The sequence below is a fragment of the Corynebacterium sp. MSK195 genome (genome assembly GCF_030228885.1).
Lineage (GTDB): Bacteria > Actinomycetota > Actinomycetes > Mycobacteriales > Mycobacteriaceae > Corynebacterium.
On record NZ_JASPGT010000004.1, the window covers coordinates 111,176 to 226,518 of the forward strand.

Consider the following 115,343-nt stretch of genomic DNA (forward strand, 5'->3'; position numbering starts at 1 on the left):
CCTGGAACTGTGCGAAGGACTTTTCCAAAAGGCGGAGAGATTCCTCGAAACCAAGCATTCCCAGCAAATTGATCGCCATATTGTAACCCGGTGCAAAAGTGGAAATGAGAGGATACGTACGGGTAGAAGCAAGGCCAGCTACTTGACGCGGATCCATGGCGGGTGCCCATTGCACAACTGCATTGCCCAATGTATCGATGCCACGGCGTCCTGCCCGGCCAGTCAGCTGCGTGTACTGGCCTGGGGTGAGATCGACGTGCGCCTCACCATTGAACTTAATGAGCTTTTCTAGCACCACGGTGCGCGCCGGCATATTGATGCCGAGAGCAAGGGTTTCGGTTGCGAACACGGCGCGGACGAGCCCGCGTACGAATAGGTCTTCCACGATATGCCGGAAGGCGGGCAGCATGCCCGCATGGTGCGCGGCAAAGCCACGGGACAGGGCTTCGCGCCAGCGTTTGAAGTCTAGAACCTGCAGATCTTCTTCAGGGATACCTTCCACACCCGCATCGACAATGTCTTTAATCTGCTGTGCTTCCTCTTGGGAGGTAAGCACCATCCGGCTGCGCAGGCACTGATAGAGAGCGCCATCGCAGCCTGCACGGGAGAAGATGAAGGTGATCGCCGGAAGCATGTCCTGCGATTGCAATACCTTCAATACCTCTGGGCGGCCCAAGGGGCGATAGCGATCCTGCTCCCGGGCGGCGCCGGAGCGTCCCCTTCCCTTACCGTGGAATTCGCTGCGTCCGCCGCCCTTGTGACGGGCGCGGGCGCGAAAACCTTTGCCGGACTTATAGTCCGCGCGACCATCGTCGGTATCACCGGCCTCAAGGCGCTGGATCCTACGCTCTAGCTCGGCGTTGACCTGGCCGCCAGATTCTGGTTCGAAGAGCGGATAAATCTTGCGTCCCAGCATCATCCACTGGTCGAGGGGAACTGGGCGGTGTTCGGAGACGATGACGGTGGTATCGCCGCGCACCGTAGAAAGCCAATCGCCGAATTCTTCCGAATTGGACACTGTGGCAGATAGGCCGATGATGGAGACATGGTCCGCGAGGTTGAGGATGACCTCTTCCCATACCGCGCCGCGCGATGCATCGGCCAAAAAGTGGATTTCATCCATAACCACGTGGGTCAAGCGATCGAGGGCCGCGGATTCTGCGTAAATCATATTGCGCAGCACCTCTGTGGTCATGACGACGATCTCTGCATCAGAGTTGATCGATACGTCACCGGTGAGCAGGCCTACGGCTTCTTCGCCATGCTCTTCCACCAAGTCGTGGTACTTCTGGTTGCTCAAGGCTTTAATCGGCGTCGTATAAAAGCACTTGGTTCCCCGGCTCAGTGCCAAGGAAACCGCAAATTCACCCACGATGGTTTTGCCGGCGCCAGTCGGCGCGCAGACCAGTACGCCGTGACCGTTTTCCACGGCCTGGCAGCCCTTTACCTGGAACTCATCCAACGGGTATGGCAGGGCTGCGGTAAAAGAATCCAGATGAGTTTCAGTCATGACTCCCCAGGCTACCCGCGCCTAAAGGACATCGTCGAAAAAGCCGCCGCTTGTCGACGGAGCGTTCTTGCCACCGGTGGTCCACGTCTGCTGCGGCTGCTGCTGTGCCTGTTGTACTGGATGTGAAACGGGCTGAGAGGGTCCCGGTGAAGGGCTTACTCTGCTCGGCGCCTCGACAGGAGTTGGCCCTCCAACGGCTTGTGGTGCAGCGCCAAGCGGCGAAGCAGTCTCATCATCGAGATCCATCCACTCGGGGCGTTCGCGCTGCATGCGCTTATCGTGGAGGCGGCAGAACTGGAATGCGATCTCGATGAGCAAGATGAGTGAACCAGCCAGTACCACCATCGAGAAAGGATCCTGGCCTGGGGTGACGAAGGCGGCGAAAATCATCACGACGACAATGATGATGCGACGCTTGTCTTTGACGTGTTCATACTCGAGCACGCCAATAAGGTTCAGGGACACGATAAGCAGTGGGATTTCAAAGCTGATGCCAAAGATGAGCAGCAGGGCCAGGAGAAAGTAGAAATATCGCTCACCGGTCAGGGCCGCTGTTTGGTACTCGGCGCCGATACCCATGAGGAATTCCAAACCCACGGACAAGATGAAATAGGCCAGCACGGCACCGGCAACGAATAGGCCCACCGCGGCGCTGACAAAGCTCAACGTGTAGCGGCGCTCGTTCTTATGGAGACCTGGCACAACGAAGGCCCAGACCTGATACAGCCACACCGGAGAAGACAATACGGTGCCGGCCAAGGCACCTACTTTTAGGCGCAACAGGAGCATTTCAAACGGGCTGGTGGCCAATAGTCGGCACTCGCCGTCCGCACTGAAGGATGCTCGCTTATCGGGGGGCAGCGCACAATACGGCTCTCGTAGAATTTCACCCAACGGAGACAGCCCGAATGGGGCTCGTTGGTACCAAATGAACCCAATGATGGCCCCGACGACAACCGCTAACACGGAAATAATGATGCGACGGCGCAGCTCCTGCAGGTGCTCCACCAAGGTCATCTCCCCGGTAGGGTTCTTCTGTTTGCGCGAAAAGCGCAGTTTACCCTTCACGTTCTTGCTTGCCTTCTGGGGAGACAGAGGCTGTGACTGTGACGACATCAGTGTGGCTCTTTCAACGCAAAGAAGCGAACACTTCCCTACTGCACGGATTGCGGGTGCATATCCGCGCGCTGCAGGGGTGTTCGCGCGACGACAGGTTAGGGGCGTTTACTGCTGAGTGTTGGTGTTGTTCTGCTGGCCCGGCTGCATGTCTGGGCGGTTCCAGAACTCCTCATCAGACTGCTGCTTCTGGTTCAGCTGCGCCTGAGACTGAGAACGCTGGGCTTCCTCGGAATGCATCTCATTGACCTCAGACTTGAAGATGCGCGCGGAACGGCCAATAGAGCGTGCCAATTCCGGCAACTTCTTTGCACCGAATAGCAAGACGATGACAAGAACGATTAGGCCAATTTCCATAGGTCCTATACTCATGGAGAAACCTCTTTCAACTAGTGCACCAGCATGCCGGAAAGCATCACCGCCGGCTTGTTGCCAGCGAGCAGGCGCAGTAAACGGGCAAGTAACTGGCTACTGAGTATAGCCGCTCAAGGCGGTGTTTCCTCGCTCCGCAATGAGGTTTACCACGGATTGAGGAGCCACTACCCGCAACCTATCAGCCTGACCAAGGGCAAAGCGAATAAGCCAATCCACTGATCCCATAGGCATTGTTGCAGCTATTTCCCCATTTCCCAGGTCTTCGCCCAAACTCATATCGTAGTACTCAGCCAGCCACGTGAATTCTTGGTTAATTGCTAGTTGCACGCAATCCCCATCGCCCAAATTAAAGGGTGAAGAAGCATCAAAGTCGAGTTCCTTCAGGTGCGGCTGAGCCTTCTCCTCCGTGAGGCTTGCGCTTCTAATGCGGTCGATGCGGAAAGTGCGATGGGCTTGCTTGGCTTCTTCCCATGCAGCCAAGTAAGGCTCAGAATCGACAATAAAAATGCGGGCTGGATCCACTACCCTTTCGGATTCTGCATTCGAAGAAGCACTCCAGTAGTGCAGCCGGATCCGCTTTCGTTCATTAACCGCCTGGGTCAAAAGCGCCTGGATATCTGTCTCTTCAGGGGCTGGAGTAGATAGCGAATCATAAATGGCGACAGTCCTTTCATCCATAATGCCGCGCAGCTTCGCGGCGGCGGAATCGACCGCATGGGCGTCGATAAGCCCAGGCATCGCCTGCAAGGACTCCAAGGTGAGAAGCAAGGCACCGGCTTCGGTTGGGGTGAGCCGCAGTGCCTGGCTTAAGCCTTGATCATTATGGATGGTTACCCCATCGCGATAGCTAAAGGAGAGATCGATGAGGTCTTCGGTATTGCGCCCCGTGCCGGAGCAAAAGAGGCGATCGAGAGCTTCCTTCAGCTCGCCGGGTTCCATACCTAAGTCCTTGGCCGCTTCCATGGGCGTCTTGTCGGGATGATTCTTGAAGTACGGAATCAGGTTCAAAGAGCGCACGAGCGCCTGGAGCTTCTGTGATCCGTCAGCCATGACTAGCGTCCTTCCTGCGAATGTGCTGCCCTGCGCAAAAGGGAAACGACCTCCTGGCGTACCTCGGCTGGTTCCACCACTTGTACCTCCGGCGCATACCCAGCCGCGGTGCGTACGAGCCAGTCCTTATCCACCTTGCGCAGCATCACCGTGCCGTCGGGCTGCTGCTTGCCGGCATCCATAAGCTCCCGCGCCTGCCCCTCCGGGATGACAAGGCGCGCATCCACCTTTTCCCCTCGTTGCAGTGCACGCTCTACTAACACCTGCAAATCTTCAGTTGGATTGGTGTGCTCCGCGGGATCGTGCGAGCGTTTGATGTCAGAGACGCGGAGGGCCCGAAAGACGCGCGGTTCGTTGCGGTCCACATCGAATCCCACGAGGTAGATGCGGCTGTCTCGGTTGACCACTCCCCACGGGTCCATGACACGGCGTACCGGCTCAGTAGCCGGATTAGCACGGTAGGAAAACGTAATGCGCAGCTGATTGCGCACCGCAGCGAGCACCGCGGTGATGATTTCTGGGGCGAGTCGCGTGATGTCATTGACCGCCGTGTATACCGGTGCGCCTGCGAGGTTGCGGGAGGCGCCGCTGGCAGCAATCTTTGTCCAACCCGACAGGGAAAAATCGCTTAAGCCTCCGGTGGTACCCACGCCTCCTGCAATGCCTAGAACCATGGCCTCCTCAGGGGAAAACTCCACCGGAGGAAGCTGGTAGCTGCTCGAGTCAAGGCGATAACGCGCACCATCTTCGCTACCGGAATGCACAATGGGCACCCCGGCGCGCTGGAGGGTTGCGATATCTCGTGCCAGAGATTTGGCGAAGGCTTCATCTGACTTATCGCCGTATCCTGCTACATGGCGGCGAATCCAGGAGGCGGTGCGATCCGGGCTACCGCCGGAGTTCGCGGCGCCTTGTAGCGCGAAAGAGAGGTTGGTCAGTCTTTCTACCGCCTCATCATGCCGTTTCGGCGCGGGGTTGTGTGCTGCCACGTGTTGTGTTGTCTCCCTGGTGCTGCTCGTATGCTTCTAGCTGTGGTGTAGACGCATATAGTCTAGCAACGCCTCGACCCGATCATCGTCGGCTACGAAGGGGTCTAGGAGCTCCTCGGTGCGTGGCTCTGGGCGGTTGACCTTGAGGCGCGTCCAATCAACGGTGACGTTGGCCCCGAGGCTACGCGCAGCGGCAAGGAACTGGCCGCGCAGCGCAGCACGGGTGGTGGCAGGCGCTGTGCCCATAGCTCGTTCAATCTCGGAGTCCGTGATCCAGCGTTCGATAAGGCCCTTGCGCAGCAAGACATGGTAGAGCCCGCGGCTCGGCCGGATATCGTGATAGGTCATATCAATCTGGGCGAGCTTGGGGTGGTCCCAGTGTCCGCCCAGCCGTGCACGGTAGCGCTCGAGCAGTCCCAATTTGATGACCCAGTCGATTTCTCGGTCCACGCCGGAGAAGTCTTGAGTCTCAATGGCGTGCAGCGTGCGCTGCCAGAGATCCACCACGCGCCGCATTTCTGCCGTGGGAGTTCCGGCGTCTTCGCGTTCTTCCAACCATTGGGTTGCGCGCTGGCATAGTTGCTGTTGGACCTCGAGCGCGGTGACGGCTCCCCCTCCGGCAAGCGGCAGTTCGGTCGAGCCCGTCATATCACGTGCGATGGCGCGGATATGGTGAATGGGTTTGTCGATGTCGAACTCCGGTAGCTCAAATCCGGCCTCCAGCATTTCCAAGATGAGCAGCGTGGAGCCAACCTTTAGCGCCATGGTGGGCTCGGCCATAGTGGAGTCACCCACGATGACGTGCATGCGGCGGAAGCGTTTGGAATCGCCGTGCGGCTCATCACGGGTATTGATGATGGGGCGCGAGCGGGTGGTGGCAGAAGACACGCCTTCCCAGACTTGGTCTGCGCGTTGCGAGAGCAGGAATTGGGCGGGCTTGTCGCCCTTAGCGGGCTGCACCATGCCGGCGCCGCAGATGAGCTGGCGGGTAATAAGGAACGGAAGGAGCGCCAGCCCCAAATCCTTGAGCACCATGTGGCGGCTGATGAGGTAGTTTTCGTGGCAGCCAAAGGAGTTTCCGGCTGAATCCACGTTGTTTTTAAACAGGTACACCGTGCGCGGGTGCCCCTCTGCAGCAAAGGCCTGCTCTGCTTGTTCGCCCAGCCGGTTGACTATCGCATCGCCAGCGCATTCATAGGCCAGAAGCTGGCTCAAGCTATCGCACTCGGCGGTGGCTACCTCAGGGTGGGATCCGACGTCGAGGTACAGGCGGCTCGCGTTGGTGGAAAAGATATTAGAGGAAGAATGTTCCTGGACGATGGGCCGGAAAAGCACGCGCGCCGCTTCATCAGGGCTCAGGACGCGTTCTCCTGGGCCCGCGCTGGTGGTTAAGCCATATTCCGTCTCGATGCCCATGATGCGACGGGCGAAGACGGGGCGCTGGTCACCCACCCTTACTGCCCGCCTTTTTGGACATAAGAGCGCACGAATTCCTCGGCGTTGTTTTCTAGCAGCCCATCGATCTCATCGAGCAATTCATCGGTGCCGGTGGTATTGATGCTCAGCTGTGTGGAGGTAAACTCCTCCTCCCCCGTGGAGTCATCGCCGCCGTTGCCGCCGGTGACCTGCGATTGGTGGGTTGACATGATATGAACGTCCTTTCCTTCGCTTCTGCCTCGATGCTTGACTATTAGTTACGGTACTCGGGCTGGATACCGCTGTCAGTTAGTCCCTGAAGAAGATCCTCCACCGTAGGTGCGGCGTCGATGATCTCCTCGCACTCGGCGCGTGACAGGCCGGTGGTCTCATCCATCGGAACCGTGGCCCAGGGTGCCGCGGTTTGCTCGCCTAACCGCACCGTGAGGCTTTGCCAGCTCGCGGCAATGATGTCCTCACCGAATTTCTGCGTCACTCGGCCGCGGAAATACGCCCGGGTGTCCTCTGGCGGAATGGTGGCGGCGTCTTCAATCTCTGCAGCGCTAAAGAGCTGCCGCATCTGGCCTTTACGCACCAGCGCGTGGTGTAGCGACTTTGCCGGATCGATCTCCGCGTACTGCAGGTCAATAAGCCGCAGCTTTGAGTCGGCCGGGTCGATACCGCGGTCGAGGTAGCCCTTGATCAAGCGATACTTCGCCACCCAATCCAACAGGTGCGCTGCCTGCATCGGGTCCTTTGCCAGAAGTGCTACGGCCTCGTCCCAAGCCGCAAGCACCTTGTGATCGGCTTCTGTGCGTGGGGTTACGCGGGCGCGGTATTCAGCGAGGATTTCTAGGGCGGTGAGATGGCGGGCGTCGGCAAGCTCGAGGCGATGCTGAAGGGAGAGGTCGCGGCTGACGCGCGGGACCTCCGCCACGGCATCCTGCAAGCGGAGATCGCTAAAGTCCACACCCTGCTCAATCGCATCGAGCACTAGCGAGGTCATGCCTAGTTTGAGCAGCGTGGAGGTCTGCGACATATTTGCATCTCCGATGATGACGTGGAGGCGCCCATAGTCCGTGTGCACCGCATGCGGCTCGTCGCGGGTATTGATGATGCCGCGATTAAGGGTGGTCTCCAGCGAGATTTCCTGCTCAATATAGTCAGCGCGCTGGGAGATCTGGAATCCCGGCTCCTCGCCAAACTCGCCGATCCCCATGCGCCCGGCACCGATGACTACCTGGCGGGCCACGAAAAACGGGATAAGGGCCTGCGCCATAGTGTCAAAGTCCGTGGCACGGGAGTACTGATAGTTCTCGTGCGAGCCATAAGACGCGCCCTTGCCGTCCACGTTGTTCTTGTAGAAACGTAAAGCAGGGCACGGGTCATGGTTGGCAAGGACAGACTTTCCTTGCTCAGTAAGGCCCGCTACGGCCGCTGCTGATTGCAGGAGCGTGGCGTCACCGGCGGCGTCGTAAAGCGTGGCATCCCAGGCATTGGTGCACTCTGGGGCGGAATACTCTGGGTGCGCGTGGTCGACATAAAAGCGCGCGCCATTGGCCGTGACCACATTGGCCACCCCGATGGCGTTGGGATCCACCACGGGCACGGTGTGGTAGCGCTTGAGATCGAAGCCGCGGGAATCGCGCAGAGGATGTTCCTCGGCAAAGTCCCAGCGCGAGCGCGCCCCAGTGTGCATAGCGGCATAAGCTACCACCGCGTGCGTGGAAGAAATGATGGGCGAATACTCCGGCAGCTCCGGGGTGGCAATGCCGTACTCGGTCTCGGTACCTACAACGCGGCTCATGCGCTCCTCCTAGCGGTCAGTAGCTCCACCCGCTCAACGCGGGCACCAGCATGGTCTTGGGAGATGATCTTGGTCCATTCCTCCGGGTTGGTGGAGGTGGGCACGTACTCGGATTCGGCGCGCTCGTCCGCGATGGCCTGGAGCAAATGCTGCTTGGCGATGCCCCCTTCGCGCCCGCCTATCCCCTGCTCACTGCCCGCACGCTGCTGCAGTTCGTCCTTGATAGCCAGCTTCTTAGCGCGGGAGAGGATATTGGCAATCATCGCGCCGGAGACAAAGTCCCGGTAGTGCAATACCTCGCGCTCGCCGCTGGAAAAGTGCAACTGCATAAAGGGGCGATCAGCATAAAGCTCGTCCACCGCGGCGCCGATAAGCTCCTCTAGCGTGCCCTGGTGCGGCACGGATTCTGCAAAGTGGCGTGCAAAGATCTCGCGGGCGCCCTCTTTATTCGGCCGGTTGACCCGGATCTTGATATCCAGCCGGCCGGGGCGCATGATGGCGGGATCGATGAGCTCCTCGCGGTTGGTAGCGCCAATAACTATCACATTGGAAAGGCTCTCCACGCCGTCAAGCTCTGTGAGCAGCTGCGGCACCACCGTGGTTTCCATATCCGAAGACACGCCTGAGCCACGGGTACGGAAGATCGATTCCATCTCATCAAAAAAGATGACCACCGGGCGGTCGGAACTTAGCTGGGCTAATTCACGAGCGCGCTCAAAGATGAGGCGGATGCGGCGTTCCGTCTCGCCTACATACTTATTGAGCAACTCTGGGCCCTTGATATTGAGGAAGTAACTCGGCCCATCACTGCCCAGTTGCTGCGCCAAAGAATGGGCCACGGCCTTAGCAATAAGTGTCTTACCGCATCCTGGCGGGCCATAGAGGAGGACGCCCTTAGGCGGCTGTAGCTCGTAGTGGTGATAGAGGTCCGGATGAATAAACGGCAGTTCCACGGAATCGCGGATCTGGGAAATCTGCTCATCGAGCCCGCCGATGTCCTCATAGCGCACATCGGGGACCTCCTCAAGGGAGAGCTGGGAGACCTCCGTCTTTTCCACCTTTTCCAGCGCGATGGCGGCCTTGGGGTCGACCAACACTATCTCGCCTGCTGCCACGCGGGTTTCCTCGCGCAGTGCCTGCGATAGCAACACCACTTTTTCCTCGCCAGAGGAGTTGGCCACGATAAGGCGGCTCTCTCCCAGGCGCTCCACCACGGTGGCGAGCTCACCCGTGCGCTCGGGTGCGCACCCTTCCACCACTACGAAGCCATCGCCCAAGCGAACCTGCTGGCCGGCCACTAGGCTGCCCGGTTCCACATTGGGCGAAACCTTAAGCTGCATCACGCGGCCGTTGGTGTAGACCTCCGCGGTGGTTCCCACCTCGCTGTGGGTAGGCGAATAGCCTAAGAAAACGCCGTAGGTCGATGCCGGCTCAGCTAGCGCGTTAAGCTCCGCAAAAAGCTGTTCGAGCTTCCCACGCGATTCTTTTAATAAGCCCGCCAACTTCTGATTGCGGGCAGCAAGCTGGCTAATTTGCCGCTTATAGTCCGTGGCTTCATCCATGCCCACTACTCTAACGCGGCCCAGTCGGCGAAAGAGGGTACTTGCGCTTTAAATTCTGGGCGCTGAGGTGAGCCTATTTCCGGCTTTACTTGCGGGCGCGGCGCTGCGGGCGCGGCGGGGTCACGCCATCGGCCAGGCGGCGGGTCCAGATAAGGAAGGCGGTATGCGCATTCATACGGTGCTCCGGGCGCGTAGCCAGGCCTTCAACCTTCCATTCGCGCACCAGAGATTCCCAGGCCTTGGGCTCGGTAAAGCACTTGAGCTCACGGATGCCTTCCATGACCTTCATCAACTGCGGCACCGTTGCCACGTAGGTCATGAAGACACCACCTGGAATGAGAAGATCGCGCACTGTCTCCAGGTGCTCCCAGGGCTCGAGCATATCGAGGATCACGCGGTCTACCGGCCCACCCAAGTCCTCGGCGGTGACATCTCCTAAATCGCCGAGGCGCGGCGACCACCACTCGGGCTGCTCGCCAAAGTATTCCTTGACGTTATCTACCGCATACTCGAGGTGGTCATCGCGCACCTCATAGGAATACACATGCCCCTCTGGGCCCACGGCGCGCAGCAGGGACATAGACAGCGCACCGGAGCCAGCGCCGGCCTCGAGCACGCGCGCGCCCATGAAGATATCGCCCTCTACCAAAATCTGCGCCGCATCCTTGGGGTAGATCACCGCGGCACCACGCGGCATGGATAGCACGTGATCCACCATCAGGTGGCGGAAAAGCAGGAAGGAGGAGCCAAGGGTGGACTCAATGACCGAGCCCTCGTCCATACCCACGATGTCATCATGGTTAATGATGCCCTTGTGGGAGTGGAACTGGCCTCCTTCTTCCAGAATGACCGTGTAGTGGCGCCGCTTGGCGTCGGTAAGCTGCACGCGGTCGCCATAGGCAAAGGGGCCGGAATAAGCCATGTCTCAAGACTCCTCGAGGTTGCGGTTACTATCTCACCAAGTATGCCTCAAGTGCCTGCGCGAGCCATACTTGGTCCCGCTCGCCCACCATTTCCCGCGCCGAGTGCATAGACAGCATGGGCACGCCCACATCCACAGTATCGATGCCCAAACGCGTCGCCGTAATGGGACCGATGGTCGAGCCACAGGGCACATCATTATTGCCCACAAACCGCTGCACCGGTACGCCTGCCTTCTCGCATGCTGCTTCCCACAACGCCACCGTGGTGGCATCGGAGGCATAGCGCTGATTACCGTTGATCTTGGTCACTGGGCCCTTGCCGATAATCGGATGGTGCGTGGGATCGTGCTTGCCCACGTAATTAGGGTGCACCGAATGCGCGGCATCTGCCGAGACACAGCTCGAGCGGGAGAACATCTGGAAGCGTTCCTCCTCGTTGGCCCCCAGCGCCCGCGCCGTGCGAGTAAGTACATCCGCCAGGATGGGACCGCCCGCACCATAGCGCGAGCTGGAACCCACTTCTTCATGGTCAAAGGCCATCATGACCAAGATATCCTTGCCCTGATATTCCTCGGCGGCCTTCTTCATTGCTTCCAACGAGGCGTGTACGGAAGACAGGTTATCCATGCGTCCGGCAGCGATGAACTGCTCGCCGGCGCCAAAGACTTCGCCGCGAGCGGCATCGGCCGTAATCAGGTTGAAGGAAGCAATATCCTGCTTGGCGACGCCCACCTTCTCCCCCACTACCTGCAAGATCGACGCCTCCGGGTCACCCACGCTCAAAACCGGCTGCATATTGTGCTGGCGATCCGGCTTAAACTCATCCTTGCGGTAGAGGTGGATTGCCAGGGACGGAAGGCGCAGTACCGGGCCAGTATTGACCAGGTGCCGCGTGCCGTCCTTGGTGACAATCTGCCCGGCAACGGTCAGCTCCCGGTCAAACCAGGTATGCAGCAGCGCACCGCCATAGATTTCTACTGCCACCTGCTGCCAGCCGGCTGCGGAAAAGTCCGGCGTGGGCTTAAGAACCAAGCCCGGCGAGTCCGTATGCGACCCCACGATGCGGAAACCAGAATTCTTATCCGCGCCCTCTGGCACGTACCACGCCGCTACCGCGCCGCCGCGCACCATGACGTGGCCGCCTGGCGCAGCGGACCACTGCGTTCCCTCATCCTGTACCTCAAATCCCGCCTCGCGCAGCTGGCGGGATACCTCATCAGCAGCGTGGTACGAAGAAGGAGAAGCAGCAATAAAATCTAGGAAATCTGCGGTATAACTCATACCTCCTAGCTTGCCACGAATCGCGCGGCGATAGGCTAGATACACCATGGCTACTTCATCTACACCCCGCCCACTCGCCCTGTCGCCCTCGCGCGCCTCCGACTATAAGCAGTGCCCGCTGCTCTATCGCTTTCGCGCCATTGACAAGTTGCCCGAGCCCAAGACCATCGCCCAGGTCAAAGGAACCCTTGTGCACGCCGTTTTGGAAGAGATGCACAAGCTACCGCGCGAAGAGCGCACCTATCCTGCCGCGGTGAAGATGATTAAGCCCTCCTGGGCGGAGATGACCGCCAAAGACGAGGAACTTTTAGAGCTCGTGCCAGAAGAAGACACCTACGACTTCTTCGTCGCTGCCAGGGAACTGCTTAAAGGCTATTTCCAGATGGAAAATCCCCAAGGCTTTGATTGCCAAGAAACAGAGATGTACGTCAATACGGTCCTGCCCAATGGCGTCCCCGTCCGCGGCTTCATCGACCGCGTGGACCGCGCCCCAACTGGCGAGGTCCGAGTCGTGGACTATAAAACCGGCAAGAAGCCACTTCCCCGCTTTTCCCAGGATGCACAATTCCAGATGCGCTTTTATGCGCTGGTCTACTGGCGCATTCTAGGCACCATTCCCCACCAATTGCGCCTGATGTACCTCAAGGTGTTGGATTCGATGTTTCTTAGCCCAAACCGTGAGGAACTCGAATACTTCGAGCGCGATCTCGGCGAGCTGTGGGCAAAGATTGAGGCCGACGGGCGCGCCGGGGACTTCCGTCCGAAGCCATCCAAGCTCTGCGGATGGTGCGCCCACCAGGATCTCTGCCCGGAGTTTGGCGGCACCCCGCCGCAGTACCCGGGCTGGCCGGGTTCCGCGGCGGATACGAAGGACTAGCGCCCGACCTGCCTAGAAAAGGCCCGAAATGGTGCCCTGCTTATCGACGTCGATATTATTGGCCGCAGGCTTCTTCGGTAGTCCCGGCATCGTCATGACGTTGCCCGTGAGCACGACGATAAATCCCGAACCGGTGCGCGGCAGTAATTCGCGCACGTGCAGCGTATGGCCTTCCGGCGCCCCCAGAGCAGAGGCATCATCGCTGAAGGAGTACTGCGTCTTAGAGATGACCACCGGCAGCTTATCCCAGCCATTGTCCTGGATGTACTTGAGATCCTTGAGCGCCTTTGCCCCGTATTCCACACGGTCTGCGCGATAGATCTCGCGCGCGATGGTCTCGATGGAGGCCTCGATTCCCTCCCGCGGATCGTAGAGCTGCTTGGCTCCTCCCTGTAGGTTCTCCAGCAAGGTCTCTGCCAGCTTGGTAGCGCCTGCGCCACCCTCGGACCAGACATTGGCTTCCTCCAATGCCACCCCGAAGTCTTCGGCCCACTGCCGCATAAACTCGCGTTCTGCCTCGGTATCGGACCAGAAGAGGTTGAGCGCTACCACCGGTTTGATCCCGAACTTGCGCAGGTTTTCTACGTGGCGCTCTAGGTTGACTATGCCCGCCTTGAGGGCATCCAGGTTTTCCTCAGTGAGCTTATCCTTGGCCACACCGCCGTTGTATTTCTGCGAGCGGATGGTGGCAACGACCACGGCGCCAGCAACATCTAGGTCGCCAAAGCGCGCCTTAATGTCGACGAACTTTTCTCCGCCGAGGTCGGAGCCGAAGCCGGCCTCGCTTAAGACGATATCGCCAAATTGCAGTGCGGTGTGGGTGGCCAACAGGGAGTTGCAGCCGTGCGCGATATTGGCGAACGGACCACCGTGCACCAAGGCCGGCACGCCGCCAAGGGTTTGTACAAGGTTCGGGTTGAGGGCATCACGCATGAGTGCCGCGAGCGCACCTTCCGCATTCAAGTCACGGGCGGTAACAGGGCGCTGATCATAGGTGAACCCAATAGTGATATCGCCGAGGCGCTTCTTTAGGTCCTCGAGGTTCGTGGCCAAGCACAAGATGGCCATGATTTCGGAGGCCGCGGTAATAGTGAAACCGGTTTCTGCAGGCACACCGTGAGCCGGCCCGCCCAGGCCGGTCACCACGTTGCGCAGGGCACGGTCGTTGACGTCCATGCACCGCTGCCACGTCACGCGCCGCGGGTCGATGCCCAAGGCGTTGCCTTGATGGATGTGGTTATCAATGATGGCGGCCAGGGTGTTGGTTGCAGAGGTAATGGCATGAAAATCGCCGGTGAAGTGAAGATTGATGTCCTCCATGGGGACAATCTGTGCATAGCCGCCGCCAGCCGCGCCGCCCTTAATACCCATCACTGGTCCTTGGGAGGGCTCACGCAGGGCAACGATGGCCTTCTTACCCAACTGATCCAGGGCGTCGGTAAGGCCAATGAGCACGGTGGACTTGCCCTCGCCGGCAGGTGTGGGCGATACGCCGGTGACAAGCACCAGCTTGCCCTGGTTTTCCTTGGAATAGTCCACCTTGGTGATATCGACTTTGGCTTTGGTGGTGCCATAGGGAATCACGGCGTCGGCAGGAATGCCCGCCTTGGCCGCAATCTCCGCGATTGGCTGCAGGTGGTGGGCTTGGGCAATTTCAACATCGGATGGCTGAGTAGTCATGTTCTTAGCTTACCGAGCTCGGGAGTTAAATAACCCGCATTTTTCCAAGAAAGTGAATTGAATCAATCTGCCTGTCCACGCTGCGATCCAAAAAGGCGCCCTACAGGGCGCCTTGCGGGTGGACTTGTCGTCTATCTCTTACAGGATGACGAGGCCAAATGCGTAGCCCAAGAGGACAGAAACCACGATGCTGACCGTGCCTGGGATGAGGAATGGGTGGTTGAATACAGCCTTGCCGATTCGAGTCGAACCTGTATCGTCCATCTCCACCGCTGCCAGCAGCGTTGGGTAGGTCGGCAGGATAAATAGAGCCGAGACGGCCGGGAAAGCAGCGACTGCGGTAAGGGGACTTACGCCCAAAGCCAGGGCGGCTGGCATGAGGGCCTTGGTCGTAGCGGCCTGCGAGTACAGTAGCGCTGCGGCGAAGAACAAGACCACCGCGAGCAGCCACGGCGAAGACTCAATAACGCTACCAGCCATAGACTGAATATCGTCCATGTAGTGGTTGATAAGGCTGGTACCCAACCAAGCAACGCCTAGCACACAAATACATGCGGACATACCGGACTTAAATACCGGCGTATTGAGAACATCCCCCGCCGGGAACTTCGACATCATGACGATGATGGTGGCCGCGGTGAGCATAACCGTCATAATTGCCTCATTACGTGGCAGGGTTGGCTCTGCAATTAGCCCGACCTGCTCCGAGGTCAGCGTGGCCCATGCCATCACGATGACGATGGCTACCAAGAACACCAGAACAGAAGCCTTGGCGCCCTTCTGCGGCTGGAAGTTCTCGGCACCCAGTGGTTGCTTAACCAAGCCTTGCGCCTTGCGCTCCTGGTACACCGGGTCATCATCTAGTTCCTTGCCAAACTTATTAGCAATCCACGCAGCTGGGAAGATAGACAGGAAGGTTGCCGGAATGACGACTGCTAGCACCTGCAAATAGCCCGCTCCGGCTGGCTCCAACAGACTGGCTAGGAGAACCACTGCGGCAGAAATAGGCGAGGCACAAATTGCCATCTGGGAGGCAACTACCGCAATGGAAAGCGGGCGTGACGGGCGAACCTTGCCTTCTTTAGCTACCTCAACAATGACCGGCAGCGTAGAAAATGCAGTGTGGCCGGTACCGGCCAGCACCGTCATCAACCAAGTAACGATAGGCGCGTAGAACGTAATCCGCTTTGGGTTTTTACGCAGAAACTTTTCTGCAATGTGCACCAGGTAGTCCATGCCACCAGCCCTCTGCATTGCGGCGATGGCGGCAATGACGGTCATGATGATACCGATGACGTCGAACGGGATGTCTTCCCTAGTAATGGGGACACCGGTGAGACCAAGGGCCAACACACCGAGGCCGCCGGCCATACCGATACCAATTGAACCAATCCTCGCGCCCAAAAAGATGGCAGCGAGAACGATGACTATATGAACAATAACCATGGACATACTCCATACGCTCTGTATGCAAACTAAGGGCACGCGTCTCCATACAGAGTGCATGCCGTCCTCAACATCTTCTATTGTGCACCTATCACGTCGATTTATTCACTCGAATTGTCCGTTTGTGTTGATTCCCACATGTATTAAGCGTCTCGTTATAAGACGGTCGGTATCCTTCTCCGCATTCGCCCAGCACAGGGCCGTAAAAGGACACTAGCTACCGCCGATTCCATGCACACAAAAGACCCCTACAGCCTTCGCCAGTTTTCCTTGTACATCAAGAGAAAATGGCAGAGACCGTGGGGGTCTACTATGCGGGGGCGCTATGCCCTACTGCTTCTCAAAAGCCGAGTCTTTAGTCCTCGTCGATGAAGAGCTGACCGCGGAACTCTGGGTGCATGAGGTTTTCAACGGACAGAACCTTGTTCAAGGTAGCCTCATCGAGCAAGCCCTTCTCCAAGACGAGTTCCTTGACGCCCTTGCCGGTCTCCAGGGACTCCTTGGCAATCAGGTCACCGTTGTGGTGGCCGATGAACGGGTTCAGGTAGGTGACGATACCAATGGAATTTTCCACGTACGCACGGCACACGTCTGCATTAGCGGTAATGCCGGTGACGCACTTTTCGTGCAGGGCATCCACGGCGTTACCCATGATGCGAATGGACTGGAACAGCGCCTCGCCGATGACCGGCTCCATGACGTTGAGCTGCAGCTGGCCAGCCTCAGCGGCCATGGTGACGACATGGTCATTGCCGAAGATCTTGAAGCAGGTCTGGTTCACAACCTCCGGGATAACCGGGTTGACCTTACCCGGCATGATGGAGGAGCCGGCCTGACGGGCAGGCAGGTTGATCTCAGCCAGGCCAGCGCGTGGACCGGAAGACAGCAGGCGCAGGTCATTACAGATCTTGGCAAGCTTCATTGCTGCGCGCTTGATGGTGGCGTGCAGCAGCACGTAAGCGCCACAGTCAGAGGTTGCCTCAATGAGATCGCGGGCGGTCTTCATCTCCAAGCCGGTGACCTCAGACAGAGCTGCGGTGACCTGGTGGCGGTAGCCGGCCGGGGTGTTCACGCCGGTGCCGATTGCGGTTGCGCCCAAGTTGATCTCGAGCAGGCGACGCTGTGCATCGCGCAGCAATGCCTGCTCCTCGTTCAGGTTATTGGCAAAGCCCTTGAACTCATCACCCAAGGTCATCGGAACCGCATCCTGAAGCTGAGTACGACCCATCTTCAGGATGTCCTGGAACTCATTGCCCTTGACCTGGAATGCGGCACGCAGACCATCCATGCGCTCAATGAGGTGATCCACTGCTGCATGCAGACCCAAGCGGAAGCCGGTCGGGTAAGCATCGTTGGTGGACTGGGACATGTTCACATCATCATTCGGGTTGATGATGTCATAGGAGCCCTTCTCCTCACCGAGGTACTCCAGCGCGAGGTTGGCAACAACCTCGTTGGTGTTCATGTTCAGCGAGGTACCAGCGCCACCCTGGAAGACGTCCAGCGGGAACTGATCCATGCAGCGACCCTCTTCCAGGATCTGGTCACAGGCCCAGATGATGGCTTCAGCCTTCTTCTTTGGCAGAACGTGCAGGCGGCGGTTTGCCATGGCGGCCGCCTTCTTGACCTGGACCATGCCGCGGATGAAGTGCGGGATGGTGTTGATGGTCACGTAAGAGATCTGGAAGTTCTCCATGGCGCGTACGGTGTGCACACCGTAGTAAGCGTCAGCGGGAACTTCCAAGGAGCCAAGAAGGTCGGTCTCGGTGCGAGTCTTCTTGCTGGAGTTCTTAGGTGCCTTTTGTTCGGCCACCTTCTGCTGTGCGGCGTGAGTGGAAGTGTCAGCTTCCTTCTTCTTCACGTCCTTTGCTGCAGACTTGGTGTCCTTTTCTTCTTTCTTAGAGGACTTTGCCATGATGGCTCGGCTCCTTTGCCTGTCGAGACTTATATTCGAATGAGTAACCTCAAGCGCTAATGTTAGCCACGACTGAATCTATTTGGGCCGACCCAGAGAAATTGATCCCCCTAAAAGCGGGCGATGCGTAAATCAGAAGCCAAAATTGCTTCCGCGCCGAGTTGGGAAAGTCGGTCCATGACTTGGTTGGCTTGTTTCTTCGGAACCATCGCTCGCACTGCCACCCAGTTCTCACGCGCTAACGGCGACACCGTAGGACCGGTCAATCCTGGAGTAATACCAGCGGCTGCGTCGAGGTTGGATTGAGCGATGTTGTAGTCGATCATTAGATATGTGCGAGCGTGCAGAATTCCCTGAATGCGGTCGAGCACTACCTGCTCTTCCTCCGTAACTTCTACCCCTGTACGCTTAATAACTACCGCCTCGGACTCAATGATCGGCTCCCCGAACGGCGCTAACCCTTGCTGACGCAAAGTAGTACCAGTTGACACGACATCAGCAATAACATCGGCAACCCCTAGCCGGATGGAAATCTCTACGGCCCCGTCCAATCGAATAACATCGGCCTCAATCCCATGTGCGGCGAGGTTTGTGCGGACAAGATTGGGGTACGACGTCGCGATCCGCCGCCCGGCCAGTTGAGAGATATCCCACTCCTCCCCCTGCGGGGCTGCGTACCGGAACGTGGAGCCACCGAAGCCTAACGGCAAAACTTCATCAAAGCTCGCTTTAGAGTCAAGTGCCAAGTCCCGGCCCGTAATGCCTAGGTCTAAGACCCCGCGGGCGACATAGATGGCGATATCTTTCGGCCGTAGGAAAAAGAATTCTACCCCGTTATCGGCATCTACCACGTTGAGCGCCTTGGAATGCCCGCGCCCCTTGTAACCGGCCTCTGTAAGGATTTCCACTGCAGCTTCTGACAATGAGCCCTTATTCGGTACAGCAATCTTGATCATGCGGATCCTTCCATCCTGTGGGGTGTTGCCTAGAGGTACTTATAAAGGTCTTCAGGGGTAAGTCCGCGCTTGAGCATCATGACCTGAGTCCAATAGAGCAGCTGAGACATCTCTTCCGCTAGCTCATCGTCGGACTGGTACTCAGCGGCGATCCATACTTCCCCAGCTTCTTCGATGATCTTTTTACCAATGAAATGCTCGCCTTTATCCAGCGCGGCAACGGTGCCAGAACCAGCTGGACGCTGGTCGGCCTTCTCGGCTAGTTCGGCGAAAAGAGTCTCAAAGTTCTTCACGTCTACCTATTGTTCCACAGGTAGATAGAGAATGTAGGGGAACTCTGAATTTCTATTGCCGCGCCGAAATCTTAGCGAACCACTCATAGACGTCAGTGGCCTTAGCTCCCGCGAGGTGCCGCGAATCGCGGAGGCGAGAAATTTCGGTGACCTCGGTCGGTACCTGAACCTGATCGTCTTCGGGCAAACCGATAACCGCACAGCCGGCATCAACTGCGGCGCGCATGCCGGTTGCGGAATCTTCAAAAACTAAGCACTCTGCGGAATCTGCGCCAATGCGACGGGCGGCCTCGCGGTACATATCCGGCGCTGGTTTGCCGGCAGGAACCTCATCCCCGCAGATAGTATCGACGAAATAGTGCCGCCCCAACGCATTGATAGCAGCGTCAGCGACATTGCGCTCGGTATTGGTAGTGACCATCATGGGCACCCCATCCGCTTTCAGTTCCTGAAGCAGTGGATGGATTCCCGGAAAGATTTCCAGCTCGCGAGCAAAAAGGCCCTTGACATAGTCAAACATCTGGGCGCGGTAACGCTCGCTGTCGCCGGGCTGCAGCGTCACCCCCGCATTATCCGCGCAGATTGCCAAGGTGGTATCAAAGGTCGCGCCCACAGTAGCTAGGCGCTGGGTGGGAGTGAGCCGTTTGCCCAGCAGCTCTGAAAGGTAAAACGTTGCCTCCGCCCAAAGGGGCTCCGAATTAGTGAGGGTGCCATCCATATCCCAGAAGATGGCGGCGGGCTTAGTCAGGCCGGAAGCGGCGGTGGAGTGCGGCACGAGAATAAAGCTAGCTTTCTCTATCAGGTAGGAAATAGTTTCGCCGTTCACGCTGTGGGCACACGGCGGCAAAAGCCAGCCGCGCAGTTAGCGCGAGCTGGCGCTTACTAAGGCGGAAGGGTCAGAACTAAAAATCCAGTTCCGGAATCTGCGACAGGGCTTCATCGTCTGCTCCGGTGGCCGCGCTGGCGTTATAGATAAGCTCAGAGAGCTCTTCCTTTTCCTCTGGCTCGAGAACGGCATCGTGTTGAGCGCGATTAAAATCTGCCAACTTGCGAACGGTCTTGGACAAGACAGTGACCAACTGTGGTCCGTCAGGATCGTCCGGAAGAGCATCCAGCCCATCGAGCATCTGCTCAAGGTGGCCGCGCAGCTCTGGGAGGACGTTGGCGTCAAACGGTGCCTCCCAGAACTCCTTTTCCTCTTCCTTGAGGTAATCGCCGGTGGCGAAGGACTTCAGGTCACTAATGAACTCATCTACGGTGGGCTGGAAATCGGCGCGAATGCTCATGCTGTAGATACTGCCCTATCTTGCCTAAGCCCGCACGCCGAGGAGCGAATTTAGTGCGGTGCGAACCAAATCGGCCGCCCCGTCCTCGTCCGTGCCACGGTCGGCCTCTGCCCACTCATCCATGGCAGCGAGCGCGGCCGGGGTATCAAGGTCGTTCGCGATTGCGGCACGCAGCTTGGCGACGACCTCTTCGGCCCCTGCCATACTGCCCGGCTGCGCCAGGGCCTCCCGCCATGCGGCGAGGCGGCGTTTAGCGCCGTCGAGCACCTCGTCGGACCAGTCGCGCTCGTCGCGGTAATGGCCCGCGAAGACACCCAAACGGATAGCGGAGGGATCTTCACCCGCTTCTACGAGCTTGTGAACGAAGACGAGGTTGCCCAAGGACTTAGACATCTTGACCCCGTCGAGACCGATCATGCCGGTATGCACGTAGAACTGTGCCATGCGATCAACGTTGAGGGCGGCCTCGGCGTGGGCAGCGGAAAACTCATGATGTGGGAACTTCAGGTCGGTGCCGCCACCCTGAATATCAAAGGAAGAACCCAAGCGGTTGGTAGCGATGGCGGAACACTCAATATGCCAACCCGGACGGCCAGGCCCAAAGGGCGACTCCCAGGCTGGTTCGCCCTCGCGGTGGGCACGCCAGATAAGCGCGTCGAGCGGATTCTTCTTCCCTGGGCGGTCGGGATCGCCGCCGCGCTCAGCAAAGAAGGTGCGCATCTCTTCGGCAGAGTAATTGGACTCATACCCAAAACGCTCGGTGGCCTCGATGGAGGCGTAGATATCTGGGTGCTCGGGGTCGTCTACGACGTAGGCCGCTCCGACGTCGAGAAGCTTCTGCACCATTTCCACGATTTCATCGACGGCCTCCATGGCACCGATGTAGTCCTGCGGCGGGAAAACGGAGAGCAGCTCCATATCGGAACGGAAGAGGTCAATTTGAGAAGTGCCGAGCTCACGCCAATCTACACCGTCGCGTTCGGCACGTTCGAATAGCGGATCATCGACGTCGGTGATGTTTTGGACGAAGTGAACTTTCTTCCCGGCATCCAGGAACGCCCGGTAGATAAGGTCAAAGGTCAGGTAGGTGGCGGCATGGCCCAAATGGGTGGAGTCATAGGGCGTGATGCCGCACACGTACATGGTGGCGGTATCCCCTGCGACCTCTACGGGAGCGATGTTTTGGTTCGCAGAATCGTACAAGCGCAGCTGTGCCGCATCACCCGGCACAGGGCGGAAGGAAGGTAGTGGCCAAGAATGCATAGCCACCATACTAACGCGGTGCGCCTTAGAGCGGCTGCAGGACTCCCAGTGCCAGGAGGATCATGACGAGCACGCCGACCGGGATGCGGTAAGCGGCAAACCACGAAAAGGAGTGGTTGCCCACAAACTTTAGTAGCCACGCAATCGAGGCATAACCCAAGGCAAAGGCAATGCCCGTACCGACCAAGAGCTGGAGACCGGAGGCGGACTGGCCGGATTCGGGAGAAAAGGCGTCGGGAAGCGAGAAAAGGCCCGAAGCCAACACTGCCGGAATGGCCAGCAAGAAGCTAAAGCGCGTGGCTACCTCGCGGTCCAGGCCCAGGAACAGACCACCGGAAATGGTGCCGCCGGAGCGGGAAACACCCGGAATGAGCGCCAAGCATTGGCACAGGCCCATAACAATGGCGTCTTTCATGGTCAACTGGTCAAAGCTGCGTTCCTTCTTACCCATTTTTTCTGCAGCGATGAAGACCAAGGAGAAGAGAATGAGCATTGCGGCGGTAATCCACAGGTTGCGCAGGGCGCCACGAATCGCATCCTCGAATGCGAGGCCGACAATTCCGATGGGAATGGAACCCACGATGACCATCCACCCCATGCGCCAGTCCTGGCCGCGAGAGGACTTATCAGCCCAGCCGCGGAACCAGCCGGAGAGAATTTGCCAAATCATTGGGGCAAAATAGACCAGCACAGCCAGCTCCGTACCTAGCTGGATAACTGCGGTGAAGGACGCGCCGGCGTCGTTGCCCCAAAAAAGTTCGGAAACAATGCGCAGGTGACCGGAGGAACTTACCGGAAGAAACTCGGTTAGCCCCTGCACGATGGACAAAACAATGACCTGCGCCCAAGAAACAGCGTCAGTTGCGGTATTAGAAATCACCCGCTTCACACTACAGCCGCGCTGGGCTTCGAGTTTTTACAACGCGCGCTGTTAGGATTAGTAGCCGTGAAATCTCAATCTGGCTCCGCACTTATCCTTTCTAGTTTGCTGGCGCTTAGCGCCACCGCGTTGGCCGCCTGCCAGCCCGAAGTGGGCGTGGGCGCCGATCCAGAGACCGCGGTCAAGGGCAATGCCACCCCAGCGGCCTCCCCGGCTAAGGCGGATCCGGAAGGCACTGTGGTGGACCTTAAGGCAGACATCACTGACCTTGCCGCCTTTGATGACTCGCTGGCGGTGCGCACCAAGGACGAGCTTCTCATCGGTAGCCAGAAGGATTTTGAGGGGAAGAAGGCTACCTCGCTAGACATTTCTGCGGAGTGTGGTGACCTCAGCTCATCTGCCTCGGGCTTCGTCCTCGCCTGCCCGGACAAGGTTCTCCTCATCGATCCTGCATCCCCGGATTCTCCCCAGGAGGTCCACATGGAGGAGGACTCCCCCGTTACCGCCGCCACCCAGCTATCCAGCGGCGAGATCTTTGCCACCTCGGCCGCTTCCACCACGGTAGGCATTTATAAGGACGGCAAGCGCGACGGAGATATCGAGGTGGAAGCTGGCTCGGACCAGCTATTGGCCGTGCCCAATTCCTCGGGCGATGACGGAGTGGTACGCATCCACCGAGAGGATTCCACCATCCAAAACGTGGACTGGACGAATGATCGCGCGGGCGGCCGACTGCGCGTTGGCCAGGGAGTCGGCAGCATCGCGGTGGGCGATAAAGGCGTGGTCCTCGCCTCCGATACCGAGGGCGGCCGCTTGGCCGTCTACACCTCTGATGACGTTGTCCGCCTGCACCAATACGGCAACGTAGAGGGCACCCCTTGGGGCGTAGCCTGGGACGAAAAGCGCAATCTTGCGTGGGTGAGCGCCACCGATACCAATAAGGCTCATGCCTATGAGATAGACAAAGGCGTCCCAGAGCTGCGCGGAGATCTCTCCACTGTGCCGGATGCGCAGAATATTGCCGTGCTTGGCGACGGCACCTTTGTCGCCGCCTCCGCCACCGGCCACGGGCTGCAGTTCGTGGACACCCCGCACCTGAAGAAGGAGTCCTAACACCATGACCAGCACTATTGACCAACTGCGCGCGCAGGCCTACCAGCTTGCTCTGCGGGGCATGTTTAAGCTGAGCCCAGAGCGCATCCACGAGATTATTAACACTGCGCTCAGCGGGCTGCAGGCGGCCGGGCCAGCTAACCGAGCCCTGGCAAAGATCCTGCCTGTCAATGATCCAGTGCTGCGCCAAGAGGTCTTCGGAGTAGAATTCCCCCGCCCGTTGGGACTTGCCGCCGGGTTTGATAAGAACGCCGCAGCTGCTGATACGTGGACTCCCATTGGTTTCGGTTTTGCAGAGTTGGGCACCGTCACCGCCCAAGCACAGCCTGGCAATCCTGCTCCGCGGCTTTTCCGCCTGAAGGCCGATAAGGCCATCTTGAATCGGATGGGCTTTAACAATAAAGGTGCAGCGGCCGCCGCAGAAAACCTGCGCAAGCGTCGCTACAGCGATGTCATTGGCATCAATATTGGCAAAACCAAAGTCACCCCTGCCGAGCATGCAGTAGAAGATTACCGCCGCTCCGCGTCGGTATTGGGCGACTTGGCAGATTTCCTGGTAGTCAACGTTTCTTCGCCGAATACCCCGGGCCTGCGCGACCTGCAAGCAGTGGAATCGCTGCGCCCCATTCTCTCCGCCGTGCAAGAATGCACCGCGGTTCCGGTGCTGGTGAAAATTGCCCCGGATCTTTCTGATGCTGACGTTGACGCCGTGGCAGACCTAGCCCTCGAGCTCGGCCTCGACGGAATCGTAGCGACGAATACCACCATTTCCCGCGAGGGGCTCAAGACTCCAGCCGCCGAGGTAAAGGAGATGGGCGCCGGTGGCGTATCCGGCCCTCCGGTAGCCGAGCGCTCCCTAGAGGTACTGCGCCGCCTTAATGAGCGAGTCGGCGGCCAGCTCACTCTCATCTCCGTGGGCGGCATCTCCACGCCAGAACAGGCATGGGAGCGCATCACTTCCGGCGCTTCCCTACTGCAGGGCTACACCGGTCTCATCTACGGTGGTCCGGACTGGATCCGCCATATCCACCGCGGCATTGCCGCTCAAATCCGCGCCCACGGTTTGAGCAATATTTCCCAGGCGGTTGGCTCTGGTCTTCCTTGGAAGCCCTTAGATTAGTCCAGGCCAAGGTTGCTCAACACAAGGTCCGCCTACTTCTCCTGCTGCACGCAGAGGAAGTAGGCGGACCCTTAATCTTTGCGGTGCAGACTAGGTCTGCGACATGGCGCTGCGCTTGAGAATCAGTGCGCACAACACCGCGAAGCCGGCGTAGAACACGACCCAAAACTGTGGTTGCGTGAATAGGATATCGCCGGGCACAAAGCGGCTTGCTGCAATGATCACAATAGCGATGACCAATGCTGCAACCTGCGCGCGGCTTCCCGCCTGACTTTTGCTCATGGTGCTAAAGGCCCCGACGATGATCGCGGCGACAATAATCGCCGCTTTGGAATACGTCCATTCGAAATCGGCACCCCATCCATCCGTGAAGACGGAGATTAACGCAAAGAGGACCAACACGAATGCGACCACCATGAAGGCGCCGCCCACCCGCAGCGCCGTCGGCGGGCTAGGGTGCGATGAAGTAGAACCACTAGCCATTACTTCGCCTCGTACCAGCCCCACAAAATGGCGCGACCAAGAGCATGGAAATGCAGGTTGAACCCAAGCACGGTCGGCGAAGCATCTGGGTCGATGTCGAGCTTTTCTACGTCGACTGCATGGACGGCATAGAGGTAACGATGCGGGGCGTGTCCGGCAGGCGGGTTCGCACCGAAGTAGGTGCGCTCGCCCGAATCGTTGCGCAAGCTGATGACGCCGTCAATACCCAAGTCCTCGGCAGCACCGGCATTGGTAGGCAGCTCGCTTACCTCGACGGGGATATTGAACGCCGCCCAGTGCCAGAAACCAGAAGCCGTTGGCGCATCGGGGTCGAAACAGGTCACGGCCAGGGACTTGGTGCCTTCCGGCAGTCCAGACCAGGCAAGCTGAGGCGATACGCTCTCTGGGGCGCGGAGCTTTTCCTGCAGCTCGTCTCCTTCCACCACATCAGTGGACGAGAGAACGAAGGAAGGGACATCGCGCAGCGGTGCGTAAGGATCTGGACCAGGAAACCGGGAATCATCTGCGTAAGAAGTCATAGACCCATTTGTACCCCACCTCACAAGGCGATGTCGATGTGGTGTAACCGCCGCGGCCTGCATAAATTCTGCTGCACACGTGGAAAGCCCCTACCCAGACTTACAACCATGTATTTCCACACGCCGTTAATATTTGCTTTTTCACGCCACACGCAGGCGATTTGTAAAGCAAGCCTCGAGCAGGATACAGTATCGGAGTGCCCAGCCGAGAGGCTGACAAACACCCTGCCCGGGTGGCGGAATGGCAGACGCGCTAGCTTGAGGTGCTAGTGTCCTATTAACGGACGTGGGGGTTCAAGTCCCCCCTCGGGCACAACGGACCGGCGGTTACCACTAAGGTAGCCGCCGGATTTTTCTATTCAGTACTCCCTCAAGGACTACGATCTCCCCCATGACCACATTTTTGAGTTGGGCGCGCAGCTTCGGCCAGTTCCTCATGTCGCTCGCCCAGTCCGCCTGGCGATCAATTCTCCAGTGGTCGATGCGTCGTTGGGTAGCCGTCCTCGCCACCATCGCCACCGGCGCGATACTCTTTTACTTCTTTGATCTGCCGAACGTGTCCCAGCTTCGCGTCGCCTCCACCCGCTATGGTGCGTGGTTTCCTCTCCTTTTTATCCTAGGTTATGTCATATTTACGCAGCTTCCATTTCCTCGGACGTTGTGGACGGTAGCCGCAGGAATACTTTTTGGCCCATGGAAGGGCCTCGCCCTCTCCTTGTGCGCCTTGACGGTGTCAGCGGGCCTCTCGCTCCTCATCGTCCGCACGCTCCTTGGAGACTGGATCCGGCCGCACCTAACCCACCCAGCAGTGTTTAAAATCAATGCCCACTTAGAGCGGCGCGGCTGGCTGGCCATCGCTTCGCTGCGGATGGTGGCCGGCGTCCCCTTCAGCCTCCTGAATTATGTTGCCGCACTAACACCCGTGAAGCTTAGCCACTTCACCGTGGCCACTCTCCTCGGTTCCGTCCCAACTACTGCCCTCGGCGTCTTCTTCGGCGATGCCCTCACCGGCCACACCTCGCCCAGCATCATTGTTGCCATGGTGGCTTTTGCCGCCGTCGGTATGGGCGGGCTGTATATGGATTCACGTCTACCCACTCGCCCATAAGTCAAGTACGAGCGGTAGACTAATTCGCAATTGGTTCCTTAAGGAGGATTTTCTGTGCTTGCTGTCCACGCTCGCTACCGGGGCCGCTCCGTGCGTCGCGCAGAGTTGGTCCAACGCTCCGCAACGGCTCTATCCACCCTCAATGGTGTGGGCGAGTTCCACGTGCTCGGCGTGGAAGATATTTGCGCCGTAGTTGATTCAGCAACTGCCGTGTGCGACGTGGTCATGGCTTTGCTTGCCGACGGCGACTGGGCCATCGGCATCGGCATTAGTCCCGGAAACCAAGAAGATGAGGAAGGCGCGCGCCAGGTAGCAACCGCCGCATTGCGGAAGTCCGCCCGCATGGGGCAGGTCTACGCCAAACTCAATAAGCGCGGCCGCGCCTCAGAGGCGAGCGATATTGCGGCCACCTTTGCTCTGCTTGGATACGTTCTGCACAAACGCACCATCGAAGGGCGTGAAGCAACCTCACTCGTCCGTGCGGGGCTCAACCAGAATGAGGCCGCCGAAGAGCTAGGAATTTCCAAGCAAGCCATGTCGCAACGCCTCCAAGCGGCCGGCTGGAGCGCGGAAATGGCGGGGTGGCAGTTGGCCGTCAACCTCATTGAACGCGCCAACCTTGCCCACCCCTAGAGCAAATCAGATTTGCTCAACTCAGGTGTAGTAACGAAGTCCACGAGGCGCTCCACGGCACCGATCAGGCTGGAGTCTAGGTCGCGGAAGGAATGTACGGCGTTATAGACATGACGCCACCCATCCTTCGGGTCGCTCCACCCCACGCGGCGGCAAATACCGGTTTTCCAATCCTCGCCGTAAGGCACATCGGGCCATTCACGCAGGCCGACGCGCTGCGGCTTTACCGCCGCCCAGATATCGATGAAGGGGTGTCCAGTTACCAGGACATGCTCTCCCACGGTTTCCGTTAATCGGGTTTCTTTGGAGCCTTGAACCAAGTGATCCGCCAATACTCCGACCCTGCGGCCTGGCCCTGGCTGAAACTCTGCGAGGCGCGCCTCCAAGTTGTCCAAACCCTCGAGGTATTCGACTACCACGCCTTCCACACGCAGGTCGTGGCCCCACACTTTTTCTACGATGGCAGCATCATGCACGCCTTCTACCCAAATGCGCGACGGCGCGGCGACTTTAGCCTCCACATTCTCTACGCGGCGGGAGCCGGAGTTGGACTTACGAGGAGCCTGCTTTTCGACGTACCGGGTAAGCGTCACAGGTTTTCCTTCCACCAGGAACCCGCCTTTAACCAGGTTAAAGACCCGTTCTACGCCGTGGCGATCCTCAAGGCGTACCACCTCACCGAAAACGGTTTTATCCACGCCCATAACAGCGCCCACAAAGTCGTCGCCGCGCACTTCCACTACCATTCCGGGCTCGGCTGGCACTTCTGGGTACTGGCGCGGCTTCGACCGCGAGTGGCCAGCAAAAATATCTCCGCCATAAGGATCAAAACTCATGGCCCGTTAGTCTATCTACTAGACTGGCTCGCCATGGATATGCGCGCCGAAGTATGGTCACCTTTACAAAACACTGCCGTATGGCTTGGCTCGTGGCTGTGGGGACATGAAACCACCGATGACCTACTGGACGCGCTTACTGAACTAGGCGGACGTCCAGAATGCTGGGACGAATCCCCCTTCGTCGATCTATTAGCCATGCTGCGCGCGGAGACCACCGAGCTCACCGCTCATCGCGGTGTACGTGCAGAGCCTATTGTGCGTCTCGCACTGTCCGGGCCAGGCGAGCCGCCCGCATTGCCTGCAGGATCGAAGTCCTATCGCGCGGCCGCACAAAGTTCTGCCGGAGCAATCATAGTTCGTAGCAATGATCCCTTGCGTAACTTAGTCCTCGTACCCCACATTCGCCACAGCCATACTGCGTGGCAAGTGGTCGTCGAAAAGCAGCAGCTCCCCGCGCCCGCCTGGCTAAGCCCCGGCGAAGCCGACGCACTCCTCTCTCAAGCAACCAATGAGTCCGCCGATCTCATCGCCGCAACTGGGTATAGCACCGAGGCCTTGCCCAGCCCACGCCTCACCGTGGGGACATTGAGCGACTTCTATGACACACCTGGTCTTCCCCACTCAACGCCAGCTCGAGCAGCCAAGCTTTTTGCCCGGGCCGACCGAGTAGCCGCGATCATCGAAACCGTCACTGACCGCATCAATGACCACAGCCTTGATCCACAATTGCTTCGCTTGTGGCGCCACATCCGCCAGGCGCGCATGACGGGCGTGTCTTATGCGCTTGGAGAATTTGCCCGTTAGCGGGACCAGATATCGCAGCACCCCGCTGCACACGGCGCACCATTGACTGTGCACCCTTGCACCGTCACGCTCCCGCTGGTCTCCCACTCGCGGCCCTGCTCTAGTTCGTCGATGAGATCAACGACCATCTCCGCAAACCTTGGAGTCGGACCCGCTGTCCGGGTGCGCAGAACTTTGACACCCATCTCGTCTGCCGCCTTCTGCAGCTCGGAATCGAGATCCCAGATGACCTCCATATGGTCTGAGATGAAGCCAATCGGACACACCACTACCGTGTCCACGCCTTCGTTGTTATGGATGTTGGTGGTGTGGTCAACAATGTCTGGCTCGAGCCACGGAGTGCGTGGATTGCCCGAACGTGACTGCCATACAAGGTCATAGTCAGAAATACCGGCTTGTGCGGCCACCAACCGCGATGCCTCAGCCACCTGGCGGGAGTAAAGGTTTTTATCGCCTTCCGCGCCGCCCACGTTATCGTGCGCGACGGGAACCGAATGGGCGGTAAATAGCAAGCGAGTGGTTTCCTTCACGTCCTCCGGAACCTGTCCCCAGACCTCTGTGACAGCGGCTGCCATTTCGGCCACGAACTTCGGATGATCGAAGAATTGGCGAATCTTAGTAAATTCAATGTCCGGCAAACCCTGCTCCGCCAGATGCTCGCGCATCTGCTGAATGTCCTCATCATATTGCCGGCATGCGGAGTACCCACCCCATGCAGAAGTAGCGAAGACAGCTACCTTTCGCACTCCGTCCTGAGACATCTTCTCCGCAGTCTCGCTGGCAAAGGGATGCCAATTTCGATTGCCAAAATGGACCGGTAGATTATGTCCGCGTTTTTTCAGCTCCCCTTCGACATGATCGATGATTTCGCGGTTAAGTGCATTGAGCGGACTTACCCCTCCGAAGTGGTAATAATGCTCGCCCACCACTTCTAGCCGCTCGCGAGGGATACCTCGACCTCGAGTTACGTTCTCCAAAAAAGGAACGACCTCCTCGTTTCCTTCCGGGCCACCGAAAGAAAGAACGAGGAGGGCGTCGAAGTTTTGGGCATTCTGTTGTGCGTCAGTCATGCCCTAAACCATACCAACCAAAAGTTGGAGATTAGAGAAGGCGCACGACATCCGGAGTAGCGCCACCCCAGCGTACTGGGACTACTGAAACAGTCTGACCAGACTGTGGCGCTTCAATCATTTGGCCGTCGCCTAGGTAGATAGCTACGTGCTGGCTTCCACCAGCTCCGTAGAAGATAAGGTCACCGCGCTGTGCATTCGCGCGCGGAACCTTCTTGCCCTGCTGGTACTGTGCACCAGTGTAGTGAGGAAGGTCCAGGCCGGCTGCCGCGTAGGCGTACTTGACTAGGCCCGAGCAATCGAAGCCAGACTGACCGAAGTCCCCGAAGGAATCAGCCACGCCACCATCGCGAAGCCCACCAGTAGGACCATTGTTATCGCCGCCACCCCACACATAAGGGACGCCGACCTGAGACTCAGCGCGAGAAATTACGGCCTCGATCTGAGCGTCTCGGCCCGCGTCTGCACCGGTGGTGCTTTCCTCCACTTCGGACACCTCGTCCACTACGGGGGCGTCAACGCTGGCGGCAGGTGCGGTATTCGGGCTCCCCAAACCTAGCAAGTCAGACGAGCCCTGCATGAGGGTGCGCACATCGTCCTCATCAACGGCTGCAGCGATATCATTCGCAAGTCCGAGCGCATCATTCACAGAGGATCCAGTGCCGAAATCGACGTTCTGGAACGTCGGCGTTGCACCCTTATTGAGGGCGTTTCCAAAGTCCGCTTCTGGAGTAGTCTTATCCTGCTCAGCAACGGATGAATCCTCCGGGTTCCCTGCAACGTCCATGCCGCCCGTAACCTCAGGCGTTCCACCCTCTACCACCTCATCGGTAAAGGTCTGCGACTTGTCTCCCGGCGTCAAGTCTTGAGGATTGACGGAAAATGTATCGGTAGAATTCCCAGAATCAAGATTGGTTACTTGATTTGGGGCTGCCGGAAGAGAATCTTGCTGCGAGAACTGTACCCCGCTTGCCCCCTCCGCCTGGGACGTAGCCTGCTGCTGGCGGGCAAAAGTGGCTTCCGCAAACCTTTGGGTAGCGTTTAGCCGCGCTTCATTCTGGGCCAGCTCTCGGCGCTCCTGCGCAACACGATTCTCGGCTTCTCGCTTTTCCTCGCCCGCCTGGCGCAGCTCATCTTCCAAGCTGGCAACATACTCTTCGTTAGTACCCGGCTCGACGTTCACTTGTTCCAATTGGGTTCGAATCTGAGCAATACGGTCTTCCGCTCCGGAAACATCTGCTTCCGCGCGACCTAGCTCTGCCCGGGACTCCTCTACAGCACCCTGCAGTGAATCCGCGTTGGTAACTGCACGGTCAATTGCTACGTGGTCTGACTCTTGGTCCTGGACCGTACCTGGGTTTGGCGTCGATACTTCATCGGCGCTTGCTGGGGCTACGGTGGAAAGTGTTGAAATGGCTGCAGTACCTGCTACTGCAGCAATGAAAGCGCGAACATGTCGAATGCGCGGAAGGCGGATGGTGGCCACTGAAATACTCCTAGTCTGGGCCCACTCTGCTCCTTTAGTGAGAGTCCACGAAGACATCCGGGCATAGGAATGCCCGGGCTCCCCGCCTGCATATTTCGCACAAACACAGGCGTTATCGCATGCCTTATTGAGCAGCCTAGAGAATCGCCTCGAGTAGATATCAATAGATACGCGAAGCGAACCCCTGGTGCCCGCAGACACTAGAGCGGTAATTGTTGATGGACTGCCTACATTGGCTGAGACTTCACTCCGGGTGTGCTCTTTCGGTGGACCCTCAGCAGACTTAGGGCTTTCATGTTGGAACTAGAGAGAGTTAAGGACGATTGCTGCGCCGTTACTGGACGACTCAAACCGCTACTGTTTCCCCAACAACAGCGATATACAGACAACTTGCACTCTGGCAAGAGAGCCTAAAGGTCTACTTGCGTGAGTCCGACAAGTCGGCCACAAATGGTCTACAACTATTCTCTGTTCAAACAAATTCCCACGACTGCGAAATCCACTTCCATTCTTGCGCTGCGCGCGACATACGCTCCAGGATGCGTCTAACAACCCGCGATTCCGTATGCCCCGATCACGTCTTCGTTGCACTGAGCACCGTGAGAACTGCTCTACGGGTTCTGGCAGACCTCGCCGCGGCGCCGGACCGGAATCCAAAAGGTCTAGCCTTTTAGTACTACCGAGCCGTCGAGGGCAAGCAGCCACAAACCATGAACAGGCCGCACGAGGCTGACCCTTGTGGAGTGATTCGGCGTTCCCAAACCCTATCCCTATGGACCTCTTCGTGCGCACCTTCTGTGCCAACAGGCTTTCAGCCTTAGCCATATAAAGGTTCGCACCAAAATTTCCACACGGTGGAGTTCTAATGAACGCGTCTCACCTCATAAACGGAAGGTGGGTTGATGTGTAATTTTTTCGAACATTGCAATCGCTCAAGTTCTTTGCCTGCGTCCCCAATCACTTTCGATTGGTCCCAGTTCATTGACTTCCAAGAACGGCCACTCGACGTTCTAACCTTCGCTCGAGGCGTGCTTCCCCACATACCCGTGCGAGTTCTCTCGTGACAGTCAAGGCTAAGCCCATGAACCCAGGAAGCAAGAAATGTCTCCTGAGTCGACAACCGAACCTTACGTCACGACACGCCCGTTTCGCACAATTTTCCCGCAATTCACGTGAGTCAAGTTAATTCACATGACTCAACATATGCACCTAACCTGCAATGATTTTGTTACCATCCCGTTATTGTGACTTTAATCACTAGCCAACCAGAATTCCATACGCTCTACCGGCCCCCAGCTCGACCACAACTAGGACAACAGAGCCACTCCCCCACCGGATGTCAACCCCTAAGAATTTACTTTGACCACTCCCCCGCCCTATTCACGGTCCCCAATTAGGTACCAGGTTCAAGCTAAGCCCAGACCGAACTTCTGTCTCCCCGATCAACAACCGGCCTTCTCGACATACCGTGAGTGAACGAAACTGCGCCATTCACATTCACCCGGAGTTCTTCGGCACCCACCCTCGGGCCAGTTGCTCGAATTTTTCGTACATCGAAGGCCCGCAAAAATTTCACCCTGAAACGCGATACTTTTTCGAACAAACTTAATTTTAAAGGAGTATCTGTCGAGTTTTGGAAAGTGAAGTTCCGCAGTGCTCGCGCTACCCTATTTGCCCGACCGACCCAATCGGGAATTACATAGAGTCTTTTCAACCTCTAGACCCCGCGCCGGCTGGCCGCCAGAAAAGAGCTGACCAAAACAATTATGGCGATTACGGCAACCGCCCCCACTACTGCGCCCACAGGGAGACTGATTTGGTCTAGCCCCTTGTAATACTCAGACAGAAGGTCTACTTGGTTAACTCCAGGCGCGATCTGCGCCTGCACCGACTCAATGCCGGCGCGGCTATAAGTGTCGCTGACGGAAGAAACATGGCGGGGGGTTTGAACGATGACAGTCTTTAAACCTGTCGCATCCTGGAGCTCTTGGGCAATGTCGCGGACATCAGGTGCCCGATCAGCCATCACATCAACCACGGCCACCCCGTCACCGTCTCGCAAACCTTGAGCTACCTCCGCGTTGAGCTGTGCATCTTGGCTGAGCGCTGGGGACGTATAGGCCACGCCGTCCTCTTTCAGCTGGCTTGCCAAATCAGCTACATCTACGCCCGCAGGAACCATGCGTATCTCTTCCTTATATATAGGGCTCCTAAACTTCTTCTCCCCAAAGATACGGACAGATCGCAGCAACCCATTTCCTCAACTCGCCGATTTTCCTGAAAAGGTGAAAACAGAACGCTTGTACTGTTACAATGGCAGCGACCGAAGGTTTTAGCCTCTACAATATCTAGGTGAACCATCGCGTTCTTTGTCGCCTTCAACACAGCGGGCCCCATGGTCGCGTCGAGTCACACTCGTGACCGTTGACGCTGAGCACTGCCCCGCTGTGACGACAGGCGGCGAGTACCAAACAGAACACACTGTTTATTAACAAGGAATGGAGCTCCCTGTGACTGAAAGCTTGAACTCCTTCGAGGCCAAGAAGACCCTTGACGTCAACGGCAAGTCTTATGACTACTTTGACATCAACACCGTCTCCGGCTTGGAGAAGTTGCCTTACTCCCTCAAGGTGCTGGCAGAAAACCTGCTGCGTAACGAGGACGGCAAGAACGTAACCAAGGATCACATTAACGCCTTGGCAAACTGGGATCCGGAAGCAGAACCGGACACCGAAATCCAGTTCACCCCGGCACGCGTCCTCATGCAGGACTTTACCGGTGTTCCTTGCGTTGTTGACCTCGCCACCATGCGTGAGGCCGTCTCCGCACTGGGTGGCACCCCGGATCAGGTTAACCCTCTCAACCCGGCCGAAATGGTCATTGACCACTCCGTCATCGTTGAGGCTTTCGGCTCTACCGATGCGCTGGAAAAGAACGTTGAAATCGAGTACCAGCGCAACGAAGAGCGCTACCAGTTCCTTCGCTGGGGTGCTGAGAACTTCTCCAACTTCCGCGTAGTTCCTCCGGGAACCGGCATTGTCCACCAGGTAAATATCGAGTACCTGTCTCGCGTTGTATTCGACAACGAGGGCCTTGCTTACCCGGATACCTGTATCGGTACCGACTCCCACACCACCATGGAAAACGGCCTGGGCATTCTGGGCTGGGGCGTCGGCGGCATCGAAGCAGAGGCTGCCATGCTCGGCCAGCCGGTGTCCATGCTTATCCCGAAGGTTGTCGGCTTCAAGCTGACCGGTGAGATTCCTACCGGCGTTACTGCAACCGACGTCGTTCTTACCATCACCGAGATGCTGCGCGAGCACGGCGTTGTTCAGAAGTTCGTTGAGTTCTATGGCAACGGTGTTAAGTCTGTCCCGCTGGCAAACCGCGCCACCATCGGCAACATGTCCCCTGAGTTCGGTTCCACCGCTGCGATCTTCCCGATTGACGAGGAGACCACCAAGTACCTCGAGCTCACCGGCCGCCCGCAGGAGCAGATCGACCGCGTCGAGGCCTACGCCAAGGCGCAGGGAATGTGGCTGGAGGAGGACGCTCCAGAGGCGAAGTACTCCGAGTACCTCGAGCTGGACCTGTCCACCGTTGTTCCTTCCATTGCCGGCCCGAAGCGCCCGCAGGACCGCATCCTGCTGACCGAGGCCAAGGAGCAGTTCCGCAAGGATCTGGCTAACTACACCACCGACGAGGTTTGCGTTGACGAATCCTCTGTCGAGGCAAAGCGCATGTCCGCAGAAGGCGGCGCCCCAGCTATGGAGGACGTCACCGGCGGCTTGAACAAGGCTCGTGAGGGTCACGGCGAGTCCTCGGCTACTGGCGCGAAGGGCCGCCACTCCAACCCAATTACCGTGGAGTCCCAAAACGGTGGCGAGTTCACCTTGGACCACGGCATGGTTGCCATTGCCTCCATCACCTCCTGCACCAACACCTCTAACCCATCCGTCATGGTGGGCGCAGGCCTTATCGCCCGTAAGGCAGCAGAAAAGGGTCTGCAGTCCAAGCCATGGGTTAAGACCATCTGTGCTCCTGGCTCCCAGGTTGTTGATGGCTACTTCCAGCGTGCAGACCTGTGGAAGGACCTCGAAGCCATGGGCTTCTACCTCTCCGGCTTCGGCTGCACCACCTGCATTGGTAACTCCGGCCCACTGCCGGACGAGGTTTCTGCAGCCATCAACGAGAATGACCTCGCTGCCACCGCGGTACTTTCCGGTAACCGCAACTTCGAGGGCCGTATCTCCCCGGATGTCAAGATGAACTACTTGGCTTCTCCAATCATGGTCATCGCCTACGCCATTGCCGGCACCATGGACTTTGACTTTGACGCTCAGCCGCTGGGACAGGACAAGGAAGGCAACGATGTCTTCTTGAAGGACATTTGGCCATCCCCGCAGGAGATTGAGGACACCATCCAGTCCGCTATCTCCCGCGAGATGTACGAGGCTGACTACGCCGATGTCTTCAAGGGCGACGATGCTTGGCGCGCCCTGGACGTGCCGGAGGGCGAGACCTTCAAGTGGGATGAGGATTCCACCTACATCCGCAAGGCTCCTTACTTCGATGGCATGCCAACCGAGCCGAACCCGGTTGAAGACATCAAGGGCGCACGCGTGCTGGCAAAGCTGGGCGATTCCGTCACCACTGACCACATCTCCCCTGCTTCCGCTATTAAGCCGGGCACCCCGGCTGCGCAGTACCTCGATGAAAACGGCGTTGCCCGCCAGGACTACAATTCCCTGGGCTCCCGTCGCGGTAACCACGAGGTCATGATGCGCGGCACCTTCGCGAATATTCGCCTAGCTAACCAGCTGGTAGATGTCACCGGTGGCTACACCCGTGACTTCACCCAGGAAGGCGGCCCGCAGGCCTTCATCTTCGATGCTTGCCAGAACTATAAGGAAGCCGGCATCCCGCTCGTTGTCATTGCTGGCAAGGAGTACGGCACTGGTTCTTCCCGTGACTGGGCCGCTAAGGGCACCAATCTGCTTGGTGTGAAGGCTGTTATCACTGAGTCCTTCGAGCGTATCCACCGTTCCAACCTGATTGGCATGGGCGTTATCCCACTGCAGTTCCCGCAGGGCGAGTCCCACGAGTCCTTGGGCTTGGATGGTACGGAAACCTTCGACATCGAGGGTATCTCCGCCTTCAACGATGGCTCCATCCCGAAGACCGTCCACGTCACCGCTACCAAGGAGTCCGGCGAGGCCGTCGAATTTGATGCTGACGTTCGCATCGACACCCCGGGTGAGGCTGACTACTTCCGCCACGGCGGCATCTTGCAGTACGTCCTGCGTCAGATGGTCAAGAACTAAGCGTCTTCGCGCAGTCCTTTAGCCCACCCGAGGGGAGCTAAAGGACTAAGTTCTGTCGACAACGCGGGGTTGCACCGCCCTCCCCAGGAAGGGCAATGCGGCCCCGCGTTTCGTCACGTCGATTTTATTTCTTATTTAAAATTACTGGTTAAAGATTCTTTAGACATCCCCCATTAAGGAGAGTTCCCTACTATGCCCATCGTGAGCGAATCTGAACTTAGCCGCCGCCGGCACGACATTCTCGTAGGTGCCCGCCGCTGCTTTGCAGAGCACGGGTACGAGGGAGCGACTGTTCGGCTTTTGGAGCAAGCGACGGGTAAGTCACGTGGCGCAATTTTTCACCACTTCGGTGACAAAGAGTCGCTATTCCTTGCCTTGGCGCAAGAAGATGCCGCTCGGCAGGCCGAAGTCGTGGCTCAAAATGGCTTGGTAGAAGTCATGCGGGAAATGCTCCAGCATCCTGAGCGCCACGATTGGCTCGCCACTCGCTTGGAAATCACCTCCCTGCTACGCACTGACCCCTCGTTCGCCGCTCGGTGGAAAGAAAATCAATCGGTTCGTGATGAAGCCGTTCGCGCACGATTGGCATCTAATGCGGATAAGGGTCGCCTACGAGATGATGTAGGAATCGATACCTTAGCCATCTATCTTGAGGTATTCATGGACGGATTCATTAACCGGCTTGCCTTGGGCGATACCGCGGAGCTGGAAAAGGTTCTTGACTTAGTAGAGCAATCCATCCGCGGTGCTCAGGCGAGCCCACAGTAACCCCATACACCTACTTCTGCTCCCGGCTGCTTCTAAACTGATGTTGGAAATAGCCGGGAGCAGTGTTGTATGCGCCTAATGTTGCGGCACCGGCACTGTCTTTTCCGTTACTTGGGCATAGGTTCCTATTTCTGCCACAAACTTAGGATCGTGGCAGGTAACCACGAGGGAACTGCCGGACTGCAGTGCGTAGTGGATGAGTTGGTGCATGAGCCAGCGGTCGGCAGCTGAAAGCAGGGTGTCTGGTTCGTCGAGCAGAACCACCGGTCGCTGCTGCCCGATCACGTGGGCAATCTGCGCAAGCCTCAGACGAGACGATGATAAATCGAGAGGATGATCTGCAGGATTAAGTCCCAACAGGTTGCGCAAGGTGTCATTGGGGACGAACTCCTCCACCGTTGGAAACACCGCCTGATCAAACGGCGATTGCAGGGCAAGAGCGGGTGGATTCGGGACTAATCCGGCGCCATCGAGCCCAGCAGCAGCGCGCAGGAGCGTGGTCTTGCCACTGCCATTATCGCCTCGCAGCCACGTAACCGCAGATTCCGTGATGGGGATTTCTACCGGTCCGACGCTGAAGGACGTGCCGGTGGGCTGAGAAAAGTGCCACCATTTCCTCTTCGCTGCACCCCTGCGTGCCGTTAGCGGACCGATACTCCCTGTCCGGGGGCTAGCAGAAACCCGCGGTAAGTCGAGGGCCGCTACGAGTGGCTCTGTTCCAATGATGTGCCCACCCAATTCTGGCCAGGAGGAACTAGAAACGGAAATCACGCAAGTCTCCGGCATTGCCTGCAAGAGCCGAACCACTTGCGTGCGCGAGTTTGCGTCTAGCCCGGCTGCAGGTTCGCACACAATCATGACCTTTGGCTCGCGAATGGCGACACTGGCAGCAGCAAGCCTGCGTGTTTGGCCACCGGATAGCTGTGTTGGATCATGTTCGCAGTAGTCAGACAGGCCCACAGCGCGAAGCATTCGCTCCCCGCGCCGCTGCATTTCAGGGGCAGGCACGCCGGCATTTTCGAGGCCTAAAACTACTTCTTCGATGCAGGTTTCCCGCAGGAAGCTAATCTGTGCTGAGGCATCCGTGCCGATAATGGCTTCGGTAGATAGCTGCTCGGCTAGGTGCACGGCAACGTCTTCGACGGCTGTGTCAGGTTCGACGAGTACTTGATAAATGGCCCCTGGGGTGGGCTTAATGCGGGCTAGATCCATGTTGCAATCACCACCGCAAAGCTAACTAGCGGAATGACTAGGCGTACGACGCGAGAGACCATGGAATCGGTAACAGGACGCAGGAGGGTGCGTTGACCCTCTTGGTCGAATCCGACGGCGGCTAAAGCCTGGCCACGTTGGGTTCCTTGGGTAAGGAGGCGAGCGATGACGGGAATAATGACGCGCGAGATGGTATTGCGCCAGGTCACGGTGATGCCGGCGAGCTGGTTGGCTTCACGGACGCAACGCCATGCGTGCGCACCTTGGGGCAGGGTTTGCAGGGAGGCTCCGACGATATACGCGACCTTGTGGCCAGCGCGCGAAACTTGCAGCCACTTGGCGATATCAGCAATGCGCAGCACTGCCATGGCCGCGATGAAGCAGGCCATAAGGGCGCAGAACCGCAGGCTGAGGGTGGCGGCGAGCACCAGGCCGTCGCTTGTTACCAGTGGCAGCACTGGGTCATCACCGTAGGGGGCGTGAATGACCAGCATGGAAAGGGCCGCTGGGGCGCTTAGCGCCATAGTTGTCAAAATCACGGAGGCGTTGCGGGTAGCGGCAGTACCGCAGGCTAGGGCGATGAGCACTACGCTTGCCGACGCCACCGGGGTATTCAGCGCCAAAGTAAGGACCCAGCCGCAGGCCGCGATGGTAACGATGGTGGCGGGATGAAGGCCTTGCATTAACGTGGCTGGAGGGATTCTCGGGTGCGCTGCGGCAGTGCCTTGACCGCTGCCCAGACAATGAGGAAGACCAGTGCCTTATCCAGGGGATCCGAAATAAAGGACTGCAGCGTAACCGAGGCGATGAGGGAATTGCCCAGCTCTCGGAAGAGCGAAACAACTGCGCCCGTGCCAAGACCTGCGGTACCGCCATAGACAAAGGCAGCCACTGGTGCGGCGAGCATGCCGGAAATGATGCCGATGATGGCGCCGCTGAGAATGACCCACCAGACCTTGGTAAAAGCGCCCTTCTTGATCACCAGTCCGGAGAGGAACCCCGTGGCGGCAGACACGGCGGCGAAGGGCAGAGCGGCAGGGTTCAACAGTCCCCATACGACGGAGGACAACGTACCAGTAGCCAATCCGGCGATGGGTCCCGCAAGCGCGGCTACCAGGATTGTCCCCACGGAGTCGATATACAGCGGAACGCCGATAGAACCGATGATTTCGCCAACAACAATATTGAGCACTAGAGCTACCGGGATGATGGCGATGGTTCGCGCCGGTAGCGCCGGAACGGTGCCGGTGAGAAGGAGCCCGGCGCCGACGAGATAGCCGGCGAGCGTAATGAGCGCCTCTGTCGAGCCGGCGACAGATTCCCAATCAGTAGGACGCAGAAGAACCAGATAAATCCAGGTCGCGGCGACGATGAGCGCACCCGCGATGACTATCGCCTTGCGGGCAGGGGTGAGAGAAAGCTGTGACACAGTAAAAGTCCAAATCCATATACCGAAAAATGGGCAAGATAAGCGACGACCGCGGGTGGTGCTGCTTTCCTATGTCACCTCGGAAAGCGAGCTCGCACGGCACGTGCGCCGCGGATAATAGTAGAGGTTCTGCGTGTTAAAAGCCACTAATGCGAAGTCAATAGCGTCAATCCCCGCGCGCATTCGTGGTGTGCGGCCTCTATGTCTGCGCTTGTTACCAGACGCGCATTGTGGGCGCGGTCCCAATGGTTGCGCAAATCCGCAACGCTCGTGCCACGCAGCAGTGGCGATTCCGTCTCGACGTCCACGGTGGTTTCTGTCGCTTCATAAGGGATGCGCCCCAGGGCAATCATGCAGGTCAAGAGGTCGTGGATTTGAGCTTGATATCCCTCCCCTTGTGCCTGGTGGAATTCAAAATAAAAACGCAGCACGTCCGGCAGGATTTGTGCCATGGGGTGCTCCCCCAACAATTCCATGACTTCTTCTAGGCGCTGCGGGGTGATGAGAAACTGTTCCGTTACTTCGAGGGAACACAGCGTGGTGAGAACGCGTGGGGCGGTTGAACGAAAATGTTGGGCGGCGGCGTGCGGATCCACCCAAAAGTTCCACTCGGCAGTTGGCGTGGTGTTTCCGCGGTAATTGACCGCGCCGCCCATGATGGTGATGGCGCCGAAGCGCGCGGCAGCTTCGCTATGGGTTGCTTCGAATGCAGCAAGGTTAGTGACCGGCCCGGAAACGATCAGCTGCAGATCGTCGTGGGTGGCTAATGCTTCTTCCCATACCTGCTGCCAATCGCGCTGTTGCAGCCTGGCGGTGGCAGCGGGGGCATGTGCGTAGCCCAGCCCCGTTGGGCCATGGGTCTCAGGGGTGGTGGTGAGATCTACCTTGAGGGGTTGGGGAAGGCCGGGGGCTACGGGGACGTCGGCAAGCGAGCACAGGTCCACAATCCAGCGGGCATTAGCCGCGGTCTGGTGAGCTTCGACGTTGCCTGCCGTGGTGGTAACCCCCACCAGCTCGATCTCACCGGCATAATGCAGACCCGCCAAGTACATAAGGGCGAGGCAATCATCGATGCCGGGATCGCAATCAATAAGTACAGCTGGTGGCGTAGCAGTCATAATGCCAGTCAGTCTAGCGACCTACTTGATGGAGCTCACTGGATTGTCGCCATCAACGAAGGCAAGCGGGGAATCCGGCAGGTTGTCGCGGCCAAGGGCCTCGACGATGACGTCTGCAACGAGCTCGCGGGAAGAAGTCAGAGACTCCTTCAGCATCTTATCCTCAATCTGCTCAATGCCTTTGGCTGGTTCCTCGGTCAGCATCGCTGGCTTGAGGATGAGGTGCGGGTAGCTTGCCTGTACAAGGCGGTTGTCTACTTCCTTCTTAGACTCCACGTAGGCATACCACTTCTCATCGGCAGGATCCGTGGTGGCTACCTGGGAGCCGACATAGGAGATCATCACATAGGCAGGCACATTCTTGCCCTCCTGCTGCAACTTATCCATCGCGTCGAGGGTAGCGAGGGCGCCGTCGCGGTCGACGGCCCAGGTGAGGTCTGCTCCACCGCGGCCGCCATTGCCGGCGCCCCAGACTACAGCGTCATAAGCGGCGAAAAGCTCTGCCCACTGATCCACGGTTTGTTCAGTAATATCCGCCATAACCGGGGTCGCGCCGATCTTTTCAATCTCGGGCTTCTGTTCTGGGTTGCGGATGAGGGAGTGGACCTCGTGGCCGGCGTCAACCAGCTTAGGGGCAGTCAGCAGTCCGACCTTGCCGTGTCCACCGATGTACAGGATCTTCTTCTTATCAGTCATGCCTCCCCACCGTAACAACGACGCGGCCGGCGCGCAGACGCCCTCGCCTATTTGGCACGCACAAACCACCGCGGCGCGTCCGGCAAGCAGATAGAATTGCATGCATGTATGCCATTATGACCGTCACCGGCGCCGATAGCACCGGCATCATCGCCGCGGTGACCACTACCCTTGCAGAACTCGATATCAACGTCATCGACGTCTCCCAGACGCTGATGGGCGGATACTTCACCATGATCCTGCGCGTCGAATTCGATGCGGACAAGGTCTCCATCCAGACCATCAAGGAGCGCATGCGCCCCGTGGCGGAGGAAAAGCACCAGTCCATCCGCATTCAGTCCGAAGACCTCTTCACTGCCATGAACGAGATTTAGAATGAGTACGCGTTTTAATACCACCAATATCTTGGACACTATCGAGATGATTGAGAACTATCGTCTCGATATCCGCACCGTGACCATGGGCATCTCCCTCCTCGGATGCACCCGCTCCACCATGGAGGCTACCTGCCAGGCCATCTATGACCGGGTCACCCAGCAGGCAGGGCGCCTCGTCGAGGTGTGCGAAGGCATCGAGGGCGAGCTCGGTATCCCCATCGTCAATAAGCGCATCTCCGTAACGCCCATCTCGTTGGTGGTGGCCGGCGTAGAGGGAAACCCCGTTGATGCAGCGAAGGCGCTGGATAAGGCAGCCAAGGAGGTTGGCGTCAACTTCGTAGGCGGCTATTCCGCCCTAGTAGAAAAGGGCGCCACGACCGCGGAGCAAAAACTCATCAGCTCCATTCCGGAGGCGCTGGCTACTACGGACGTTGTGTGTTCCTCCGTAAACATCGCCAGCTCCCGCGCCGGCATCAACATGGATGCAGCCAAGAAGATGGGCGAGGTCATCAAGGAAGCGGCCGAGCTAACTAAGGATGATTCCGCCATAGCGTGCGCCAAGCTCGTGGTCTTTGCTAACTCCGTGGGAGATAATCCCTTTATGGCCGGTGCCTTCCACGGCATTGAGGAACCCGATTGTGTGGTCTCCGTGGGCGTTTCTGGCCCGGGTGTGGTCGACCGTGCCTTGGGCTCGCTCGAGGGGGCCAGCTTAGACCAGGTTGCAGAAGAGGTGAAGAAGGCAGCTTTCAAGATCACACGCGCCGGGCAGCTGGTGGGCACCATGGCCTCGGAGCGCCTGGGCGTTCCTTTCGGCATCATCGACCTTTCGCTTGCCCCCACCGCCGAATTGGGCGATTCGGTTGCGCACATCTTGGAGCACATGGGCTTAGACCAGGTGGGCACCCACGGCACTACTGCAGCCTTGGCTCTGCTTAACGACGCCGTTAAGAAGGGCGGCATGATGGCTTGTTCCCGCGTGGGCGGGTTGTCTGGTTCCTTCATCCCGGTTTCCGAGGACAAAGGCATGATCGACGCGGTCAAGTCCGGCTCCATTTCCATGGACAAGCTGGAGGCCATGACCGCTATTTGCTCGGTTGGCTTCGACATGATTGCCCTGCCGGGCGACACCTCTGCCGCGACGATCTCGGGCATGATCGCTGATGAGGCCGCCATTGGCGTGATGAACCATAAAACCACCGCAGTACGCGTCATTCCGGTACCTGGCGCCCAGGTAGGCGACGAGGTCAGCTTCGGCGGGCTTCTTGGCTACGCCCCTGTCATCCCGGTCAATCAAGTGGGCAATGCGCAGTTCATTAACCGCGGCGGCTTCATTCCGGCCCCGGTGCACGGATTCCGCAACTAGCGCCAGCGAGAACCGCGCCGCGGTCTAGTCCGCGGCGTGCTCCTCGCCCGGCTTTTCGGATTCCGCCCACTCAGCTAGGTTGGCCTGGAAGTGCTGGTACGAAGCCTCCAACTGTTTCAACTCCACCTCTCCGCCAACCTGGCGGCGGGCATCGGAGTAGATGGCCCGGGCGGCGTCGGCAAGCACGCGCCGGCGTTCCGCCGTGCGAAGGAGGGCAACGACCTTAGCGAGGTTATCCAGCATGCTGAGGTAAATCTCCGCATTATCGGCCGCATCGCGCCGAATCTGTGCAAACATCGCATCGACGATTTCGGCATAGCTAAAGGTCTGATAATCCAGCCGAAACTCGCCGCCCACATGCACAATGCCCTGAGGAAGCCGCTTATCCCCAATCACCGTAAGAATCTGGGTAAAGCGGTCAATGATGTCAATTACCGTAAATGGGTCATTAACGCCGGTGCTCAAAGCGCGGGCGGCAATCTCAGCAAGGTGACGGGCGGTAAAGCGTGGATCGTGGGCGGAGGCGTTTTCGCGGTGCTGCGTAAGCACGATATGACGTTCTATATCTTCCGGCAAACGCGGCACGCCGTGGGCAATGACCTCTCCTTCCAACACCAGGTCTCCCGGTGCCACGCCGAGGTGCACCGCGCAATTCTCCCGCGCCGCAGCCTGGGCGATGGCGTCATAGTCCACGAATTTGAGATAGCCAGTCTCACTACTGCGGCGCTCTTCCGCGTTCGCGTAGAACTCTGGCCCCGGCGCTTTTACCTTCTCTTCCTCCTCACCGCGGCGGATGAGCCGGCGCATGTGGCTTTCTACATCTTGGGCAACCACGTGCACCACGTGGGACATGCTGATCGATTGCGCAATATGCACGATGAAGTAGATGAGGAAGACAACGCAGGCGATGGCCAGCAGAACCGTGACGGCTACATTCAGGGAAGGAACATATTCTTCTTCCCCACCGCCGCCGGTACGGACCGCCCGCAGGGACAAGAGCGCAAAAATGAAGGTTGCCAGGTAGATCGCCAACGTGGATTGAATCGAGCGATCCTTTAAAAACTCATGCAGCAACCGCGGGCCCATCACCGTGACGACACCGGATAGCGCGGTCAGCGTAATGAAAAAGACGGTGCCGGCCAAGGAGAGTGACGAGGTTGCTACCGCGCTTAAAATCCCTTGCGCGCTATCGGCGCTGCCGTCATAAAAGGGCGTGGCCGACACATCAAAATTGCTACCAACCGCAATGAGCAATTCCGCTCCGATCGCGGCTATAGCCACCGCCACGGCGGGGATGAGCCAAAACTTCTCCCGCCAGGCGGGCATCCTCTCCAGCAGTGTCTTCATAAATCCCTAAGCTAGCTCCACGATCTCCATATAGTCATCGGACCACAGGTCCTCATCACCATCGGGCATGATGATCACGCGTTCCGGATCCAATGCCTTAACGGCACCCGGATCGTGCGTCACCAGCACCACCGCGCCCGTATACGTTTTCAGTGCATCAAGCACCTGCTCGCGCGAAATCGGATCCAGGTTATTGGTGGGCTCGTCTAACAGCAGGACGTTGGCGCGGCTGGAGACCAAGGCGGCCAGTGCAAGGCGCGTCTTCTCGCCGCCGGAGAGCGTACCCGCAGGTTGCTCCAACTTCTCGCCGGAAAACATAAAGGCGCCAAGCAGGCTGCGCAACTCCTGCTGATCCGCATCCGGGCAGGCATCAATGGTGTTTTGCCACACGGACTTATCCGGGTCGATGGTGTCATGCTCCTGCGCGAAGTAGCCGATACGCAGGCCGTGGCCGCTGACGATGCCCCCTTCACCATCGGTGCGTTCCACACCGGCCAGCAATTTCAACAGAGTGGTCTTACCTGCACCGTTATAGCCGAGAACGACCACCCTAGAACCTTTGTCGATAGCGAGGTCTACGCCCACGAAAACCTCCAGCGAGCCATACATCTTGGTCAGGCCCTTGGCATTCATGGGGGTCTTGCCGCACGGCGCCGGCTCGGGGAACTTAATATTGGCCACCTTATCGGCCACGCGGACTTCATCGAGCTCGCTCATCATACGCTCAGCACGGTGGAGCATCTGCTTTGCTGCAGCAGCCTTAGTTGCCTTAGCACCGAGCTTGGCCGCCTGCTTTTGCAATGCAGACGCCTTCTTTTCCGCATTGGCACGCTCTCGGCGGCGCCTCGCTTCATCGGTAGCGCGGGCATCGAGATACTTCTTATAGCCCATGTTGTACACATCGGCCTCGCCGCGGACCGCGTCGAGGAACCACACCTTGTTGCACACGGCTTCTAGCAGTTCGACGTCGTGGGAAATCATAATGAGCCCGCCCTCATGCTTGGACAGGAATTGGCGCAGCCACGTAATAGAGTCCGCATCCAAGTGGTTAGTCGGCTCATCTAGGAGCAGAGTGGTCTGGGATTTGCCGGAGCCTTCAGTAGCTGCAAAGAGGATCTGTGCCAGCTCCACACGGCGGCGCTGGCCGCCCGAGAGAGTCTTGAGCTTCTGATCTAAAACTCGCTGTGGCAGACCCAAATTATCGCAAATCTGCGCACACTCGGAATCAGCCTCATAGCCGCCGAGCGACTCGAACTGCTCCTCTAAGCGGGAATACTTACGAATAGCCTTATCCCGGAACTTATCGTCCGTGGCTGATTCCATGAGTTCTTGTTGCTTCGCCATGCGGCGCTTAAGATCATCCAGACCGCGTGCGGAAAGAACGCGCTCGCGTGCCGTTTGCTCAATATTTCCCTCGCGGGAATCCTGGGGCAAATAACCAATGGGGCCCGAGCGAGTCACAGAACCACCATAAGGCTCCGTCTCCCCTGCCAAAATGCGCATGGTCGTCGTCTTGCCCGCGCCGTTGCGGCCGATGAGGCCGATGCGGTCGCCAGGCTGCACGCGGAGGTGCTGCCCGGGGGCGTCGAGAAGCGTACGCGCTCCCACCCTGACTTCGAAATCATTGGTTACAATCACGAAGAAATAGTCTAGCAATTGACGCGGCCAACGCTAAGACGCACTAACGCCCCCACCAGCCACTTCCCGAATCCGAGAAATGCGCTGTTGGGGGCGTGTGATTAATACGCGATTTTAAACCGCGAAACCGAGGGCCTGAAGCTGCTCGCGGCCCTCCTCAGTAATCATCTGCGGACCCCATGGCGGCATCCAAACCCAGTTGATGCGGACGGCATCTGCCAGCTTATTGGCCTTAACGATGTCTTCCACCTGCTCTGCAATGACATCGGTCAGCGGGCACGCCGGCGAGGTCAGCGTCATATTGATCATGACGATCTCCTTGCCATTGTCCTCTTCAAACCAAAGATCATAGACAAGGCCCAGGTCAACGACGTTAATGCCGAGCTCGGGGTCAATGACATCACGCATGAATTCGGTGACATCAAAGGCCTTAGAAATCTGCTCTTCAGTCTGCTCCGGGCGCTCGCCGCTGCCGGAGAATGAAGAGCTCTCGTTCTGATAAGGATCTACGGGTTCGGTCATCTAGTTCTCCACTTCAGTTAGTGCATCGGCGGATGCAGCCTGGAAGGCCTTCCATCCGAGGAGGGCACACTTGACGCGCGCTGGGTACTGGGACACGCCGGCGAAGGCAACACCGTCACCGATGAGGTCTTCATCGCCCTCTTCTTGTCCACGCGAGGTAATCATCTTTTCGAACTCGGCCAGCTTCTCATTGGCTTCCGCAAGCGGCAGTCCAACGATCTCTTCAGCCATAACCGAGGTAGAAGCTTGCGAAATGGAGCAACCTTCCGCGTCATAGGAGACGTCCTCGACGGTCTTGCCGTCGTCGGAAAGGCGCACGCGCAGGGTCAGCTCATCGCCGCAGGACGGGTTCACGTGGTGGACCTCGGCCTGATATGGCTCCCTCAGGCCGGCGTGTTGGGGGTTCTTATAGTGATCCAGGATGACGTCCTGGTACATGGAATCTAGGTTCATGAGGCAACTCCAAAGAATTCGCGGGCAGCCTTGATTGCATCCACCAGCTTATCTACTTCTTCCTCGGTGTTATAAAGGTAGAAGCTAGCGCGGGCGGTGGACTGTGCGTCGCAGGCACGGTGCAGTGGCCACGCACAGTGGTGGCCAACGCGAATGGACACGCCGTGGTCATCGAGGACCTGGCCCAAGTCGTGCGGATGAACGCCCTCCACAGTGAAGGAGATGGCGCCACCGCGATTTTCGGTGGTCTCTGGACCGATGATGCGCAGACCAGGGATTTCCTTGAGCTGGCGCAATGCGCGCTCGGTGAGCTTCTTTTCGTGCGCGTGAATATTGTCCATGCCCACTTCTTCCAAGAACTTCACCGCTGCGCCAAGGCCAACCACCTGGCTGGTCATCTGCGTGCCCGCCTCAAAACGCGTCGGCGGCTCGGCAAAGGTCGTCTCTTCCATCTTGACGATCTCAATCATGGAGCCACCGGTCAGGAAGGGCGGCAGTTTCTTGAGCAGCTCATCCTTGCCATACAGCACGCCCACGCCGCTGGGGCCACACATCTTATGGCCGGAAAAGGCTGCGAAATCCACGTCCAAGTCGTGGAAATCCACCGCCATATGTGGCACCGACTGGCAGGCGTCAAGGACAACCATGGCATCCACCGCGCGGGCGCGGCGCACCAGTTCATCCACGTCCGCCACGGCACCCGTGACATTGGATTGGTGAGTAAATGCAACTACCTTGACGGAATCATCGAGCTCGAGCGAATCGAGATCGATACGGCCGTCTTCGGTCATGGAATACCACTTCAACGTAGCGCCAGTGCGAGCACACAGCTCCTGCCATGGCACCAAGTTGGCGTGGTGCTCCAATTCAGTGATGACGACGGTATCGCCCTCGCCCACGTAGAGGTCCCCCGCGCGCTCGTCGCTCAGCGCATAGGCAACTTCGTTCAGGGCCTCAGTGGCGTTCTTCGTAAAGGCGATCTCGTCGCGGTCCGCACCCACGAATGCGGCGATAGCTTGCCGCGCCGATTCGTAGGCATCATCGGCCTCTTCTGCCAGTTGATAGGAACCGCGGTGTACAGGGGCGTTCGTGTGCAGCACAAACTCCTCTTCCGCCTTCCATACCGGCAGCGGGCGCTGGGAGGTAGCACCCGAATCCAGGTACACCAGTGGCTTATCGCCACGCACCGTGCGCTGGAGAATCGGGAACTGTTCCCTAATTGCGTTTACATCAAATCCAGACATGAATCTTCTTTGGATAGTCGCGGTTGACCGGCCGAGGGTCGGTCCTTACTTGAGGAACTGGTCGTAGCCGTCAGACTCGAGCTGGTCTGCCAATTCAGCGCCACCGGTCTTGATGACGTGGCCGTCAGCGAAGACGTGGACGAAGTCCGGCTTCACATAGTTCAGGATGCGCTTGTAGTGGGTAATCATCAAGATGCCACCATTGGTTTCCTTCTGGTAGCTATTGATGCCGTCAGACACGATGCGCAGGGCGTCAACGTCCAAGCCAGAGTCAGTCTCATCCATGACCGCGAACTTCGGCTTCAGAATATCCAGCTGCATAACCTCGTGGCGCTTCTTTTCGCCGCCGGAGAAGCCTTCGTTGACGGAACGGGAGATGAAGGACTTATCAATCTTCAAGTTCTCGCGAGCCTGGGTAAGCTCCTTGTTCCATTCGCGCAGCTTCGGTGCCTCGCCGCGAATGGAGGTGACTGCGGAACGCATGAACTGGGAGACCTTGACACCTGGTACCTCAGTTGGGTACTGCATCGCCAAGAAAAGGCCGGCGCGAGCGCGCTCGTCGACGGGCATCTCCAGCAGATTTTCGCCGTCGAGAAGCACCTCGCCCTCGGTGACCTCATACTTTGGGTGACCGGCGATGGTGTAGGACAAGGTGGACTTGCCGGAACCGTTCGGACCCATGATGGCATGGATCTCGCCGGAGTTGATGGTCAGGTTAACGCCCTTGAGGATTTCCTTCGGCTCGCCGCCTTCTTCCGTCGGCAGCACCTGGGCGTGGAGGTTCTTAATTTCCAGAGTAGACATAATGTGTGTGGTTTTCCTTCTATGAAAGCTTTAGGCGGAGATCTTTTCCAGTTCTTCGGAAATACGGTTTTCCAATTCCTCGGACAGGGACTGCACCGGGATGCGGTGGATGACCTCATTGAAGAAGCCACGAATGATGAGGCGGCGGGCTTCAGCCTCTGGAATGCCGCGAGACATCAGGTAAAACAACTCGATGTCATCGAAGCGACCAACGGTGGCCGCGTGGCCTGCACCGGTAATTTCACCGGTCTCAATCTCCAAGTTAGGGATTGCGTCCGCGCGAGCGCCCTCAGTCAGAATCAGGTTGTTGTTGGTCTCGTAGGTATCGGTGCCCTGTGCATTGGAGCGGATAAGCACATCGCCGACCCAGCAGGTACGGGCCTCATTGTCCTTGGTGCCCTGCAGTGCGCCCTTGTAAAGGACGTGGGAGCGGCAATTAGGGACAGAGTGATCCACCAACATGCGGTTTTCAAAGTACTGGCCTTCGTCAGCGAAGTAGACGCCCAGCAGCTCTGCGTCGCCGCCCTGCTCGGTGAAATTCACGCGAGGCACGATACGTACCACCTCGCCGCCAAAGATGGCGGAGTTGTGGCGCAGCACGGAATCGCGGCCGAGCTGTGCCACGTGGTTAGACAGGTGTACGGCATCGTCTTCCCAATCAACGTCGACAACGACGGTCAGGTGAGCACCATCGCCCACGATAAACTCGACGTTATCCGCGTGGGTGCCAGAGCCGACGTACTTCAAGATGACGGTAGCTTCCGCGTGGTGGCCTACCTCGATGGAGGTGGCGCCAAAGGAAGTTACGCCCTCGCCCTTGCCGGTGTAGGTAATGACCACGGGCTCTTCCACCTGAGCCTCGGCGTCAATGGTGACAACCTGGCCTTCAGGCATAGAAGTCCACGCCTGTGCCGCAACGCGGTCAGACGGGGTACCAACGCGGCCCAAGCGCTCGTCATCGCGAGCGACGGTCTCGGAGCTTACGCCTGGATGTTCGCTCACGGTGACGTCCTGTGCCACTGCCTCAGCGAACTCGCCATTGTGCAGTCCACGGAGCTTGCGCAGGGAGACAAAGCGCCACACCTCATCGCGGCCGTGCGGCACCGGGAAGTCCTCCACGTTGGTGGAGGTAAAGACATCACCCTTGGTGATCTTATCCGGGTTGAATTCGTTCGAAGCGACCATTTTCTTTAGCCGACCGATCCTTCCATTTGCAGTTCGATGAGGCGGTTGAGCTCGAGGGCGTACTCCATCGGCAGCTCCTTAGCAATCGGCTCAACGAAGCCACGCACGATCATCGCCATTGCTTCTTCTTCCGCAATACCGCGGGACATCAGGTAGAACAGCTGCTCCTCAGAAACCTGGGAAACGGTTGCCTCATGGCCCAACGTGACATGGTCATTGCGGATGTCGTTATACGGGTATGTATCCGAACGCGAGATATTGTCCACCAGCAACGCATCGCACTCGACGTTAGAGGTGGAATGGTGCGCATTTTGATTAACCTGCACCAAGCCGCGGTACGCGGCGCGGCCGCCGGCACGGGCAACCGACTTAGACACGATATTGGAAGAGGTATGCGGAGCCATGTGAGTCATCTTGGCACCCGTGTCTTGGAACTGGTTCTCACCAGCAAAGGCAACAGAGAGAACCTCACCCTTGGCGTAAGGACCGGTCATCCATACGGCCGGGTACTTCATGGTGACCTTGGAGCCGATGTTGCCGTCAACCCATTCCATGGTGCCGCCTTCTTCTACCTTGGTGCGCTTGGTCACCAAGTTGTAGACGTTGCTGGACCAGTTCTGAATGGTGGTGTAGCGGCAGCGGCCGCCCTTCTTCACGATGATCTCCACTACTGCGGAGTGCAGGGAATCAGACTTGTAGATAGGAGCGGTGCAGCCCTCGACGTAGTGCACATAAGCGTCCTCGTCGACGATGATGAGGGTGCGCTCGAACTGGCCCATATTTTCCGTGTTGATGCGGAAGTAAGCCTGCAGTGGAATATCTACGTGCACGCCCTTGGGCACGTAGATAAAGGAGCCACCGGACCACACTGCTGAGTTCAGCGCAGAAAACTTGTTGTCGCCGGCTGGAATAACGGTGCCGAAGTATTCCTTGAAGAGCTCAGGATAGTCACGCAGTGCGGTATCAGTATCCACGAAGATGACGCCCTGGCTTTCCAGGTCCTCACGGATCTGGTGGTAGACAACCTCGGACTCGTACTGGGCTGCCACGCCGGCAACGAGGCGCTGCTTCTCGGCCTCTGGAATGCCCAACTTATCGTAGGTGGCCTTGATGTCGTCCGGGAGGTCTTCCCAGGTCTGGGCCTGCTCCTCAGTGGACTTCACGTAGTACTTAATCTGGTCGAAGTCGATGCCAGACAGATCCGCACCCCAGGTGGGAACGGGCTTCTTATCAAAGATGTTGAGGGCTTTCAGGCGCTGGTTAAGCATCCATTCTGGCTCGCCCTTCTTGGCGGAAATATCGCGTACTACATCTTCGTTCAAGCCGCGGCGAGCAGAAGCACCAGCCGCGTCCGAGTCGTGCCAGCCGTACTCATATGCACCAATGGAATCAATGATTTCATCATCGGTCATCTTGTTCTCGGGTGCCGATTGTGCCTGGGTCATGACTCGCTCCTTTCAGTATTTGTATTAACGGGTGTCAAGGGGATGTTCGTGGTACAGATCCCGTGGCCGCCAGCAATGGAGGCCAAAGGCTGTACGTGTTTGCCTAATAGAGCAGAAAAGACTTCTTGTTCCGCCTCACACAGCTCTGGATGCTCGGCCGCCACGTGGGAGACCGGACAATGATGCTGGCAGATTTGCACTCCCTGACCAGCGCGGTCCACCGTGGCGGCGTACCCGCGCTCGTCCAAAACCTCGGCCAGCTTACGGGCCACATCCTCTACAGATTCGCCCTCTTCCACGAGGGGATGCACATCTGCAACGAGTCGCTCGAAGCGGACTTTGGCAAAGCGCTTAACAGCCTCAGACCCGCCGACGTCGCGGAGCGCCGTCAAGGCATCAGAGGCCAAATCATCGTAGGCGTGGCCGAATTGCGCTCGACCACGATCAGTGAGGCGGAAGTGTTTGGCTGGTCGCCCGCGACCAGACCCGCTGCCCGTTGAGCCGCGAGTAACTGGGCGGCGGCGCACAACCTCCGTCAGTTCCTCTTCCACCAAATTGTCTAAGTGCCGGCGAATTCCGGCAGCAGAAAGGCCAAGGCGTTCACCCAAGTGGGAAGCGGTAACGGGCCCGTCCTTCAGCAGCAACAGCATCACCTGCCGGCGGGTATCACCATCCGTAGTGCGGGATTCCTTAGCCGCCTTGTAGGTAGTTTCTACACGCTCAGGTGCACTCATGCCGGGACCTCCCTTCGCGCTTCGGTCACTTACAGTCGCCCTGCAACCGACTCCCGTAGTTCCGAGAGTCGCGCCGCAGTCCAACTGCGCCTCCTTTATTAGACAACACTAGTGTTCCTTAATTCATTCCAGAATGCCACCATTGGCCATTCTTCGGCGTGGCACGGGGGTGGCCAACTCCCCTCATCGCCACGACTGGCGGCGCTGCCCACGCTAAAAGAGCGCCCCTGCTGGGGTTGAGACGGAGGATTCGCGTAAGGTCTTATCCCATGACAGGCAAATTCCGCGGCTTTCTTTCCGGCGTCAAGGCCGAGCTGCCGCAGCTGGGCACCGCTGGTTCTCGGTCTGCGCGACTGCACGCCGAGGACACCGGAGCCGCAGAACCTGATTCTCGTTTTGATTTTGTCCCCGCCAATGCGGATGGTCTAAAGCGCACCACCACCGCACAATGGCGGACATTTTTTATCCTGCGCTGGGTAGGCACAGTAGGTTCTCTGCTTATCGCCTTCGGCGCGTTAGGTGCCGGCGCTCTCCCTGTAGTGGGAAACCCCTATGACAACGTGCCCTTCGGCTCCCTCATGTCTCGCATGCTGCAGACCTCTTCTGCCATAGTCATGGTGGGAGTAGGCCTGTTGGTGGCCGCCTGGGTTTTTCTTGCCCCTTTTGTAGGCACGCCGCTGCGCCAACCCCAAGAAGGTGCCCTCACACCAGCGCGCGCCCGCCGGCTCGTGACCACACACCAGTTGTGGCGCACGTGGGCTGGTTGGGTCCTCCCCCTGATTTTTACTGCCCCGCTTTTTACCCAGGACATCTACTCCTACTTGGCCAACGGTTCCATCGTGATGCAAGGCATGGATCCGTATTCTGCAGGACCGGTGCAATTGCTTGGCGCGGGTAATGAGCTCGCCCGATCTGTACCGTTTATCTGGGCCAACTCCCCCTCCCCTTATGGCCCCGTAGCACTCGGGCTCGCTGCAGTAGTGAGCGCAGTTACCTCAAATTCCATCCTCTTGGGAGTAATCGCCCACCGGCTCTTATCCATCGCCGGCATCATGGTTGCTGGGTGGGCAATCAGCTGTCTCGCACGGCGCTGCCGGGTATCTCCAGAATCTGCCCTATGGCTCGGCATTCTCAACCCACTGACTATCTTGCACCTGGTGGGCGGAATCCATAATGAGTCCATAATGCTGGGCCTGCTCTTGGTAGGCATGGAGTTGGGCCTGAGGGGCGTCGACAAGCTAGAAGAGTCCACGCGCAGTGCCTACCTAGCACTAATTGCTTCTGGATTTTGTCTGTCCTGCGCCGGAATGGTCAAGGTTACCGGCTTTATCGGACTAGGCTTTGTGGGGATGGCGTATGCCCGCCACCTGATAGACAAGGACGGCGCATCACGCTGGAAAGCCTTGGCCTATGCCATTGCCCTGCAGCTAGTTATCTTAATTGCAAGCATTGCCCTTATTAGCGCCTTGACCGGCATTGGCCTGGGGTGGATCACGGGACAAGGCGGGGCGGCCTCCATCCGCTCGTGGCTTTCGACCTCCACCGCCGTAGGCGTGGGTACCGGCTTCATTGGAATGCTGCTGGGCCTAGGTGACCACACCGAAGCGATTCTCACCGTTACCCGTACCTTTGGCGTGCTGGTGGCAGTAGCTTTCATGGCCCGCATGCTCTTTGCAACGTTGCGCGGCCGCATCCACCCTGTGGGAGGGCTCGGCACCGCCTCCTTAGTGCTGGTTATCTTCTTTCCCGTCGTCCATCCGTGGTACATCCTGTGGGCGGTACTGCCTTTGGCTGCATGGGCCAACCGGCTTATCTTCCGTTTCTGCGTCGTGGCTTATTCGGCAGCTATGAGCTTCTTTGTGCTGCCACGCGGCCTCGGGTTGCCGCCCAGCACCATCATCGTCATCTATGTGTCGGCTGCCTGCACGTTTGCCGTCATTGCCGCCCTGTGGTGGGTTGCAGTGCGGCGCAGCGGAATCCGTGTCCTAAACTAATCCCACGTGAATTCCATTTCAGCCGATCGCCCAGCCCTCACCATGGACAACGTGGTGAAAAAATATGGCTCCACCACCGCCGTTAATGGTCTGAGCCTTAGCGTTACCGCAGGTGAGATCTTTTGCCTCCTTGGCCCCAATGGCGCTGGAAAGTCCACGACGATTGAGATGTCAGAGGGTTTTATCCACCCCACCAGCGGCACTATCGACGTTCTGGGACTAGACCCGAGTTCCGCACCGGACAAGGTGCGCGAAAAGGTCGGCATCATGTTGCAGGGTGGTGGTTCCTACTCCGGCATTCGCGTTTTGGAAATGCTAGAACTTTCCGCTAGCTACAGCGCCCATCCCCTCTCCCCGCACTGGCTACTGGAAACGCTCGGGCTTGAAGGAGTAGCCCGCACCCCCTATCGCAGACTCTCCGGCGGGCAGCAGCAACGGCTTTCCCTTGCCCTAGCAATTATCGGTCGGCCCGAGCTAGTTTTTCTCGATGAGCCCACCGCCGGCATGGATGCGCAATCCCGTTTGGCGGTGTGGGACCTTGTTCGAGCCCTAAGGCGCGATGGCGTCACCATCGTTCTTACCACCCACCTTATGGATGAGGCGGAGTCACTAGCGGACCGAGTGGCCATCATGGATCATGGCCAGCTAGTAGCCCACGGCACCCCGGCGGAACTTACCTCGCAGTCGGACTCGGCAGGCCTTAGTTTCAGCACCGATATCGATGTTGATGTGGAGGCTTTGGCTGAGGCTGGAATTCCGGCGACCAAATCCCGGCCGCTGCATTACCGCTTGACCCAAGCCGGCACGCCCGAGACGATTGCTACGCTTACCGCCGAACTTGCCCGCCAAGGAGTCCTGCTGCGGCGCTTAGACGCAGCCCACCGCAACTTGGAGGAGGTCTTCCTTGACCTTACCGGCCGCCATTTGCGCAGCTAGCTGCACCCTACGCCAGGACCGAATTCAATCAACTGCGTTGCGGAAAGAAGCCACCACATGAGCACTACCTTTAACACTGGAACCTTTACCCCGGCCCCCAAACGGGCCAGCGCCGGCGCCATGTTGCTCGCGCAAGGAAAGATGGAAGCAAAACTCATGCTGCGCCACGGCGAACAGCAATTGTTGAGCGTCATCATACCGCTGGCCTTGCTCATTGGCGCGGCCCACCTGGAGTCCCTCACCGGACATGGCTTGCACGAGGTATTTCCTATGGTGCTTGCAGTAGCGGCCACCTCCGCAGGCTTTACCGGTCAGGCCATTTCACTTGCCTTTGACCGGCGCTACGGGGCCCTTAAACGCACCGGCGCGTCCGGTGTGCCAGCATGGGCCATTATTGGCGGCAAGATCCTCGGCGTGCTCACCATGGTGGTATTCCAAATCCTCGTCTTGGGCATAGCTGCCTATATCCTGGGTCTCCGTATCAGCCCGGGCGGGGTGCTGCTCATGATCCTTTCGCTATTTTTTGGCGTTGCGGCTTTTACCGCCATGGGGCTGCTACTCGGCGGAACCCTCAGCTCTGAGGTAGTACTCGCACTGGCTAACCTCATCTGGTTCCTGCTCCTCGGCGTAGTCGGGTGGACCCTCTACTCCCAGGGCCTTGGCAATAATGGCGTCCTCAACGCAGTGCCGACTGTCGCCCTAGCAGGCGCGCTTACCGACGCCTCAAATTCCGCCTTCCCCAGCCTCGAGCTCCTATCCTTGTTGGCGTGGCTTGCGGTGACGTCGTTCGCGGCGGTCCGTTGGTTCCGCTTCGATGGCTAAATGTGACTTTTGTCCGGTTCCTTTCGAAACGAGAGGAATTTTTAGGCCCGAAATCTTCCGACTAGTAGGATGCTATGCGTGAATTACTGGACGAAGATCAAGCGCTTCTTTAAGGAAGCCGCCCCTACACTGCAACAGCAGCGCCTCATCGCGCTCATCCTTCTCTTGTGCCAGGGTGGCATCACCGTGTCTGGTTCCATTGTCCGCGTGACCGGCTCGGGATTGGGCTGTCCCACCTGGCCGGAATGCCAACCAGGCTCCCTTGTCCCTATGGAAGGCGCTGCGCCTGCTCTCCACCAGGCCATCGAGTTTGGTAACCGCCTGCTTACTTTCGTCGTAACCGCAGCGGCTGTCGCCGCCGTCATTGCCATGCGCATGGCGCGTCGCCGCGCAGAGCTCAAGGTATACGCCTGGCTCAACGTCGCCGGCATCGTCCTGCAGGCGATCATCGGCGGTATCTCTGTCCACCTAGACCTACGCTGGTGGTCGGTGGCACTGCACTTCCTACCTTCCATGCTCTTGGTATGGCTAGCGGCAATGCTCTATTCCCGCATTTTGGAACCCGATGACGGAACGCCACGCGCTCGCTTCCCTCGGGCGATTCGCCTCCTTGCAGCGGTCGCTACCGTTGCCCTGAGCATTGTGCTGATCACCGGCACGATGGTTACCGGTTCGGGCGTTCACTCTGGCGATTCCGGGGTGGGAATGGAAGGCCGCCTGCAGGTAGATACCGAAGCCATGGCTGTCACCCACGCCATGTGCATGTACGTCTACCTGACGCTAACGGTTATTACCGTCTTCCTGCTTTATAAGAACCGCGCACCTCAAGACGCGAAGAAGGCTGGCTGGGTCCTCGTTGTATGCATCCTCATTCAGTGGGCAGTAGGCGTTTACCAGTTCTACATGAGCATTCCGCGCTGGACTGTCCCCTTCCATATTGGCCTCTCCTCCTTCGTCACCGCGTATACCGCCCTCCTGTGGGCGCACGGTGTACGCCGCACCGACGGCACCGCGGATCTCATCACCGGCTCTCCCAGCGGCGATGAGAAGTACGCGGCGCGCCAAGCATCACTCGAACAAGAGCTCGCGACCGCTTAACCCGTAATACTCCCAGCCGGCCGAAGTACTGCACTCGGCCGGCTTTTTGCGCTAGCCTGACCATATGCACGCAATTCAGGTCACAGAAACCGGCGGACCAGAAGTACTTCGCTATACCGAAGTTCCCGCCCCCACCCCTAATGACGATGAGGTATTGGTGGACGTCATCATGGCTGGCGTCAACTACATCGATACCTATTATCGTGAGGGTATCTATAACGCGGCCACCCCGTTCATTCCCGGATTCGAAGGCACCGGACGCGTAGTCCACGACCCCAAGGGGGAAATTGCCGAGGGCACAATGGTGGCCTGGAACCAGGCTTTTGGCTCCTACGCTGAGCAGGTCTGCGTCCCACGCGAGGCACTAGTAGCGGTCCCGGATGATTTCCAGCCAGAGGTCGCTGCCTCTATGCTGCTGCAAGGCATTACCGCACACTATTTGGCGCATGGCGTTTATCAACTGGGTGAAGGCGCTTCCTGCCTGATTACCGCCGGCGCCGGCGGTGTAGGCCAGATCCTCACCCAAATGGCATCGTCGCTCGGCGCTACCGTCTATACGGTGGTCTCCACGGACGAAAAGGAAGAACTCTCCTACGCAGCCGGTGCGGATAAGGTATTTCGCTATGGCGACGGACTCGCCGAGCAGGTCCGTCGCTACAACGGTGATCGGGGTGTTGACGTGGTCTATGACGGCGTCGGCAAGGCGACCTTCCAGGAATCGCTCGAAGCGGTGCGCCCCCGTGGCACCGTTGCGCTATTCGGCGCCGCCTCTGGCCCAGTCGAGCCTATCGACCCGCAGCTGCTGAACAAGCATGGGTCTATCTTCCTCACTCGGCCTTCCATCGGTGCATGGACAGCCCAAGAAGGCGAGTTCCAAATGCGTGCCCAGGCGGTCGTCCAAGCTGTGATCGACGGCGATCTGAGCTTCAACGTCACGGCCTCCTACCCACTGGAAGATGCCGCTGCGGCCCATCGCGACCTCCAGGAGCGCAAGACTACCGGTTCCATTGTGCTGCGCGTCCAAGCTGGCGATAAAGCCTAAACCCACCCACGAACGCCAAAAGCGCGGGAAAAGCAGCTGTGCTTTCTCCCGCGCTTTCGCTTTATCCTTGGGTAATTGGGCGCAGTTAGAATAACGTGGCCGACCAGCCGAGCATCCGGCCTAGTGGCTCCCAGCCCAATACTGCGTCGATGGACAGCCCAATAAAGAGCACCGAAAGGTAGTTATTGGAGTAAATGAACAGTCGCATCGGCTTAACCTTGGCGCCGTTCTTGACTCCCTTGTGCAGGCGGATAGCCATCCACAGGAATACCGCGCCGGAGGCAAGTGCTGCGACCAAGTAAATCCACGATGCAGCGGGGACGATAAGTAGGGTCACGATAACCGTGCCCACGGTATACCACACGATCTGTCGAGTGACTTCCTTCTCATCAGCAACTACGGGCAGCATCGGCACGCCGGCCTTGCGGTAGTCTTCCTTGTACTTCATGGCCAGCGCCCACGTGTGCGGCGGAGTCCAAAAGAAGATGATGAGGAAGAGCACGATTGCCTGCCACCAGCGGTCAGGCTCTCCAGCAGGAGCGTTATCCCGGATAACCGCCCAGCCGACCATCGCGGGCATGCAGCCGGCCAAGCCGCCCCAGACGATATTTTGAGCATTGCGCATCTTCAAAAACTTGGTGTAGACGAAGACGTAGAAGAAGTTCGTCAAAACCACGAAAAAGGCCGCTAGCCAGGAATGGGCAAGGACGCCCAACCACAGCACGGAGATAATCAGCATTACCCAGGCGAAAATTGCTGCGTTCCGCTTGGAAATCGTGGCCCTTACCAGCGGGCGGGCCCTCGTGCGCTGCATTTTTTGATCCAGCTCGTAGTCCACGACGTTATTAAACGTGTGGGCGGCAGCAGCACCCATCCAACCGCCGAAAATGGTCGACACGATAAGCCAGATATTGTCTGAAACGGCCTCCACGCCGCGTTGTGCTTGGAGCATCGCCGGGATTGCGGCCACGAGGAGGAGTTCAATGATCCTCGGTTTCGTTAGCGCAAAATAGGCCTTGATGGTCTCCAAGGGATTCCTCCACTATCTGAACGTTGGTGAACTGTGCCCCGCACACTCCCTGCGCGCGGTCACCCATAGCGGTCGCACAGGCCCGTGAAAAAGTTCCAGTTCTCTCACTCACAATTTTCGGCGCAAGGGCGAAAGTCTACAGGCCTACGGCCGCTAGATTCAGTGCGCGCTTTAGCGCCCACGCGCACTCCACTTAGCCATGCCAGCATACCGTTTATGCCGAGCTTTCTATAATTGCGCACCGCCGGTTAAAAAATTACTAGACTGAATAAAGTTAAGTACTTTTTGCCTAGACGTAAGCGAGGCTTTCCTGTGTCGAAAGATAAGTTGTCCCCAGAACTCCAAACTATGGTCGAGCGCCGTTATCCGGAGGATTGGTCGGAGTTTGACACCCGCGCCGTCGACACCGTGCGAGTACTAGCCGCAGATGCTGTACAAAAATGCGGTTCCGGCCACCCCGGCACCGCTATGTCCCTCGCGCCCCTCGCCTACACCTTGTACCAGCGTGTCATTAACCATGATCCCGCCGATGTGCACTGGGCCGGCCGCGACCGCTTCGTTCTGTCAGTTGGCCACTCTTCCCTCACCCAGTACATCCAGCTTTACCTGGGCGGCTTTGGCTTGGAAATGGACGATCTCAAGCAGCTGCGCACGTGGGGATCGCGCACGCCTGGCCACCCTGAGGTGCACCACACCGATGGCGTGGAAATCACCACCGGACCGCTTGGCCAAGGCCTTGCTTCCTCCGTGGGCATGGCAATGGCGGCACGGAAGGAGCGCGGCCTTTTCGATCCTAAGGCACCGGCCGGCGAGTCTCCCTTCGACCACTACGTCTACACCATTGCTTCCGATGGTGACCTGCAGGAGGGCGTTACCGCCGAGGCCTCTTCCCTGGCGGGTACGCAAAAGCTCGGCAACTTGATTGTCTTCTGGGACGATAACCGCATCTCTATTGAGGACGATACGAATATTGCTTTCAACGAAGACGTGGTAGCCCGCTACGAGGCCTACGGCTGGCACGTCCAAACGGTCGAATCCGGCGAAGACGTCGTAGCCATTGAGGAGGCTGTCAAGGCCGCTCAGGCAGAGACCGAGCGCCCGTCCTTCATCCGCGTGAAGACCGTCATCGGCTACCCAGCCCCGAATAAGATGAATACCGGCGGCGTTCATGGCGCTGCACTGGGCGATGACGAGGTAGCTGCCACCAAGGAGGTCTTGGGCTTCGACCCCGAGCGCAGCTTCCACATCGACGACCAGGTCATCGAACATACCCGCAAGCTGCGCAAGCGCGGCGCCGAGAAGCACGCCGCGTGGCAGAAGCAGTTCGACGAATGGGCTGCAGCCAATCCGGAGAACAAAGCACTCTTTGACCGAATGCAGGCGCGCGAATTGCCGCAAGATTTCGACGCTGAATTGCCGGTGTGGGAACCGGGTGAGTCTTTGGCCACCCGCAAGGCTTCTGAGGCCACCATCCAGGCATTGGCCGCTTCCCTTCCTGAAATGTGGGGTGGCTCTGCTGACCTTGCCGGCTCCAATAACACCGTGATTAAGGGCGCAGACTCCTTCGGACCTGCGGCCATTACCACCGATATGTGGTCGGCTCAGCCATATGGCCGCAACCTCCACTTCGGCATTCGCGAGCACGCGATGTCTGCGATCATGAACGGTATTGCTCTGCATGGCAATACCCGCGTTTATGGCGGCACTTTCCTTATTTTCTCCGAGTACCAGTACCCCGCTGTGCGCCTGGGCTCGTTGATGTCTACCGATACGTACTATGTCTGGACCCACGACTCCATCGGCTTGGGCGAGGACGGCCCGACCCACCAGCCGGTAGAGACTCTTTCTGCCCTGCGCGCTATCCCGAACCTGTCCGTTATTCGCCCGGCCGATGCCAACGAAACCGCTCAGGCCTGGGCCGCAGCTCTCGAGTACAAGGCTGCACCTAAGGGCCTGGCACTGAGCCGCCAGGGACTGCCGGTACTGGAAGGCACCAAGGAAAAGGCTCATGATGGCGTGCGCCGTGGCGCTTATGTTCTGGTGGAAGAATCCAAGGAAACACCAGACGTGATCCTCCTCGCTACCGGCTCTGAGGTGCAGCTTGCTGTCGCCGCCGCTAAGGAACTGGAGGCCGCCGGAACAGCCACCCGCGTTGTCTCCGCACCGTGTCTTGAGTGGTTTGATGAGCAGGATGACGCATACCGCGAGTCCGTGCTTCCTAGCGAAGTCCAGGCCCGCGTTTCCATCGAAGCCGGCATCGCTATGCCGTGGCACAAGTACACCGGTTCTTTCGGCCGGACCATTTCCATCGAGCACTACGGCGCCTCTGCTCCTGCGAGCGAACTCTTTGAGAAATTTGGTTTCACCACTGCAGCGGTTGTTGAAGCGGCAAAGGAATCGTTCGCGGCCGTAAAGAAGTAGACCTCCAGGACTGGATAAGGAGTAATCATGAACCACATTTCCGAACTCGCCCAACTGGGAACCTCAACCTGGCTCGATGATCTTTCTCGCGAGCGCCTAGTTTCGGGCAATCTCAAGGAGATAATTTCCGCTAAGTCCATCGTGGGAGTTACCACCAACCCGGCGATCTTCGCCGCGGCGATGACCAACGGCACCGCCTACGACGCCGAGCTTTCCACGTTGAAGGAGGCCAAGGCCACCGCCGATGAAGCGGTGTACGCATTGGCCATCGAGGACGTCAAGAATGCCTGCGACCTCTTTGCGGATATCTACTCCTCTACTAACGGTGCGGATGGCCGCGTGTCCATCGAGGTCGATCCACGCATTTCTGATGATGCTACCGCCACCCTTGAGCAGGCGCGTGAGCTGTGGAACAAGGTTGATCGTCCCAACGTGATGATTAAGATTCCGGCCACGACCGGCTCCCTTCCGGCCATCGAAGATGCCCTGGCGGAGGGAATCAGCGTCAACGTCACCCTTATTTTCTCCGTGGATCGCTACCGCGATGTCATTGAGGCTTTCCAGACCGGACTCAAGCGTGCCGCCGAAGCAGGCAAGGACGTCTCCACCATTCACTCCGTGGCTTCCTTCTTTGTTTCCCGTTTGGATACCGAAGTGGATAAGCGCTTGGAGGCTATTGGTAGCGAGATTGCTCTGGCACTGCGAGGTAAGGCGGGCGTCGCCAATGCGCAGCGCGCCTATGCGCTCTTCCAGGACGCCTTGCTTAACGACGCCGACTTGCCCGAGGGAGCCCACCTCCAACGTCCACTGTGGGCTTCTACCGGCGTAAAGAATCCGGAGTACCCAGCCACCTTGTACGTATCGGAACTGGCTGGACCGCATACGGTCAACACCATGCCAGAAAAGACCATCGATGCGGTTCTTTCCGAGGGCAACCTTCACGGCGACGCCCTGTCTGATAGCCGCGAGGCTGCAGAGGGCGTCTTTGCCCAGCTAGAAGAGGCCGGCATTGATTTCGATGATGTCTTTGCAGTGCTGGAGCGCGAGGGCGTAGATAAGTTTGTCGCTGCGTGGGAGGAACTGCTTGCTTCCATTCAGGAGCGACTCGCGTAAACTAGCCGTGTGACTTGTGCCCCGCCGAGAATTCGGCGGGGCATTCTGCCGCTAAAATATTAGCGAGCTTAAAGCCCATAAACTCAGGAAGGATTCTTCGTGACCGACTCAGCCGCTTGGGTCAACCCCTTGCGCAATGCCAGCGACAAGCGATTGCCGCGAATCGCAGGACCCGCGGGCATGGTCATCTTCGGCGTTACCGGTGACCTAGCATATAAAAAGCTACTGCCCGCCATCTACGACCTAGCGAGCCGTGGTCTCCTCCCCGCTGGCTTTACCCTTGTGGGTTATGGTCGTCGCGACTGGGACAAGGTCGCATTCTGTGACTACGTTCGCTCAGCCGTCATCGCTGGCTCACGTACCGAGTTCAATGAAGATGTCTGGCAGCATTTATCCCAAGGCATCGAATTTGTGCAAGGTTCCTTCGACGATGCTGGATTCGATCGCCTTTCGGCGCGTTTGGGCGAGCTTGATCGCGAGCGCGGCACCGGAAGCAACTGGGCATACTACCTTTCGGTTCCCCCGGAATTCTTCTCCAATATCTGCCACCAGCTGGAGCGGGTGGGCATGGCCAACTCCGTCGAGGACTCGTGGCGCCGGGTAATCATTGAGAAGCCTTTCGGCCACGATCAAGAGTCTGCCCGCAAGCTCAATGAGATTGTCAACGCCGTCTTCCCCGAGTCCGCGGTCTTCCGCATTGACCATTATTTGGGCAAGGAGACGGTGCAAAACATCATGGCTTTGCGCTTTGCCAATCAAATTTTTGAGCCCATGTGGAACGCCCACTACATCGATCACGTCCAAATCACCATGGCCGAAGATATTGGCCTGGGCGGCCGCGCTGGCTATTATGACGGCATCGGTGCGGCTCGCGACGTCATCCAGAACCACCTGCTGCAGCTTTTGGCTCTGGTTGCGATGGAAGAACCCTCCTCCTTCGAGCCCGAGGCCCTGCAGGCAGAGAAGGTCAAGGTGCTGCGCGCTACCCACGCCGTGCACCCGCTAAATAAGACCACTGCTCGCGGTCAGTACTCCGCCGGCTGGCAAGGCTCCGAGTTTGTCAAGGGCCTGCGTGAAGAAGAAGGCTTCGATCCAGAGTCCACGACGGAGACCTATGCAGCCTGCACCCTGGAAGTGAACTCTCGCCGCTGGGGAGGAGTACCCTTCTACCTGCGCACGGGCAAGCGCTTGGGCCGCCGCGTGACCGAGATTGCGCTGGTATTCAAGGCAGCGCCAAATCAACCATTCGTTGACGGCCAGACCGATGCGCTGGGACGAAACGCCGTAGTCATCCGCGTACAGCCGGATGAAGGTGTCACCATGCGCTTTGGCTCCAAGGTGCCCGGTTCCACCATGGAGGTCCGCGACGTCAATATGGACTTTGCTTATGCTGAGGCCTTTACCGAGGAATCTCCGGAAGCATACGAGCGACTGATTTTGGATGCCCTCCTCGATGAGTCCTCGCTCTTCCCCACCAACGAAGAGGTGGAACTTTCCTGGTCGATTTTGGATCCCATCATCGATTACTGGGCCGAAGCTGGTCAGCCGGAGGAATACCGCGCTGGCACATGGGGCCCGGAATCCGCCGATAGAATGTTGCGCCGCCGGGGCCACTCCTGGCGCCGCCCATAGGAGGGACGCAGACAATGATTATTCCATTGCCCAACACCACTACGCGTGAAATCTCCAAGAAGCTAGTAGAGGCCCAAGAGCATTACACCCTTACTACCGGCCGAGTACTTACCCTAATCGTGGCTGCCCGCGAGGACGATGATCTGGAAAACATCCTGGCCTCCGTGCGCGATGCCTCCCACGAGCACCCGTCGCGCGTTCTGGTCGTCGTGACGGGCGACCCGCAGGCAGATACCCACCTGGACGCGCAGCTTCGCGTGGGTGGTGAAGCGGGTGCTTCTGAGATGGTTATCATGAAGTTGCACGGCGCCTTGGCAAACCAGGACGAGGCGGTCGTTACTCCACTGCTGCTTCCCGATACCCCCTTGGTCGCCTGGTGGCCTACCTTGTGCCCGCCCGATCCAGCTTCCAGCTCGGTGGGTAAACTGGCTCAACGCCGCATCACCAACGTTGCCTATGACGGACGCGTCACTGGCGAAGATCTGCGCACCTTATCCGCCGGTTACACGCCGGGCGATTCCGATATGTCCTGGGCCGCCATCACTTTGTGGCGCGGGGTCGTAGCCTCCGCATTGGACCGCCATCCTCACGAGCCCGTGCAGTCCGTCGAGGTGGCGGGCCCTGCGGGCCACCCAGCGCCAGACTTCGCGGCCGGATGGCTCCTCGATCGTTTGGCAGTCCCCGTCCACCGCACTGTGACCGATTCTCAGGAGCTGCACTTCCCAGTGACCCACTTGCGGTTTAATCGGGAAACGAGCCACGTCGACGTTGATGTCGTCGACGAGCGCACGGTGCGTGTGTGCGTTCCAGGTTCCCCGGATTCCTTGGTGAGCCTTAGCAAGCGCTCCCAAGCTGAGGTTCTCTCTGAAGAATTGCGCCATCTGGATGCCGATAAGACTTATGCGCAAGCGCTCCGTGCGCTCGCCCAAGTAGACTACAGTAAGCAGTAAAACGGCTTAACTCTGATTCTTTGCAAAGGATAGCGATACCTCATGGTAACTCTTCACCGCGTAAGCGATGTGGATGACCTTATCTCCCAGGCCGCGCTGAAATTCGTGGATACCGTAGCGCGCATCCAAGCCGCCGGTGGCGGGCTCCACCACGATGGGGTCGCGCGAGTTGTCCTAACCGGCGGTGGCGCTGGAATTGGCGTTCTTCACGAGCTAGCTCGTTTGGATTTCGCGGCACAGCAACAAGGCGAGAATTTTCCCGCCCAACGCATCGATTGGTCGCGCGTTCACGTCTTCTTCGGCGATGAACGTAATGTACCCGTCTCTGATGCAGATTCTAATGAGGGTCAAGCACGCAGTGCCCTGCTCAACCACGTAGATATTCCAAACCAGAATATCCACGGTTTTGATCTGGGCGCGGTGTCTATGGAAGCCGCGGCGAGTGCGTATGAGCCAGAGCTGAAGGAATTTGCCCCGAACGGCTTCGACCTCCATCTGCTGGGCATGGGCGAAGAGGGCCATATCAATTCCTTGTTCCCCCATTCTGAGGCGGTTCGGGAACAAGAAGAGCTAGCTGTTCCCGTTCACGACTCTCCCAAGCCGCCGAGCGAGCGCATCACCCTTACTCTTCCCGCAGTCAACAAGTCTGATCGTATTTGGCTTCTTGTAGCAGGCGAGGCCAAGGCGGAAGCTGCCAAGCACGTCGTTGAAGGCGCTGAGCCTGAAGAATGGCCAGCTGCAGGCGTGCACGGTAAGGAAGAAACCATCCTCTTCCTTGCCGATGACGCCGCATCCGAGCTCTAGGCACGTCAGCCTAGCGTGCAGCCGAGCTGAACTTTTGGCTCGGCGCCAAGAAAAAGCGCCGGTACCGCTTCCCCACCTACAGTTCCCACAGGAAACCAGGAGGTTGGAAGCCGGTACCGGCGCTTTCGCTATTCCAGCTGGTGGCTTAAGCGAATGCCTGGATGAGGTTGAGGCCTACGATGCACGCAAGCCAGATAATTACCATGACCACGGTATAACGGTCCAGGTTCTTTTCCACGACGGTCGAGCCGGACAGGTTCGACTGCACGCCACCGCCAAAGAGGCTGGACAGGCCACCACCTTTACCCTTGTGCAGCAGCACGAAGATGGACATCAAAATAGCTGCGATGACCAAGATGATTTCCAGTGCCAAGACCATGAGGATAATCCTTATTTCTAACGTGCGCCCTGCGGTTGACTCTCGCCACCCGCTAGCGCGGAATCGTACTTTTAGGCTTCGCGTACAGCGAAGCAATCACACCGGCCCACTGTACACGATGGCGCGGGCTGGAACCATTCCAACCCGCGCCTTAGCGCGAACCTGTGACGGGTGATAACTCCTGTTAGCTCAGGGCATTAGCTGCGTTGGCGGCCAACTTGGCAAACTCCTCGCCGACCAAGGAAGCGCCACCGATAAGGCCGCCGTCGACGTCAGGCTTGCTGACGATCTCTGCAACGGAATCAACCTTGACGGAACCACCGTAGAGAATGCGGATACCTGCAGCAACCTCCTCGCCTGCGAGCTCCGTTACGAGCTCACGGATGGCGGCGCAGACTTCCTGGGCATCGTCTGCGGAGGCAACCTTGCCGGTGCCAATCGCCCAAACTGGCTCGTAGGCGATGACAGTCTTGGCAAGCTGGTCTGCGCTCAGGCCGGCCAAAGAATTGCGGGTCTGGTTAACCACGTAGTCCACATGGGTACCGGCCTCGCGTACAGCCAACGGCTCGCCTACGCACACGATGGGGCTGATGCCATTGTCCAATGCTGCAGCTGCCTTCTCTGCAACGAGCTTATCGGTCTCGCCGTGGTACTGACGGCGCTCCGAGTGGCCCACAACCACCCAGCTGCAGCCGAGCTTGGCCAACATCTTGCCAGATACTTCACCAGTGAATGCGCCGGACTCGTGCTTAGAAATGTCCTGCGCACCGTAGGTGACCTGCAGCTTGTCGCCCTCTACCAGCGTTTGGATAGTGCGGATATCAGTAAACGGGACCATGTAGGCCACGTCGACCTTCTCGTAGTAGTCCTTTGGCAGGGAAAAGGCGAACTTCTGAACGGAGCCGATGGCCTCGACGTGGTCGAGGTTCATCTTCCAGTTACCTGCGATAAGTGGGGTGCGTGCCATGAATTTTTCCTCTCTTTCTGGCAAATTAAGAAGGCAGTTTTAGGCTTCCAGGACAGATACGCCCGGAAGCTCCTTGCCCTCGAGGTACTCGAGGGAGGCGCCGCCGCCGGTGGAGATATGGCTGAAGCCATCCTCGTCCAAGCCAAGCATGCGCACGGAGGCAGCGGAGTCGCCGCCACCAACGACGGAGAAGGAACCGTTCTTTGCGGTGGCGTCGATAATAGCCTGCGCTACACCAGCAGTACCCTTGGAGAAAGCTTCCATTTCGAATACGCCCATCGGGCCGTTCCAGAAGACGGTCTTGGAGGAAGCAAGCACCTCTGCAAACTTTTCCACAGACTTTGGTCCAATATCCAGGGACATCCAGCCTTCAGGGATGCTATCGAGCTCGACCACCTGGGTCTCTGCATCCGCTGCGAACTTGCTTGCAGCAGCGAGGTCAACCGGAAGCACCAGCTTGTCGCCAAAGCGCTCGAGCAGGTCCTTGCAGTTTTCGATCTGATCTTCTTGCAGCAGGGACTCTTGGACGTTATAGCCCTTGGCGGCCAGCAGGGTGTAGCACATGCCGCCACCAATGATGACCTTGTCTGCCTTGTCGGCCAGTGCTTCAATCACGCCGAGCTTATCCGAAACCTTGGCGCCGCCGAGGACAACCACGTACGGGTGCTCCGGCTCCTTGGCTACGGTGGACAGAACCGACAGTTCCTTTTCTACGAGCTTGCCTGCGTAAGCCGGCAGGCGCTTAGCGACGTCATACACAGATGCCTGCGCACGGTGGACAACGCCAAAGCCATCAGAAACAAAAGCGCCGTTATCGGCTGCCAGAGCAACGAGCTCGTCAGCGAACTGGCCGCGCTCAGCCTCGTCCTTGGAGGTCTCACGGGGGTCGAAGCGGACGTTTTCTACCAACATCACATCGCCATCGTTGAGGCCGTTGGCACGCTCATGAGCGTCTTCTCCGGTGACGTCGCCTGCTAGGGCAACGTACTGGTCAAGCGCTTCAGACAACGCTTCAGCTACGGGAGCCAAAGAGAACTTAGGGTTTACCTCACCCTTTGGACGACCCAGGTGTGCGGAAAGAATGACCTTTGCGCCACCTTCTACCAGTGCCTTGATGGTCGGAAGGGAAGCGTTAATACGTCCGGGATCGGTAATGTTTCCCTCTTCATCAAGTGGAACATTGAAGTCAGAGCGGACGAGGACGTGGCGGGATTCGACGCCCTCCTTGAGAAGATCGTCAAGAGTCTGGAAAGCCATTATTTACTCCTTAAACAATTCGGACGGGTTAAAAGGCTATAGATATAAGAATACCGGCGGCGACGCAGCGCCGTTTAGGCTTGCATCGCGGCCGGATCCTCATTGCTAGAGCTCTAGTTTAGAGCTTGTCTGCCACCAGGTTGGTCAGTCGAACGAGCTGGGAGGTGTAGCCCCACTCGTTGTCGTACCAGCCCAGAACCTTGACCAGGTTGCCGTTGGAAACCTTGGTCATGCCGGAGTCGAAGATGCAGCCGTGCGGGGAGGTAACAATGTCGGTGGAAACCAGCGGATCCTCGGTGTATGCGAGGGTGTCCTTGAGCTCGCCCTCAGCAGCTTCCTTCAAGGCAGCGTTGATTTCCTCGGCAGTGACGTCGCGGGAAGCGGTGAAGGTCAGGTCGGTAGCGGAGCCGGTGATAACCGGAACGCGCATTGCGTAACCATCCAACTTGCCGTCCAGCTCAGGCAGAACCAGGGATACGGCCTTAGCAGCGCCAGTGGAGGTAGGCACCATGTTTACTGCAGCGGCACGGGCGCGGCGCGGGTCCTTGTGCGGAGCGTCCTGGATGCGCTGGTCGCCGGTGTAAGCGTGAACGGTGGTCATCAGGCCCTTTTCAATGCCGAACTTATCATTGAGAACCTTTGCCATCGGTGCCAGGCAGTTGGTGGTGCAGGATGCTGCAGAGATGACGTTGTGGTTTGCCGGATCATAGGTGTCAGAGTTGACGCCGTAGACGAAGGTTGCGTCTACTTCCTTGCCCGGGGCGGAGATGATGACCTTCTTGGCGCCAGCCTCGAGGTGAGCCTTGGCGTCGTTGCCGTTGGTAAAGCGGCCGGTGGACTCGATGACGAGGTCTACGTTGTACTCGCCCCACTTGAGCTGCTTCGGGTCCTTTTCTGCGGTTACCACGATGCGGTGACCATTAACGGTAATGGACTCATCGTCGTGAGTAATTTCGCCATCGAAGCGGCCCAGCACGGAGTCGTACTTCAGCAGGTTAGCCAGCGTGCCGTTGTCGGTCAGGTCGTTTACTGCAACAACTTCGAGGTTGTTGTCACCCTGAGCGACTGCACGGAAAAAGTTACGGCCAATGCGGCCAAAGCCATTGATACCTACGCGGATAGTCACTGTATTTCTCCTCAAAGAGTCGAGTAAATGTGTGTACGGGTATGTGCGCGGGTCCTTCGATGAAGTCTGTGTTTGAGAAGCGCCCGAGCGTTTTCCCTTACATGGCCGATACTACCGAGCGTTTTTTGTCATCGCAGGCTCCCAACGACCTTAAGAACTAGTAGATGACAGACTTTCCAAAAGCGCGTACACTTTTTCCGATCCTTTTTATTTCCCACATATAAAACCGCTGGATAAGCCCGAACACGTGGGTTTATGTTAGGTTTACCCTGTTACCATGAGATATATCACTACTACACTTTAGGGGTTGCGCCCGCCTCTGTCCGATCGGACATTGAGAAATGCTGCCGCTGACTCCCATCAAGACGACCGTATTGTCTCCGTGACGCCCACCGCACGATATGCTTTCCTTACTCACTGGCTCACAAAGCGTTTAAGGCAAACCCTGCCTGCTCTAGCGCCACCGTTGGTCACCGTGAGAATGCTTCATGTGCCCGTAATTTCCTACGGGCAAGACCACCGTAGAAACCAAGGACTTCTCTTGTTCGAAATAAATACCTCTGCTGTGGGTGACAGCCTCGGGCTTACCGCCCTGGTGGCGATTCTCCCGCTCATTGCATTCTTTATCATGCTGCTAGGCGTAAAGGCACGCGCGCATACTTCTGGCGCCGTTGCCCTGGCAGTATCCCTCATTATTGCCATCGCCGGCTTCTCCATGCCGGTAGATATGGCTTTGTCCTCCGCCGTACGTGGCGGGCTATTCGGGCTCCTACCCATTGTCTGGGTCATCATTACCGCAATCTGGTTCTATGAAATCACCGTAGCTTCCGGGCGCTTCGAGGACCTGCGCAAGACCTTTGACCTTTTGGGTGACGGCGATATTCGCATCCAGGCTATCCTCATCGCCTTCTGTTTTGGCGGTTTGTTGGAGGCCCTCGCCGGTTTTGGTGCCCCCGTAGCCATTACCGCGACCATGATCATGGCCCTCGGCGTGAAGCCACTGCGCGCGGCTACAGTAGTTCTGATTGCTAATACCGCTCCGGTTGCTTTTGGCGCGGTTGGCATCCCGGTAACCACTGCGGGCGAGGTTGCCGGTCGCAGTGCCGAGCAAACCCACGACATTGCAGCACTTATCTCCTTGCAGGTGCTGCTCATCGCCGCCATCGTGCCATTCCTCATCGCCTTCATCTTGGATGGCTTCCGCGGTGTCAAGGAAACTGCCCCGGCCGCTGCCGTGATTGGCATTTCCTTCGCGTTGGCTCAGTGGATGGCTGCGACTTTCTTTGCGTACCAGCTCACCAACGTCATCGCCTGCATCGTCTCTTTGGGCTGCGCTTTCGCCTTCCTCCGGGTATGGAAGCCGAAGGGCGTCAAGGAGTTGCGCGAGCGTCTCGAGCTTCCTGCCGCTGAGTCCACCACCGATCTCAACGGACGCCGTATCTGGATGGCGCTGCTTCCCTACGCCGTAGTGACCGTTGTCTTTGCCGTGGCCACCGCCGCCCCCGCTATTTTCGGATTCCTCAAGCTCCATTTTGCCTGGCCTTTGCTTGATGACGCGATTGTCGACGCCGACGGCAATCTCATGGATACCAGCTTCAGCTTCAATGTCTTTGGCAATCCAGGTACGCTCCTGCTGCTCTCGGGCATTATCGTTGCGGTTGTCTACCACTACTTCAATGAAAATGGCCGCTACAGCCTAAGCTTTGGGCAACCGGTGAGCGCCTTTGGGGACGTCGTCAGCCGCATGAAGTTCTCGGCTCTTACCATCATCTTGGTGCTAGCCTTGGCCTACACGATGAACTACTCCGGCCAGACTATTGCTATTGGTGAGTTCGTCTCTTCTGCCGGCAGCATCTTTGCGCTCTTTGCTCCAGTCCTGGGCTGGATTGGTACCGCGGTTACTGGCTCCGATACGTCTGCTAATGCCCTCTTTGCCAACCTGCAGGTTGCAGCGGCAGAGCGAATCAGCGTGAATCCTGACCTCATGCTCGCGGCCAATACCGCAGGCGGCGTTGTGGGCAAGATGATCTCCCCGCAGTCCCTTGCAATTGCGGCTACCGCCGTCAATATGGAGGGCAAGGAATCAGTCATCCTGAAGAACGTAGTGGGCTACTCCGTGGCCTTCCTGGCCTTTGTATGCGTCATCGTGTTCTTGATGACCAACGTCCTAGGATTCCTCGTGCCCTAGTTCTTTAGCGCTTCTGGCTAGCCGGTTGTGCACCTGCTAGCCGGGAAGGCACTAAAAATCTCCCCGCAGCTGCGCCTACCGCTTTGGTATCCGCACTGCGGGGAGTTTTTAATGTAGGTGATTGCGAGGGTCAGGATTCGTTGAAGAGGTCATCTGTAATCGCTTGGTTGGTATCGGGGATATCCAGCTCCTCGGCTCGCTTATCGGCCATCGACAGCAAGCGGCGAATACGCCCAGCTACTGCGTCCTTGGTCATAGGAGGCTCGGCCAAGCGTCCCAGCTCTTCTAGAGATGCCTCGCGGTGCTGAACTCGCAAGCGGCCCGCGTCTGCCAAGTGCTCAGGAACATCGTCACCTAAGATCTCCATGGCGCGGTCAACGCGCGCTGCTGCGGTAACCGCAGCGCGAGCAGAGCGCCGAAGGTTGGCGTCATCAAAATTGTCCAAGCGCCGAGACGTATCGTGCGCCTCCCGCTTAACTCGCTTCTTTTCCCAGCTCAATCGAGTCTCCTGAGCACCCATACGCGTAAGAAGCGCCCCGATAGCATCACCATCGCGTACAACGACGCGATCTTCACCGCGAGTTTCCTTGGTCTTCGCAGAGATACCAAGGCGGCGGGCGCAGCCCACCAGTGCCAACGCAGCCTCTTGGCACGGGCAGGTAACTTCCAGCGCGGAAGAGCGGCCTGGCTCCGTGAGACTGCCATGGGCAAGGAAGGCTCCGCGCCATGCTGCTTCGCTATCGGCCACGGTGCCGGAGATGACCTGCGGCGGCAAACCCACTACTGCATGACCGGAGCGGGTGATAAGGCCCAGCCGACGAGTCAGCTCTTTCGCACCGGTGGAGATACGGACCGTTACACGAGTCTTCTTGGTGGTTCCTGCCGGGCCGGCAACATGGCTATCGGCAGTGATCCCATAGAGGTCATCGAGAGCGTTCATGAAGCGCCGCGCAATGGCGTGGCTTTCTAGCTCCAGCTCATAGGACATGCTGTCACCGGAAACATCTAGTTCGCCGGCGAATCGCAACATCGCCGCCAGTTCGGCAGCGCGAGCGGACTGGCGTGGCACGACGACAGCCGTCAATTCTTCTTTGACCTGGTCGGTCAATGGTGTGGTCACCTAGTTCGCCCCATTTCTATTCTCACAGTCACAAAGTACGCATACCGGCTAGAGCCATTGCTTCCAGCCCAGTGCGGTGAAAGGATTTCTGACATCATACCGCGCGGGCTCGATCGCCGCGCAGTCGGTCGAGTGCGGCCGCTCGCACGATACCGCGGTGAATTAGCGCCGGTTCTAATCGCGAGTGCTGCGATAGTCCGAATATAGGTCCAAGAGCGCCGCAGACAGCTTTTCCGGATCGTGCTTATTGATGCTGCGACCATTGGCATCAACTTGGCTCACATCCGCGAAGGTAGCGCGAGCGCCTAGGGACTGCGCGGCGCGCTGAATATAGACGCGCTCACTATCGGTGGGCAAAGCCGCCTCGTCCACCAAAATACGGTCAATCCGCAGATCAGGGGCGTGCTGCGCGAGCACGTGCAAGTGACGCTCTGCGGAGAAGCCATGAGTTTCGCCCGGCTCGGCCGAAAGGTTCAAAACAACGACGCGCAACGCATCGGAAGCAGAAATCGTATCCACTACCTGCGGGACGAGAGTATGCGGCAATACCGAGCTAAACCACGAGCCTGGGCCGATGGTAATGAGATCCGCGCGCTGGATGGCATCGAGGGCATCCGGATTCGCGCTGGGTCGTTCGGGCACGATGCGCACGCGCCGCACCTGGCCCGGTGTGGAAGCGACCGCAACCTGGCCGCGGACCTGGCGCATGACACGGGGGTCGTCGTCAAGCCCGGCAACATCCGCCTCAATCTCTAAGGCCTGATTGACCACTGGGAAAACTCGCCCCTGGGAATTAGTAAGTTCTGCGATGGTATCCAGCGCAGCTTGATAATCGCCGAGCACATCCGTTAATCCCGCAATCATCAGATTGCCTACCGCATGCCCTGCCATAGCGCCATTGCCACCGAAACGGTGTTGCAAGGTTCGCGCCCACAAGTCCCCCACTGGGTCACTATTGGCCAAGGCAGCCAGCGCCATGCGCAAGTCACCCGGGGGAATAATTTCCAGCTCGCGGCGCAAACGGCCAGAGGAACCGCCATCATCCGCGACGGTAACGATGGCAGAAATATCGGCCGCCTCGCTAAAGCGTGCGGACAGAAGGGTTTGATAAAGTCCATGGCCGCCGCCGAGGCAGACCATGTGTGAAGGATTGGTCATAAAAGCGTTAAAACTCCTGTGCTCTAACCTCGTGCGATATCCCTATGCAAGGTGCTGACGTCCAAGGTGTCATTGTCCCGCAGGCGCGCCGCTATAGCCTCTGCGATGGCGACGGAGCGGTGGTGGCCGCCCGTGCAACCGACGCCAAGCGTGATGAAGTTTTTCCCCTCATGGCGGTAGCCATCCAGCATGGTAGAAAACATCTGCAAGAAACTATCCACGAACTCCTGCGCCGCTGGCTGCGAGAGCACATAGTGGGCAACCGGTTCATCCGTGCCGCGGTATCCCCGCAGTTCTGGAACCCAATAGGGGTTGGGCAGGAAACGCACGTCTACCACTAAGTCAGCATCGCGGGGCGAGCCATTCTTAAATCCAAAGGACTCAACGGTGACATGTTGCTTTTCATTTTGCATCTCACCAAAGGCCGCCTCAATGGCGCGGCGGAGATCATGAATGGATAGGTTCGTCGTATCGATAATGATATCCGCATGGGAACGCACGTCTGCCACCGCCCGACGCTCGCGTTGGATACCTACTTTGAGCGTGTCCCCCTCCTGCAGTGGGTGGGTGCGACGCACCGAATCAAATCGGCGAATGAGCACATCATCACGAGCATCCAAAAAGAGCACGGTGGGCTTCATATTTAGTTCCGTAAGCTCATCCATAATCTCTAACAGAGACCCTGGAAACATGCGCGAGCGCACATCTGTTACGGCTGCTACCTTGCCCACCGGAGTCCCCTCTTGGTTGCACAGCTTGAGCAGGTCAACAATGGCGCGAGGCGGAATATTGTGGGCCACGTAGTAGCCCTTATCCTCAAACACTTTGGCAGCGGAACTCAACCCGCCGCCGGACATGCCGGTTATCAAAATGGGTGGAGTTTCGAAATGCGTCATGCCCAACAGTCTAGCGCTTTAGGATTCGCCGCTTCTAGGAGAATTCCACTTAGTTGCCCGAAGAATCATGCAAACTCTCGTAGACGGTCTGGGCCAGTTTTGGACCGAAGCCGTTTACCTCGCAGATCTCATCCACAGTGGCGGCCTTGAGCTTCTTCACCGAACCGAAATGCTTAACCAGATCGGTGCGCCGCTGCGGTCCCAATCCCGGCACGGAATCAAGAACTGAGGAACGCATCCGCTTTGAGCGCTGCTGCCGGTGGTAAGTAATGGCGAAGCGGTGGGCTTCATCGCGAATCTGCTGCAAGAGGAATAGCGCTTGCGAGTTTCGCGGCAGAATCACCGGCTCATCATCGCCGGGAACCCAGATTTCCTCGAGACGCTTGGCCAGGCCCACCAGGGTTACATCCACGATTCCTAACTCATCAAATACCTCTTGAGCTGCGGCCACCTGGGGCGCGCCGCCATCCACAATGAAAAGCTGCGGTGGATACGCAAAGCGGCGACCTGCTTCGGCGGATTCTTCCGCCACCTTCTCCTCTGCAAAGGACGACTCTTCTACTTCCTCATCCGGATGGGCCAGCTTATCTTGCTTGTGGCGCTTAAACCTACGGCGCGTAATCTCTGCGATAGAACCGACGTCATCCGAGCGGCCATCACCAGCCGCCTCCTTGATGCGGTAGCGCCTATAGTCCGACTTCTTGGGCAGGCCATCTTCAAAGACCACCAGGGAAGCAACCACATCTGTGCCTTGAATGTGGGAGATATCAGTACATTCGATGCGCAATGGGGCTTGCTCCATGCCCAGAGCTTCTTGAATATCCTGCAAGGCCGCCGAGCGTGCGGTGAGGTCTCCTACCCGCTTGAGCTTATGCTGGCGCAACTGCTCCTTGGCGTTTTTCTCCACCGTGGCCATAAGCTGCTTTTTATCGCCGCGCTGGGGAACGCGCAGGTCCACCTGGGCACCGCGCAGCTCCTCCAACAACGCGACGACCTGCTCCGGTTCATCCGGCAGGGCCTGAACCAAAATCTGGCGTGGAATAACCTGCACGCGGCGGGATTTCATGTGCGATTCTTGGTCCACCCCGCGCCGCTTCACGTCCGCGGCGAGCGCAGCGTCTTCCTGCGCTTCTTGCTTCTCACGCTCTACTGCATCGGAATAGAACTGGATGAGGAAGTTCTGTACCAATGCTGGCAGCGCGGGATCAGGCTGCCCCTCTTCCAAGGGCTCTGAGCTTGCCTGATCGCCGGCGCGTTCGACTACCCAACCGCGCTGACCACGAATGCGCCCATCGCGGACATGGAAGATCTGCACCGCTGCCTCAAGTTCATCGGAGTTAAAAGCAATGAGATCAGCATCCGTGCTGTCTGTAAAGACCACGGCCTGCTGTTCCATGATCTTGTCAATCGCGCCTAAGTCATCGCGCAGGCGCGCCGCGCGTTCGAACTCTAGGTTCTCGGCGGCCTGCTCCATGTCCTGGGTGAGTTTGCGGCGCACTGAACCGGTGTTGCCATTCATGAAGGACACGAGATCGTTGACCGTCTCGCGGTGGTCTTCCTTGCTTACTCGGCCAATGCAGGGTGCATCGCACTTGCCAATGTACCCCAAAAGGCACGGACGCCCGAGCCGCTCATGCCGGTTATACACACCCTTCGAGCAGGTGCGCATGGGAAAGACGCGGGTAAGCAAGTCCAAGCTTTCGCGCACGGCCCAAGCATGGGAATAGGGGCCGAAATAGCGCACGCCCTTGCGCCGCGGGCCACGGTAGAAAAAGGCGCGAGGGACCGTCTCCCCGACCGAAACCGCGAGCATAGGATAGGTTTTATCATCGCGGTACATGACGTTGAAGTGTGGATCAAAGCGCTTGATCCACGTGTACTCCAACTGCAAGGCTTCCACTTCGCTGGCAACTACCGTCCACTCCACCGAGTTGGCGGTGAGCACCATTTGGCGAGTACGCGGGTGCAGTTGCGTGATGTCCTGAAAATAGTTAGACAACCGAGCGCGCAGGTTCTTGGCTTTGCCCACGTAGATAACGCGGCGGTTTTCATCGCGGAACTTATAGACGCCCGGGTCGGTGGGAATGGTTCCCGGAGCTGGGCGGTAGGTGGTGGGGTCAGCCAATTGTTAATCCTGGGGCATGTACTTGGCTTCCACGTCGCGGAAGCGGCGGACGTTGTCAATGACGGTGTCCTTATCGCCGGACTGCAACGCCCAGACGGGAACGAACTCGAACTCGGGCAGCTCAAGGCGTGCCATACGCTGGCCTACGGGGAAGGAAAGTCCGTAGACCACCTGCCACGGATAAAAGCGGGTGCCCACGATATTGCGGACCTCTACTCCATCCTCATTTGCGCGCAAGCGTGGACGGTTAAGAGCGATCCAGGACAAAACGGAAATGAGAACACCAACGCCAGGGAAGGCGAATTTGTCGATGGTAGTCACGTGCGCACCGGTAAAAGACACATCCAAGGTGATTCCCATGAAGATATGGATGGCCAGAACGAGGATCACCCAGGCGATAGCCACCTTGCGCAAGAAGGGCGAGGTCGCCGTAAATTCCCACGGTTTAGAGGTGGTCTGTGCGAAGGGATCGGCACTGGTATAGGCCAATACTTCGGCGTCGCTAAGCTGGCGGCTGTGCTGCGGATTCTTTGGGGCCTGCGCCTCGTTCATGTGCATACTCCTTTGGGGCGCGCCCCGCCAGCCACCTTGGTGGTCAAGCATCGGGCGCTGACGCATTGCTAGAGGTTACTTCTGTGCTGCGTTTAGTGTACGCAACTGCAGCGCGGTATCTAAAGCCGCAATCATGGCTTCGGCGCCCTTGTTTTCTACCGAGTCTGCAAATCCGGCGCGGTCGATAGCTTGCTGCTGGTCGTTAACGGTCAGGACGCCGTTAGCTACCGGGGTGGATTCATCGAGGGAGATGCGGGTCAGCGCCTGGGTGACGGAATCGCATACGTAGTCAAAGTGCGGGGTGCCGCCACGGATAACGCAGCCTAGTGCCACCACGGCATCGTAGGCGCGGGCTGCTGCTTGGACGACAACGCCAAGTTCCAGGGCACCTACAACTCGGTATTCGGCAACCTCGGCACCATTATCGGTAGCGGTCTGCACTGCCTGGGCATGGAGCTGGTCGCAAATTTCTGCGTTCCACGTAGCAGTAACCACGGCAACGCGCAGTCCGCTGCCATCTACCTGGGCAATATCAGGTAGTCCTTCTTTACTCATCGCTATCCTTTCGATTGGACGTCAAAGTTCTACTTATGTTCGGCGTCCCACTGGGCAACCTGCGGAAGGTCGTGGCCCATGCGGTCGCGTTTAGTACGCAGGTAGTCAATATTATCCGCGTGGGCAGGGGTTGCCAGCGGCGTGTGGTGGCTGGCGTCCACTCCAAAGCCACTCAGCCCCTCGCCCTTATGCGGATTATTGGTTAAGAGGTTTGCGGATTCTATGCCGAGATCGCGAAGGATCTGCCCGGCCACGGAATACTCGCGGGCGTCCTCGGGCAGTCCCTGCTCCAGGTTGGCATCGACGGTATCCATGCCCGAATCCTGCAGGCGGTAGGCCTTCAACTTATGCAGAAGTCCGATTCCACGGCCCTCTTGACCGCGCAGGTAGATGACCACGCCGCGGCCTTCTTGGCTGATAAGGCGCATGGACTCGTGCAGTTGGGGCCCGCAATCGCAGCGCCGTGAGCCAAAGGCATCACCAGTTAGGCATTCGGAATGGACGCGCACCATGACGTCGCGTGCGCCGCGCAGTTGGGCGGGATCCCCTGCGACCAATGCAACGTGTTCCTGCCCGTCTACCTCATGGCGGTAACCGATGGCGGTGAAGTGGCCGTATTCGGTGGGGAGCTCGGTGGTTACCTGGCGGGTGACCTGCGTTTCATTATGGCGGCGCCACTCGATGAGCTGCGCGATAGAGATCATGGAGAGTCCATGCGTATCGGCAAAGCGACGCAACTCTGGTGAGCGCGCCATGTCCGTGGGGTCATCTTCGGAGACGATCTCGCACAGCACACCGGCCGGGCGCAGGCCCGCCAAGCGCGCCAGATCAATGGATGCCTCAGTATGTCCGTCCCGCTCCAGAACGCCGCCTGGGCGGGCACACAGCGGCACGACGTGGCCTGGGCGGGTGAATTCGCCGGGCGTGGTGTTTGGGTCTGCCAGACGCCGGATGGTTTCTGCGCGCGAGGTCGCAGAAATACCGGTACTACCCGTCGCTGCATCCACGGTCACCGTGTAGGCGGTGCCGCGAACATCCTGGTTGACCGCCAGCATCGGCGGTAGGTTCAGCCGGTTGCAATCTTCTGGCAGCAAGGGTGCACAGATATATCCAGAGGAATAGCGCACCATGAAGGCCACAAGTTCCGGGGTGGCTAGCTCTGCGGCGAAAATCAGATCGCCTTCGTTTTCGCGATCCTCATCGTCGATGACAACAACCGGCTTACCAGCGGCGATATCCGCGATGGCCTGGTCGATGGAATCTAGACGGATGGAATTCTCACTCGCGCTCATAAGGTAGCAGTCTAGTCCTTAGCCTCAGGGGGTTTAGCTTCGGGGTGAAGCATCTTTTCTACATACTTGGCCAGCACATCCACCTCGAGGTTTACCTCTCCTCCCACCGGCAAGGCGCCGTGAATGGTATCGCGCAAAGTGGTGGGGATAAGGGATACTTCGAACCAGTCGGGGCCCACGGCGCTCACGGTCAGCGAGGTGCCGCTCACGGCAATAGAGCCTTTTTCCACGACGTACCGGGCAAGCTCGGATGGCAAGCTAAACCGCAGCACATCCCAATTCTCGGAGCTAGTTCGGCTCTGCAGCGTAGCGGTACCGTCCACGTGTCCTTGCATGATATGCCCACCCAGCCGGGTGGTGGGAAGCAGTGCCGGTTCGACATTGACCGGATCTCCCTCGGCAAGGCGCCCCAGTGCGGTGCGGTCCAGGGACTCCTGCATCACATCCGCACAAAAAGTATCCGCAGACAGATCCGCCACGGTAAGGCATACGCCGTTAATGGCAATGGAATCACCCAGTGCGGCCTCCGCGACGGTACGCGGGGCACGAATGCTCAGGCGCAGCGCGTCTGCGTGCGGTTCCATTGCCTCCACGGTGCCCAACTCTTGTACTAGCCCAGTAAACACTTCCAACCTTTCTCGCTCACTGCTATGTCCAGCGTCTAGCGCACGTACTCAATAAGAACGTCATCACCCAGCGCCTTCATTCCCACCCGGCGGAAACGGGTGGCCTCTGCCAGCGTCTGAGTCACGGGGTGCGCGAGTACACCGCGGCCCTCGCCTAGCAAGAGTGGCGCAATATAGGCGGAGATAGCATCCACCAAGTCGGCCTTGAGGAAGCTGCTAGCCAGGCCTGCGCCTCCTTCCACGAGGACGTCGCGGGCACCGGTGGCGTAGAGCTCGTAGAGAGCTTCTTCGATGCTCTCGTACTGCTCGTACCCCAACTCGCGCAGGTGGCTTGCCGCATCGCCCGCCGATGCCAAATCACGCTTGCCAATAACCACCCGGCGTGGTTGGTGCGCGCGCAAGCTGCCGTCGTTAAAGCGCGCGGTGAGCGAGGGATTATCAGCCAGCGCCGTGCCGGTGCCCACCACGATGGCATCGCGGTGCGCCCTATCGGCATGCACCCAGTCGCGCGCTTCCTCGCCCGTAATCCATTGGCTGGTTCCATCGGCCGCGGCCGTGAAACCGTCCAGCGTTTGCGCGAACTTCAAGGTGACGTGGGGCCGTTGGGTGCGCACGGCGAATAGCCATGGCACCAAAGCATCCTCGGCGTGCGGGGGCTTTTCTAGCTTGGCGACGTCCACTCCAGCCTCCGCCAACACTTCTGCTCCACCCGCAGCCTGCGGGGTGGGATCGGCGTGGAGGTAGTACACGCGAGCCACGCCGGCATCGATAAGCGCCTGCGCGCAGGGACCCGTGCGGCCGGTATGCGCGCAGGGTTCCAAGGTGACCACGGCCGTGGCCCCGCGTGCTTTACCTCCGGCCTCCTGCAACGCCATGACCTCGGCATGCGCGCCTCCCACGGGCTGGGTGGCGCCGACGCCCACAACCTCCCCAGCTGGGGACACGATGACCGCGCCTACCGGTGGGTTAGGGCTCGTGGTTCCACGAACTTCAGCACCCGCGGCCATTGCGCGCAATAGCGCTGCGGAGAGAGTGCTGTTCTGGTTCTCCGCGGCCATCAGGCACCAGCCGCCAGATCACGCAGCTGCTTGACGACGCCGGCGGGATCGTCCGACTTGAATACGGCTGAGCCTGCCACGAAAGCGTCGCAGCCCGCCTCGGCGGCTGCTTTGATGGTCTCTGGTGAAATGCCGCCATCGATCTCGATGACGGTATCAAGGCCCTGTTCATCAATCGCACGGCGCAGCTTACGGACCTTCTCCAGCATCTCCGGCATGAACTTTTGCCCGCCGAAGCCAGGCTCGACAGACATCACGAGCACCTCATCGAAATGGTGCAGCTTGTCCAACCACGGCTCGATGGCGGTGCCTGGCTTGATGGAAAAGGCCGCGCGCACACCCAAATCGCGAATGCGCTTGGCCAAGTTCACTGCCGCCTGGTCATCGGCGACGGCCTCCACGTGGAAGATAATCGTATGCGCGCCCGCCTTGGCATAGGTCTCCACCCACTTTTCGGGTTCCTCAATCATGAGGTGGACATCTAGTGGCTTATCGGTGCTGCGATGGACCGTGGCCGTGAGATCTGGGCCGAAAGACAGGTTGGGCACAAAGTGCCCATCCATAATGTCCACATGGACCCAGTCTGCGGTATCAATCGCCGCTAGTTCCTCGCCCAAGCGAGCAAAATCGGCGGCCAGGATGGAAGGGGAAATAATCGGTGCGGACATGCCCACCAGTCTATCGCGATTAGTCGGCTGCGCGGCGAAGGGCCGCAAAGAACATGGCGTCGGTACCGTGCCGATGCGGCCACATCTGCACGGATTTCTCATGGCCTACATCGCCCATATCAGGAATGAGAGCATGTGCGTCGAGTTCTTCCGCGCCGAGTTCGCGCACAGCGCGGTCAACGATGCCCCGGGTTTCGCGCAGATCTGGCGAACAGGTGGAATAGATGACCACGCCACCTGGACGCACCAGGTTTAATGCGGAAGACAAGAGCTCGAATTGCAGCTGGTTGAGCTCGGTAATGTCAGACTCGGACTTGCGCCACCGCGCCTCGGGGCGGCGACGGAGGGCACCGAGGCCGGAACAGGGGGCATCGACAAGCACGCGGTCAAAGCCCTCTCCCACCCCGGGATTGCGGCCATCTGCCACATGGACGTCCACGGGTAAATCGCTGACCGTCTTTTCAATCAGCGCCGCTCGGTGCGGGGATACCTCCACTGCATCGACGTGCGCGGAGTCGATGCGGGCAAGCGCGCCCATCAATGCCGCCTTACCGCCGGGACCGGCGCAGAGATCCAGCCACCGGCCGGTATCCTCGCCCTCGAGGGGCGCCTCGCATACCGCGCGGGCAATCAGCTGCGAACCCTCGTCCTGGACGGCCGCCAATCCTTGGCGCACGGGTTCCAATTGGCCGGGGTCACCGGATTCCATGTACACCGCATAAGGGGAATAGCGCCCCTCCTCATTGCCGGTCATCAGGGCCAATTCCTCGGCCGAGATTTCCCCAGGGCGCGCCACTAGATGCACCGAAGGTCGATCCGAATCCGCCGCCAGGGCAGCCTCCAACTCCCCTAGGCCCAACACGCGGCTAAACGATTCCGCAATCCAGGTGGGGTGGGCATGCTTAAAGGCGATGCCGGCGATTTCCCCCTGTGGAGCGAGCTTGTCCAGCCAGGTCTTAGCTGGCGTGCGCGTAATGGTGCGCATGATGCCATTAGCAAAGCCCTTGGCTTTGACTTCACCGGCGGCTTCTACCAAACGAACGGTGGTATCAACCGCCGCGTGTGGCTCCACGCGGGTATAAAGAACTTGATAGGTGCCTAGGCGCAAGGCATCAACCACGGCTGGGGAAATGGCCTCGAGGCCGCGCGAAGAGCACTCTGCGATGACGGCATCAACTACGCCAAGGGTGCGCAGCGTCCCGTAGGTGATTTCGGTGGCGAAGGCGGCATCGCGCCCCTTGAGCTTTTGCTTGCGCAGCGCCTTGGGCAAAATGAGGTTGGCGAAAGCATCATCCTCGCTTACCCTGCGCACCACGTCGAAGGCGACCGCACGCGGCGCATCCACGCCCGCAGCCAGCGCGGCCTGAATCAGTCCGCTTTCCTGGCGCTTGCCGGGACGCTGGCCCTTAGCAGCAGCCTGCCGGCCACTGTGCTGCCCACCGCGGCTACCATGCTGCTGCCGTTGCGGGCGGCCGCCGCGACCCTTCACACCAGCGGATTTGTGGGAGTCCTGCGGCTTACCCGCCGGCGACTTATCCCCGGACTTGCTGCGGGAACGGAAACCACCACTCATTGAAACTTCACCTCGGCATCCTTGCCTAGTCCACGGGCCCAATCGGCCGCGTTCATCATCTTCTTTCCCGGAGGCTGGATTTTACCCAGCTGGACTGGCTGCGTACCGGTACCGATGAATACGGCCTTCTTGGCAATGTGCAGCTGCCCTGGTTCTAGTTCCTGTGGAACCGCCGCCTCATCTTTGAGGCTAACCGGTCCAATCTTCACGCGGGCCTCGTCCCACATGGTCCATGCACCCGGACCAGGCGTATGTGCGCGAATGTGCCGATCGATGGCAAATGCCGGTTGGGTCCACTCCACGCGGGCCTGCGCGGTAGAGATTTTCGGCGCATAGGTAGCCTCACCCTGCTGCGGTTGTGCCTCTAGCTGTCCCGCCGCTAAGCCATCCATGGTGGCCACGAGCAGATCGCCACCGGAATAGGCAAGGCGCGTCAACAGGTCATCAGCAGTATCGGTGTCTTTAATCTCCTCCGTCACGGTGCCGAGCACCGGGCCGGTATCAAGGCCCTCTTCGATGCGGAAGGTTGATGCGCCGGTCACGTCATCGCCTGCAGCAATGGCAGCCTGCACTGGTGCAGCACCGCGCCATGCCGGAAGTAAGGAAAAGTGCAGGTTTACCCAGCCATGCTGCGGCAGATCCAGCAGGTCCTTAGTCACCAGATTGCCGTAGGCCACCACCGGAATCGCCTCAGGCTGCAATTCCTTTAAGCGGGCGCGCAGCGCCTGCCCATCCTCCGAGTCCGGGCGCAGGGTGGTTGGGGTCAATACTTCAATGCCGTGTTCTTGGGCGAGCGCCTTCACTGGGCTCGGGTGAAGAGTGCGGCCGCGGCCCTTCTTCGCGTCTGGGCGGGTGATTACCGCCACCACCTCGTGCGACGAGGCAAGTAGCTTTTCCAAGGCCACAACGGCTGGCTCAGGGGTACCGGCAAAAATAATCCGCATGCGGGAAACTCTCCTCTTAATGTCGTTCAAAATACTAGGCTACAACGCCGCAACGCTGCCGCCACAGCGAGCGGGCTACGAGGCGTTAAACCACTCGGATTCACGGATGGCGCGCATGGCCTCCTTGCGCACTGGCGCCTCCAAGCGTTGTAGGAAGAGCACCCCATCGAGGTGGTCCGTCTCATGCTGGATGCACCGAGCCATTAGTCCTGAGGCCACCATGGACACAGGGCGCCCCTCAATATCCTGGCCAGACACAAAAACCTGGTTGAACCTCGTAGTTTCCGCGCTAATTCCCGGAATGGATAGACAGCCTTCCGGGCCTGTTTGCTGCTGCTCTCCCACCGGAGTCCAGACCGGGTTAACAATCGCCCCGCGCAGCCCAGATTGGGTGTGCGAGCAGTCATAGACGAAAATTCGCTTCAAAATCCCCACCTGATTAGCCGCTAGCCCTACTCCCCCGGCTTTATCCATGGTCTCGAGCATATCGCTCGCCAGAGCGCGCAGACCGGCATCAAATTTACTAATCCCCTCCGCGCGGCTGCCCAATACTGGGTCGCCGTAGATACGCAGCTCTCGAAGGGACATGGCAATCACACCTTTCTCATGGCACCGAGACCAAGCCGGCCGGCGGTGGCGGCTTCCTCCGTCGAGATTAGCGCATGAGCGCCTATGGCCCCGATATGGCTAACCCACGTGGATAGGGTCAACCACAATGCGCAAAGGCAGGTCATCCTTTCGGGCGCTGCGCGCGGCGTTGGCGCTGCGCAAAGCCCGCCCCAATTGGGACCGCGGCCCCAGCGGGGTGCGCACGACCAACCGCTGCGGTGGGCCAAAGCGCTGGCTATCGTAGTCACCAGGCAGGCTCTGCCCCGGCGGAAGGGGAACTGGTCCTAATACCTCCGCGTGGTCTGGAAGATCCACAAGCTCGGCAAAGCCATCCAAGGATGCATCCGCACCGTCGATGGCAGCAAAATGCACCGCGGGTGGGAAGCGCACTTCGCGCCGGGCAGCAAGCTCTGCCGCGGCCGCGCCCACCATATCCCAACGCAGGAAATGCTGGACTACGGTAAGCGAGTCATCGGCCGCCAGGATTACTCGACCACCCTTGAAATGCGGCTGCACCAAGGTAGCCGCCTGCGCCCACTTCGCTAGGGTATCCTCCGTGGCGCGCAGGTCTTGCCGGTTGAGCAATGCCCCGGCATCCAAGAGCAACGCCGCGCCATAGGCTCCATCGTTTACTCTCGGTTCCGCACCAGGGGTGGCAATGACCAGCGCCGGCGCATTGTCCACCGCATCGAGGACCTTGTTTCCGCCCGAGACCACCACCCGCGTATTGGGAAAGGCCCGGCCCATTTCTTCCGCAGTGCGCTCCGAGCCCAACACGATGGCCCGCAGGCGCGGAGACCCGCATTCGGGGCACCGATGCCGCGCCTCAATGCGGCCGCACCAGCGGCAGGTAGGCATTCCCGCTTCGTCCGAGCCTGCGCTTGCCGACGCCCCCTTGGGCGGCAGCCCCAATGGCCCATTGCAATGCCGGCAGCGAGCCGGCGCTCGGCACTGGCCACAGGCCAAAATGGGCGCATAGCCCTTGCGCGGTACCTGCACCAGCACCGGCTCTCCCCTATCCAGCGCCTGGTGGGCAGCTTGGAAGGCCTGCGCTTGTACTTTGGTGGTGCCGCCCTGGAGGTCGCGGGCGATCGATAGCCCAAAGGACCCGACCGCCTCGATAGCCGGGCACCGCGCCGTTATGGTTTGCTCTTTGGCCACCACGTCGTGCGCCCATCCCGATTCCACGAGGAGCTGTGTCTCTGCCGTCCGCGCGTGGTTGGCCAAAATCATGCTGCAGCCTTCGAAGGCCGAGCGGGTGGTGAGTACTTCCCTCGCATGGACATAGGGCTTGAGGTTGTCGACCAAATTATCATTGCCATCATCGAGGATTACCGCCAGTTGCAGGTCTTTGACCGGAGCAAAGGCGGCGGACCTGGTGCCAATGACCACGCGCGCTTGGCCCACTAGTGCGGAGAGATAGCGGCGATAGCGCGCCTGCGGGCCCATGCTATTAGTCAGCACCGTTATCTGCTTTGCCCCAAGTACCTGGCGAAGCGCGGCGTCTACAGCATCGACGCTCTTTTGATCCGGGGCGACGAGGAGAACTCCTCCTCCGCCAAGCGCCACTTTGGCAGCGAGTGCAGCCAGCGCGTGTGCCCAATCATCGCCCGGGGCGATTTGCCAGGCGGCACGGGCGAGCTTGCCGGCCAGAATCGAATCGACGAAAGCCTCGCCATGTTGATAGGCCGACCACCCTGATAGGTCGGGCTCGCTCGCGGTGCCGAGCTCCTCCCACGGGGTCTCTAAATCGGATTCCTCCGCCTTAGCGTGCCGCGGCGGGATAGCGGAACGGATAATGTCTGAGCGCACGCCGCCGTAACGGTCTGCCAGGGCGTCGACAAGCCGGGCCAGCTGCGGCGGATAAACCTGGAAGGGTGAGATGATGCGCTCGATAAAGCGCAGGTTGCCGCCAAATTCAGAATCATGCCGGCGTTCTATAACAATCGCGTCCACCAAGCGCCCGTTGAAGCGGATGCGCACTTTAATCCCCGGTTGGACTTCTTCCGAGTCTGCCTCTTCAACGAGGTAATCAAATCCTCGGTCCAGGTGCGCAACCCCTAAAAGAGGCAACACCCGCGCAACCGGCTTCCGGGTGGCGGGTGTTTTCTTAGGCATAGGCCTCGATTCTACAGACCAGCGGCAGCACGCAATGCTTCCACTCGGTTCAACTGCTCCCACGGCAGCTCAACGTCGGTGCGGCCAAAGTGACCGTAAGCCGCAGTTTGCGCATAGATGGGACGCAACAGGTCGAGCTCGCGAATGATAGCGGCCGGGCGCAGGTCAAATACCTGATTCACCGCAGCCTGGATATTCGCATCGCTCAGCCCTTCCTTGGCAGTACCAAAGGTCTCCACATACAAGCCGACCGGCTTGGCGCGGCCGATGGCGTAAGCCACCTGGACTTCAGCGCGATCTGCCAAGCCCGCGGCGACGATATTCTTAGCCACCCAGCGCATGGCATAAGCAGCGGAACGGTCCACCTTGCTTGGGTCCTTGCCGGAGAAGGCGCCGCCGCCGTGGCGAGCCATGCCGCCGTAGGTATCGACGATGATCTTGCGGCCGGTAAGACCGGCATCGCCCATCGGTCCGCCAAGAATGAAGGAACCGGAAGGGTTGACCAACAAGGTCGTCTCTTCGGTGTAGTACTTGTCCAAGCCGGCGTCCTTGATAACCCATTCAAGGACCTCACTGCGCAAGGGACCTTCCAACCAAGCGCTATCGACCTCGGCATCGTGCTGCGTGGAAATGACCACGGTATCCAGGTGGGACGGCTCATTGTCGTCGGTATAGGCAAAGGTCACCTGGGTCTTGCCATCCGGGCGGAGGTGATCGACGATGCCTTCCTTACGTACCTGCGTCAGGCGGCGGGACAGGCGGTGCGCCAAAGCGATAGGCAGTGGCATGTACTCAGCGGTCTCATTGGAAGCATAGCCGAACATCAGGCCCTGGTCGCCTGCGCCAGCGGTATCGTTTTCGGCATCATAGTCCTCGTCATGGGCGCGGGCTTCAGTGGAGTTATCTACGCCCGCGCCAATTTCCTGGGACTGCTCGCCGATGGCGATATTCACACCGCAAGTATTGCCATCAAAGCCGACTTCGGAAGAAGTAAAGCCGATGGATTTAAGGGTGTCACGCACCAGCGCCGGGATTTCTACGTATGCCTCGGTGCGAACCTCGCCCACCACGTGGACCTGGCCGGTGGTTACCAACGTCTCAACGGCCACGCGGGATGCTGGATCCTTTTCTAGCAGGGCATCAAGGATGGCGTCAGAAATGGCGTCACAAATCTTATCGGGATGGCCTTCCGTAACGGACTCGCTGGTAAAAAGACGAGTTGCCACTGCAGCGTTATCAGTCACAAAAACTTCCTTTGTTCTCACTGTTGATTCGATGCTGTGGGTTTTCTACGCCCAAGCCTAATACCTCGCAAGCCTAGACCAAGCGGTCTATAAAAGCAATTTTAGTTGTCTACCCGTGAAACATTTCATTCACGGCCGAAAGAATCTGAGCGGCGACAACCTGCTTCGAGCCATGCTCCACGCGTTGCGGCGCGGAATCCGGGCGCAAGATCCACCCCTCGCTGGACTTTTGACCAAAAGTCTTTCCGCGCCCGACCTCATTGGCCATGAGCACATCGCAGCCTTTACGCGCAAACTTTTCCTGGGCGTAGTCCAAGGCGGACTTCTGAGCATCACCGGTTTCGGCGGCGAACCCCACAATTACGCACTCGGCAGGGATTTCCGAGCGCTCGCGCGCAGCGACGAGCCCTTTGAGCACATCCGGGTTTTCCACCAGGTGGAGCGTCGAGAGTGCATCGTCTGCCTGTCCCTTCTTCATCTTTGATTCGGCGACCACCGCCGGACGGAAGTCAGAGACTGCAGCGGCCATGATCACCACGTCCGCATCGCGGGACTCCTCGCGCATGGCGTCCTCCAACTCACGGGTGGAGACAATGTGCCGGAGCTTCGCGCCGCTTGGCACAGGAAGCTGGGCGATATTACCCGCAACGAGGGTGACCTTGGCCCCCATCTGGGCGGCCCATTCCGCGAGCGCGAATCCCTGCCTGCCGGAAGAGCGATTGCCCAGGTATCGGACCGGATCCAGCTCTTCCTGGGTACCGCCGGCTGATATGACGACTTTCTTGCCCTGCCAAGTGTGCTGCACTCGATAGCCTGCCAGTTCAGTACGGATAATCTCCGCGATTTGTTCCGGCTCCGGCAAACGACCTGGGCCAGAATCCTTGCCGGTAAGGCGTCCGTGGGCGGGCTCGATGACAGTAATACCGCGGCGCCGCAAAGTAGCCACGTTGTCCTGCGTAGCGGGGTTATGCCACATCTCAGTGTGCATGGCCGGGGCCACAATAACCGGGCACGTCGCGACCAATACGGTGGCCGTGAGCAAATCGTCTGCTCGGCCTGCAGCCAACCGCGCGATAAGATCCGCGGTGGCGGGCGCAATGACCACTGCATCCGCATGCTGTCCTACGTTGACGTGCTGCACCTCATCCACGGCCTGAAACACACTCGTGGCGACGGGATGGCCGGACAGCGCCTCAAACGTGGCCGCGCCCACGAAGTTCAGTGCACTTTCCGTGGGGACAACGCGGACATCATCGCCCGCTTCTTTGAGGTTGCGCACGAGATGGCACGCCTTGTAGGCAGCGATGCCGCCAGCGACGCCCAGAACAATATTGCGAGAGGTATCTTTATCAGTCACACCGCACGATGGTACCTGCCGACATAGAGAAAGGCTCCACCCGCCGCGACCAAGAGGTGCACCCTAATTCGGGGATGCACATCCGTGGCGGCGGGTGGAGCCTTAAAGCTATTACACGCTTAGTGCTAGCTACTTGCCTTCCTCGTGGTCAAGCAGGCCAGCATCAATCTCGCGCAATGCGATGGACAAAGGCTTTTCGCCTGGCTCTGGGGTAACCAGCGGGCCTACGAACTCGAAGACACCTTCATCCTGCTCTTGGTAGTAGCTATTGATCTGGCGTGCGCGCTTAGCGGCAAAGATGACCAAAGCGTACTTAGAGGAAACCTTGTCCAAAAGCTCATCGATCGGGGGATCAGTAATGCCGATCGGATCATCAAATACTGGTTCCGCCTTTGCGGCTTCAGTGTTAGAAGGGGTGGTCACGTTAGTCACATGCACCTTTACATTGATTGAAGATGGTCAAAAAGGAGGTCTATGCCCGCAGGATATCACTAATGGCAGATACTGCCTCGTCCAGATCCTCGTTCACAACGACGTGATCGAACTCGTCCTGTGCGGCTAGTTCCTCATGCGCAGTTTGCAACCTACGGTCAATGACGTCTTGCGGCTCGGTACCGCGGCCGGTAAGCCGCTCCACAAGTACCTCCCATGACGGGGGTGCCAAAAAGACCAGGTCTGCCTCCGGCAGCGCTTTCTTAACACTCCGAGCACCCGCGAGGTCAACCTCAACGAGTACCGGCCGGCCAGCGGCCAAAGCTTCCTCTACCGGCTGGGCGGGCGTTCCAGAGCGCTGCAATCCGCCGTGGATATCAGCCCATTCGAGCATCTCCCCGGCATCGATTCGCTGCTGAAAGGTTTCTGGGGTGACGAAGAAGTAGTCGACACCGTCCTGCTCCCCGGGGCGGGGCTGGCGCGTGGTCATAGACACGCTGAAATACAGCCCCTCGACGTCACTGCGCAGACGCGAAACTACGGTGGATTTTCCCACTGCGGAAGGCCCCGCCAATACGACGAGGCGCCCGCGTGCAGTTGCGTCAGCCATGGTTGTGACTATTCGCCGTAGCCGAAACGCTCGAGGAGAGCACGACGCTGACGCTCACCTAGGCCGCGCAGACGACGGGTCTGAGCAATCTCCAGGTCCTCCATGATTTCCTTAGCCTTGACCTTGCCAACCTTCGGCAGAGCCTCGAGGAGTGCAGAAACCTTGGTCTTGCCGATGATCTCATCGGTCTCGGCCTTTTCGAGCACGTCCTTCAGGTCGGTCTCGCCGCGCTTGAGCGCAGCCTTGAGCTCGGCGCGAGCCTTGCGGGCCTCAGCGGCCTTTGCGAGAGCTTCCTTGCGCTGCTCATCAGTCAACTTTGGAAGGGCCACGGGTTTCCTCCGATTCATTAGATTGATTCTGTTACGTCTAGTACTTGGTACCAGATTACGGTTGCCTAACGCAGTTAAGACACCGCGGAAAGTTATTAATAACCTTCGAGCAAACCGACTTCTGGCAATCCTAGCACTGCTCATTGAACGGTGACGATTAGCGGGTCCAAAAGCACGCCTATTTTAGCACGTCACCGCACATACCTTAAACAAAGTACCAGGTAAACGGCGCGGCCGTTAATCAGCCACGCCGCCTCTATTAGTCCCGAAACTCCGCCGCCACCTGAGCAACTGCTTTGCGCAGGTCAGCGACGTCCGGCCCCTGCTCCAGCACTGCTCGGGACACATTGGCAAATCCCAGCGATGGATGAGCAGAAACAATGCCGTGCACCTGCTCTGGGCCAGCGCCCTGGGCGCCAACACCGGGCAGAAGCACCGGACCATTGAGTGCATCGAGGCGCGGCGGATTGTCTAACGTAGCGCCGACGACTACGCCGACATCGCCAGGCTTGTCGGCTTTGTGCGCCTCGACATTGAACGCGGCGCATTCATCGACGACGCCCTGAGCGATAGTGCTCTCCTCGCCCACCGGGACCGACTGAATGGCACGTGCCTCCGGGTTGGAGGTAGCCGCCAGGACGAATACACCGCGGCCGGTTTCTTCGGCCTTGGTGAAAACCGGCCCCAGTGCGCCAACGCCTAGATAGGGCGACACGGTCACAGAGTCTGCGCGCAGCGGCGAGCTATCGCCGAGCCACGCATCTGCATAGCCGGCCATGGTGGAACCAATATCGCCGCGCTTGGCATCGGCAACAGTCAGGCACCCCGCGTCGCGCAGGGAAGCCAAGACTTCTTCGAGGACCGCAAAGCCCTGAGAGCCAAAGCGCTCAAAGAAAGCGACCTGTGGCTTTACCAAGGCGGCGGTATCGCTAAAGGCTTCAACGCAGCGCATGCTAAAGGTCCGCAGACCATCAGCGGTGGGCTCTAGCCCCCACTTGTCCAAGAGATATGGATGTGGGTCGATGCCGACGCACAGGCGCCCGCGTTCCTGACCGGCTTCTTCTAGCCGCTCGCCAAATCCTTTAGTGCTGTGGGCCATGCTCAAGCTCCTGGAGTGCGCGCACCTGCAGGTTGCCAATGCGCATAGCTTCGATGCCTTGGACGGCCGCGGTCACACCCTGCACGGTGGTCACCAGCGGGATCTCCATGTGCACGGCGGCGGCGCGGATATCGTAGCCATCGTGGCGGGCACCGGCGGAGCCGGCTGGAGTATTGAGAATCCAGTCGATCTCGCCGTTGAAAATCTTATCCACAATAGATTCTTCGCCGTCCTTGGCCTCAGAGACCTTGGCAGCAACCTCGCACTCGATACCGTTGCGGCGCAGCATCTGCGCGGTGCCGGCGGTAGCGACGATGTTGTAGCCCATGTGGGCCAGGCGTTGAATCGGGAAGATCAGGGTGCGCTTGTCGCGGTTGGCAACAGAAACGAAGACGGTGCCCTCCGTGGGCGGCACGGCAAAGGCAGCGATTTCGCCCTTGGCATAGGCCGCACCAAAGTTGGTAGCCAAGCCCATGACCTCACCGGTGGACTTCATCTCTGGCGAGAGCAGCGTATCGAGCAGGCTGCCATCGGGGCGGCGGAAGCGGTTGAACGGCAAGACTGCTTCCTTGACGGCAATCGGGTGTTCCAGCGGCAAAGAGCCACCGTCGTATTCGGAAGGAATCATGCCTTCGGCGCGTAGATCCGCGATGCTCGAGCCCATCATGACGCGAGAAGCTGCCTTAGCCAGTGGTACGCCGGTGGCCTTGGAGACAAACGGCACGGTACGGGAAGCACGTGGGTTGGCCTCAATGACGTAGAGGATGTCATCCTTCAAGGCGAACTGGACATTCATCAGGCCCTTGACGCCAATGCCCTCGGCGAGCAAGCGGGTGGACGTGCGGACCTTTTCAATGTCCTCTGGTCCAAGGGTCATCGGTGGCAGCGCACAGGAGGAGTCACCGGAGTGGATACCGGCCTCCTCGATGTGCTCCATGACGCCGCCCAGGTAGACCTCGTTGCCGTCGCACAGGGCATCAACGTCAATCTCAATGGCGGAGTCTAGGAAGCGGTCCACCAGCACCGGGTGGTCCGGAGACAGCTCGGTGGCACGCTCGATGTAGTCTTCCAGCGCCTTTTCGTCGTAAACGATTTCCATACCGCGACCGCCCAGCACATAGGACGGACGAACCAGTACTGGGTAGCCAATGGAGGAAGCAACCTCGCGAGCCTCCGCGAAGAAGGTGGCGGTGCCGTATTCCGGAGCTGCCAATTCTGCCTCATCGAGGACCTTGCCGAATTCGCCGCGGTCTTCGGCGGAGTCGATAGCTGCGGGGCTGGTGCCCACAACCGGAACGCCTGCCTCCTCCAAGCGGGCGGCAAGGCCCAGCGGAGTCTGGCCGCCCAGCTGGACAATCACGCCAGCAACGTCACCAGAAGCGGCCTCCGCGTGGTAGACCTCCATGACGTCCTCGAAGGTCAGCGGCTCGAAGTAGAGGCGGTCTGCGGTGTCATAGTCGGTGGAGACGGTCTCCGGGTTGCAGTTGACCATGACGGTCTCGTAGCCCTGATCCGAAAGTTCCAGGGCCGCGTGAACGCAGGAGTAGTCAAACTCGATACCTTGACCAATGCGGTTAGGGCCGGAGCCCAAAATGATGACCTTGCCCTTGGAGCCTTCCGGTGCCGGGCGAACCTCGGTCTCGGCATCCGGGTCAAGCTCATAGGAGCTGTAGTGGTACGGGGTCTGTGCTTCGAACTCGCCGGCACAGGTATCTACCGTCTTGTACACGGGGCGGATGCCCATGCGCCAGCGCAGGCTGCGTACGCCATCCTCGCCGTTGAATTCTGGGCGAAGGGCGGCAATTTGGGCGTCGGAAAGCCCAAAGACCTTGGCCTCGCGCAGCAGCTCCTCGGTGAGCACTGGGGCGTCGATAAGCTCTTGGCGGAAGGTCACCAAAGTGGCCAGCTCAGCGATGAACCAGGGGTCAACGCCGGAAGCCTCGTGGACCTCGTCGACAGAAGCGCCGAGGCGAAGGGCCAGCTCGATGTCGTACATGCGGCCCTCGGTTGGGCGCTCCAGATCCTTGAGCACGGCCTGCAGGTCAGTAGCACGCTCGCCGGCGAAGTACTCATCCGGCTTGGTCCAGAAGCCATTGGGCTTGTTTTCCAAAGAACGCATGACCTTGTTCAGGCCCGCGATATAGTTACGGCCGATGCCCATGGCCTCGCCCACAGACTTCATGGTGGTAGTCAAGGTGTCATCGGCACCCGGGAACTTCTCAAAAGCAAAGCGTGGGGCCTTGACAATGACGTAGTCCAGGGTCGGCTCGAAGGCTGCCTTGGTCTCGCCGGTGATGTCGTTTTGCACCTCGTCCAAGGTGTAGCCAATGGCGAGCTTGGCAGCCAGCTTGGCAATCGGGAAACCGGTGGCCTTGGAGGCAAGCGCGGAGGAACGGGACACGCGCGGGTTCATCTCGATGACGATGATGCGGCCGTCGTCCGGGTTGACCGCGAACTGGATATTGCAGCCGCCGGTATCGACGCCGACCTCGCGGATGATGGCAATGCCCAAGTCACGCATCTTCTGGAACTCACGGTCAGTAAGCGTCAGCGCCGGGGCGACGGTGACGGAATCGCCGGTGTGCACGCCTAGGGCGTCGACGTTTTCGATGGAGGCAACGACCACTACGTTGTCATCGCCATCGCGCATGAGCTCGAGCTCGTATTCCTTCCAGCCCAGGATGGATTCCTCAATGAGCACGTTGGCCTCAGGGGATGCGGCCAAGCCGCCGCCGGCGATGCGGTCCAGGTCCTCATTATTGAAGGCCAGACCGGAGCCCAGGCCGCCCATGGTGAAGGAAGGGCGGACAACGACGGGCAGGCCAAGCTTGTCGACGGTCTCGTGGACCTCATCCATGTTGTGGCACACAGCGGAGCGAGCGGACTCACCGCCGATGGAGGCTACGATGTCCTTGAACTTCTGGCGGTCCTCGCCGCGCTCGATGGCGTCAATATCGGCACCGATAAGCTCAATGCCGTACTTGTCCAAAATTCCTTGGCGGTCGAGCTGAACTGCGGCATTTAGCGCGGTCTGGCCGCCCAGGGTAGCCAGCACGGCGTCGATGGGGTGTCCCTCTTCGCGTTCCTTGACCAGAATCTTTTCGATGTATTCCGGCTCAATGGGCTCCACGTAGGTGTGGTCCGCAAACTCAGGGTCGGTCATGATGGTGGCCGGGTTGGAGTTGACGAGCGTTACGCGCAGGCCCTCTTCCTTGAGCACGCGGCAGGCCTGGGTACCGGAGTAGTCGAACTCGCAAGCCTGGCCGATGACGATCGGGCCGGAGCCGATGACCAGGACGTGGTTGATGTCGTTGCGCTTTGGCATAGTTATTCTTCCTTTTCCTGGTGGTCTACTTATTTGGGGTGTGGTTAGCCATCAGTTCTTCAAACTGATCGAATAGTGGGTTGGCATCGTGCGGGCCCGCCGCGGATTCTGGGTGGTACTGCACGGAGTAGGCCATGCCGTTGCGCAATGCCACGCCCTCGACGGTGTCGTCGTTGAGGCAGATGTGGGTGACCTGCGCGGGGCCGAAGTCGGTGGCGAACTCGGCATCGTTGCTGTTGAGGTCATAGCCTTCCGGTGCCTTCAGCGCGAAGCCGTGGTTCTGAGAGGTGATATCGATCTTGCCGGTCACGTTATTGCGCACCGGCACGTTGATGCCACGGTGGCCGAACTTCATCTTGTAGGTGTCCAGGCCAAGCGCGCGGCCCAGGAGCTGGTTGCCAAAGCAGATGCCAAAGAACGGGATCTTGGCTTCGAGCACCTGCTTGATGATGCCCACCATTTCATCGGCGGTAGCCGGGTCGCCCGGGCCGTTGGAGACGAAGACGCCGTCCGGATTATAGGACTTCACCTTGTCAAAGGAGGTATTTGCGGGCACGACGATGGTTTCGATACCGCGCTGGGAGAAGTGGCGCGGGGTTGCGCTCTTAACACCCATGTCGAAGGCAACGACGGTGTACTTCTTCTCTCCTACGGCCTCCACCGTGTACGGCTCGTCGGTAGATACCTCTGCGGCGAGATCAGCGCCTTCCATAGAGTCCTGGGACTTAACTTCCTTGAGCAACTCTTCTACTGGGCGCTTTGCATCTTCGCCGGAGAACAGGCCGGCGGCAATGGAGCCGTAGTTGCGCAGGTGGCGAACCAAGGTGCGGGTATCGATGCCGCGGATGCCAATGACACCCTGCTTTTCCATTTCCTCGCTCAGGCTGCGCTCTGCGCGCCAGTTGGATACGCGCTGCGCGAGGTCGCGAATGACGAGGCCCGCAACCCAGATGTGGTTGCCGTGGGACTCATTGTCCTCGTCGTTCCAACCGGTATTGCCAATGTGCGGCGCTGCGGAAACCACAATCTGGCGGTGGTAAGACGGGTCCGTCATGGTCTCCTGGTAGCCGGTCATCGCCGTGGTGAATACGGCCTCGCCCAAGGTGGTGCCGGTGGCACCAAAGCCATAGCCGCGGAAGGTGCGCCCGTCCGCGAGAACGAGGATTGCTGGGGTTCTATCAGTCACGTCGTGGCCTTTCTCTGCCATATAGGTGGTCTCAGTGTGCAAGGTTAGTCTTCTTCGGAGGCTGCCAAGTCAAAAGTGACGGCACCTCGCAAAATGGTGTGGGTAACGCGGGCACCAAATTCTTCGCCAGCGTACGGGTTGTTTTCGGACTTGGAGGCCAGCTTCGAGGAATCAGAAACCCAATGGTGGTTTGGGTCCACAATGGTCAAGTTGGCAGGCTCGCCCTCTGCGATGGGACGGCCATGGCCTGGCAGGCGGGTGATTTCTGCTGGGCGCTCGGACATCACGCGAGCAACAAAGCGCCAATCCGCTAGGCCGGACTCGACGAAGATCTTGGCGATAACAGCCAAGGAAGATTCCAGGCCCAACATGCCAGGGCGGGCATTTTCAAACTCCACGCACTTGTCTTCGGAGCCGTGCGGGGCGTGGTCGGTGGCAACACAGTCGATGGTGCCGTTAAGCAGCGCCTCGCGCAGGGCCTCGGTATCGCGTTGTTCGCGCAGCGGCGGGTTGACGCGGAAGAGGCCATCATAGGTGCGCAGCTTGTCATCGGTCATCAACAGGTGGTGCGGGGTTACCTCGGCGGTGAGAGGAATATCCTGCTCCTTTGCCCACTTCAGCAGCTCCACGGTGCCCTGGGTCGAGGCATGGCAGATGTGCACGCGGTTGCCGTAGTCGCGCGCCAGCAGGGCGTCGCGGGCCACGATGGATTCCTCCGCCACGCGCGGCCACCCGCGCAGGCCGAGCTTGGCCGCGGTCTCGCCTTCATGGGCGGAAGCACCACCAGTCATACGGTCATCCTCGGCGTGCTGAGCCAACAGGACGTCCATGCCCTTGGCGTATTCCAAAGCGCGACGCATTAGCTGCGGATCCTGGACGCACTTGCCGTCATCGGAGAACATGCGCACCTTGGCGTCCGAGCGGGCCATCATGCCGAACTCAGTGAGGGTCTTGCCTTCCAGGCCCTTGGTAATGGAGCCCACCGGGTGGACGTCGCACAGCGCCAGTGCTTGGGACTTGGCCCATACGGACTCAGCGATGATCGGCTGGTCGGTCACCGGGTTGGTATTAGCCATGGTGAACACGGCGGTGAAACCGCCCTTGGCGGCAGCCTTGGAGCCGGTCTCGATAGTCTCGGTGTCCTCGCGGCCGGGCTCGCGCAGGTGCACGTGCATATCCACCAGACCTGGCAAAAGCACGTTGCCTTGGCCGTCGATAACCTGTGCATCCTCGGCTTCTGCCGTAGCGCCGATGGCAGCGATGATGCCGTCCTTGACCACGACATCGGTGGGCTCGCCTTCGCCGTACAGGCGCACATTCTTAATCACCAGTGGGGTTTCCGCCGGCGCGGAAAGGCGACCGGTTTCCGGGTAAGTAGTCATTGTCTCTCCCTAAAGTTGAGTGTGGGTCGCGGTTTTAAATGCCGGCGTTTTCGCCATTGGTCAGCAGGGTAAACAGCACCGCCATGCGGGCGTGCACACCGTTGTGCACCTGCTGCAGGACCGCAGTTTTGTCCAAATCTGCGACGCCGTAGTTAATCTCCATACCGCGCAGCATCGGGCCTGGGTGCATGACGATGGCGTCCTTATGCATGGCCGCCGCGCGGTCCTTGGACAGACCAAAGAGGTTGGCGTATTCGCGGTGGGAGGGGAAGAAGCCGCCGTTCATGCGTTCTTGCTGCACGCGCAGCATCATGATGACGTCGGCGTCTGCGATTTCCGAATCAAAGTCATAGGACACGCGCACCGGCCAATTCTCTACCCCAAAGGGCATGAGGGTGGCTGGGCCCACGAGGGTTACTTCAGCACCGAGGGTGGTGAGCAAATCTACGTTGGAGCGCACGACGCGCGAGTGCAGGCAATCGCCCACAATCTTCACCTTCAGCCCGGCAAAGCCTTCGTCGCTGTGCAGGCCCAGGCGCTGGCGCATCGTGACGGCGTCGAGAAGCGCCTGCGTTGGGTGCTGATGCGCGCCGTCACCCGCGTTGATCACAGAAGGCCCCTTGCCGTTAGGGGCTACCCACTGGGCCAGCTGCTGCGGCGCACCGGAGGAAGGATGGCGCATGATGATCGCATCGGCGCCGATGGCGGCCAAGGTAAGGCCCGTATCCTTCAGGGACTCGCCCTTCTTTACCGAGGAGGTGGAGGCAGACAGGTTAATGACGTCCGCGGACATCCACTTGCCGGCCGTTTCAAAGGAAGAGCGGGTGCGGGTGGAGTTTTCATAAAAGAGGGTATAAATGGTCCGCCCCCGCAGGGTCGGCAGCTTCTTTACCTCGCGGCCTTCTAGGGCCTCCCGGAAGCGATCCGCTTCATCCATCAGACCGATAATTTCGCTTCGGTCCAGCTCTGCCATATCGATGAGGTGCTTCATGGTTATGCCTCCCCCGTTTCGGAGCCAGCTCCGTCAGTTGTTGCGGCGGCTCGGGTCAATACGACCGCATCCCGGCCGTCAATCTCGCTGTTGTATACGGTGACATCTTCTTCTCGCGCGGTGGGCAAATTCTTACCCACATAATCGGCGCGGATAGGAACCTCGCGGTGGCCGCGATCTACGAGGACGGCCAGCTGAATAATGTCCGGACGGCCCACGTCACTCAACGCGTCCAAGGCGGCGCGGATAGTGCGGCCGGAATACAGCACATCGTCGACCAAAATAACGGTGGCATTATCGATGCCACCGGTGGGAATCGTCGTCGGTTGGAGTGCGCGATGCGGCTTATTCAAAAGGTCATCGCGGTAAAGAGTGATATCGAGGGAGCCCCACGGGACTGCAACCCCGGAAAATTCTTCAATCTTGTGCGCTAGGCGCTGTGCAAGGGGCACGCCACCAGAGGGAATGCCAAGCAGAATGACCCGCGGTGCGTCCGCGGAATCGAGCGCCGTTTTTTCAATGATCTGGTGCGCGATGCGTGCAACGGTACGCGAAACGTCATCGGAGCTTAAAAGCTCTAGCTTGTTCGCGGTAGCGTCAGTTCCACTCATCGTGACCTCCTTCCCCGCCTCACGGTGCGGTCTTTAAAGGATGCCGGTTGATGGTCTCAAAAATGCCTAAGCTATTAGACACAAGATACTCTAGCACCTTCCCCACCATTTGGGTGAGGGCGAAAAGAAGGAGGCGCATCAAGAAGTGAGTTTTTCCGCCGAACACATAGTCCCCGCCCCGCGCGAGCAGGTCTGGGAATGGCATACCCGCCAAGGCGCTTTAACCCGTCTGAACGCGCCCTTTGCCTTCATGAAACCCATCCAGCAGGCAGAGAGCCTGGGCGATGGCACCTCTATCCTGGGCCTTCCGGGCGGCCTTCGCTGGACCGCTCAGCATAAGCTTTCCCAGTACCGCGAGGGCTATGAGTTCACCGATGTGTGCGTAAACTCGCCCATTCGCAAATTTGCTACATGGCAACACCATCACGCCTTTGCGGATCACCCAGACGGCACGCTCGTTCGCGATGAAGTTACTACCCGCATCCCTTCGGCGGCGCTGGAATCGGTCTTTGCTTATCGGCAGCACCAGCTCATTGAGGATTTTTCCTTTCTCCGGCGGCTTGCCGACGCCTCCTTAAACACCGAACCACTAACCATCGCCATGACCGGCTCCCGCGGCAGCGTGGGTGCAGCGCTTACCGCACAGCTGCGCACCGCCGGGCACACGGTGATCCAGCTCGTGCGCGGCACGGCCAGCAAAGGTCAGCGCACCTGGCGGCCAGAACATCCCGATCCCGACCTCCTGCGCGGCGTCGATGTCCTCGTCCACCTGGCAGGCGAACCCATCTTCGGCCGCTTCAACGATGAGCACAAGGCCGCCATCCGCGATTCCCGCGTTGGCCCCACCGAGCGCCTAGCCCGTCTAGCGGGCACCACGGATTCCGTCCGCACCATGGTCTGCGCCTCTGCCGTGGGCTACTACGGGTCCGACCGCGGCGATGAGATCCTCACTGAAGACTCCGCACCTGGCGAGGGCTTTCTCGCAGACGTCGTAGTCGACTGGGAGCGCGCCTGCGAGCCCGCCCGCGCCGCGGGCACCCGCGTGGTCAATATCCGCACCGGCATCGCCATGTCGGGCGGTTCCGGCCTCCTGCCACTGCTGCGCGCCCTCTTCTCTACCGGCCTAGGCGGCCCTTTCGGCGACGGTGAGTTCTGGTTCAGCTGGGTTGCCCTCGATGACCTGACGGATGCCTACTTCCGCGCCATCGTGGACGATTCGCTAGAAGGCCCCGTCAATGCGGCCTCGCCTAACCCGGTGCTCAACAAGGACTTCGTCAAAGCCCTTGGCGCAGAGCTACACCGCCCAGCCCTGCTCCCCGTTCCACCCTTCGGTCCCGCAATCTTGCTGGGCAAGGAAGGCGCCCAAGAGTTGGCCTTGGCGCAACAACGCGTAAGCCCCACCGTTCTACACAACATCGGGCATACGTTCCGCTACCCCACGATCGATACTGCTCTCGCCCACGAACTTGGCGGCGAGCGCCTATGGCAGTCCCAGTAGCTAGATAAGAACTTAGGTAAACTAGTAAAGGTTGACCTTTATCCCCGATTAGTACATGGATTGAGACTACTTAAGTGTCTGAAGAACCAACCCTGTATCCCGATACGCCGGTAGAGCCTGTAACTCTCGAGCGCATCGGCGAAATCTTTGCATCTGAGAACCTGGAATACCGCCTCGAAGAGCAGCCAGTGAGCGAGGAAGAAACCGTGCAGATCCTGCGCACGGGCTTCTCCAACGTCGCCATCGCCATGCAGGTGCGCGATGATGTGCTCGTGGCAGATTCCGTATGGCGCGGCAACGTGCCTTCTTCTGAGGGCCCAAGCCTGTTGATGGTGCTCAACCAGTGGAACCAGCAGCACTTCGCGCCGACCCTGCGCTTCTTTGAGTCTGCCGAGAATAACCTCGCCGTCTCCGGCGTGCGCGAGATCAACATTGCCCACGGTTTGTCCCGTAATCAGATCGGCGCCTTTGTGATGTCCACGCTGGATTCTATGCTGCAGTCCTTCGCCTTCGTGGAAGAACACTACCCACAGCTCGTGACTTGGGAGGAGCACAACCATGACTAATGCCTCTACCGAAAACAATCTGCCAGAGATCACCCTGGACCGCGTTGTCGAGGCCATGCGCACCTTCGATATCGAATTGACCAAGATGGACAGCGATATTGAGGCGGCCACCGCCAACCTCAACGGTCTGCCCACCATGTTCGCCGTTCTCGATTCCGTGGTTATTGTCCGCTGCGATGTGCCTACCGACGCCGCCTATTCCAAGGCTGACGCCGGCCTCTTCCTCGCGGCTAACCAGATCAACTCCGTAGCCTTCGGCGCCCGCGCAGTTATCTCGGAACACGATGACATGCTCGTCGTGCGCACCGAGCGCGATATCCCTGCCGCCGCCGGCATGACCGACGAGCAGCTACAAGCTGCCCTAAAGACCGCCGTGGATGGCGTCATCCGCGGCCAGGATGCCATGGTTTCTGCCGCCGAAGAAATGGCCAAGCTTGGCTCCGAGACCGCAGCCAACGCCGGCTCTGACGACGCCGCCGCAAGCGACGCCCCGCAGAGCTAAGGCGCTCTAGAATTCACTGCTCTCCCCTCTCCTTCTGCCTTAACAATGGCGCAAGGGTGACGGGGAGAGTTCTTTTTGCCCTTGGCCGTTCTGGGCACGTGGTGTGTCTAGGACTGGCGTCGACGAGCGCTGCCTCCGACATGAAAATACCGCCCGCCACAGCTCTTCACCATCGAGCTGGGCGGGCGGTTTAAGTATGTGGGCCAGTTTAAACCTGACTATTCCGCAGTGGGGTCCTGCTGCGCAGAACCGTCTGCTACAGCCGAGTCGTCGGCCGCGGCAGCGGAGTCCGAAGAGGTGGATGCGGAGGTATCCTCGGCCGCATCTTCCGCATTCTTAGAGTCTACCGACTCCTCGTCGGTCGTATCCTCGCCGACCGTATCTGCATCGCTGCCCTGATGTTCTGCGGACATCGGGTTTTCCGCAGAACGGGATTGCGCCACGTCATCCAACACAGCGTGTATATATGGCGCCGCTTGGTCGTTAGAGTACTGGGAGGCAATCTCCACGCCTTCCACGACCGCAGTAGCGGTGGGAATATCCGGGTTGAACAGCAGCTCCCATACCGATAGGCGCAGGATCGCGCGGTCAACGGCCGGAATGCGGTGCAGTTCCCAGTCCTCGGCAAGGAAGCGAGAGATGGTGTCATCGATGGCATCCAGCTCTTCAGCGACGCCCTTGACAATCACCTGCGTGTATTCGGCGACAGGTGCTACCGCATTTCGGTCCTCACGTGCCAATGCGATGCGATCCTCCACGATGGCTACGGGGTCAACGTCCCTGTTTTCTGCCTCGTAGAGGATATCGGCGGCACGACGACGCGCGCGGTACCGCGCGGTGTGCCGCTTGTAGTTGATATCGCGCTTAGGGGTGTTATCAGACACAGTCAGATGCCCTAGTTGTTAACGCGGGAGAGGTACTCGCCGGTACGGGTATCGATCTTGAGGACGTTGCCGATCTCGATGAACAGCGGAACCTGGATCTCAGCACCGGTCTCCAGAGTGGCGGGCTTGGTGCCGCCGGAAGAACGGTCACCCTGCAGGCCAGGCTCGGTGTGCTCTACCTTAAGGTCTACGGAAATAGGCAGTTCTGCAAAAAGTGCCTCATCCTCGTAGAAGGAAACCTGAACGCGCATGTTCTCCAGCAGGAAGCGAGCGGCATCGCCGAACTTCTCCGGCGGGAGCTCGAACTGCTCAAAGGTCTTTTCATCCATAACAACGTAGCTGGTGCCATCGTTGTACAGGTAGGTCATATCGCGGCGGTCCACGGTAGCGGTCTCTACCTTTACGCCAGCATTCCAGGTCTTGTCCACGGTCTTACCGGAGACAACATCCTTGAGCTTGGTGCGCACGAAGGCTGGGCCCTTGCCCGGCTTCACGTGCTGGAACTCAACGATCTGCATCAGTTTGTTGTCGATCTTCAGAACGAGGCCGTTCTTGAAATCAGTAGTATCAGCCATTGCGGTTAAACTCCCGAAAATTGTGGACTAAAGGTTGAAAACAATGTTTAAGCCTACCGGACAACTGCCCCTTGGGGTATTACCGGTCCCCCATTTCTTCCCCACAGTTACCAGCGGAGTGGCTTTCGGGGCCTGTCGCCTGCCCTAAGCGGTCAGACACGCGAGCAATCAAAGGTTTTTATTCAGCAATAACTCGCTGTACGATAAGGTTTTGCTTTATTGATTTTTCACATATCTACCAAGGATTTTTGCGATGCCCCTCAAGAAGCTTTACGCCGCAGCAACTGCTACTGGCGCAGCCGTAGCGGCACTGTCCGCTCCGCAGGCCATGGCAGCAGACGCCCAGACCGTGATGTTCGGTGATTCTGTCTTTGCCAACCCAACCTATGGCCAAATTGGCACTACCTCGAGCCTGTCCCCTTCGGCAGGCACTACGCTCTCGTCTGCCACCCACGGCATCGAAGACGCTCCTGGCGCGCCGTCCCCACAGGGCTGCCCGCAGGGTCAGAGTAATGTTGGCCGCGAATTGGGGCGCGTTTCTGGTCAGCATGTAGCCAACTACGCATGCTCTGCGGCGAAGGCCGCTGGCCAGTCGCACCGCAAGGACTTCACTGAGCAGATCAACGGAGCCATTGCCAATAACGATCTCAATGGCGAAACAAAGAACGTTTTGATTCAGTTCGGCGCCAATGATTTCCAGGAAATCGTGCGCCCATCTCTTTCTTCTTCCAACCCCTACTACGACGGCATGAAGCATTCGATCCAGCGGATTCGCCACGCCGCCCCGAATGCCCGCATCACCGTTGTAGGCTATCCCGCTATCTCTGCCCGCAATGGCGCGGTATGCCCGCTGCGCACCTCCGCACCGGGATCCTCTGAAGCCGGTTTCAACATGGACTACGCGGGCCTGGTCCGCACCGGTGAGGACCAGGTCAATAGCGCCATGTACAAGGCAGCCCGCGCAAACGGCGTGCAGTATTACGACCTACGCGCCGACTCCATTGATCACGGGATGTGCGCGCCGGACAGCACCCGCTGGATTTCCGGCAAGTGGGAGTACTCCGTACCGCACAACCTCTTTAATCACCTCACGCACCTGGGCAATCGCAATGTCGCCCAGCTGCTTAACTCCAAGGTGCTGGCTCACTAGGCGGGCAGTTCAGTAAATTCCTTCGTCGCGGCGGTAATGATTTTCGGCGCACCATCGGTAATGATGAGGGTGTCTTCGATGCGCACGCCACCCTTGCCTGGCACATAGATGCCCGGCTCGACGGTCAGGGTCATACCTGCGGCGAGTTCGCCCTTACCGGTTTGTGCCGCGAACGGGGCTTCGTGGACGTCGAGGCCCACGCCGTGGCCCGTCGAGTGCACAAAGTAGTCGCCATAGCCGGCGGCGGAGATGACATCGCGGCAGGCTGCGTCGACGTCGGCAAGCTTAGCGCCCGGCACCGACGCTGCCACGCCTGCCTTTTGGGCGCGGAGCACCACATCATAGATTTCCTTGGCAAAATCATTCGCCGTGCCCACGACGTAGGTGCGGGTGCAATCGGAGTTGAATCCGCGCAGGTGGGCACCGAAGTCGATGGTCACTAGGTCGCCGTCCTCGATGACCCGGTCATCGGCACCATGGTGCGGCATCGCCGAGTTCGGGCCGGACGCCACGATGGTATCGAAGCTCACTCGCTCCGAGCCGAGCATGCGCATACGATACTCCAAATCGGCGGCCACTTGGCGCTCGGTGCGGCCGGCACGCAACTCACCAGCGGCGAGTAGATCCTCCAGCGCCTGATTTGCCAGCGCGGCAATCTCTTCCAGCTTTTCTAGCTCGAGCGAATCCTTGACCAAGCGAATTTGTTCAATGACCCCGGCGATGGGAACCAAGGTAACCGACTCCGGGGCGGACTCTTCCAGCTCCTTCAGCTCGGAGACCGAGAGGTAGTCTGCTTCAAAACCGACTCGAATCGGTCCCTCGACATCGGCAAACTGCTGCAGGAGCACCTTTCCTACCGCGCGGCCTTGGATAGCCTCCAGATCGGGAACTTCGCGGGCGATCTGCGTGGTGTACCGGCCGTCGGTAGCAACCTGCGCGGTAAGGTCCTTGCGCAGCAATAGCCCGCCATTCGAGCCGGAGAATCCCGAAAGGTAGCGCACGTGCGTGAGGTGGGTGACCAGAACGGCATCGATGCGCTGGCCGGCTAGTTCCGCGGCAAGCTTGCGGCGCCGGTCACTAAAACGGGTATCTGCCAAAGCCATGATTTCATCCTTTTAGGGTCGACTGCGGTGTAGAAAGTATCCACCCAGTATATCGACCCTGCCCCTGCAGTTGGGCGGAATTCTTTCTAGCCGGCTGCCGCCCAGCCCGTTCGAGGGGTGCCTATTGGCAGAGGTAGTCCACTGCCGCCACGTAGCCGAAGACCCCCAACCCCGCGATGACGCCGCGGGCGATAGGGCTGAGATAGGAGTGATGGCGGAAGGGCTCGCGCGCATGCACATTAGAAATATGCACCTCTACGAATCCGGCGCCATCGGCTACCTCTGCCAGGGCATCCCGCAGGGCCACTGAAGTATGGGTAAAACCGCCGGGATTGATAATCACTGGGTGGCCCGCATCCGCGGCAGCATGCACCTTCTCAATGAGCTCACCCTCATGGTTGGACTGGAAGCACTCTACTTCTGCACCGTGCACGGCGGCGCGCGAGGAGATCATCTGTTCTACATCCGCCAAGGTGGTGGAACCGTAGACATCCGGTTGCCGCTTGCCCAAGCGGTTCAAGTTCGGGCCATTGAGGACAATAATCTTCATTACTACTCCGAAATCGCGGCGTAGGCCGCCTCTAACTCTTCCGTACTGGGACCTTCTAAACGGGTGGCCTCACCCACCCCAGTCAAGGCTACAAACCGGATATTTCCGTCGCGGTTCTTCTTATCGTGGGTCATTGCCTCATACAAGTCAGCGAACTGACCTGTCTTATACGAGGTCGGCAGCCCAATGCTGTGCAGGATACGGCGGTGCTTTTCCACCAATTCCGCGTCAATGAGGCCGCGCGCATGCGCCAGGTGGGCGATAAACATCATGCCCACCGCCACCGCGTTGCCATGGCGCCACTGATACTGTTCATGGCGCTCCACCGCATGGCCGAAGGTATGGCCGTAGTTGAGCGTTTCACGCAGGCCCGATTCTTTAAGGTCCTCGCCCACCACCGCGGCCTTTACCGCTATGGAGCGCGCAATCAATTCTGGAAGATATCCCTGCGGATCCACGCATGCGGCGGGATCGCTCTCATAGCGCTCAAGGATCACCGGGTCATGGATGAATCCGGTTTTGATGATTTCTGCCGAGCCAGCAATGATCTCCGCCGCGGGCAGGGTATCGAGGCGCTCGAGATCCACAAACACAGAATCCGGCTCATGAAAGGCGCCAACGAGGTTCTTGCCGGCTGCGGTATTGATGCCGGTTTTGCCGCCGACGGCCGCGTCAACCATAGCCAATAGCGTGGTCGGTACCTGAATGACCTTGATGCCCCGCATCCACCCGGCCGCAGCGAACCCAGCCAAATCGGTGGTGGCGCCACCACCGAGACCGATGATGACGTCACGGCGATTAAAGCCTTTCTCCCCCAGCTGATCCCACACGCCGCCGATCACGCTGAGTTGCTTGGCGGCCTCGGCATCGGGGACATCGATAAGCGTAGGCTCCACCCCCTCAGCGGCGACGAGTTCTGCTAAGCGCTCGGCCGCGGCACGCAGGGGCGGTTGGCAGATAATGCCCGCCTGGCCTACACCAATCTGCGCGCAGCGCTGTGCGATGTCCCGATTGAGATCGGCGCCAATGCGAACTTCATAGGGCTGTGGTCCATTAACGGCAATGCTGGGCATGGTGGTCCTTTCCGTTCGCCGCCGAGCCAGGGGGGCGAGAAACTAGTGTTAGCGCGGCGGGGAATCTACAGGGTATCGAGGAAGCCGAGGATATCGCCCACCACCTGCTGTGGGGTCCGGGCATCGGTGCGTACCCGGTAATCGGCCACCTCCTGGTAATACGGGCGGCGCGCCTCCACGAGGTTGCGGTAGTGCTCGAGGGGATCGGCGGCCGCGAGCACCGGCCGATTGCTGTCCCCGGACGTCCGCCGTGCACCTTCTTCAGGGGAGATATCCAAAAAGATGACAGTATGGCGCTCCAGCAGCTCACGGGTGGAGTCCGTCAGCACTGCCCCGCCGCCGAGGCTGACTACTCCACCAGTGCGCAGCGCCGCAGCAACGTGCTCGGCTTCGAGCGCGCGAAAGTCTGGTTCACCCAGCTCGCTAAAGACTTCCCCGCACGGCTTGTCTTTATCCTGTTCAATGAGGTGATCTGAATCCACCAGTTCGCAGCTCAAGGCGTGGGAAAGGCGGCGGCCGATGGTGGATTTACCCGCACCTGGCGGGCCAACCAAAACAACGCGTGGACGGGGCAGGCCCGTAACGGCGGTTGGGGTGGTCATAACTTACTCCTGGTCAAAAGCAAGACGGTCCGAAACGTATTTATCATACGCGGCGATGGCTGCAGAGGTTTCTTCGAGGCTATCGCCACCGAACTTTTCTAGCACGGCGCGCGCAAGGACGAGGGCAACCATTGCCTCTGCAACGACGCCCGCCGCGGGAACCGCGCACACATCGGAGCGTTGGTGAATGGCAGTAGCTTCAGCGCCGGACTCCATATCAATAGTGCGCAAGGCACGCGGAACGGTAGAAATCGGCTTCATCGCCGCCCGCACGCGCAGCTGCTGCCCGTTCGTCATGCCGCCTTCGAGGCCGCCTGCACGGTTGCTAAGGCGGGATACGCCTTCTGCGGTTCGGACCATCTCATCGTGGGCAGCGGATCCGCGACGTCGGGCCTCGGCAAAGCCATCGCCAATTTCTACGCCTTTGATAGCCTGAATGCCCATCAAGGCGCTAGCCAATTGTGCGTCCAAGCGGTCATCGCCGGAAATGTGCGAGCCCAGCCCGATAGGCAGGCCATCGACCACAACCTCAACGATGCCGCCCAGGGTATCGCCCTGCTTCTTTGCGGCCTCAATTTCCGCAATCATGGAGGCTTCAGCCGCCTTATCGCAGGCGCGGACCGGCGAGGCATCGATAGCCTCGATGTCCGCGAACGCTGGCGCAGGCCCCTCATAAGGCTCGGAAGCGCCAATGGAAATCACGTGAGAGAGAACCTCAACGCCCAAGGTCTCGCGCAGGAAATTGCGCGCAACGGTAGCTGCGGCCACACGGGCCGCCGTTTCACGCGCAGAAGAGCGCTCGAGGATGGGGCGTGCTTCACTGTGGCGGTACTTCACCATTCCGGCAAAGTCCGCGTGCCCGGGGCGCGGCCTCGTCAAGGCGGCACCGCGGCCGGAGTTCATCGCTTTAATAGTGTCTTCATCGTCCATATCCAGCGGATCAGCCGACATAATGGTGGTCCACTTGGCCCACTCCGTATTGCCAATCATGATGGCGATGGGACTACCCAAAGTGAGCCCATGGCGGACTCCACCCAGCACGGTGACCTCATCGGCCTCAAACTTCATACGGGCACCGCGGCCATAGCCTAGGCGGCGCCGGGAAAGCTGATGGGAAATATCGGCGCGGGTAATGGGGACCCCAGCGGGCATATGCTCCAACATCGAAATAAGAGCTTGGCCGTGGGATTCACCTGCAGTAGTCCAACGAAGCATGCGGGTATTATCGCACGGCCTGGCCAATCCAGTACCAACTTGGTCCCGCAATATATTCTTCCACCCCCTCAAAGAGGGTGCGCACATGCGATAATGACCGTTGCCGCTAGCAGCATTGCGGGACCATGCGGGCTCTTCTTCTGCCGACTGCACGCGGACCACAAAAGCGTCAGAAGGGACGCGCTGCCGCTTGCCGCTACCACGCCCATAAACCCGGCCACATGCCCCACCAGCATTCCCAGGGGCCAGGCGAGTTTTATGTCGCCTCCACCCACGCCTGCATGGGCCAGCCCTAGCACGAGGTACATCCCCGGCCACCACAGCCCACTCCAATTGGCAACGCCGAGCGAGAGCACCGCAGCTGGAAGGGTTAACCAGTCTGGCAATCGGCGCTGCCGAATATCCCACCAAGACAAGGCTGCTGCCCACAAACCATAAATAATTCCCCCGACTATTAGCACGGGGATCACTCTAAGGCACGCTGTGAGGAAGCGCTGGGCGTCAATGTCTACATGGCGAAGTCTGCAGTTCCTACGGCACGAGGGTTGCCGGCCCCGCTTGCCGACGCCCCTCCTACTTAGTCGTCTGCGACCGCTTCTGCAGCTCCTGGTTCAATGCCTTCAGCATGTCTTCCCGCGGGGCGGCCACCCCTGTAAATTGCTCGAACTGACTAAATGCTTGGTAGGCGAGCATGACATGCCCGCCCACAGTCTTGTACCCATTGGCCGCCGCACACGTGGTCAGCGGTGTAGGCCAGGGATCATAGATGACGTCCAGCACCGGTGCGTGGGCGAGGTCAAAGACATAGTCTTTCACCGCCGCTGACGGAACCGTGGACACAATGACATCGGCTTCCCGAGACAGGACGGATAAGTCCCCGTCGAAACTGATAAAGGAAAGCTCCAGCCCTAAGTTCTGGGCGAGCGGCAACAGTTCGGCGCTCCGGTCGGAACGATTGAGGACCGTAACCTTTTTCACCCCGCGCTCGGAAAGCGCCCACAACGCCGGACGGGCGGTGCCCCCAGCACCAATGAGCAGCGCATGACCTGCCGGACTATCCCCCAGGAGCTCGGCGAGCGCACCGCGTACGCCCTCGGTATCGGTATTGTCCGCAAACCAACCATCAGCCCTGCGCACCAAGGTGTTTGCCGAGCCAATCAGTTGGGCTCGGTCGCTTACGGTGTCCGCAAAGCGGAGGGCAGCAAACTTGCCAGGCATGGTCACGGAGAAGCCAACAAACTCTGAGTCGCTTGCCGCCACCAATTCCGGCAGCCCCTCCGCCGATGACTCAAAGCGGGTGTAGTCCCAACCGGCCAGCCCGGCGGCCTCGTAGCCAGCATTGTGAAGCACCGGAGACAAGGAGTGCTCGATGGGGCTACCAAGGACCGCCGCACGTGGCATGGTGTTTCTACCTCTTTGTGGTTATCGCGACTTTACTGGGCGGGCTGCTCGGCAGCGGCGTCGCCGTTGCCGGAACCAGCGCCCTCTCCTTCGCGCTTCGAGTCAAGCACGCCGGAGCGGATGGCGTCATCAACGCGGCCCAAGTGCTCATCGTAGCTATCGGAGAAGACGGTAGTGCCTTCCTGGTCCACGGTGACGAAGAACTTCCAGTTGCCCTCAGCCGGCTCTTCCATGGCCTTGATTGCATCGTCCGAAGGAGAAGCAATCGGGGTATCCGGTAGACCTTCCTTCGCGTAGGTATTCCACGGGGTCTTCTCCCCACGGGCCTCATCGGTGGTGGCCAGCTCAACGTCTTCCAAGCCGTAGTTCACGGTGGAGTCAAACTCCAGGCGCATTGGCTCGTCCAAGCGGTTAAGGATAACGCGGGCAACCTTGTCGAACTCGCCTGCCGGTGCCTCGCGCTCCACCAGGGATGCGGAGGTGAGCAGCTCATAAGGGCTCAAACCGATAGCCTGCGCGCGTTCCTGAATATTGGTCTCGTTGTAGCGCTTGGTGGAGCGGGTGATGAGGTCCTTGAGGATGTCCTTGGCCTCCATATTGGGGTCCAAGACATACTGACCTGGGGCGATAAGGCCCTCAATGCGCTTTGGGTCATTACCGCGCTTGTTGATAGCGTCCAAGGCCCACTCCGGTGCGCCCAGCTCGGCTGGGTCGGTTTCCGCGGCAACCTTTTCCAGGTCCTCCTTCTTCAGGCAGTTGCCATCGTTGCAGCTGACCTCAGAAATCAGGGAGTAAATGCCGTAGCGGACGTCTCCGCCCACAACCTTGACGTCCTCCAAGGTGGCGCCGCCTTGCACCTCGAGCATGTCCACGCGGTTATTCTCATCCAACAGTGCCTCGACTGCGGCGTCCGCGCTCATCTCTTCCTGTAGGCGATAAAAGCCCGGCTGGATTTGGCTCGCGCTGTGGTTCATCGACGCAGCAGAATCGAAAGCGTCCTGCGTCTTCACCACGTTCTTTTCTACCAAAGCAGGTCCGAGCTCGGACATGGACGAGCCTTCCGGCACCTCCACCAGCTGGGTGGTACCGTTGCCGGTTCCTTCATAATCGGCGGAGGTATTGCCGAGGCGGAATCCGATGTAGATAAGGGCGCCAAGGATGACGATGATGGACGCAATGACAACGGCAATGCCGCGCTGGCGGCGCTTGACGTATTTCGGCTCCATCGATCGGCCGAGGCGTTCTTGGTTACGGCTCACGTGTTTTAGTCTCCTGAGTCTGAAGGCTGGTCTATTGCATCTTGGGTTCGTAGCGCGCTCGCACGCCCATCCAACCAAGTCTGCAATATCTCCACCGCTGCTGCTTGGTCGATGACTTTACGGCCCTTCTTCTCGGACACGCCAGACGCGCGCAGCGCGGTAGTTGCTGCCACGGTGGTCAGACGCTCATCAGCCAAACGTACTGGTGGTGGAACTTTATCTATATTTGCATCTCGATTCAACCGACGGCGGATCCGAAACGCAATTTCCTTAGCATGTTTTACGCTTTTTGAGCCATTTCCCTGCAGGTCCCGCGGCAGCCCTACGATGACCTCTACTGCGCCATAACAATCAATCAGTTCTAGGATGCGGTCAATATCGCCCTTATCGCGGTCCTTGAACCCGGTTTCCCGGTGCACGGTCTCCACTGGGGTGGCAAGCGTGGCTTCCCTATTGGACACTGCCACGCCAATGCGCACCGTGCCGACATCGAGTGCGAGCCGACGGCCCTGCCCCGGATCATCAACTCCGGGGGTATCTGGTTCCACTTTTGCCACGGTCGAACTCCTACAGGGACTCGAGCATGTCCTTGACGGCCTCGAAGCCGCGCTCAGCACCGGCCGCAGTAGAACCAGAGCCCTGAGCCATATCCGGCTTACCGCCGCCGCGTCCGTCAACGTACTGGCCAAACTGCTTGACGATGTCCCCGGACTTCACGCCGCGCCCAACGGCCTTGTCCGTGGCCGCCGCGATGAACGGGAACTTGCCTTTGTCCTCGGCGCCCAAGACGATGACGGCTTCTTCCTCGCGCAGGCGGTTGCGCAGGTCCGTAGCAACGGTGCGCAGGTCCCCGCCGGTGGTGCCTTCCGGCAAGGTCAGCGCAATGACCTTGAACCCATTGATGTCCTTAGCCGCGCTGACGAACTCGGAGGCACGCGCAGCCAGCTGCTGCTTGCGCAGGGTTTCAATTTCCTTCTCCGCTGCCTTGAGCTTTTCAGACAGCTGAGCAATGCGCTCCGGCAGGTCCTCGGTCTGTACCTTCAGCTCGCGAGAAACGCCTTCCACCAAGGCGGTCTCCTTGGAGTAGTAACGGAAGGCATCCAAACCGGAGTAGGCCTCGATGCGGCGAGCACCAGAGCCAACGGAGGACTCACCGAGCACGGACACCGGTCCGATTTCAGCGGAGGAACCAACGTGGGTACCGCCGCACAGCTCGATGGAGAACGGGCCACCGATCTCTACCACGCGGACTTCCTTGCCGTAGTTCTCACCGAATAGTGCCATAGCGCCCATGGCCTTGGCCTCCTCCAGGGAGGTCTCAATGGTGTTGACGGCAAAGTTGGAGTCGATTGCCTGGTTAGTAATCAATGCAATCTCTTCCAACTGCGCCTGGCTGAGCTGCTCGGTGTAGTTGAAGTCAAAGCGTAGGTAGCCCGGGCGGTTCATGGAGCCGGCCTGGACGGCGGTGGGGCCAAGCACCTGGCGCAGTGCGGCGTGAATGAGGTGGGTTGCGGAGTGCGCCTGGGTGGCACCGTGGCGCCACTGCTCGTCGACGGCTGCTTCAACGGACATACCCAAGTCAAGGCCGCCGGCGGTAACTGTAGCCTTGTGTACCCACAGCTTCTTACCAATCTTTTGAACGTCGTTGACCTCCAGCAGGGATTCGCCGGCAATAATGCGGCCGCGGTCTGCCATCTGGCCGCCCGCTTCGGCGTACAGCGGGGTGTGGTCCAAGATGACCTCAACCTGCTCGCCCTCGCGCACCTGGTCGACCTTCTCGCCGCCGCGGACGAGGCCGATCACGCGGGCGTCGGAAGTAAGCTCCTCAAAGCCGGTGAAGACGGTGGGGTTATTGTCTACCCAGTCA

General features: G+C 59.0%; 107 protein-coding genes and 1 tRNA gene (2 of these 108 running past the window's edge). 26 read left to right on the plus strand and 82 right to left on the minus strand.

The annotated features are described in order from the left end of the window. The 11 genes from QP909_RS05695 to QP909_RS05745 form a co-directional block, all read right to left on the minus strand. Positions 1 to 1,510, minus strand: the 5' portion of a protein-coding gene (locus QP909_RS05695) for a DEAD/DEAH box helicase (RefSeq protein ID WP_284766476.1). The gene continues 1,307 nt to the left of window position 1, outside the view; only the first 1,510 of its 2,817 coding nucleotides appear in the window; it begins with the start codon at positions 1,508 to 1,510; its stop codon lies beyond the left edge, outside the window. A 21-nt stretch (positions 1,511 to 1,531) separates the two neighbouring features. Next, positions 1,532 to 2,626 (minus strand): twin-arginine translocase subunit TatC, encoded by a 1,095-nt coding sequence (tatC, locus tag QP909_RS05700; protein ID WP_502868604.1) that lies wholly within the window; start codon positions 2,624 to 2,626, stop codon positions 1,532 to 1,534. Positions 2,627 to 2,734: 108 nt separating this feature from the next. Beyond that, positions 2,735 to 2,998 carry a Sec-independent protein translocase subunit TatA gene (gene tatA / locus QP909_RS05705; RefSeq protein ID WP_269945208.1) on the minus strand — a complete coding sequence of 88 codons (264 nt, stop codon included), beginning with the start codon at positions 2,996 to 2,998 and terminating at the stop codon, positions 2,735 to 2,737. Between the two features lie 96 nt (positions 2,999 to 3,094). Next, positions 3,095 to 4,051 (minus strand): helix-turn-helix transcriptional regulator, encoded by a 957-nt coding sequence (locus tag QP909_RS05710; RefSeq protein WP_284766477.1) that lies wholly within the window; start codon positions 4,049 to 4,051, stop codon positions 3,095 to 3,097. Positions 4,052 to 4,053: 2 nt separating this feature from the next. Further along, positions 4,054 to 5,040, minus strand: a complete 987-nt coding sequence (locus QP909_RS05715; protein WP_284766478.1) for a helix-turn-helix transcriptional regulator — start codon at positions 5,038 to 5,040, stop codon at positions 4,054 to 4,056. 36 nt (positions 5,041 to 5,076) lie between these two features. Beyond that, positions 5,077 to 6,456, minus strand: coding sequence for a Pup--protein ligase (gene pafA, locus QP909_RS05720; RefSeq protein ID WP_284766587.1), 1,380 nt, complete (start codon positions 6,454 to 6,456; stop codon positions 5,077 to 5,079). Positions 6,457 to 6,494: 38 nt separating this feature from the next. Further along, on the minus strand, positions 6,495 to 6,686 hold the full coding sequence (locus tag QP909_RS05725) for a ubiquitin-like protein Pup (RefSeq protein WP_204609071.1): 192 nt from the start codon (positions 6,684 to 6,686) through the stop codon (positions 6,495 to 6,497). A gap of 44 nt (positions 6,687 to 6,730) precedes the next feature. Then, complete coding sequence (gene dop, locus QP909_RS05730) at positions 6,731 to 8,263, minus strand: depupylase/deamidase Dop (RefSeq protein ID WP_284766479.1); 1,533 nt, start codon at positions 8,261 to 8,263, stop codon at positions 6,731 to 6,733. Next, a complete protein-coding gene (gene arc, locus QP909_RS05735) occupies positions 8,260 to 9,825 on the minus strand; it encodes a proteasome ATPase (RefSeq protein WP_284766480.1) in 1,566 nt (521 codons plus the stop codon). The genes dop and arc overlap by 4 nt, the downstream gene beginning before the upstream one ends. Positions 9,826 to 9,910: 85 nt before the next feature. Further along, a complete protein-coding gene (locus tag QP909_RS05740) occupies positions 9,911 to 10,747 on the minus strand; it encodes a tRNA (adenine-N1)-methyltransferase (RefSeq protein WP_005324783.1) in 837 nt (278 codons plus the stop codon). A 28-nt stretch (positions 10,748 to 10,775) separates the two neighbouring features. Further along, positions 10,776 to 12,029: a M18 family aminopeptidase gene (locus tag QP909_RS05745; protein WP_284766481.1), complete on the minus strand. Its 1,254-nt coding sequence runs from the start codon at positions 12,027 to 12,029 to the stop codon at positions 10,776 to 10,778. Between the two features lie 46 nt (positions 12,030 to 12,075). Here QP909_RS05745 and QP909_RS05750 point away from each other — a divergent pair, with 46 nt between their 5' ends. Further along, positions 12,076 to 12,906, plus strand: a complete 831-nt coding sequence (locus tag QP909_RS05750; protein ID WP_284766482.1) for a RecB family exonuclease — start codon at positions 12,076 to 12,078, stop codon at positions 12,904 to 12,906. Between the two features lie 12 nt (positions 12,907 to 12,918). On the opposite strand, the gene QP909_RS05755 is transcribed toward QP909_RS05750, so the two are convergent. The 9 genes from QP909_RS05755 to QP909_RS05795 all read right to left on the minus strand — a co-directional run bounded on the left by QP909_RS05755 (position 12,919) and on the right by QP909_RS05795 (position 22,625). Next, on the minus strand, positions 12,919 to 14,586 hold the full coding sequence (locus QP909_RS05755) for a formate--tetrahydrofolate ligase (protein WP_284766483.1): 1,668 nt from the start codon (positions 14,584 to 14,586) through the stop codon (positions 12,919 to 12,921). 138 nt (positions 14,587 to 14,724) lie between these two features. After that, entirely contained in the window at positions 14,725 to 16,032 is a 1,308-nt protein-coding gene (locus QP909_RS05760) for an anaerobic C4-dicarboxylate transporter (protein WP_284766484.1), read from the minus strand. A 355-nt stretch (positions 16,033 to 16,387) separates the two neighbouring features. Further along, positions 16,388 to 17,947, minus strand: a complete 1,560-nt coding sequence (aspA, locus tag QP909_RS05765) for an aspartate ammonia-lyase (protein ID WP_239274247.1) — start codon at positions 17,945 to 17,947, stop codon at positions 16,388 to 16,390. Between the two features lie 110 nt (positions 17,948 to 18,057). Then, positions 18,058 to 18,903 carry an ATP phosphoribosyltransferase gene (gene hisG / locus QP909_RS05770; protein WP_284766485.1) on the minus strand — a complete coding sequence of 282 codons (846 nt, stop codon included), beginning with the start codon at positions 18,901 to 18,903 and terminating at the stop codon, positions 18,058 to 18,060. Positions 18,904 to 18,932: 29 nt separating this feature from the next. Next, complete coding sequence (locus tag QP909_RS05775) at positions 18,933 to 19,196, minus strand: phosphoribosyl-ATP diphosphatase (RefSeq protein ID WP_204609052.1); 264 nt, start codon at positions 19,194 to 19,196, stop codon at positions 18,933 to 18,935. A 52-nt stretch (positions 19,197 to 19,248) separates the two neighbouring features. After that, positions 19,249 to 19,971: an HAD family hydrolase gene (locus tag QP909_RS05780; protein ID WP_284766486.1), complete on the minus strand. Its 723-nt coding sequence runs from the start codon at positions 19,969 to 19,971 to the stop codon at positions 19,249 to 19,251. A 127-nt stretch (positions 19,972 to 20,098) separates the two neighbouring features. Next, positions 20,099 to 20,482: a hypothetical protein gene (locus QP909_RS05785; RefSeq protein ID WP_005324796.1), complete on the minus strand. Its 384-nt coding sequence runs from the start codon at positions 20,480 to 20,482 to the stop codon at positions 20,099 to 20,101. Positions 20,483 to 20,506: 24 nt separating this feature from the next. Beyond that, positions 20,507 to 21,745: a cysteine--1-D-myo-inosityl 2-amino-2-deoxy-alpha-D-glucopyranoside ligase gene (gene mshC / locus QP909_RS05790; protein WP_284766487.1), complete on the minus strand. Its 1,239-nt coding sequence runs from the start codon at positions 21,743 to 21,745 to the stop codon at positions 20,507 to 20,509. Between the two features lie 25 nt (positions 21,746 to 21,770). After that, entirely contained in the window at positions 21,771 to 22,625 is an 855-nt protein-coding gene (locus QP909_RS05795) for an undecaprenyl-diphosphate phosphatase (protein ID WP_284766488.1), read from the minus strand. Between the two features lie 66 nt (positions 22,626 to 22,691). Here QP909_RS05795 and QP909_RS05800 point away from each other — a divergent pair, with 66 nt between their 5' ends. Next, positions 22,692 to 23,738, plus strand: a complete 1,047-nt coding sequence (locus tag QP909_RS05800) for an NHL repeat-containing protein (protein WP_284766489.1) — start codon at positions 22,692 to 22,694, stop codon at positions 23,736 to 23,738. Between the two features lie 4 nt (positions 23,739 to 23,742). Then, positions 23,743 to 24,858, plus strand: coding sequence for a quinone-dependent dihydroorotate dehydrogenase (locus tag QP909_RS05805; RefSeq protein WP_284766490.1), 1,116 nt, complete (start codon positions 23,743 to 23,745; stop codon positions 24,856 to 24,858). Between the two features lie 90 nt (positions 24,859 to 24,948). Here the strand turns inward: QP909_RS05805 and QP909_RS05810 are convergent, their stop codons facing one another. Together QP909_RS05810 and QP909_RS05815 are read right to left on the minus strand one after the other, a co-directional pair. After that, complete coding sequence (locus tag QP909_RS05810) at positions 24,949 to 25,341, minus strand: hypothetical protein (RefSeq protein ID WP_284766491.1); 393 nt, start codon at positions 25,339 to 25,341, stop codon at positions 24,949 to 24,951. Beyond that, the gene (locus QP909_RS05815) at positions 25,341 to 25,880 is read right to left on the minus strand and encodes a YbhB/YbcL family Raf kinase inhibitor-like protein (RefSeq protein ID WP_005324806.1); all 540 of its coding nucleotides are present in this window, start codon (positions 25,878 to 25,880) and stop codon (positions 25,341 to 25,343) included. The genes QP909_RS05810 and QP909_RS05815 overlap by 1 nt, the downstream gene beginning before the upstream one ends. Positions 25,881 to 26,107: 227 nt before the next feature. Between QP909_RS05815 and QP909_RS05820 the strand changes: the two genes are divergently transcribed. The 3 genes from QP909_RS05820 to QP909_RS05830 all read left to right on the plus strand — a co-directional run bounded on the left by QP909_RS05820 (position 26,108) and on the right by QP909_RS05830 (position 27,621). Continuing rightward, positions 26,108 to 26,193 (plus strand) — tRNA-Leu (locus QP909_RS05820). A 78-nt stretch (positions 26,194 to 26,271) separates the two neighbouring features. Next, entirely contained in the window at positions 26,272 to 26,988 is a 717-nt protein-coding gene (locus QP909_RS05825) for a TVP38/TMEM64 family protein (protein WP_284766492.1), read from the plus strand. 54 nt (positions 26,989 to 27,042) lie between these two features. After that, positions 27,043 to 27,621, plus strand: coding sequence for a MarR family transcriptional regulator (locus tag QP909_RS05830; RefSeq protein WP_198493063.1), 579 nt, complete (start codon positions 27,043 to 27,045; stop codon positions 27,619 to 27,621). Here the strand turns inward: QP909_RS05830 and QP909_RS05835 are convergent. Continuing rightward, positions 27,618 to 28,457, minus strand: coding sequence for a DUF3097 domain-containing protein (locus QP909_RS05835; protein WP_200435636.1), 840 nt, complete (start codon positions 28,455 to 28,457; stop codon positions 27,618 to 27,620). The genes QP909_RS05830 and QP909_RS05835 overlap by 4 nt on opposite strands. A 33-nt stretch (positions 28,458 to 28,490) precedes the next feature. Here QP909_RS05835 and QP909_RS05840 point away from each other — a divergent pair, with 33 nt between their 5' ends. Further along, positions 28,491 to 29,264, plus strand: a complete 774-nt coding sequence (locus QP909_RS05840; RefSeq protein ID WP_284766493.1) for an Rv1486c family protein — start codon at positions 28,491 to 28,493, stop codon at positions 29,262 to 29,264. On the opposite strand, the gene QP909_RS05845 is transcribed toward QP909_RS05840, so the two are convergent. The 3 genes from QP909_RS05845 to QP909_RS05855 form a co-directional block, all read right to left on the minus strand. Beyond that, a complete protein-coding gene (locus tag QP909_RS05845; RefSeq protein WP_284766494.1) occupies positions 29,261 to 30,334 on the minus strand; it encodes a ferrochelatase in 1,074 nt (357 codons plus the stop codon). The two genes, QP909_RS05840 and QP909_RS05845, sit on opposite strands and share 4 nt — an antisense overlap. A 31-nt stretch (positions 30,335 to 30,365) precedes the next feature. Then, entirely contained in the window at positions 30,366 to 31,820 is a 1,455-nt protein-coding gene (locus QP909_RS05850; RefSeq protein ID WP_284766495.1) for an NlpC/P60 family protein, read from the minus strand. Positions 31,821 to 33,537: 1,717 nt separating this feature from the next. Next, positions 33,538 to 34,002, minus strand: a complete 465-nt coding sequence (locus QP909_RS05855; protein ID WP_284766496.1) for an Rv1476 family membrane protein — start codon at positions 34,000 to 34,002, stop codon at positions 33,538 to 33,540. 328 nt (positions 34,003 to 34,330) lie between these two features. On the opposite strand from QP909_RS05855, the gene acnA reads away from it, so the two are divergent. Both acnA and QP909_RS05865 read left to right on the plus strand, forming a co-directional pair. Next, positions 34,331 to 37,144, plus strand: coding sequence for an aconitate hydratase AcnA (gene acnA / locus QP909_RS05860; protein WP_239277736.1), 2,814 nt, complete (start codon positions 34,331 to 34,333; stop codon positions 37,142 to 37,144). A 192-nt stretch (positions 37,145 to 37,336) separates the two neighbouring features. Continuing rightward, the gene (locus QP909_RS05865; RefSeq protein ID WP_284766497.1) at positions 37,337 to 37,912 is read left to right on the plus strand and encodes a TetR/AcrR family transcriptional regulator; all 576 of its coding nucleotides are present in this window, start codon (positions 37,337 to 37,339) and stop codon (positions 37,910 to 37,912) included. A 75-nt stretch (positions 37,913 to 37,987) separates the two neighbouring features. Here QP909_RS05865 and QP909_RS05870 read toward each other — a convergent pair whose 3' ends face one another. The 5 genes from QP909_RS05870 to QP909_RS05890 form a co-directional block, all read right to left on the minus strand. Further along, the gene (locus QP909_RS05870; protein ID WP_284766498.1) at positions 37,988 to 39,124 is read right to left on the minus strand and encodes an ATP-binding cassette domain-containing protein; all 1,137 of its coding nucleotides are present in this window, start codon (positions 39,122 to 39,124) and stop codon (positions 37,988 to 37,990) included. Further along, positions 39,115 to 39,807, minus strand: a complete 693-nt coding sequence (locus QP909_RS05875; RefSeq protein WP_284766499.1) for an energy-coupling factor transporter transmembrane component T family protein — start codon at positions 39,805 to 39,807, stop codon at positions 39,115 to 39,117. The genes QP909_RS05870 and QP909_RS05875 overlap by 10 nt, the downstream gene beginning before the upstream one ends. Continuing rightward, a complete protein-coding gene (locus tag QP909_RS05880) occupies positions 39,807 to 40,553 on the minus strand; it encodes an ECF transporter S component (RefSeq protein WP_284766500.1) in 747 nt (248 codons plus the stop codon). The genes QP909_RS05875 and QP909_RS05880 overlap by 1 nt, the downstream gene beginning before the upstream one ends. Positions 40,554 to 40,699: 146 nt before the next feature. Then, positions 40,700 to 41,671 (minus strand): nucleoside hydrolase, encoded by a 972-nt coding sequence (locus QP909_RS05885; RefSeq protein WP_284766501.1) that lies wholly within the window; start codon positions 41,669 to 41,671, stop codon positions 40,700 to 40,702. Positions 41,672 to 41,692: 21 nt separating this feature from the next. Continuing rightward, entirely contained in the window at positions 41,693 to 42,367 is a 675-nt protein-coding gene (locus tag QP909_RS05890; RefSeq protein ID WP_284766502.1) for an NAD(P)H-binding protein, read from the minus strand. A 104-nt stretch (positions 42,368 to 42,471) separates the two neighbouring features. On the opposite strand from QP909_RS05890, the gene QP909_RS05895 reads away from it, so the two are divergent. Then, positions 42,472 to 42,741 carry an ACT domain-containing protein gene (locus QP909_RS05895; RefSeq protein ID WP_179386521.1) on the plus strand — a complete coding sequence of 90 codons (270 nt, stop codon included), beginning with the start codon at positions 42,472 to 42,474 and terminating at the stop codon, positions 42,739 to 42,741. A 1-nt stretch (position 42,742) separates the two neighbouring features. Further along, positions 42,743 to 44,107 (plus strand): PFL family protein, encoded by a 1,365-nt coding sequence (locus tag QP909_RS05900; RefSeq protein WP_284766504.1) that lies wholly within the window; start codon positions 42,743 to 42,745, stop codon positions 44,105 to 44,107. 24 nt (positions 44,108 to 44,131) lie between these two features. On the opposite strand, the gene QP909_RS05905 is transcribed toward QP909_RS05900, so the two are convergent. From QP909_RS05905 to QP909_RS05945, 9 genes are all read right to left on the minus strand, one after another. Further along, positions 44,132 to 45,454, minus strand: a complete 1,323-nt coding sequence (locus tag QP909_RS05905; RefSeq protein WP_284766505.1) for a DUF2254 domain-containing protein — start codon at positions 45,452 to 45,454, stop codon at positions 44,132 to 44,134. Between the two features lie 6 nt (positions 45,455 to 45,460). Then, positions 45,461 to 47,092 (minus strand): ABC-F family ATP-binding cassette domain-containing protein, encoded by a 1,632-nt coding sequence (locus tag QP909_RS05910; protein WP_005328391.1) that lies wholly within the window; start codon positions 47,090 to 47,092, stop codon positions 45,461 to 45,463. Positions 47,093 to 47,206: 114 nt separating this feature from the next. Continuing rightward, positions 47,207 to 47,614 (minus strand): metal-sulfur cluster assembly factor, encoded by a 408-nt coding sequence (locus tag QP909_RS05915; RefSeq protein WP_239235298.1) that lies wholly within the window; start codon positions 47,612 to 47,614, stop codon positions 47,207 to 47,209. After that, entirely contained in the window at positions 47,615 to 48,067 is a 453-nt protein-coding gene (gene sufU / locus QP909_RS05920) for a Fe-S cluster assembly sulfur transfer protein SufU (RefSeq protein WP_005324831.1), read from the minus strand. After that, complete coding sequence (locus QP909_RS05925; RefSeq protein ID WP_284766506.1) at positions 48,064 to 49,311, minus strand: cysteine desulfurase; 1,248 nt, start codon at positions 49,309 to 49,311, stop codon at positions 48,064 to 48,066. The genes sufU and QP909_RS05925 overlap by 4 nt, the downstream gene beginning before the upstream one ends. 45 nt (positions 49,312 to 49,356) lie before the next feature. Continuing rightward, a complete protein-coding gene (gene sufC, locus QP909_RS05930) occupies positions 49,357 to 50,115 on the minus strand; it encodes a Fe-S cluster assembly ATPase SufC (RefSeq protein ID WP_284766507.1) in 759 nt (252 codons plus the stop codon). A 30-nt stretch (positions 50,116 to 50,145) separates the two neighbouring features. Next, positions 50,146 to 51,300 carry a Fe-S cluster assembly protein SufD gene (sufD, locus tag QP909_RS05935; RefSeq protein WP_005328395.1) on the minus strand — a complete coding sequence of 385 codons (1,155 nt, stop codon included), beginning with the start codon at positions 51,298 to 51,300 and terminating at the stop codon, positions 50,146 to 50,148. A gap of 5 nt (positions 51,301 to 51,305) precedes the next feature. After that, positions 51,306 to 52,745: a Fe-S cluster assembly protein SufB gene (gene sufB / locus QP909_RS05940; RefSeq protein WP_005324837.1), complete on the minus strand. Its 1,440-nt coding sequence runs from the start codon at positions 52,743 to 52,745 to the stop codon at positions 51,306 to 51,308. Further along, positions 52,742 to 53,479: a helix-turn-helix transcriptional regulator gene (locus tag QP909_RS05945; RefSeq protein WP_284766508.1), complete on the minus strand. Its 738-nt coding sequence runs from the start codon at positions 53,477 to 53,479 to the stop codon at positions 52,742 to 52,744. The genes sufB and QP909_RS05945 overlap by 4 nt, the downstream gene beginning before the upstream one ends. Before the next feature lie 269 nt (positions 53,480 to 53,748). Here QP909_RS05945 and mptB point away from each other — a divergent pair, with 269 nt between their 5' ends. The 5 genes from mptB to QP909_RS05970 all read left to right on the plus strand — a co-directional run bounded on the left by mptB (position 53,749) and on the right by QP909_RS05970 (position 59,371). After that, positions 53,749 to 55,473, plus strand: a complete 1,725-nt coding sequence (gene mptB, locus QP909_RS05950; protein ID WP_284766509.1) for a polyprenol phosphomannose-dependent alpha 1,6 mannosyltransferase MptB — start codon at positions 53,749 to 53,751, stop codon at positions 55,471 to 55,473. A gap of 6 nt (positions 55,474 to 55,479) precedes the next feature. Further along, on the plus strand, positions 55,480 to 56,409 hold the full coding sequence (locus QP909_RS05955) for an ABC transporter ATP-binding protein (protein WP_284766510.1): 930 nt from the start codon (positions 55,480 to 55,482) through the stop codon (positions 56,407 to 56,409). Positions 56,410 to 56,466: 57 nt separating this feature from the next. Continuing rightward, the gene (locus QP909_RS05960) at positions 56,467 to 57,231 is read left to right on the plus strand and encodes an ABC transporter permease (protein WP_284766511.1); all 765 of its coding nucleotides are present in this window, start codon (positions 56,467 to 56,469) and stop codon (positions 57,229 to 57,231) included. 69 nt (positions 57,232 to 57,300) lie between these two features. After that, on the plus strand, positions 57,301 to 58,329 hold the full coding sequence (locus QP909_RS05965) for a COX15/CtaA family protein (RefSeq protein WP_284766512.1): 1,029 nt from the start codon (positions 57,301 to 57,303) through the stop codon (positions 58,327 to 58,329). Between the two features lie 64 nt (positions 58,330 to 58,393). Further along, positions 58,394 to 59,371: a quinone oxidoreductase family protein gene (locus tag QP909_RS05970; RefSeq protein ID WP_284766513.1), complete on the plus strand. Its 978-nt coding sequence runs from the start codon at positions 58,394 to 58,396 to the stop codon at positions 59,369 to 59,371. A gap of 85 nt (positions 59,372 to 59,456) precedes the next feature. Here QP909_RS05970 and QP909_RS05975 read toward each other — a convergent pair whose 3' ends face one another. Further along, the gene (locus QP909_RS05975) at positions 59,457 to 60,401 is read right to left on the minus strand and encodes a heme o synthase (RefSeq protein WP_239277702.1); all 945 of its coding nucleotides are present in this window, start codon (positions 60,399 to 60,401) and stop codon (positions 59,457 to 59,459) included. A gap of 348 nt (positions 60,402 to 60,749) precedes the next feature. Here QP909_RS05975 and tkt point away from each other — a divergent pair, with 348 nt between their 5' ends. From tkt to pgl, 5 genes are all read left to right on the plus strand, one after another. Next, positions 60,750 to 62,822 carry a transketolase gene (tkt, locus tag QP909_RS05980; RefSeq protein ID WP_284766588.1) on the plus strand — a complete coding sequence of 691 codons (2,073 nt, stop codon included), beginning with the start codon at positions 60,750 to 60,752 and terminating at the stop codon, positions 62,820 to 62,822. Positions 62,823 to 62,849: 27 nt separating this feature from the next. After that, complete coding sequence (gene tal, locus QP909_RS05985) at positions 62,850 to 63,935, plus strand: transaldolase (protein ID WP_284766514.1); 1,086 nt, start codon at positions 62,850 to 62,852, stop codon at positions 63,933 to 63,935. A gap of 99 nt (positions 63,936 to 64,034) precedes the next feature. Further along, positions 64,035 to 65,567: a glucose-6-phosphate dehydrogenase gene (gene zwf, locus QP909_RS05990; protein ID WP_005328410.1), complete on the plus strand. Its 1,533-nt coding sequence runs from the start codon at positions 64,035 to 64,037 to the stop codon at positions 65,565 to 65,567. A gap of 14 nt (positions 65,568 to 65,581) precedes the next feature. Continuing rightward, positions 65,582 to 66,517 (plus strand): glucose-6-phosphate dehydrogenase assembly protein OpcA, encoded by a 936-nt coding sequence (locus QP909_RS05995; protein WP_284766515.1) that lies wholly within the window; start codon positions 65,582 to 65,584, stop codon positions 66,515 to 66,517. A gap of 42 nt (positions 66,518 to 66,559) precedes the next feature. Continuing rightward, positions 66,560 to 67,321, plus strand: coding sequence for a 6-phosphogluconolactonase (gene pgl / locus QP909_RS06000; RefSeq protein WP_239277698.1), 762 nt, complete (start codon positions 66,560 to 66,562; stop codon positions 67,319 to 67,321). 145 nt (positions 67,322 to 67,466) lie between these two features. On the opposite strand, the gene secG is transcribed toward pgl, so the two are convergent. The 4 genes from secG to gap all read right to left on the minus strand — a co-directional run bounded on the left by secG (position 67,467) and on the right by gap (position 71,050). Beyond that, complete coding sequence (gene secG / locus QP909_RS06005; RefSeq protein WP_005324856.1) at positions 67,467 to 67,700, minus strand: preprotein translocase subunit SecG; 234 nt, start codon at positions 67,698 to 67,700, stop codon at positions 67,467 to 67,469. 184 nt (positions 67,701 to 67,884) lie between these two features. After that, the gene (gene tpiA, locus QP909_RS06010) at positions 67,885 to 68,667 is read right to left on the minus strand and encodes a triose-phosphate isomerase (RefSeq protein ID WP_225746913.1); all 783 of its coding nucleotides are present in this window, start codon (positions 68,665 to 68,667) and stop codon (positions 67,885 to 67,887) included. A gap of 39 nt (positions 68,668 to 68,706) precedes the next feature. Beyond that, positions 68,707 to 69,924: a phosphoglycerate kinase gene (locus tag QP909_RS06015; protein ID WP_284766516.1), complete on the minus strand. Its 1,218-nt coding sequence runs from the start codon at positions 69,922 to 69,924 to the stop codon at positions 68,707 to 68,709. Between the two features lie 118 nt (positions 69,925 to 70,042). After that, entirely contained in the window at positions 70,043 to 71,050 is a 1,008-nt protein-coding gene (gap, locus tag QP909_RS06020; protein WP_239277695.1) for a type I glyceraldehyde-3-phosphate dehydrogenase, read from the minus strand. 541 nt (positions 71,051 to 71,591) lie between these two features. Between gap and QP909_RS06025 the strand changes: the two genes are divergently transcribed. Then, entirely contained in the window at positions 71,592 to 73,238 is a 1,647-nt protein-coding gene (locus QP909_RS06025; RefSeq protein ID WP_502868607.1) for an L-lactate permease, read from the plus strand. Between the two features lie 130 nt (positions 73,239 to 73,368). On the opposite strand, the gene whiA is transcribed toward QP909_RS06025, so the two are convergent. From whiA to pyrR, 25 genes are all read right to left on the minus strand, one after another. Continuing rightward, the gene (whiA, locus tag QP909_RS06030; RefSeq protein WP_284766517.1) at positions 73,369 to 74,358 is read right to left on the minus strand and encodes a DNA-binding protein WhiA; all 990 of its coding nucleotides are present in this window, start codon (positions 74,356 to 74,358) and stop codon (positions 73,369 to 73,371) included. Between the two features lie 174 nt (positions 74,359 to 74,532). Then, a complete protein-coding gene (locus QP909_RS06035) occupies positions 74,533 to 75,516 on the minus strand; it encodes a gluconeogenesis factor YvcK family protein (RefSeq protein ID WP_284766518.1) in 984 nt (327 codons plus the stop codon). Between the two features lie 23 nt (positions 75,517 to 75,539). After that, positions 75,540 to 76,421 (minus strand): RNase adapter RapZ, encoded by an 882-nt coding sequence (rapZ, locus tag QP909_RS06040; RefSeq protein WP_284766590.1) that lies wholly within the window; start codon positions 76,419 to 76,421, stop codon positions 75,540 to 75,542. A gap of 40 nt (positions 76,422 to 76,461) precedes the next feature. Then, positions 76,462 to 78,537, minus strand: coding sequence for an excinuclease ABC subunit UvrC (gene uvrC / locus QP909_RS06045; protein ID WP_284766519.1), 2,076 nt, complete (start codon positions 78,535 to 78,537; stop codon positions 76,462 to 76,464). A gap of 3 nt (positions 78,538 to 78,540) precedes the next feature. Continuing rightward, positions 78,541 to 79,089, minus strand: coding sequence for a PH domain-containing protein (locus QP909_RS06050; protein WP_049360775.1), 549 nt, complete (start codon positions 79,087 to 79,089; stop codon positions 78,541 to 78,543). Positions 79,090 to 79,164: 75 nt separating this feature from the next. Next, a complete protein-coding gene (gene ribH, locus QP909_RS06055; RefSeq protein WP_239277687.1) occupies positions 79,165 to 79,644 on the minus strand; it encodes a 6,7-dimethyl-8-ribityllumazine synthase in 480 nt (159 codons plus the stop codon). Positions 79,645 to 79,673: 29 nt separating this feature from the next. Continuing rightward, the gene (locus QP909_RS06060) at positions 79,674 to 80,936 is read right to left on the minus strand and encodes a bifunctional 3,4-dihydroxy-2-butanone-4-phosphate synthase/GTP cyclohydrolase II (protein WP_284766520.1); all 1,263 of its coding nucleotides are present in this window, start codon (positions 80,934 to 80,936) and stop codon (positions 79,674 to 79,676) included. Positions 80,937 to 80,947: 11 nt separating this feature from the next. Continuing rightward, entirely contained in the window at positions 80,948 to 81,562 is a 615-nt protein-coding gene (locus tag QP909_RS06065) for a riboflavin synthase (RefSeq protein WP_284766521.1), read from the minus strand. A gap of 35 nt (positions 81,563 to 81,597) precedes the next feature. Next, positions 81,598 to 82,620: a bifunctional diaminohydroxyphosphoribosylaminopyrimidine deaminase/5-amino-6-(5-phosphoribosylamino)uracil reductase RibD gene (gene ribD, locus QP909_RS06070; protein ID WP_284766522.1), complete on the minus strand. Its 1,023-nt coding sequence runs from the start codon at positions 82,618 to 82,620 to the stop codon at positions 81,598 to 81,600. Next, entirely contained in the window at positions 82,620 to 83,288 is a 669-nt protein-coding gene (gene rpe / locus QP909_RS06075; protein WP_284766523.1) for a ribulose-phosphate 3-epimerase, read from the minus strand. The genes ribD and rpe overlap by 1 nt, the downstream gene beginning before the upstream one ends. 19 nt (positions 83,289 to 83,307) lie before the next feature. Further along, on the minus strand, positions 83,308 to 84,861 hold the full coding sequence (locus QP909_RS06080; RefSeq protein ID WP_284766524.1) for an RsmB/NOP family class I SAM-dependent RNA methyltransferase: 1,554 nt from the start codon (positions 84,859 to 84,861) through the stop codon (positions 83,308 to 83,310). Next, the gene (fmt, locus tag QP909_RS06085) at positions 84,858 to 85,805 is read right to left on the minus strand and encodes a methionyl-tRNA formyltransferase (protein ID WP_284766525.1); all 948 of its coding nucleotides are present in this window, start codon (positions 85,803 to 85,805) and stop codon (positions 84,858 to 84,860) included. Before fmt ends, QP909_RS06080 begins: the two co-directional genes overlap by 4 nt. Positions 85,806 to 85,880: 75 nt before the next feature. Then, positions 85,881 to 86,393 (minus strand): peptide deformylase, encoded by a 513-nt coding sequence (gene def / locus QP909_RS06090; protein ID WP_284766526.1) that lies wholly within the window; start codon positions 86,391 to 86,393, stop codon positions 85,881 to 85,883. A gap of 99 nt (positions 86,394 to 86,492) precedes the next feature. Then, entirely contained in the window at positions 86,493 to 88,532 is a 2,040-nt protein-coding gene (locus QP909_RS06095) for a primosomal protein N' (protein ID WP_284766527.1), read from the minus strand. An 11-nt stretch (positions 88,533 to 88,543) separates the two neighbouring features. Then, entirely contained in the window at positions 88,544 to 89,776 is a 1,233-nt protein-coding gene (gene metK, locus QP909_RS06100) for a methionine adenosyltransferase (RefSeq protein ID WP_239277672.1), read from the minus strand. Between the two features lie 109 nt (positions 89,777 to 89,885). Further along, the gene (gene coaBC / locus QP909_RS06105) at positions 89,886 to 91,133 is read right to left on the minus strand and encodes a bifunctional phosphopantothenoylcysteine decarboxylase/phosphopantothenate--cysteine ligase CoaBC (RefSeq protein ID WP_284766528.1); all 1,248 of its coding nucleotides are present in this window, start codon (positions 91,131 to 91,133) and stop codon (positions 89,886 to 89,888) included. Positions 91,134 to 91,262: 129 nt separating this feature from the next. After that, positions 91,263 to 91,565: a DNA-directed RNA polymerase subunit omega gene (gene rpoZ, locus QP909_RS06110; RefSeq protein WP_005324891.1), complete on the minus strand. Its 303-nt coding sequence runs from the start codon at positions 91,563 to 91,565 to the stop codon at positions 91,263 to 91,265. 40 nt (positions 91,566 to 91,605) lie between these two features. Beyond that, the gene (gene gmk, locus QP909_RS06115; RefSeq protein ID WP_049378220.1) at positions 91,606 to 92,175 is read right to left on the minus strand and encodes a guanylate kinase; all 570 of its coding nucleotides are present in this window, start codon (positions 92,173 to 92,175) and stop codon (positions 91,606 to 91,608) included. An 8-nt stretch (positions 92,176 to 92,183) separates the two neighbouring features. Next, positions 92,184 to 92,504 (minus strand): integration host factor, actinobacterial type, encoded by a 321-nt coding sequence (mihF, locus tag QP909_RS06120; protein ID WP_005328460.1) that lies wholly within the window; start codon positions 92,502 to 92,504, stop codon positions 92,184 to 92,186. Between the two features lie 259 nt (positions 92,505 to 92,763). Further along, complete coding sequence (gene pyrF / locus QP909_RS06125) at positions 92,764 to 93,603, minus strand: orotidine-5'-phosphate decarboxylase (RefSeq protein ID WP_284766529.1); 840 nt, start codon at positions 93,601 to 93,603, stop codon at positions 92,764 to 92,766. Then, positions 93,587 to 96,928 carry a carbamoyl-phosphate synthase large subunit gene (gene carB, locus QP909_RS06130; protein ID WP_284766530.1) on the minus strand — a complete coding sequence of 1,114 codons (3,342 nt, stop codon included), beginning with the start codon at positions 96,926 to 96,928 and terminating at the stop codon, positions 93,587 to 93,589. Before carB ends, pyrF begins: the two co-directional genes overlap by 17 nt. Positions 96,929 to 96,953: 25 nt before the next feature. Further along, positions 96,954 to 98,135: a glutamine-hydrolyzing carbamoyl-phosphate synthase small subunit gene (gene carA, locus QP909_RS06135; protein WP_284766591.1), complete on the minus strand. Its 1,182-nt coding sequence runs from the start codon at positions 98,133 to 98,135 to the stop codon at positions 96,954 to 96,956. A gap of 23 nt (positions 98,136 to 98,158) precedes the next feature. Continuing rightward, on the minus strand, positions 98,159 to 99,496 hold the full coding sequence (locus QP909_RS06140; RefSeq protein ID WP_284766531.1) for a dihydroorotase: 1,338 nt from the start codon (positions 99,494 to 99,496) through the stop codon (positions 98,159 to 98,161). A gap of 34 nt (positions 99,497 to 99,530) precedes the next feature. After that, positions 99,531 to 100,487 carry an aspartate carbamoyltransferase catalytic subunit gene (locus QP909_RS06145; protein ID WP_284766532.1) on the minus strand — a complete coding sequence of 319 codons (957 nt, stop codon included), beginning with the start codon at positions 100,485 to 100,487 and terminating at the stop codon, positions 99,531 to 99,533. 2 nt (positions 100,488 to 100,489) lie between these two features. Then, positions 100,490 to 101,098, minus strand: coding sequence for a bifunctional pyr operon transcriptional regulator/uracil phosphoribosyltransferase PyrR (gene pyrR / locus QP909_RS06150; protein WP_284766533.1), 609 nt, complete (start codon positions 101,096 to 101,098; stop codon positions 100,490 to 100,492). Between the two features lie 145 nt (positions 101,099 to 101,243). On the opposite strand from pyrR, the gene QP909_RS06155 reads away from it, so the two are divergent. The 3 genes from QP909_RS06155 (at position 101,244) to QP909_RS06165 (ending at position 103,664) form a co-directional block, all read left to right on the plus strand. Then, on the plus strand, positions 101,244 to 102,596 hold the full coding sequence (locus QP909_RS06155) for a TIGR01777 family oxidoreductase (protein WP_284766535.1): 1,353 nt from the start codon (positions 101,244 to 101,246) through the stop codon (positions 102,594 to 102,596). Between the two features lie 74 nt (positions 102,597 to 102,670). Next, positions 102,671 to 103,162 (plus strand): YbjN domain-containing protein, encoded by a 492-nt coding sequence (locus QP909_RS06160; protein ID WP_086587601.1) that lies wholly within the window; start codon positions 102,671 to 102,673, stop codon positions 103,160 to 103,162. Beyond that, a complete protein-coding gene (locus tag QP909_RS06165) occupies positions 103,155 to 103,664 on the plus strand; it encodes a YbjN domain-containing protein (protein ID WP_005324916.1) in 510 nt (169 codons plus the stop codon). Before QP909_RS06160 ends, QP909_RS06165 begins: the two co-directional genes overlap by 8 nt. A gap of 218 nt (positions 103,665 to 103,882) precedes the next feature. Here the strand turns inward: QP909_RS06165 and nusB are convergent, their stop codons facing one another. Both nusB and efp read right to left on the minus strand, forming a co-directional pair. After that, positions 103,883 to 104,521 carry a transcription antitermination factor NusB gene (gene nusB / locus QP909_RS06170; RefSeq protein WP_502868612.1) on the minus strand — a complete coding sequence of 213 codons (639 nt, stop codon included), beginning with the start codon at positions 104,519 to 104,521 and terminating at the stop codon, positions 103,883 to 103,885. 38 nt (positions 104,522 to 104,559) lie between these two features. Beyond that, a complete protein-coding gene (gene efp, locus QP909_RS06175; protein ID WP_023021466.1) occupies positions 104,560 to 105,123 on the minus strand; it encodes an elongation factor P in 564 nt (187 codons plus the stop codon). Between the two features lie 253 nt (positions 105,124 to 105,376). On the opposite strand from efp, the gene QP909_RS06180 reads away from it, so the two are divergent. Beyond that, positions 105,377 to 106,273: a GDSL-type esterase/lipase family protein gene (locus QP909_RS06180; RefSeq protein WP_284766539.1), complete on the plus strand. Its 897-nt coding sequence runs from the start codon at positions 105,377 to 105,379 to the stop codon at positions 106,271 to 106,273. Here the strand turns inward: QP909_RS06180 and QP909_RS06185 are convergent. The 10 genes from QP909_RS06185 to alaS form a co-directional block, all read right to left on the minus strand. Next, on the minus strand, positions 106,270 to 107,376 hold the full coding sequence (locus QP909_RS06185; protein WP_284766540.1) for an aminopeptidase P family protein: 1,107 nt from the start codon (positions 107,374 to 107,376) through the stop codon (positions 106,270 to 106,272). The genes QP909_RS06180 and QP909_RS06185 overlap by 4 nt on opposite strands. Positions 107,377 to 107,497: 121 nt before the next feature. Next, positions 107,498 to 107,926 carry a type II 3-dehydroquinate dehydratase gene (aroQ, locus tag QP909_RS06190; RefSeq protein WP_284766541.1) on the minus strand — a complete coding sequence of 143 codons (429 nt, stop codon included), beginning with the start codon at positions 107,924 to 107,926 and terminating at the stop codon, positions 107,498 to 107,500. A 2-nt stretch (positions 107,927 to 107,928) separates the two neighbouring features. After that, complete coding sequence (aroB, locus tag QP909_RS06195; protein ID WP_284766542.1) at positions 107,929 to 108,999, minus strand: 3-dehydroquinate synthase; 1,071 nt, start codon at positions 108,997 to 108,999, stop codon at positions 107,929 to 107,931. Between the two features lie 65 nt (positions 109,000 to 109,064). Then, positions 109,065 to 109,601 (minus strand): shikimate kinase, encoded by a 537-nt coding sequence (locus QP909_RS06200; protein ID WP_284766543.1) that lies wholly within the window; start codon positions 109,599 to 109,601, stop codon positions 109,065 to 109,067. A gap of 3 nt (positions 109,602 to 109,604) precedes the next feature. After that, positions 109,605 to 110,816, minus strand: a complete 1,212-nt coding sequence (aroC, locus tag QP909_RS06205; protein ID WP_284766544.1) for a chorismate synthase — start codon at positions 110,814 to 110,816, stop codon at positions 109,605 to 109,607. Between the two features lie 68 nt (positions 110,817 to 110,884). Further along, on the minus strand, positions 110,885 to 111,286 hold the full coding sequence (locus tag QP909_RS06210; protein WP_350309219.1) for a prepilin peptidase: 402 nt from the start codon (positions 111,284 to 111,286) through the stop codon (positions 110,885 to 110,887). 103 nt (positions 111,287 to 111,389) lie between these two features. Further along, a complete protein-coding gene (locus tag QP909_RS06215; RefSeq protein ID WP_284766546.1) occupies positions 111,390 to 112,217 on the minus strand; it encodes a shikimate dehydrogenase in 828 nt (275 codons plus the stop codon). Between the two features lie 32 nt (positions 112,218 to 112,249). Next, positions 112,250 to 113,443, minus strand: a complete 1,194-nt coding sequence (gene mltG, locus QP909_RS06220) for an endolytic transglycosylase MltG (RefSeq protein ID WP_239277765.1) — start codon at positions 113,441 to 113,443, stop codon at positions 112,250 to 112,252. Between the two features lie 38 nt (positions 113,444 to 113,481). Then, positions 113,482 to 114,033 (minus strand): Holliday junction resolvase RuvX, encoded by a 552-nt coding sequence (gene ruvX, locus QP909_RS06225; RefSeq protein ID WP_239277646.1) that lies wholly within the window; start codon positions 114,031 to 114,033, stop codon positions 113,482 to 113,484. Between the two features lie 10 nt (positions 114,034 to 114,043). Beyond that, a protein-coding gene (alaS, locus tag QP909_RS06230; protein ID WP_284766547.1) for an alanine--tRNA ligase crosses the window boundary here: on the minus strand, positions 114,044 to 115,343 show its 3' portion. It continues 1,385 nt past the right edge of the window; 1,300 of the gene's 2,685 nt are visible here — the last part of the coding sequence; its start codon lies off the right edge, out of view — the gene reads right to left on this strand; its stop codon occupies positions 114,044 to 114,046.

What these genes read in the sequence shown, in the direction of transcription:
- tatC (WP_502868604.1), bottom strand. Translation starts at nt 2,626, where the DNA reads ATGTCGTCACAGTCACAGCCTCTGTCTCCCCAGAAGGCAAGCAAGAAC.
- tatA (WP_269945208.1), bottom strand. Translation starts at nt 2,998, where the DNA reads ATGAGTATAGGACCTATGGAAATTGGCCTAATCGTTCTTGTCATCGTC.
- QP909_RS05710 (WP_284766477.1), bottom strand. Translation starts at nt 4,051, where the DNA reads ATGGCTGACGGATCACAGAAGCTCCAGGCGCTCGTGCGCTCTTTGAAC.
- pafA (WP_284766587.1), bottom strand. Translation starts at nt 6,456, where the DNA reads ATGGGCATCGAGACGGAATATGGCTTAACCACCAGCGCGGGCCCAGGA.
- QP909_RS05725 (WP_204609071.1), bottom strand. Translation starts at nt 6,686, where the DNA reads ATGTCAACCCACCAATCGCAGGTCACCGGCGGCAACGGCGGCGATGAC.
- dop (WP_284766479.1), bottom strand. Translation starts at nt 8,263, where the DNA reads ATGAGCCGCGTTGTAGGTACCGAGACCGAGTACGGCATTGCCACCCCG.
- arc (WP_284766480.1), bottom strand. Translation starts at nt 9,825, where the DNA reads ATGGATGAAGCCACGGACTATAAGCGGCAAATTAGCCAGCTTGCTGCC.
- QP909_RS05740 (WP_005324783.1), bottom strand. Translation starts at nt 10,747, where the DNA reads ATGGCTTATTCCGGCCCCTTTGCCTATGGCGACCGCGTGCAGCTTACC.
- QP909_RS05745 (WP_284766481.1), bottom strand. Translation starts at nt 12,029, where the DNA reads ATGAGTTATACCGCAGATTTCCTAGATTTTATTGCTGCTTCTCCTTCT.
- QP909_RS05750 (WP_284766482.1), top strand. Translation starts at nt 12,076, where the DNA reads ATGGCTACTTCATCTACACCCCGCCCACTCGCCCTGTCGCCCTCGCGC.
- QP909_RS05755 (WP_284766483.1), bottom strand. Translation starts at nt 14,586, where the DNA reads ATGACTACTCAGCCATCCGATGTTGAAATTGCCCAAGCCCACCACCTG.
- QP909_RS05760 (WP_284766484.1), bottom strand. Translation starts at nt 16,032, where the DNA reads ATGGTTATTGTTCATATAGTCATCGTTCTCGCTGCCATCTTTTTGGGC.
- aspA (WP_239274247.1), bottom strand. Translation starts at nt 17,947, where the DNA reads ATGGCAAAGTCCTCTAAGAAAGAAGAAAAGGACACCAAGTCTGCAGCA.
- hisG (WP_284766485.1), bottom strand. Translation starts at nt 18,903, where the DNA reads ATGATCAAGATTGCTGTACCGAATAAGGGCTCATTGTCAGAAGCTGCA.
- QP909_RS05785 (WP_005324796.1), bottom strand. Translation starts at nt 20,482, where the DNA reads ATGAGCATTCGCGCCGATTTCCAGCCCACCGTAGATGAGTTCATTAGT.
- mshC (WP_284766487.1), bottom strand. Translation starts at nt 21,745, where the DNA reads ATGCATTCTTGGCCACTACCTTCCTTCCGCCCTGTGCCGGGTGATGCG.
- QP909_RS05805 (WP_284766490.1), top strand. Translation starts at nt 23,743, where the DNA reads ATGACCAGCACTATTGACCAACTGCGCGCGCAGGCCTACCAGCTTGCT.
- QP909_RS05810 (WP_284766491.1), bottom strand. Translation starts at nt 25,341, where the DNA reads ATGGCTAGTGGTTCTACTTCATCGCACCCTAGCCCGCCGACGGCGCTG.
- QP909_RS05815 (WP_005324806.1), bottom strand. Translation starts at nt 25,880, where the DNA reads ATGACTTCTTACGCAGATGATTCCCGGTTTCCTGGTCCAGATCCTTAC.
- QP909_RS05825 (WP_284766492.1), top strand. Translation starts at nt 26,272, where the DNA reads ATGACCACATTTTTGAGTTGGGCGCGCAGCTTCGGCCAGTTCCTCATG.
- QP909_RS05835 (WP_200435636.1), bottom strand. Translation starts at nt 28,457, where the DNA reads ATGAGTTTTGATCCTTATGGCGGAGATATTTTTGCTGGCCACTCGCGG.
- QP909_RS05840 (WP_284766493.1), top strand. Translation starts at nt 28,491, where the DNA reads ATGGATATGCGCGCCGAAGTATGGTCACCTTTACAAAACACTGCCGTA.
- QP909_RS05845 (WP_284766494.1), bottom strand. Translation starts at nt 30,334, where the DNA reads ATGACTGACGCACAACAGAATGCCCAAAACTTCGACGCCCTCCTCGTT.
- QP909_RS05855 (WP_284766496.1), bottom strand. Translation starts at nt 34,002, where the DNA reads ATGGTTCCTGCGGGCGTAGATGTAGCTGATTTGGCAAGCCAGCTGAAA.
- QP909_RS05865 (WP_284766497.1), top strand. Translation starts at nt 37,337, where the DNA reads ATGCCCATCGTGAGCGAATCTGAACTTAGCCGCCGCCGGCACGACATT.
- QP909_RS05870 (WP_284766498.1), bottom strand. Translation starts at nt 39,124, where the DNA reads ATGGATCTAGCCCGCATTAAGCCCACCCCAGGGGCCATTTATCAAGTA.
- QP909_RS05875 (WP_284766499.1), bottom strand. Translation starts at nt 39,807, where the DNA reads ATGCAAGGCCTTCATCCCGCCACCATCGTTACCATCGCGGCCTGCGGC.
- QP909_RS05885 (WP_284766501.1), bottom strand. Translation starts at nt 41,671, where the DNA reads ATGACTGCTACGCCACCAGCTGTACTTATTGATTGCGATCCCGGCATC.
- QP909_RS05890 (WP_284766502.1), bottom strand. Translation starts at nt 42,367, where the DNA reads ATGACTGATAAGAAGAAGATCCTGTACATCGGTGGACACGGCAAGGTC.
- QP909_RS05895 (WP_179386521.1), top strand. Translation starts at nt 42,472, where the DNA reads ATGTATGCCATTATGACCGTCACCGGCGCCGATAGCACCGGCATCATC.
- QP909_RS05900 (WP_284766504.1), top strand. Translation starts at nt 42,743, where the DNA reads ATGAGTACGCGTTTTAATACCACCAATATCTTGGACACTATCGAGATG.
- QP909_RS05905 (WP_284766505.1), bottom strand. Translation starts at nt 45,454, where the DNA reads ATGAAGACACTGCTGGAGAGGATGCCCGCCTGGCGGGAGAAGTTTTGG.
- QP909_RS05915 (WP_239235298.1), bottom strand. Translation starts at nt 47,614, where the DNA reads ATGACCGAACCCGTAGATCCTTATCAGAACGAGAGCTCTTCATTCTCC.
- sufU (WP_005324831.1), bottom strand. Translation starts at nt 48,067, where the DNA reads ATGAACCTAGATTCCATGTACCAGGACGTCATCCTGGATCACTATAAG.
- QP909_RS05925 (WP_284766506.1), bottom strand. Translation starts at nt 49,311, where the DNA reads ATGTCTGGATTTGATGTAAACGCAATTAGGGAACAGTTCCCGATTCTC.
- sufC (WP_284766507.1), bottom strand. Translation starts at nt 50,115, where the DNA reads ATGTCTACTCTGGAAATTAAGAACCTCCACGCCCAGGTGCTGCCGACG.
- sufD (WP_005328395.1), bottom strand. Translation starts at nt 51,300, where the DNA reads ATGGTCGCTTCGAACGAATTCAACCCGGATAAGATCACCAAGGGTGAT.
- sufB (WP_005324837.1), bottom strand. Translation starts at nt 52,745, where the DNA reads ATGACCCAGGCACAATCGGCACCCGAGAACAAGATGACCGATGATGAA.
- QP909_RS05945 (WP_284766508.1), bottom strand. Translation starts at nt 53,479, where the DNA reads ATGAGTGCACCTGAGCGTGTAGAAACTACCTACAAGGCGGCTAAGGAA.
- mptB (WP_284766509.1), top strand. Translation starts at nt 53,749, where the DNA reads ATGACAGGCAAATTCCGCGGCTTTCTTTCCGGCGTCAAGGCCGAGCTG.
- QP909_RS05960 (WP_284766511.1), top strand. Translation starts at nt 56,467, where the DNA reads ATGAGCACTACCTTTAACACTGGAACCTTTACCCCGGCCCCCAAACGG.
- QP909_RS05965 (WP_284766512.1), top strand. Translation starts at nt 57,301, where the DNA reads ATGCTATGCGTGAATTACTGGACGAAGATCAAGCGCTTCTTTAAGGAA.
- QP909_RS05970 (WP_284766513.1), top strand. Translation starts at nt 58,394, where the DNA reads ATGCACGCAATTCAGGTCACAGAAACCGGCGGACCAGAAGTACTTCGC.
- tkt (WP_284766588.1), top strand. Translation starts at nt 60,750, where the DNA reads ATGGTCGAGCGCCGTTATCCGGAGGATTGGTCGGAGTTTGACACCCGC.
- tal (WP_284766514.1), top strand. Translation starts at nt 62,850, where the DNA reads ATGAACCACATTTCCGAACTCGCCCAACTGGGAACCTCAACCTGGCTC.
- QP909_RS05995 (WP_284766515.1), top strand. Translation starts at nt 65,582, where the DNA reads ATGATTATTCCATTGCCCAACACCACTACGCGTGAAATCTCCAAGAAG.
- pgl (WP_239277698.1), top strand. Translation starts at nt 66,560, where the DNA reads ATGGTAACTCTTCACCGCGTAAGCGATGTGGATGACCTTATCTCCCAG.
- secG (WP_005324856.1), bottom strand. Translation starts at nt 67,700, where the DNA reads ATGGTCTTGGCACTGGAAATCATCTTGGTCATCGCAGCTATTTTGATG.
- tpiA (WP_225746913.1), bottom strand. Translation starts at nt 68,667, where the DNA reads ATGGCACGCACCCCACTTATCGCAGGTAACTGGAAGATGAACCTCGAC.
- QP909_RS06015 (WP_284766516.1), bottom strand. Translation starts at nt 69,924, where the DNA reads ATGGCTTTCCAGACTCTTGACGATCTTCTCAAGGAGGGCGTCGAATCC.
- QP909_RS06035 (WP_284766518.1), bottom strand. Translation starts at nt 75,516, where the DNA reads ATGACCAATCCTTCACACATGGTCTGCCTCGGCGGCGGCCATGGACTT.
- QP909_RS06050 (WP_049360775.1), bottom strand. Translation starts at nt 79,089, where the DNA reads ATGAACGAGGCGCAGGCCCCAAAGAATCCGCAGCACAGCCGCCAGCTT.
- ribH (WP_239277687.1), bottom strand. Translation starts at nt 79,644, where the DNA reads ATGAGTAAAGAAGGACTACCTGATATTGCCCAGGTAGATGGCAGCGGA.
- QP909_RS06060 (WP_284766520.1), bottom strand. Translation starts at nt 80,936, where the DNA reads ATGAGCGCGAGTGAGAATTCCATCCGTCTAGATTCCATCGACCAGGCC.
- ribD (WP_284766522.1), bottom strand. Translation starts at nt 82,620, where the DNA reads ATGGCCGCGGAGAACCAGAACAGCACTCTCTCCGCAGCGCTATTGCGC.
- rpe (WP_284766523.1), bottom strand. Translation starts at nt 83,288, where the DNA reads ATGTCCGCACCGATTATTTCCCCTTCCATCCTGGCCGCCGATTTTGCT.
- QP909_RS06080 (WP_284766524.1), bottom strand. Translation starts at nt 84,861, where the DNA reads ATGAGTGGTGGTTTCCGTTCCCGCAGCAAGTCCGGGGATAAGTCGCCG.
- fmt (WP_284766525.1), bottom strand. Translation starts at nt 85,805, where the DNA reads ATGCGGATTATTTTTGCCGGTACCCCTGAGCCAGCCGTTGTGGCCTTG.
- def (WP_284766526.1), bottom strand. Translation starts at nt 86,393, where the DNA reads ATGTCCCTTCGAGAGCTGCGTATCTACGGCGACCCAGTATTGGGCAGC.
- QP909_RS06095 (WP_284766527.1), bottom strand. Translation starts at nt 88,532, where the DNA reads ATGCCTAAGAAAACACCCGCCACCCGGAAGCCGGTTGCGCGGGTGTTG.
- gmk (WP_049378220.1), bottom strand. Translation starts at nt 92,175, where the DNA reads ATGGCTGACGCAACTGCACGCGGGCGCCTCGTCGTATTGGCGGGGCCT.
- pyrF (WP_284766529.1), bottom strand. Translation starts at nt 93,603, where the DNA reads ATGGCCCACAGCACTAAAGGATTTGGCGAGCGGCTAGAAGAAGCCGGT.
- carB (WP_284766530.1), bottom strand. Translation starts at nt 96,928, where the DNA reads ATGCCAAAGCGCAACGACATCAACCACGTCCTGGTCATCGGCTCCGGC.
- carA (WP_284766591.1), bottom strand. Translation starts at nt 98,135, where the DNA reads ATGGCAGAGAAAGGCCACGACGTGACTGATAGAACCCCAGCAATCCTC.
- QP909_RS06140 (WP_284766531.1), bottom strand. Translation starts at nt 99,496, where the DNA reads ATGACTACTTACCCGGAAACCGGTCGCCTTTCCGCGCCGGCGGAAACC.
- QP909_RS06145 (WP_284766532.1), bottom strand. Translation starts at nt 100,487, where the DNA reads ATGAAGCACCTCATCGATATGGCAGAGCTGGACCGAAGCGAAATTATC.
- pyrR (WP_284766533.1), bottom strand. Translation starts at nt 101,098, where the DNA reads ATGAGTGGAACTGACGCTACCGCGAACAAGCTAGAGCTTTTAAGCTCC.
- QP909_RS06165 (WP_005324916.1), top strand. Translation starts at nt 103,155, where the DNA reads ATGACTAATGCCTCTACCGAAAACAATCTGCCAGAGATCACCCTGGAC.
- efp (WP_023021466.1), bottom strand. Translation starts at nt 105,123, where the DNA reads ATGGCTGATACTACTGATTTCAAGAACGGCCTCGTTCTGAAGATCGAC.
- QP909_RS06180 (WP_284766539.1), top strand. Translation starts at nt 105,377, where the DNA reads ATGCCCCTCAAGAAGCTTTACGCCGCAGCAACTGCTACTGGCGCAGCC.
- QP909_RS06185 (WP_284766540.1), bottom strand. Translation starts at nt 107,376, where the DNA reads ATGGCTTTGGCAGATACCCGTTTTAGTGACCGGCGCCGCAAGCTTGCC.
- aroQ (WP_284766541.1), bottom strand. Translation starts at nt 107,926, where the DNA reads ATGAAGATTATTGTCCTCAATGGCCCGAACTTGAACCGCTTGGGCAAG.
- aroB (WP_284766542.1), bottom strand. Translation starts at nt 108,999, where the DNA reads ATGCCCAGCATTGCCGTTAATGGACCACAGCCCTATGAAGTTCGCATT.
- QP909_RS06200 (WP_284766543.1), bottom strand. Translation starts at nt 109,601, where the DNA reads ATGACCACCCCAACCGCCGTTACGGGCCTGCCCCGTCCACGCGTTGTT.
- aroC (WP_284766544.1), bottom strand. Translation starts at nt 110,816, where the DNA reads ATGCTTCGTTGGACTACTGCAGGTGAATCCCACGGCCAAGCTCTTATT.
- QP909_RS06215 (WP_284766546.1), bottom strand. Translation starts at nt 112,217, where the DNA reads ATGCCACGTGCGGCGGTCCTTGGTAGCCCCATCGAGCACTCCTTGTCT.
- mltG (WP_239277765.1), bottom strand. Translation starts at nt 113,443, where the DNA reads ATGGAGCCGAAATACGTCAAGCGCCGCCAGCGCGGCATTGCCGTTGTC.